The 115,343-nt window shown below is 44.5% G+C and carries 111 protein-coding genes, 1 pseudogene and 3 riboswitches (2 of these 115 only partly in view); of the genes and pseudogenes, 13 read left to right on the top strand and 99 right to left on the bottom strand.

Features of this window, described 5'->3' with window-relative positions; all coding sequences use genetic code 11:
* The 9 genes from DESPCE1_RS0106660 to ligA form a co-directional block, all read right to left on the bottom strand.
* Positions 1-448, bottom strand: partial view of a sodium:solute symporter family protein gene (locus DESPCE1_RS0106660; protein WP_014793338.1) — the start only. The gene continues 980 nt to the left of window position 1, outside the view; 448 of the gene's 1,428 nt are visible here — the first part of the coding sequence; it begins with the start codon at positions 446-448; its stop codon lies beyond the left edge, outside the window.
* Positions 449-544: 96 nt separating this feature from the next.
* Entirely contained in the window at positions 545-1,825 is a 1,281-nt protein-coding gene (larA, locus tag DESPCE1_RS0106655) for a nickel-dependent lactate racemase (protein WP_019849901.1), read from the bottom strand.
* A 97-nt stretch (positions 1,826-1,922) separates the two neighbouring features.
* The gene (locus DESPCE1_RS0106650) at positions 1,923-3,134 is read right to left on the bottom strand and encodes an NADP-dependent isocitrate dehydrogenase (protein WP_019849900.1); all 1,212 of its coding nucleotides are present in this window, start codon (positions 3,132-3,134) and stop codon (positions 1,923-1,925) included.
* Positions 3,135-3,171: 37 nt separating this feature from the next.
* Complete coding sequence (gene nifV, locus DESPCE1_RS0106645) at positions 3,172-4,314, bottom strand: homocitrate synthase (RefSeq protein ID WP_019849899.1); 1,143 nt, start codon at positions 4,312-4,314, stop codon at positions 3,172-3,174.
* Between the two features lie 165 nt (positions 4,315-4,479).
* Complete coding sequence (locus DESPCE1_RS24085; RefSeq protein WP_014793334.1) at positions 4,480-5,301, bottom strand: methyl-accepting chemotaxis protein; 822 nt, start codon at positions 5,299-5,301, stop codon at positions 4,480-4,482.
* Positions 5,302-5,557: 256 nt separating this feature from the next.
* Positions 5,558-7,012, bottom strand: coding sequence for an Asp-tRNA(Asn)/Glu-tRNA(Gln) amidotransferase subunit GatB (gene gatB / locus DESPCE1_RS0106635; protein WP_014793333.1), 1,455 nt, complete (start codon positions 7,010-7,012; stop codon positions 5,558-5,560).
* Positions 7,012-8,487, bottom strand: coding sequence for an Asp-tRNA(Asn)/Glu-tRNA(Gln) amidotransferase subunit GatA (gatA, locus tag DESPCE1_RS0106630; RefSeq protein ID WP_019849898.1), 1,476 nt, complete (start codon positions 8,485-8,487; stop codon positions 7,012-7,014). Before gatA ends, gatB begins: the two co-directional genes overlap by 1 nt.
* A gap of 37 nt (positions 8,488-8,524) precedes the next feature.
* Entirely contained in the window at positions 8,525-8,809 is a 285-nt protein-coding gene (gene gatC / locus DESPCE1_RS0106625; protein ID WP_019849897.1) for an Asp-tRNA(Asn)/Glu-tRNA(Gln) amidotransferase subunit GatC, read from the bottom strand.
* Positions 8,810-8,927: 118 nt separating this feature from the next.
* Positions 8,928-10,907: an NAD-dependent DNA ligase LigA gene (ligA, locus tag DESPCE1_RS0106620; RefSeq protein ID WP_014793330.1), complete on the bottom strand. Its 1,980-nt coding sequence runs from the start codon at positions 10,905-10,907 to the stop codon at positions 8,928-8,930.
* Positions 10,908-11,377: 470 nt separating this feature from the next.
* Here ligA and DESPCE1_RS23185 point away from each other — a divergent pair, with 470 nt between their 5' ends.
* Positions 11,378-11,599 carry a hypothetical protein gene (locus DESPCE1_RS23185; RefSeq protein ID WP_019849896.1) on the top strand — a complete coding sequence of 74 codons (222 nt, stop codon included), beginning with the start codon at positions 11,378-11,380 and terminating at the stop codon, positions 11,597-11,599.
* Between the two features lie 214 nt (positions 11,600-11,813).
* Here the strand turns inward: DESPCE1_RS23185 and DESPCE1_RS0106610 are convergent, their stop codons facing one another.
* From DESPCE1_RS0106610 to DESPCE1_RS0106570, 9 genes are all read right to left on the bottom strand, one after another.
* Positions 11,814-13,448 (bottom strand): putative manganese-dependent inorganic diphosphatase, encoded by a 1,635-nt coding sequence (locus DESPCE1_RS0106610; protein WP_019849895.1) that lies wholly within the window; start codon positions 13,446-13,448, stop codon positions 11,814-11,816.
* Between the two features lie 78 nt (positions 13,449-13,526).
* Complete coding sequence (pcrA, locus tag DESPCE1_RS0106605; protein WP_019849894.1) at positions 13,527-15,794, bottom strand: DNA helicase PcrA; 2,268 nt, start codon at positions 15,792-15,794, stop codon at positions 13,527-13,529.
* A 240-nt stretch (positions 15,795-16,034) separates the two neighbouring features.
* A complete protein-coding gene (locus DESPCE1_RS0106600) occupies positions 16,035-16,922 on the bottom strand; it encodes a rhodanese-like domain-containing protein (protein ID WP_014793327.1) in 888 nt (295 codons plus the stop codon).
* Between the two features lie 51 nt (positions 16,923-16,973).
* Entirely contained in the window at positions 16,974-17,636 is a 663-nt protein-coding gene (locus DESPCE1_RS0106595) for a molecular chaperone (RefSeq protein WP_014793326.1), read from the bottom strand.
* A gap of 20 nt (positions 17,637-17,656) precedes the next feature.
* A complete protein-coding gene (nrfD, locus tag DESPCE1_RS0106590; protein ID WP_019849893.1) occupies positions 17,657-18,805 on the bottom strand; it encodes an NrfD/PsrC family molybdoenzyme membrane anchor subunit in 1,149 nt (382 codons plus the stop codon).
* 11 nt (positions 18,806-18,816) lie between these two features.
* Positions 18,817-19,365: a 4Fe-4S dicluster domain-containing protein gene (locus tag DESPCE1_RS0106585; protein WP_014793324.1), complete on the bottom strand. Its 549-nt coding sequence runs from the start codon at positions 19,363-19,365 to the stop codon at positions 18,817-18,819.
* Positions 19,365-21,563, bottom strand: coding sequence for a respiratory selenite reductase catalytic subunit SrrA (gene srrA, locus DESPCE1_RS0106580; protein ID WP_019849892.1), 2,199 nt, complete (start codon positions 21,561-21,563; stop codon positions 19,365-19,367). The genes DESPCE1_RS0106585 and srrA overlap by 1 nt, the downstream gene beginning before the upstream one ends.
* A 26-nt stretch (positions 21,564-21,589) precedes the next feature.
* Entirely contained in the window at positions 21,590-22,648 is a 1,059-nt protein-coding gene (locus tag DESPCE1_RS0106575; RefSeq protein ID WP_014793322.1) for a rhodanese-like domain-containing protein, read from the bottom strand.
* Positions 22,649-22,975: 327 nt separating this feature from the next.
* Positions 22,976-23,659 (bottom strand): Crp/Fnr family transcriptional regulator, encoded by a 684-nt coding sequence (locus DESPCE1_RS0106570; protein ID WP_019849891.1) that lies wholly within the window; start codon positions 23,657-23,659, stop codon positions 22,976-22,978.
* A 212-nt stretch (positions 23,660-23,871) separates the two neighbouring features.
* Between DESPCE1_RS0106570 and DESPCE1_RS0106565 the strand changes: the two genes are divergently transcribed.
* Positions 23,872-24,156 (top strand): helix-turn-helix transcriptional regulator, encoded by a 285-nt coding sequence (locus tag DESPCE1_RS0106565; protein ID WP_019849890.1) that lies wholly within the window; start codon positions 23,872-23,874, stop codon positions 24,154-24,156.
* 18 nt (positions 24,157-24,174) lie between these two features.
* Positions 24,175-25,917: an FAD-dependent oxidoreductase gene (locus DESPCE1_RS0106560; RefSeq protein ID WP_019849889.1), complete on the top strand. Its 1,743-nt coding sequence runs from the start codon at positions 24,175-24,177 to the stop codon at positions 25,915-25,917.
* Between the two features lie 122 nt (positions 25,918-26,039).
* Here DESPCE1_RS0106560 and DESPCE1_RS0106555 read toward each other — a convergent pair whose 3' ends face one another.
* From DESPCE1_RS0106555 to DESPCE1_RS0106420, 25 genes are all read right to left on the bottom strand, one after another.
* Positions 26,040-27,062 carry an FAD:protein FMN transferase gene (locus tag DESPCE1_RS0106555; protein ID WP_242835368.1) on the bottom strand — a complete coding sequence of 341 codons (1,023 nt, stop codon included), beginning with the start codon at positions 27,060-27,062 and terminating at the stop codon, positions 26,040-26,042.
* A 226-nt stretch (positions 27,063-27,288) separates the two neighbouring features.
* Positions 27,289-28,536: a major membrane immunogen, membrane-anchored lipoprotein gene (locus DESPCE1_RS0106550; protein WP_019849887.1), complete on the bottom strand. Its 1,248-nt coding sequence runs from the start codon at positions 28,534-28,536 to the stop codon at positions 27,289-27,291.
* Positions 28,537-28,967: 431 nt separating this feature from the next.
* Positions 28,968-29,783, bottom strand: a complete 816-nt coding sequence (locus DESPCE1_RS0106545; protein WP_019849886.1) for an energy-coupling factor transporter transmembrane protein EcfT — start codon at positions 29,781-29,783, stop codon at positions 28,968-28,970.
* Between the two features lie 33 nt (positions 29,784-29,816).
* Positions 29,817-30,413, bottom strand: coding sequence for a Gx transporter family protein (locus DESPCE1_RS21120; RefSeq protein WP_019849885.1), 597 nt, complete (start codon positions 30,411-30,413; stop codon positions 29,817-29,819).
* Complete coding sequence (locus tag DESPCE1_RS0106535) at positions 30,406-30,795, bottom strand: NusG domain II-containing protein (protein WP_019849884.1); 390 nt, start codon at positions 30,793-30,795, stop codon at positions 30,406-30,408. The genes DESPCE1_RS21120 and DESPCE1_RS0106535 overlap by 8 nt, the downstream gene beginning before the upstream one ends.
* Positions 30,796-30,834: 39 nt before the next feature.
* A complete protein-coding gene (locus DESPCE1_RS0106530) occupies positions 30,835-31,911 on the bottom strand; it encodes an FAD:protein FMN transferase (protein ID WP_019849883.1) in 1,077 nt (358 codons plus the stop codon).
* 266 nt (positions 31,912-32,177) lie between these two features.
* Complete coding sequence (gene hisIE, locus DESPCE1_RS0106525) at positions 32,178-32,858, bottom strand: bifunctional phosphoribosyl-AMP cyclohydrolase/phosphoribosyl-ATP diphosphatase HisIE (protein WP_019849882.1); 681 nt, start codon at positions 32,856-32,858, stop codon at positions 32,178-32,180.
* A 734-nt stretch (positions 32,859-33,592) separates the two neighbouring features.
* Positions 33,593-34,354 (bottom strand): imidazole glycerol phosphate synthase subunit HisF, encoded by a 762-nt coding sequence (gene hisF / locus DESPCE1_RS0106520; protein WP_019849881.1) that lies wholly within the window; start codon positions 34,352-34,354, stop codon positions 33,593-33,595.
* Complete coding sequence (gene hisA / locus DESPCE1_RS0106515) at positions 34,354-35,124, bottom strand: 1-(5-phosphoribosyl)-5-[(5-phosphoribosylamino)methylideneamino]imidazole-4-carboxamide isomerase (protein WP_019849880.1); 771 nt, start codon at positions 35,122-35,124, stop codon at positions 34,354-34,356. The genes hisF and hisA overlap by 1 nt, the downstream gene beginning before the upstream one ends.
* Positions 35,102-35,731, bottom strand: a complete 630-nt coding sequence (gene hisH / locus DESPCE1_RS0106510; RefSeq protein ID WP_019849879.1) for an imidazole glycerol phosphate synthase subunit HisH — start codon at positions 35,729-35,731, stop codon at positions 35,102-35,104. Before hisH ends, hisA begins: the two co-directional genes overlap by 23 nt.
* Positions 35,732-35,748: 17 nt before the next feature.
* Positions 35,749-36,333: an imidazoleglycerol-phosphate dehydratase HisB gene (hisB, locus tag DESPCE1_RS0106505; protein ID WP_019849878.1), complete on the bottom strand. Its 585-nt coding sequence runs from the start codon at positions 36,331-36,333 to the stop codon at positions 35,749-35,751.
* 420 nt (positions 36,334-36,753) lie between these two features.
* Positions 36,754-37,836, bottom strand: a complete 1,083-nt coding sequence (gene hisC / locus DESPCE1_RS0106500) for a histidinol-phosphate transaminase (protein ID WP_019849877.1) — start codon at positions 37,834-37,836, stop codon at positions 36,754-36,756.
* Positions 37,830-39,110: a histidinol dehydrogenase gene (gene hisD, locus DESPCE1_RS0106495; RefSeq protein WP_019849876.1), complete on the bottom strand. Its 1,281-nt coding sequence runs from the start codon at positions 39,108-39,110 to the stop codon at positions 37,830-37,832. The genes hisC and hisD overlap by 7 nt, the downstream gene beginning before the upstream one ends.
* 28 nt (positions 39,111-39,138) lie before the next feature.
* Entirely contained in the window at positions 39,139-39,798 is a 660-nt protein-coding gene (hisG, locus tag DESPCE1_RS0106490; RefSeq protein ID WP_019849875.1) for an ATP phosphoribosyltransferase, read from the bottom strand.
* A gap of 581 nt (positions 39,799-40,379) precedes the next feature.
* Entirely contained in the window at positions 40,380-41,573 is a 1,194-nt protein-coding gene (locus DESPCE1_RS0106480) for a hypothetical protein (protein WP_019849873.1), read from the bottom strand.
* Positions 41,574-41,625: 52 nt separating this feature from the next.
* Positions 41,626-42,465 carry a DUF6602 domain-containing protein gene (locus DESPCE1_RS0106475; RefSeq protein ID WP_019849872.1) on the bottom strand — a complete coding sequence of 280 codons (840 nt, stop codon included), beginning with the start codon at positions 42,463-42,465 and terminating at the stop codon, positions 41,626-41,628.
* 42 nt (positions 42,466-42,507) lie between these two features.
* Positions 42,508-42,963, bottom strand: coding sequence for an HNH endonuclease (locus DESPCE1_RS21115; RefSeq protein WP_033422383.1), 456 nt, complete (start codon positions 42,961-42,963; stop codon positions 42,508-42,510).
* A 262-nt stretch (positions 42,964-43,225) separates the two neighbouring features.
* Entirely contained in the window at positions 43,226-47,851 is a 4,626-nt protein-coding gene (locus tag DESPCE1_RS0106465; RefSeq protein ID WP_019849870.1) for an NACHT domain-containing NTPase, read from the bottom strand.
* A gap of 99 nt (positions 47,852-47,950) precedes the next feature.
* On the bottom strand, positions 47,951-48,532 hold the full coding sequence (locus DESPCE1_RS22055; protein ID WP_019849869.1) for an SEC-C metal-binding domain-containing protein: 582 nt from the start codon (positions 48,530-48,532) through the stop codon (positions 47,951-47,953).
* Between the two features lie 95 nt (positions 48,533-48,627).
* Positions 48,628-49,947: an HNH endonuclease gene (locus DESPCE1_RS0106455; RefSeq protein WP_019849868.1), complete on the bottom strand. Its 1,320-nt coding sequence runs from the start codon at positions 49,945-49,947 to the stop codon at positions 48,628-48,630.
* 300 nt (positions 49,948-50,247) lie between these two features.
* Positions 50,248-50,514, bottom strand: coding sequence for a hypothetical protein (locus DESPCE1_RS23640; protein ID WP_028305476.1), 267 nt, complete (start codon positions 50,512-50,514; stop codon positions 50,248-50,250).
* A 134-nt stretch (positions 50,515-50,648) separates the two neighbouring features.
* Positions 50,649-50,882: a hypothetical protein gene (locus tag DESPCE1_RS23635; RefSeq protein WP_019849867.1), complete on the bottom strand. Its 234-nt coding sequence runs from the start codon at positions 50,880-50,882 to the stop codon at positions 50,649-50,651.
* 196 nt (positions 50,883-51,078) lie between these two features.
* Positions 51,079-53,358 carry a hypothetical protein gene (locus tag DESPCE1_RS0106435; protein WP_019849866.1) on the bottom strand — a complete coding sequence of 760 codons (2,280 nt, stop codon included), beginning with the start codon at positions 53,356-53,358 and terminating at the stop codon, positions 51,079-51,081.
* 276 nt (positions 53,359-53,634) lie between these two features.
* Positions 53,635-53,805, bottom strand: a complete 171-nt coding sequence (locus tag DESPCE1_RS22940) for a hypothetical protein (protein WP_019849864.1) — start codon at positions 53,803-53,805, stop codon at positions 53,635-53,637.
* A 47-nt stretch (positions 53,806-53,852) separates the two neighbouring features.
* Positions 53,853-55,106, bottom strand: a complete 1,254-nt coding sequence (locus DESPCE1_RS0106420) for a DNA polymerase IV (RefSeq protein ID WP_028305475.1) — start codon at positions 55,104-55,106, stop codon at positions 53,853-53,855.
* 179 nt (positions 55,107-55,285) lie between these two features.
* On the opposite strand from DESPCE1_RS0106420, the gene DESPCE1_RS0106415 reads away from it, so the two are divergent.
* Positions 55,286-55,501, top strand: a complete 216-nt coding sequence (locus tag DESPCE1_RS0106415; RefSeq protein WP_019849862.1) for a hypothetical protein — start codon at positions 55,286-55,288, stop codon at positions 55,499-55,501.
* A gap of 130 nt (positions 55,502-55,631) precedes the next feature.
* On the opposite strand, the gene DESPCE1_RS23175 is transcribed toward DESPCE1_RS0106415, so the two are convergent.
* The 4 genes from DESPCE1_RS23175 to DESPCE1_RS0106395 all read right to left on the bottom strand — a co-directional run bounded on the left by DESPCE1_RS23175 (position 55,632) and on the right by DESPCE1_RS0106395 (position 57,850).
* On the bottom strand, positions 55,632-55,799 hold the full coding sequence (locus DESPCE1_RS23175; RefSeq protein ID WP_019849861.1) for a hypothetical protein: 168 nt from the start codon (positions 55,797-55,799) through the stop codon (positions 55,632-55,634).
* 243 nt (positions 55,800-56,042) lie between these two features.
* On the bottom strand, positions 56,043-56,213 hold the full coding sequence (locus DESPCE1_RS23630) for a hypothetical protein (RefSeq protein WP_242835367.1): 171 nt from the start codon (positions 56,211-56,213) through the stop codon (positions 56,043-56,045).
* Between the two features lie 142 nt (positions 56,214-56,355).
* Entirely contained in the window at positions 56,356-57,507 is a 1,152-nt protein-coding gene (gene hisZ / locus DESPCE1_RS0106400; protein ID WP_019849859.1) for an ATP phosphoribosyltransferase regulatory subunit, read from the bottom strand.
* Position 57,508: 1 nt separating this feature from the next.
* Positions 57,509-57,850, bottom strand: coding sequence for a YerC/YecD family TrpR-related protein (locus DESPCE1_RS0106395; protein WP_019849858.1), 342 nt, complete (start codon positions 57,848-57,850; stop codon positions 57,509-57,511).
* Positions 57,851-58,064: 214 nt separating this feature from the next.
* A riboswitch (SAM riboswitch) is annotated at positions 58,065-58,165 on the top strand.
* An 87-nt stretch (positions 58,166-58,252) separates the two neighbouring features.
* On the opposite strand from DESPCE1_RS0106395, the gene DESPCE1_RS0106390 reads away from it, so the two are divergent.
* The 4 genes from DESPCE1_RS0106390 to DESPCE1_RS0106375 all read left to right on the top strand — a co-directional run bounded on the left by DESPCE1_RS0106390 (position 58,253) and on the right by DESPCE1_RS0106375 (position 62,000).
* Positions 58,253-59,275 carry a methionine ABC transporter ATP-binding protein gene (locus tag DESPCE1_RS0106390; protein ID WP_019849857.1) on the top strand — a complete coding sequence of 341 codons (1,023 nt, stop codon included), beginning with the start codon at positions 58,253-58,255 and terminating at the stop codon, positions 59,273-59,275.
* Complete coding sequence (locus tag DESPCE1_RS0106385; RefSeq protein WP_014793292.1) at positions 59,268-59,945, top strand: methionine ABC transporter permease; 678 nt, start codon at positions 59,268-59,270, stop codon at positions 59,943-59,945. Before DESPCE1_RS0106390 ends, DESPCE1_RS0106385 begins: the two co-directional genes overlap by 8 nt.
* Positions 59,946-60,110: 165 nt before the next feature.
* Positions 60,111-60,956 carry a MetQ/NlpA family ABC transporter substrate-binding protein gene (locus DESPCE1_RS0106380; protein WP_014793291.1) on the top strand — a complete coding sequence of 282 codons (846 nt, stop codon included), beginning with the start codon at positions 60,111-60,113 and terminating at the stop codon, positions 60,954-60,956.
* Between the two features lie 342 nt (positions 60,957-61,298).
* Entirely contained in the window at positions 61,299-62,000 is a 702-nt protein-coding gene (locus tag DESPCE1_RS0106375; protein ID WP_019849856.1) for a hypothetical protein, read from the top strand.
* On the opposite strand, the gene DESPCE1_RS0106370 is transcribed toward DESPCE1_RS0106375, so the two are convergent.
* From DESPCE1_RS0106370 to DESPCE1_RS0106320, 11 genes are all read right to left on the bottom strand, one after another.
* Positions 61,995-63,350 (bottom strand): MFS transporter, encoded by a 1,356-nt coding sequence (locus tag DESPCE1_RS0106370; RefSeq protein WP_019849855.1) that lies wholly within the window; start codon positions 63,348-63,350, stop codon positions 61,995-61,997. The genes DESPCE1_RS0106375 and DESPCE1_RS0106370 overlap by 6 nt on opposite strands.
* Before the next feature lie 115 nt (positions 63,351-63,465).
* Positions 63,466-64,020 carry a manganese catalase family protein gene (locus DESPCE1_RS0106365; RefSeq protein WP_014793288.1) on the bottom strand — a complete coding sequence of 185 codons (555 nt, stop codon included), beginning with the start codon at positions 64,018-64,020 and terminating at the stop codon, positions 63,466-63,468.
* Between the two features lie 81 nt (positions 64,021-64,101).
* A complete protein-coding gene (purD, locus tag DESPCE1_RS0106360; RefSeq protein ID WP_019849854.1) occupies positions 64,102-65,361 on the bottom strand; it encodes a phosphoribosylamine--glycine ligase in 1,260 nt (419 codons plus the stop codon).
* A gap of 529 nt (positions 65,362-65,890) precedes the next feature.
* Entirely contained in the window at positions 65,891-67,441 is a 1,551-nt protein-coding gene (gene purH, locus DESPCE1_RS0106355) for a bifunctional phosphoribosylaminoimidazolecarboxamide formyltransferase/IMP cyclohydrolase (RefSeq protein ID WP_019849853.1), read from the bottom strand.
* 18 nt (positions 67,442-67,459) lie between these two features.
* Positions 67,460-68,059 (bottom strand): phosphoribosylglycinamide formyltransferase, encoded by a 600-nt coding sequence (gene purN / locus DESPCE1_RS0106350; RefSeq protein WP_019849852.1) that lies wholly within the window; start codon positions 68,057-68,059, stop codon positions 67,460-67,462.
* Entirely contained in the window at positions 68,059-69,078 is a 1,020-nt protein-coding gene (purM, locus tag DESPCE1_RS0106345) for a phosphoribosylformylglycinamidine cyclo-ligase (protein ID WP_019849851.1), read from the bottom strand. The genes purN and purM overlap by 1 nt, the downstream gene beginning before the upstream one ends.
* 41 nt (positions 69,079-69,119) lie before the next feature.
* Positions 69,120-70,538, bottom strand: coding sequence for an amidophosphoribosyltransferase (gene purF, locus DESPCE1_RS0106340; protein WP_014793283.1), 1,419 nt, complete (start codon positions 70,536-70,538; stop codon positions 69,120-69,122).
* A gap of 18 nt (positions 70,539-70,556) precedes the next feature.
* Complete coding sequence (gene purC / locus DESPCE1_RS0106335; RefSeq protein WP_019849850.1) at positions 70,557-71,273, bottom strand: phosphoribosylaminoimidazolesuccinocarboxamide synthase; 717 nt, start codon at positions 71,271-71,273, stop codon at positions 70,557-70,559.
* Between the two features lie 61 nt (positions 71,274-71,334).
* On the bottom strand, positions 71,335-72,630 hold the full coding sequence (purB, locus tag DESPCE1_RS0106330; RefSeq protein WP_019849849.1) for an adenylosuccinate lyase: 1,296 nt from the start codon (positions 72,628-72,630) through the stop codon (positions 71,335-71,337).
* Positions 72,631-72,633: 3 nt separating this feature from the next.
* Positions 72,634-73,140, bottom strand: a complete 507-nt coding sequence (purE, locus tag DESPCE1_RS0106325) for a 5-(carboxyamino)imidazole ribonucleotide mutase (protein ID WP_014793280.1) — start codon at positions 73,138-73,140, stop codon at positions 72,634-72,636.
* A 50-nt stretch (positions 73,141-73,190) separates the two neighbouring features.
* The gene (locus DESPCE1_RS0106320) at positions 73,191-77,000 is read right to left on the bottom strand and encodes a phosphoribosylformylglycinamidine synthase (RefSeq protein ID WP_019849848.1); all 3,810 of its coding nucleotides are present in this window, start codon (positions 76,998-77,000) and stop codon (positions 73,191-73,193) included.
* A 270-nt stretch (positions 77,001-77,270) separates the two neighbouring features.
* A riboswitch (purine riboswitch) is annotated at positions 77,271-77,372 on the bottom strand.
* A 296-nt stretch (positions 77,373-77,668) separates the two neighbouring features.
* Here DESPCE1_RS0106320 and DESPCE1_RS0106315 point away from each other — a divergent pair.
* Positions 77,669-79,603 (top strand): cell wall-binding repeat-containing protein, encoded by a 1,935-nt coding sequence (locus tag DESPCE1_RS0106315; RefSeq protein WP_019849847.1) that lies wholly within the window; start codon positions 77,669-77,671, stop codon positions 79,601-79,603.
* 94 nt (positions 79,604-79,697) lie between these two features.
* Entirely contained in the window at positions 79,698-79,817 is a 120-nt protein-coding gene (locus DESPCE1_RS0106310; RefSeq protein WP_014793277.1) for a DUF4023 family protein, read from the top strand.
* Positions 79,818-79,969: 152 nt separating this feature from the next.
* On the opposite strand, the gene guaA is transcribed toward DESPCE1_RS0106310, so the two are convergent.
* The 3 genes from guaA to DESPCE1_RS0106295 form a co-directional block, all read right to left on the bottom strand.
* Complete coding sequence (gene guaA, locus DESPCE1_RS0106305; RefSeq protein ID WP_019849846.1) at positions 79,970-81,502, bottom strand: glutamine-hydrolyzing GMP synthase; 1,533 nt, start codon at positions 81,500-81,502, stop codon at positions 79,970-79,972.
* Positions 81,503-81,618: 116 nt separating this feature from the next.
* On the bottom strand, positions 81,619-82,164 hold the full coding sequence (gene hpt, locus DESPCE1_RS0106300) for a hypoxanthine phosphoribosyltransferase (RefSeq protein WP_019849845.1): 546 nt from the start codon (positions 82,162-82,164) through the stop codon (positions 81,619-81,621).
* Positions 82,165-82,398: 234 nt separating this feature from the next.
* Positions 82,399-83,064, bottom strand: a complete 666-nt coding sequence (locus tag DESPCE1_RS0106295; protein WP_019849844.1) for a hypothetical protein — start codon at positions 83,062-83,064, stop codon at positions 82,399-82,401.
* Positions 83,065-83,255: 191 nt separating this feature from the next.
* On the opposite strand from DESPCE1_RS0106295, the gene DESPCE1_RS0106290 reads away from it, so the two are divergent.
* Positions 83,256-83,750, top strand: a complete 495-nt coding sequence (locus DESPCE1_RS0106290; RefSeq protein ID WP_019849843.1) for a hypothetical protein — start codon at positions 83,256-83,258, stop codon at positions 83,748-83,750.
* A gap of 201 nt (positions 83,751-83,951) precedes the next feature.
* Positions 83,952-84,230 carry a hypothetical protein gene (locus DESPCE1_RS0106285; RefSeq protein WP_019849842.1) on the top strand — a complete coding sequence of 93 codons (279 nt, stop codon included), beginning with the start codon at positions 83,952-83,954 and terminating at the stop codon, positions 84,228-84,230.
* A gap of 126 nt (positions 84,231-84,356) precedes the next feature.
* Here DESPCE1_RS0106285 and DESPCE1_RS0106280 read toward each other — a convergent pair whose 3' ends face one another.
* The 28 genes and pseudogenes from DESPCE1_RS0106280 to DESPCE1_RS0106145 all read right to left on the bottom strand — a co-directional run bounded on the left by DESPCE1_RS0106280 (position 84,357) and on the right by DESPCE1_RS0106145 (position 103,942).
* The gene (locus DESPCE1_RS0106280; RefSeq protein WP_014793271.1) at positions 84,357-84,896 is read right to left on the bottom strand and encodes a DUF3231 family protein; all 540 of its coding nucleotides are present in this window, start codon (positions 84,894-84,896) and stop codon (positions 84,357-84,359) included.
* Positions 84,897-85,037: 141 nt separating this feature from the next.
* Positions 85,038-86,576 carry a group II intron reverse transcriptase/maturase gene (gene ltrA, locus DESPCE1_RS0106275; protein WP_019849841.1) on the bottom strand — a complete coding sequence of 513 codons (1,539 nt, stop codon included), beginning with the start codon at positions 86,574-86,576 and terminating at the stop codon, positions 85,038-85,040.
* Between the two features lie 659 nt (positions 86,577-87,235).
* Positions 87,236-87,466: a hypothetical protein gene (locus DESPCE1_RS0106270; protein WP_014793270.1), complete on the bottom strand. Its 231-nt coding sequence runs from the start codon at positions 87,464-87,466 to the stop codon at positions 87,236-87,238.
* A gap of 294 nt (positions 87,467-87,760) precedes the next feature.
* Positions 87,761-88,123, bottom strand: coding sequence for a hypothetical protein (locus DESPCE1_RS0106265; protein WP_019849840.1), 363 nt, complete (start codon positions 88,121-88,123; stop codon positions 87,761-87,763).
* 13 nt (positions 88,124-88,136) lie between these two features.
* Positions 88,137-88,847 (bottom strand): annotated as a pseudogene (locus DESPCE1_RS22370) (N-acetylmuramoyl-L-alanine amidase).
* 5 nt (positions 88,848-88,852) lie between these two features.
* On the bottom strand, positions 88,853-89,149 hold the full coding sequence (locus DESPCE1_RS0106255) for a hypothetical protein (RefSeq protein ID WP_014793267.1): 297 nt from the start codon (positions 89,147-89,149) through the stop codon (positions 88,853-88,855).
* A 124-nt stretch (positions 89,150-89,273) separates the two neighbouring features.
* A complete protein-coding gene (locus DESPCE1_RS23170) occupies positions 89,274-89,450 on the bottom strand; it encodes a hypothetical protein (RefSeq protein ID WP_019849837.1) in 177 nt (58 codons plus the stop codon).
* Between the two features lie 12 nt (positions 89,451-89,462).
* Entirely contained in the window at positions 89,463-89,801 is a 339-nt protein-coding gene (locus tag DESPCE1_RS0106245; protein WP_019849836.1) for a hypothetical protein, read from the bottom strand.
* Between the two features lie 14 nt (positions 89,802-89,815).
* Positions 89,816-90,931, bottom strand: coding sequence for a hypothetical protein (locus DESPCE1_RS22050; RefSeq protein WP_019849835.1), 1,116 nt, complete (start codon positions 90,929-90,931; stop codon positions 89,816-89,818).
* A gap of 82 nt (positions 90,932-91,013) precedes the next feature.
* Positions 91,014-91,172: a hypothetical protein gene (locus DESPCE1_RS22935; RefSeq protein ID WP_019849834.1), complete on the bottom strand. Its 159-nt coding sequence runs from the start codon at positions 91,170-91,172 to the stop codon at positions 91,014-91,016.
* A gap of 11 nt (positions 91,173-91,183) precedes the next feature.
* Complete coding sequence (locus DESPCE1_RS0106230) at positions 91,184-91,387, bottom strand: hypothetical protein (RefSeq protein ID WP_019849833.1); 204 nt, start codon at positions 91,385-91,387, stop codon at positions 91,184-91,186.
* Between the two features lie 12 nt (positions 91,388-91,399).
* Entirely contained in the window at positions 91,400-92,884 is a 1,485-nt protein-coding gene (locus DESPCE1_RS21080) for a hypothetical protein (protein ID WP_019849832.1), read from the bottom strand.
* Positions 92,885-92,886: 2 nt separating this feature from the next.
* Positions 92,887-93,168 carry a hypothetical protein gene (locus DESPCE1_RS0106220; protein WP_019849831.1) on the bottom strand — a complete coding sequence of 94 codons (282 nt, stop codon included), beginning with the start codon at positions 93,166-93,168 and terminating at the stop codon, positions 92,887-92,889.
* Entirely contained in the window at positions 93,165-93,752 is a 588-nt protein-coding gene (locus DESPCE1_RS0106215; protein ID WP_019849830.1) for a putative phage tail protein, read from the bottom strand. Before DESPCE1_RS0106215 ends, DESPCE1_RS0106220 begins: the two co-directional genes overlap by 4 nt.
* Entirely contained in the window at positions 93,745-94,824 is a 1,080-nt protein-coding gene (locus tag DESPCE1_RS0106210; RefSeq protein ID WP_019849829.1) for a baseplate J/gp47 family protein, read from the bottom strand. Before DESPCE1_RS0106210 ends, DESPCE1_RS0106215 begins: the two co-directional genes overlap by 8 nt.
* The gene (locus DESPCE1_RS0106205) at positions 94,824-95,225 is read right to left on the bottom strand and encodes a DUF2634 domain-containing protein (protein ID WP_014793256.1); all 402 of its coding nucleotides are present in this window, start codon (positions 95,223-95,225) and stop codon (positions 94,824-94,826) included. The genes DESPCE1_RS0106210 and DESPCE1_RS0106205 overlap by 1 nt, the downstream gene beginning before the upstream one ends.
* Positions 95,222-95,581 carry a DUF2577 domain-containing protein gene (locus tag DESPCE1_RS0106200; protein WP_019849828.1) on the bottom strand — a complete coding sequence of 120 codons (360 nt, stop codon included), beginning with the start codon at positions 95,579-95,581 and terminating at the stop codon, positions 95,222-95,224. Before DESPCE1_RS0106200 ends, DESPCE1_RS0106205 begins: the two co-directional genes overlap by 4 nt.
* Positions 95,582-95,601: 20 nt before the next feature.
* Positions 95,602-96,573: a hypothetical protein gene (locus DESPCE1_RS0106195; RefSeq protein ID WP_019849827.1), complete on the bottom strand. Its 972-nt coding sequence runs from the start codon at positions 96,571-96,573 to the stop codon at positions 95,602-95,604.
* Between the two features lie 14 nt (positions 96,574-96,587).
* Complete coding sequence (locus DESPCE1_RS0106190; RefSeq protein ID WP_019849826.1) at positions 96,588-97,253, bottom strand: LysM peptidoglycan-binding domain-containing protein; 666 nt, start codon at positions 97,251-97,253, stop codon at positions 96,588-96,590.
* A gap of 39 nt (positions 97,254-97,292) precedes the next feature.
* Positions 97,293-99,068 carry a hypothetical protein gene (locus tag DESPCE1_RS0106185; protein WP_242835424.1) on the bottom strand — a complete coding sequence of 592 codons (1,776 nt, stop codon included), beginning with the start codon at positions 99,066-99,068 and terminating at the stop codon, positions 97,293-97,295.
* Between the two features lie 279 nt (positions 99,069-99,347).
* Positions 99,348-99,761 carry a phage portal protein gene (locus tag DESPCE1_RS0106180; RefSeq protein ID WP_019849824.1) on the bottom strand — a complete coding sequence of 138 codons (414 nt, stop codon included), beginning with the start codon at positions 99,759-99,761 and terminating at the stop codon, positions 99,348-99,350.
* Positions 99,762-99,906: 145 nt separating this feature from the next.
* Entirely contained in the window at positions 99,907-100,374 is a 468-nt protein-coding gene (locus DESPCE1_RS0106175; protein ID WP_014793250.1) for a phage tail tube protein, read from the bottom strand.
* A gap of 19 nt (positions 100,375-100,393) precedes the next feature.
* A complete protein-coding gene (locus tag DESPCE1_RS0106170) occupies positions 100,394-101,710 on the bottom strand; it encodes a phage tail sheath family protein (protein WP_019849823.1) in 1,317 nt (438 codons plus the stop codon).
* A 2-nt stretch (positions 101,711-101,712) separates the two neighbouring features.
* Entirely contained in the window at positions 101,713-101,889 is a 177-nt protein-coding gene (locus DESPCE1_RS23165; RefSeq protein ID WP_014793248.1) for a hypothetical protein, read from the bottom strand.
* On the bottom strand, positions 101,882-102,343 hold the full coding sequence (locus DESPCE1_RS0106160) for a DUF6838 family protein (RefSeq protein ID WP_019849822.1): 462 nt from the start codon (positions 102,341-102,343) through the stop codon (positions 101,882-101,884). Before DESPCE1_RS0106160 ends, DESPCE1_RS23165 begins: the two co-directional genes overlap by 8 nt.
* Entirely contained in the window at positions 102,340-102,645 is a 306-nt protein-coding gene (locus tag DESPCE1_RS0106155) for a hypothetical protein (protein ID WP_019849821.1), read from the bottom strand. Before DESPCE1_RS0106155 ends, DESPCE1_RS0106160 begins: the two co-directional genes overlap by 4 nt.
* A gap of 350 nt (positions 102,646-102,995) precedes the next feature.
* The gene (locus tag DESPCE1_RS0106150) at positions 102,996-103,424 is read right to left on the bottom strand and encodes a transcriptional regulator (RefSeq protein ID WP_019849820.1); all 429 of its coding nucleotides are present in this window, start codon (positions 103,422-103,424) and stop codon (positions 102,996-102,998) included.
* Between the two features lie 335 nt (positions 103,425-103,759).
* Complete coding sequence (locus DESPCE1_RS0106145) at positions 103,760-103,942, bottom strand: helix-turn-helix domain-containing protein (RefSeq protein WP_019849819.1); 183 nt, start codon at positions 103,940-103,942, stop codon at positions 103,760-103,762.
* A 156-nt stretch (positions 103,943-104,098) separates the two neighbouring features.
* On the opposite strand from DESPCE1_RS0106145, the gene DESPCE1_RS0106140 reads away from it, so the two are divergent.
* A complete protein-coding gene (locus tag DESPCE1_RS0106140) occupies positions 104,099-104,440 on the top strand; it encodes a helix-turn-helix domain-containing protein (protein WP_019849818.1) in 342 nt (113 codons plus the stop codon).
* A gap of 153 nt (positions 104,441-104,593) precedes the next feature.
* On the opposite strand, the gene groL is transcribed toward DESPCE1_RS0106140, so the two are convergent.
* The 10 genes from groL to nuoF form a co-directional block, all read right to left on the bottom strand.
* Entirely contained in the window at positions 104,594-106,231 is a 1,638-nt protein-coding gene (gene groL / locus DESPCE1_RS0106135; RefSeq protein WP_014793242.1) for a chaperonin GroEL, read from the bottom strand.
* Positions 106,232-106,330: 99 nt separating this feature from the next.
* A complete protein-coding gene (groES, locus tag DESPCE1_RS0106130; protein ID WP_014793241.1) occupies positions 106,331-106,615 on the bottom strand; it encodes a co-chaperone GroES in 285 nt (94 codons plus the stop codon).
* 386 nt (positions 106,616-107,001) lie between these two features.
* Positions 107,002-107,826, bottom strand: a complete 825-nt coding sequence (locus DESPCE1_RS0106125; RefSeq protein WP_019849817.1) for an NYN domain-containing protein — start codon at positions 107,824-107,826, stop codon at positions 107,002-107,004.
* A gap of 95 nt (positions 107,827-107,921) precedes the next feature.
* A complete protein-coding gene (locus DESPCE1_RS0106120; protein ID WP_019849816.1) occupies positions 107,922-108,422 on the bottom strand; it encodes a molybdenum cofactor biosynthesis protein B in 501 nt (166 codons plus the stop codon).
* Positions 108,422-108,856, bottom strand: coding sequence for an MOSC domain-containing protein (locus DESPCE1_RS0106115; RefSeq protein WP_019849815.1), 435 nt, complete (start codon positions 108,854-108,856; stop codon positions 108,422-108,424). The genes DESPCE1_RS0106120 and DESPCE1_RS0106115 overlap by 1 nt, the downstream gene beginning before the upstream one ends.
* A 22-nt stretch (positions 108,857-108,878) precedes the next feature.
* On the bottom strand, positions 108,879-109,361 hold the full coding sequence (gene moaC / locus DESPCE1_RS0106110) for a cyclic pyranopterin monophosphate synthase MoaC (protein ID WP_019849814.1): 483 nt from the start codon (positions 109,359-109,361) through the stop codon (positions 108,879-108,881).
* Between the two features lie 2 nt (positions 109,362-109,363).
* Entirely contained in the window at positions 109,364-110,335 is a 972-nt protein-coding gene (moaA, locus tag DESPCE1_RS0106105) for a GTP 3',8-cyclase MoaA (protein ID WP_014793236.1), read from the bottom strand.
* A gap of 73 nt (positions 110,336-110,408) precedes the next feature.
* A riboswitch (molybdenum cofactor riboswitch) is annotated at positions 110,409-110,534 on the bottom strand.
* A 199-nt stretch (positions 110,535-110,733) separates the two neighbouring features.
* Positions 110,734-111,360 (bottom strand): molybdenum cofactor guanylyltransferase, encoded by a 627-nt coding sequence (locus tag DESPCE1_RS0106100; RefSeq protein WP_014793235.1) that lies wholly within the window; start codon positions 111,358-111,360, stop codon positions 110,734-110,736.
* Between the two features lie 267 nt (positions 111,361-111,627).
* A complete protein-coding gene (gene fdhF / locus DESPCE1_RS22365) occupies positions 111,628-114,321 on the bottom strand; it encodes a formate dehydrogenase subunit alpha (RefSeq protein ID WP_014793234.1) in 2,694 nt (897 codons plus the stop codon).
* 18 nt (positions 114,322-114,339) lie between these two features.
* A protein-coding gene (gene nuoF / locus DESPCE1_RS0106085; RefSeq protein WP_019849811.1) for an NADH-quinone oxidoreductase subunit NuoF crosses the window boundary here: on the bottom strand, positions 114,340-115,343 show its 3' portion. 790 nt of this gene lie beyond the right edge of the window; only the last 1,004 of its 1,794 coding nucleotides appear in the window; its start codon lies off the right edge, out of view; it ends in the stop codon at positions 114,340-114,342.

The following is a 115,343-nucleotide window of genomic DNA, read 5'->3' as shown; positions in this document are numbered from 1 at the left end:
ACACGGAAGGGAGCAAGGAGGCCAGGATCGCTCCGCCGGCAAGGTATTGCAGGGATGTTATGACCAGTTGAATGGTAATTTGACTGAGTACACAGATCACCCGGCCTTTAACATCATAGAACTTCTCAAACATCTCGGGAACTGTAGTGATATTCATACTACGGTATTTGGCGGCAGCCAACATTCCCATACAGATCGCCCCTGCACCCCAGGCCACATTATACCAGCCGGCAGCAAGTCCCACATTATAGGCCTGTTCCGCCACACCAATGGTCGAAGCCCCGCCGATGGCTAAACCTGTAATCAATACGGCAATGAGAGGAGTCGTCATCTGACGACCGGCAAGGAGGAATCCTTCCGTTCCCTTGGCGCGTTTAGAGGCATAAACACTAATTCCAAATAACGCAATAATATAAAGAATTACAATCAGCAAAGGTATATTGAACATCTCGCCACCATCCTACTAAAGTTAATTTGAAAGTATAAGATTTAATTTTCTTCCAAGTCCCTACTGAACTTCTGTACTTCACTTTTTATACTACAATTAGTTACCCTTTTGGTACAAAGGTATGGTTGCCCCCCCATAGGGCATTAAAATTACATCTTGTTTTTCCTGATCAATTTGAGCCAATTTTATGGCCTCTTGAAATGAATTGACCCCGATTACTCCCATGGGTTTGACCAACTTCGGCTCAATCTCCGAGTAGAGAATGACTTTTGCCTTACGGGCTGATTCCACTGCGGCATAGAAGATATATCCAGGAATGGTAAAGTTCTTGCGCAGCTCTGGATCAAGGACTTTTTCCTTAAGGGGCTCATTCCATCCGAAAAACTCATCTGCGCCGGCCCCTTCCCGGCACTCAGCCAGAATAAGAATCGTACCGCCGGGCTTGACGGCAAGAGCCGCATTAAATAAGGTTTTGGTACTCTGATAGAGAGAAATATCTTTAGGGAAGCCCCCACAGCTGGCAATGACGAGATCAGCCTTCTTCTCAATCGGTACTCCATAATTCTCATCAGCCCATGCACAGCCTTCTTCCCAAGCTTTTAGCCAGTGTCCGGCCACAAATTTAGCAATCCGGCCATCCGTATGGATAATGGTGTTAATGAGGAATTCAGGATTGACAAAGCGTGTCGCATCAACCATATCTTCATGCAAAGGGTTATCGATAAGTGCTCCTACCCCGATCAATGGATTGGATTGCTCTGCATTGGGATCCAAGGAATGCAAATGGTTTTGAGCAATGGTCTTCCGGCTTGCTACCCCTGGAAGAATGGACTTGCGCCCACCGCCGAAGCCTGCCATCAGGTGATGAACAATTCCTCCGGTGAGAATCACCTTCCGGTCCACAACGAAGCGGTTGACAACCACTTCCGTTCCCCGAGGAGTTGTTCCCACATGTACCATTTCGGAATGGTCGCAGTCATGATCCACCACCTCAATTCGTGAATACACCTCCTCTCCGACAATCTTCTTTTTCTCCTCAGGAGTTTGTCCCCGGTGAGTTCCGGTAGCCGTTAGGATAAGGATATCCTTATCCGGAATGCCTAAGGTATTCAATCGATTCACAACCGTGGGCAGATATTCATGAAGCTTTACCAGACGTGTGATATCACTGACGACAATCGTAACCTGATCCCCTGCCTTAAACAAGGTATTGAAAGACGGAGAGGCGATGGGAGTATCGAGAACCCTCTCGATTTCCTTCACCACATCCTCTAAAGGCTGAATATCTTTGGCCTGGAGCTCCTGGATGACATTCTGCGGATTGAGTAGAAACTCCTGATACCCTTCACCGTATTTAAACCGATATTCCTTTTTCATAAGTTTCCCTCCCTATGCACCATATACTGATTCAAATAAGCCGCGATAAGGGAAAGGCCCCATATCTCGGTGAGATATGGGAACCTTCCCTCTTTTCCTATGAGCGGATAGTATCAAGAGTTTTCTTAATCTCTTCGAGGAAACTTTTTGTGTTTACAGTTTTTATATTGGGCAACTCAGAGATCAGTGCCAGATCTTTGGTCATAATTCCAGCTTCTATGGTCTTTAAGGAGGCTTCCTCTAATTGTCTGGCAAAATCAACCAAATCCTTCAAATCATCCAACTCTCCACGCTTTTTAAGGGCGCCCGTCCAGGCAAAAATGGTGGCGATGGGATTCGTTGATGTCTCTTCCCCTTGGAGATGCTTGTAATAGTGACGAGTGACGGTACCATGGGCCGCTTCATATTCGAAATATCCCTCCGGGGAAACCAGGACGGAGGTCATCATGGCCAGACTTCCAAAGGCCGTGGCCACCATGTCCGACATCACATCCCCATCATAATTCTTACAAGCCCAGATGTACCCGCCTTCTGAGCGGATGACTCGGGCGACGGCATCGTCAATGAGGGTGTAGAAATATTCCAATTGAGCCTCGTCAAAGCGTTCCTTATATTCCTTGTCATAGATTTCCTGGAAGATATCCTTAAAGGTATGATCGTATTGCTTGGAGATGGTGTCTTTGGTAGAAAACCAAAGATCCTGATTGACATCCAGTGCGTAATTAAAACAAGCCCGGGCAAAACTCTCAATGGAATGATCAAGGTTATGCATTCCCATCAGGATTCCCTTACCTTCAAAGTCATAGATGGTCTGACGCGATTCTTCCCCATGTTCACCTGAGAAAACAAGCTCAGCCTTGCCTGGACCACCTACCCGATACTCCACATTTCTATAGATATCTCCATAGGCATGACGAGCGATGGTAATGGGTTTCTTCCAAGTGGTGACTAAGGGCTTGATCCCTTCCACAAGAACGGGAGCACGAAAGACCGTTCCATCGAGAAGGGCCCGGATGGTTCCGTTGGGACTCTTCCACATTTGCTTTAGATTGTATTCTTCCACCCGCTGTGCATTGGGTGTAATCGTAGCACATTTAACCGCTACCCCATATTTCTTGGTGGCCAAAGCTGCATCAATGGTGATCTGGTCATCGGTTTCGTCCCGTTTCTGCAGTCCCAGATCATAATACTCAGTCTTCAATTCAATGTAGGGATGAAGCAGGATTTCCTTGATATAGTCCCAGATAATCCGGGTCATTTCATCTCCGTCCATCTCCACCAAGGGGAAATTCATTTGAATTTTAGTCATGGCTTCCTCCTTATATTAAAATTACTTATGGGTTAGGTTAATAATCTCCTTGTTCCCTAAGCAAATCTTCGTAAATATACATAAGCTCCTTATCAAAGAGGGAGCGCTTCATATCCACAGCAAAAGCTCTTACCCGGGCAAGAAGCTCATCGGCTTCTTCATCCGTAATCTCTTTACCGTATTCATTCCGGAACTTAGCTTTGATGGCGGCAGTTCCCGAGTGTTTACCAATAACAATCTGACGCTCTAAGCCTACTTCCTCCGGTTTAAACACTTCGTAGGTGAGGGGGTTTTTCAACGCTCCATCCGCGTGGATCCCTGACTCATGAGCAAACATGTTACTGCCCACGATGGCCTTCCAAGCAGGAACAGAACGTCCTGATGCTCTCGCCACAAATTCTGAGACCTCTACAAAACGCCCTGTGGCAAACTTCAGATCGACTCCTGCCAAATACTTCAGCGCCATGACAACTTCCTCTAGGGCTGCATTGCCGGCCCGCTCTCCCAAACCGTTGACAGTTACCCCAATATGGCTGGCCCCCGCTTTTACCCCGGCTAGAGCGTTGGCGGTTGCCATACCAAAGTCATTGTGAGTATGCATCTCTATATCAATATCGATGGTTTCTTTTATCTTTGTAATTCGTTCAAACGTCGTGAAAGGCTCAAGAATCCCCACCGTATCACAATAGCGGAGCCGGTCTGCCCCCGCCTCTTTGGCCAGACGGGCAAATTCCAGGAGAAAATCCATATCGGAACGGGAGGCATCCTCAGCATTCACTGATATATAAAGCCCATTTTTCTTGGCAAATTCGGTGGCCTTAACCATTCTTGCCAGCACATCTTCCCGCGTGGTCATCAGCTTATGTTCGATATGAATGTCCGAAGTAGAAATCGATATAGCAACAGCATCGCATCCACAATCCATAGATTTTTCAATGTCCGCTATCACAGCCCGGTTCCATCCCATAATACTGGCCTTCAAGTTCATCTTAACAATATCACGGATGGCCTTTTGCTCATCTCCACCCATGACCGGAACCCCAGCTTCAATCTGATGGACACCGAGATCATTCAGCATCCGGGCAATCATCAGTTTTTCCTGATTAGAAAATACTACTCCTGCAGTCTGTTCTCCATCCCGCAATGTCGTGTCCACGATGGTTAATGTTCTTTCTTCCACGACTATTTCAGCTCCTTGCATTTTTAGCAAATATTCATCGACCTTAATACTAACACAATCTAGAAATTTGTGAACTATTTTACCCCAACAAATACTGTATACTTTGTCGAATAACTAAAACAAAACTTCCTTTCAGATTATACTCCAGAAAGGAAGCCCGATTGCTTATAACTTTGCTGCGAAGTCCTTTAATTTTAACCCTACATTGCGCAGCTCATCGATCGTTGCTGTATTTTCCTGAATCGCAGCCGCTTGCTGCTGGGAGATCGCTCCAGACTCCTCGGCGGATAGGATCATATTCTTTACTGCAGATGAAATCGCCTCAATGATGACCCTGACCTGCTCTGTTGAATGTTTACTCTCATCAGCTAATTTGCGGATTTCCTGTGCGACTACACCAAACCCGCGTCCATACTCTCCGGCCCTCGCGGACTCGATCGCCGCATTTAATCCCAGCAAATTGGTCTGATTGGATATGGATTTGATCGAATTGATAATGACTTCTGTTTCGCTAATTTTCTTATCGGATAATTGTGCCTTTTCTGTAAGTGCTTGCCCGACTTCTGCCAGCCTTGCTGCCCCACTGGCAATCTCATTCATCGCCTCAGCCATTTGGTCCAAAGTATCTGCTAATTGCTCAGCCACTTGATAGACATCCTGCTGCTTTTTTCGGCCTGTAGCACATAATATGGTACCTACGGGATTTTTATTTTCATCGAGAATCGGGATGTTCACCCCTTTAAATGGCATGCCGTCACGAACATTAAAGGATGTTTTTCTTTTCTCCTTCATGCACTTTTCCGTGGCTTTTCCCCATACCTTGCTCCCCACAGTGATGCCAATCTGTAAATCGGGACCTTCCGCAACTTGTAAGTAGTTTTCGCCATCCGTGACATATAACGCCATATCTTCAGGTAGAGACTTAACGATATGAGGCAAAACGCCAATCAGAGCCTGCAGCGCTTCCTGCCCTTTCAATACTTCCATCTTCTTTCCTCCAGACTTCGAAAGTGAACCACTTCGACAGCTTTGACGTCATAATAGGCCTTTGCAATCTTAGATCAATTACCAAGTACTATTTAAAATCACCACCATTTTACTATGGTTTTACAAAGGAAACAATCTTCTCATTGATTAATTATTTTGAAACTTCAAATTAAATAACTTCTTGCATAAAAAAGGCTTTCTTCCCAAATGTCTGGAAAGAAAGCTTTATCGATCAACAATTCTCTAAATTCTACTCTTAAACCTTCGCTAGCTGTTCCTTGAGCAGGGTATTGACCACACCGGGGTTAGCCTGGCCTTTGGTGGCTTTCATCATCTGACCGACAAGGAAGCCCATAGCTCTCTCCTTACCGGCTTTATAGTCTTCCACCGATTGAGGATGAGCGGCAATCACTTCATCTACCAGTTTCAGTAAGGCATCTGTATCGCTGATTTGTGCCAAGCCCTTCTCTTGAACAATGACTTGCGGATCCTTCCCAGATTCAAACATTTCTTCAATCACAGTTTTGCCGATCTTACCGCTGATAGCTCCTTTCTCAATCAGAGTCAGGAGCTCAGCCAGTTGAGATGGCCGAACGGGGGATTCTTCCACACTGATTTGTTTCGCATTGAGGAGGCGGGCGAACTCCACCATGACCCAATTCGCCAAGGTCTTGGCATCTTCATAATTCTTCAGAGCTTCATCAAAAAAGTCCGATATCGCCTTAGACAAAGTAAGTACTCCTGCATCATACTCCGTCAATCCTAAAGACTTATAACGTTCCCGACGTGCAGCGGGCATTTCCGGAAGGGTCTGGCGAATTTCCTCCACCCACTCCCTCTCGATAACCAGGGGCACCAGATCCGGTTCAGGGAAATAGCGGTAATCATGGGCCTCCTCTTTTGAACGCAAGGAAAGGGTGACTCCTTTTCCCTCATCCCATGTCCGGGTTTCCTGAATGATGCTTTTCCCCTGATCTAAAAGTCGGGCTTGGCGCTCAGTCTCATATTCCAGGCAGCGCCGTACAGAGCTGAAGGAATTGAGATTCTTCGTTTCGGTCCGGATGCCAAACTCCTTCTGCCCGTGCGGACGCAAGGACACATTAATATCAAAGCGGACCGAACCTTGTTCCATCCGGCAGTCGGAGACTTCGGTGTATTGAATGGTCCGCACCAATTCTTCCAAGAAGCTCACCACTTCGGAAATAGAACGCATATCCGGTTCCGATACAATCTCCAAGAGAGGCACTCCGGTCCGGTTGTAATCAACAAACGACTCATCGGAGGTGGAAATGGTGGCACCGCTATGAACCAGCTTTCCGGCATCATCTTCCATATGGGCGCGGGTTATTCCCACCTGTTTTTTTTCTCCGCCCACTTCGAATTCCAACCAGCCCTTTTTGCAGATAGGCAGATCATACTGGGATGTCTGAAAATTCTTCGGTGCATCTGGATAAAAGTAATTTTTACGATCGAATTTAGAAAAGTCGGCAATCTCGCAATGTAAAGCCAGACCAGCTTTGATGGCCAGATTGACCACTTCACGATTGAGGACCGGCAGTACCCCAGGCAACCCCAGACAAACGGGACAGACATGGGTATTTTGCTCTCCCCCAAACTCGGTGGAGCAGTTGCAAAAGATCTTGGTCTTAGTAGCCAGCTCAACATGGACTTCCACTCCGCAGACCATTTCATAACGTTCAAAGATACTCATTACCGCGCCCCTCCTTTGCTTAAGCTTGGTTTCCTGGTATGGAAGGCGGTGTTTTTCTCGAAGGCGTAGGCTGTCTTATAAAGAATTCCTTCAGCAAAATGTTTCCCCATCAGCTGCATACCCACCGGCAATCCATCCACAAAGCCTGCCGGAATGGATAGGGCCGGGATTCCGGCTAAATTAATGGGGACAGTACATACATCGGATAGATACATGGTGAGAGGATCTCCGGATTTCTCCCCGATGCGGAAAGCTGGAGTAGGCGCTGTAGGTGAAAGGAGCACATCAAACTTATCAAAAGCCTGTTGAAAGTCCTGAACGATTAGGGTCCTTACCTTTTGAGCCTTCAGATAATAGGCGTCATAATACCCGGCACTTAAGGCATAGGTGCCCAGCATGATCCGGCGCTTAACTTCTGATCCGAAACCTTCTGCCCGGGTTTTGCAGAACATCCCGATGACATCTTCCGCCGATTCGGCCCGATGTCCATAGCGAACCCCATCATAACGGGCTAAGTTGGAGCTGGCTTCTGCCGTAGCAATCAAATAATAAGCCGGCATAGCATATTCTGTATGCGGTAAGGAGCATTCTTCAACGATAGCTCCCAGACTTTCATAGGTGCGAAGGGCTTCCCGAATGACCTCTTCGACATGGGGATCCATCCCCTGCCCAAAGTACTCCTTAGGCACACCGATTCTTAAGCCCCGAATATCTTCGGTTAAAAATTGAGTATAATCTGGTTTCTCAAATGGCACTGAAGTGGAATCTTTAGGATCATGCCCTGCAATAGCATTGAGCACTAAAGCATTATCGCGAACAGTTTTCGTCACCGGTCCGATTTGATCCAGGGAAGAAGCATAGGCAATAAGCCCGTAGCGAGACACTACTCCATAGGTAGGCTTTAAGCCCACGACACCGCAGAAAGCTGCCGGTTGACGAATCGATCCCCCTGTGTCCGAGCCTAAGGAGTAGACTGCTTGGTCTGCGGCTACAGAAGCCACAGAGCCTCCCGAAGAACCTCCAGGTACCCGTTCCAAATCCCAGGGATTACGGGTGGCGAAAAATCCGGAGTTCTCAGTAGAAGAGCCCATGGCAAACTCATCCATATTGAGCTTTCCTAAGAGAATGGCTCCAGAATCATTCAGCTTCTCAGCCACGGCAGCATTATAGGGCGGAATAAAGTTCTCCAGGATTTTAGAGGAACAGGTTGTGCGAATTCCATCTGTGCAAAGATTATCTTTCAGAGCCATCGGAATTCCCTCTAAAACTCCAAGCTTCTCTCCCCGGGCTAATTTTTCATCCACAGTCTTCGCTTGGGAAAGTGCCTCTTTTTTAGTAACCGTGATAAATGCTCTAATATCAGGATCTACAGCTTCAATTCTATCCAAAAAACCTTGGGTAAGCTCAGTTGTACTGATTGCCCTGCTTTCTAATAGCTCATGCAGTTCGCCAATGGTTAGCCCTGTCATTTCCATGAAGTTCCTTTCTCCTTTGCTACACTAAATTTCAATATTAAACAATCCGTGGGACTTTAAAGAAACCCTCTTTTGCATCAGGCGCATTGGCGAGTACTTTTTCACGGTCCATGGAGGGCTTAACCAGATCCTCCCGCAGCACATTATGCAAAGGAACTGCGTGAGCCGTAGGTCTGATATCGTCCGTATTCAACTTTTCCAGCATAGCTGCATAGTCCAGAATAGAGTTCAATTGCTCTGTATTGGTCATTAATTCTTCCTCCGTCAATTCCAATCGAGCAAGCAAGGCCACATGTTCTACTTCTTCGCGAGAGATTTTCATTTCGTTCACCATCCCATGTACAAATAATGAAATATGAGAGCTTATAGTATAACCCCAAAGTGTATATTACAACATTTTTGTGGATAAACAACCATTTTTTTGAATTGGAATTAACGTCCTAGGGCAACAGCTTAACAAACTCCTCTTCAGTTAAAACTGGAATCCCCAATTCTTTTGCCTTGATGAGTTTTGAACCCGCTTTTTCTCCGGCGACCACAAAGGCGGTTTTCTTGCTGACACTGCTGGCAGCCTTGCCTCCGAACTCTTCGATCATAGTTTCTACATATTGACGATCCCAGCGCTCTAAAGACCCTGTCACCACGATGCTTTTTCCGGCGAAAATCTGGGGTTTCGCAGAGCGTTGAGCCCTCATGTTCACACCTGCTTGACGCAGCTTATCCAGGAAGTGGTGCGTACTTTCCTGCTGGAAAAATTGAGCGACGCTTTGAGCCATGGCAGGACCCACATCCGGAATCTCCTGCAATTCCTCTACCCCAGCTCTCTCCAGCTCTTCCATGGTTCCGTATTTTTGAGCTAAGATCTTGCCGGCCTTTTCCCCCACATGGCGAATTCCCAGACCGAAAATGAGGGAAGCCAATCCTCGTTCTTTGCTGTCTTCGATAGCCTTGAGCAGATTCTCGGCAGATTTTTTACCCATCCGCTCCAATTGGACCAGGGGATCATATTCCAAAGCATAGAGATCTGCGGCGTCCTTAATCAGTCCAGCCTCCAAAAGCTGATAAATGACCGCCGGTCCCAACCCATCAATATTCATCGCATCCCGGGATACAAAATGAATGATGGCTTCCCGCTGCCGGGCCGGACAGGTGATACTGGTACAGCGATGAGCTGCCTCCCCTTCTTCCCGAATGACCGGACTTTGGCACTCAGGGCAGGTCTGGGGCATCTCAAAGATTCGCTCACTGCCTGTTCTCTTTTCCGGCAGAGTTTTCACCACTTCAGGGATCACATCCCCGGCCTTTTGAATCAAGACACGGTCCCCTATGCGGACATCCTTGGTTCGGATATTATCCAGGTTGTGAAGCGTGGCCCGGCTCACCGTGGATCCTGCGACAAAGACCGGAGTCAAATTGGCTGTGGGAGTAAGTACACCTGTCCGCCCCACTCGAATCACAATATCCTCTACAACGGTTTCCACTTGCTCCGCAGGAAATTTATAAGCTATGGCCCAACGAGGGCTTTTGGCAGTGAAGCCCAGCTCCCGCTGCTGGGCGATATCATTGACCTTAATCACCAGTCCGTCAATATCATAAGGATAGTTATGACGTTTCCCGACCACTTCCTCACAATAGGTAATGACATCTTCAATAGCTGTAAAGACCCTATACTCCGGATTAACCGAGAACCCCTGTTCCTTCAGATAATCCAGTACGGCAGACTGGGAAGCCAGCTCCGCCCCTTCGGGAGTCAGGACTTGATAAGCAAAATACCCTAATTTGCGCTGAGCCGTAATCTTGGAGTCAAGCTGACGTAAAGAACCGGCTGCCGCATTGCGAGGGTTAGCAAAGAGAGGCTGTCCAGCATCTTCGCGCTCTTGGTTAAGTCGTAAAAACGAGCCTTTAGGCATATATCCCTCTCCCCGCACATCAAGGCGGCCGCCCGATTTACGAAGTCGCAAGGGAATAGCGGGTATGGTCTTCACATTGGCTGTAATTTCTTCACCGACTTCACCATCGCCACGAGTAGCACCACGAACCAAAACTCCATCTTCATAGGTTAAAGCGACGGTCAAACCGTCAATTTTGAGCTCCACTACATACTCCACTTCGGCTACCATCGAACGAACCCTGCGGTCAAATTCCAGAAGATCTCCTGCATTAAAAGCATTATCCAAACTAAGGAGGGCTTCAGCATGACGAACTTTGGGAAATTCCTTGGCAATATATCCTCCGACCCGCTGAGATGGGGAATCGGAAGTCAGGAATTCCGGGTGTTCTTCCTCCAGACGAATCAACTCCAGAATGAGTGTGTCATACTCTGCATCACTTAAGGTCGGCTGATCCAAACCATAATATTGATAATTAGCTTCCTCGATTTGCTCACGTAAGGCCTTGATTCTTTGTGATACATCGGACATAAAAATTTCCCTCCTAAATGCATTAACTAAGGACATCCGGGTCGAGTAACTTTACGCACATCGCACCTTCGGGCGTGGGCTCCTGAAACCCTCCACCGGAGGCTTTCTTCATCGGAGCTCACGTACTCTATAGCTCCAGAGCTGGTCAACTCGCTCTCTTAACAGCATCTGCAGCGGATAAGTACTCTTTGGGGCGTGCCGCTTTGAGCGAAAATGTCCACCGGACACTTTCGACGCCAAACCTCCGGGTAATACCTGATGTCAACCATGGCTCCGCTACGTTAAGAAAGCCTCGTTGACCTAGCCGCCCTTCCGCTTAAAGAATGCTTGGCTTATGGTGAGTGAAGCGAGGCATAAGCCTTAGCTGCCTTATACACAGTGAAATCCGTTCGCTCCTGTACGTAAAGCTACGCTGACGGGTCTTTTTCAGCCCCTCTTTCATGTTCGGACCTTCTCCGAAGTAGCCGGCTATGCCGCTCAAGCGGCGCCGGCAGGGGATGAAAAAGCTGCTCAGGTCAGGTAGCTTATCCCACATCGCTCTGCTCAAGCCCGAAAAGCAACCCAAGGATTTTGCTTTCAGGCAGAGAACGGATTCTAAGCGAGCAGGTCAGCAATCTTCGCGAAAAGACTGCAGCGGAGTCGGGTTGGAAACAGGACGTTTCCAACCGGCTATGAGGCAGGAGCCGATTTAGCCGGGCACCCGACGTAGCGGAGGTCTTGAGCGATTAGATTGCTCCGCACAGCTTGTGGAGTGAACGCCGAAAGCAAAATCCTGGAGAACTGGCTTTCAGGCCTTTTCAAAGTTGGCATTCGTGCCGAGCTATTTACAAAAGAGGCGCTGTGGGTTACCCTCACAACGCCATCTATAGTCTAACCCGTTAAGGGAACTCAATTCTTCGGGAGACGCTATTGAAGGAAATATTTAGACAAGGGGGGAACCACCTGTTTCTTCCGTGACAGTACTCCAGGCAGGAAGATACCTCCTTTGTCCAAGGGTTTATCAAAGGCCTTGGCTATTTCCTCAGGTTTGGCACCGCTGATGAACAATTCCGTGTTTTCCTCCAACAGATCGGTCACCATCAACATAAGGTAATTCATAGCTCGCTGACCGCGAATCTCTTCAAGCCTTTGAGATAATTCGACACGCAATTGATCCAGCCCTTCAAGCCCCATGACGCTGAACTGACCGATTCCGATCCGGAGATCTCCCATAGTAAATTCTTTGAGATCTTCTTCGATCAATTCATCCACTTGCCGTTCCCTGAGATTTGAAGCCGCCTTGAACATTTGCACACCAAATTCCTTGGGATCTACTTCGGCGATTTTTGCCAGGTAGGTAGCATTCTCCTTATCAATCTCTGTACAGGTGGGAGATTTAAAGATGACTGTGTCGGATAAAATAGCTCCCAGCATGATTCCGGCTATAGCTTTCTCAGGAACAATGTCCCAATCCCGATAGCATTTTGCTACTATCGTACAAGTAGAACCTACAGGCTCATTGCGGAATAAAATCGGCTCTCCGGTTTGGATACCACCCACCCGATGGTGATCTACCACCTCAAGAATCTGGGCTTGATCCGTTCCCACCACAGCTTGCCCAAATTCATTATGATCCACGAGAATCACTTTTTTCCGACTTAAGCTCAGAAGATGATAGCGGCTGATTAATCCGACGACCTTTCCCTGCTCATCTAGGACAGGGTAATTGCGAAAACGGGTTTCCAGCATCTTCTCTTTGACTTCTGAGATAAGATCATCTTCATTAAAAGAGATAATTCCCTCTGTCTGCATGGCATTTTGCACTGGGGCGGTCATAGGCAGAAGCCGGGCTGCCGTAAAGGTATCATAGGGTACGGAGATGACCACACAATTCTGCTGACGGGCTAAGCCTTCCAGCTCCGGCGCTAAGGTGGCGCCCCCTGTAAGGATCAAGGCCGATACGCCCTGACGGAGAACGCTCTCCTGTGCTGTCTGCCGATCTCCCATCAATACAATATTACCGTTACCCACATAGGCCTCTAATGTCTCATGGCGCATGGCCCCCACATAAACATTCCCTTTGAGGTCCTGCTCTTCACTGCCTACCAATAATCGTCCGTCCAGTGTTCGTATTACGTTTTTCACCGGTATATGAAGAGATTCCAACTCATGATCCGCCATGCTCTCAATATAGGAACCGGATAAATCACCCACCGTGATCATCCCGATCATTTGGTCGGTATGATCCACCACAGGAAGCGTCTTTTGGTTATTCTCCTTCATGATCTTCCAAGCTTCCAGAAGAGAGGTTCTTGGTTTAACTGTAGGAATAGGACCATTAAGCATATCTTTAACTCGGAGATGAAGATCCTTCAAAAATTCCGGTGCCTCTACTCCGAAAGCATTTAATACGAATTCCGTCTCACGATTGATTTTCCCAGCCCGATAAGGAATAACATTACCTATACCAAGGCGTTGCTTTAAGCGAGCATAGGCAATAGCTGCGCAAATAGAATCGGTATCCGGGTTTCGATGACCTACTACATGGATTTTTTTTGGCACGTTGTTCTATCCTTTCTTAATTAATTATATCGGATTCTCTTAGAGAATAGCCCGGAGAAGACCTATAAGCATTCCCAATCAAAGCTTAACAAGTCTAGCATATTCCGCTATTAGCTTTTTGATTTCGCCCCCAAAGACCACAGAAAGCTCTGCAGAGTTTCCTTCTCCTTTGATGGCCACAATCACGCCCTTGCCAAATTTAGCATGCTCCACTTTTTCTCCCACTTTATAATCTACCCCAGGGGCATCTTGTATAGGATTACCAATGGTTCTCTCCCCAGTTCTCCAAGGTGATGGCCCCCCTGCCGGGGTCGTTCCTACGCTTGCCATAGAGGAGCGAGGCTTCTGGGCCCGGACTGGCGGGGGATCGATAGGATCCCGATCCACGAGGATATGGGTGGGAATTTCTTGAAAGAACTCCGAAGGGCGATTGTATTGAGTTCTTCCATAAAGCATCCGCTGCTGTGCATAGGCCAGGTAGAGACGTTCCCGGGCACGGGTTATGGCCACATAGCAAAGTCTCCGTTCTTCTGCCAAAAGTACCGGGTCAAGCATGGAGCGGCTGCTGGGGAAGATCCCCTCCTCCATTCCTCCTAAAAAAACCACAGGGAATTCCAGCCCTTTAGCACTGTGGATGGTCATCATAACCACAGCATCGTCTCCCTGATCTAAGGAGTCGATCTGGGCTACTAAGGATACTTGTTCCAAAAATCCTGCCAATCCGGGAACAAGAGCTTCTTCAATCCCCTCCTGTGCAACCACGTTTTCATAATGTTCCGCTTTCTCATCATACTCTGCAGTCACGGATAAGAATTCGCGAAGGTTTTCCAGTCGGGCTTCCGCTTCCGGCGATTTATCACTAACCAGATTATCCCAATATCCGGTACGCTTTAATACTTCTTCGACCAATTTAGTTACTGAGCTCTCTGCAACAGCTAAGGCCTTAAGCTCTTGCATAAGGTGGGCAAAGGCCAGCAAAGGCTTCTTAGCCCGGGACTGAAGTTCAGGGATATAGTCTGCTTCCATGATAGCATCCAGAACAGGCATTTCCTGTTCATTAGCATAGTCAAGAATCTTTTCTAAAGTACTCTCCCCTAATCCCCGCTTCGGAACATTTAAAACGCGGGAAAAGCTCACTTGATCCGCCGGATTATGGAGGATCCGCAGATAAGCCAGGATATCCTTGATTTCCATGCGCTCATAGAATTTAAGTCCTGAAAAAATCCGATAAGGGATTCCTTCCTTCATAAAGCGCTCTTCTATGACCCGGGATTGAGCATTGGTACGGTAGAGCACGGCAAAATCATTGAACTTGCGGCCTTCCACATTAAGCAAGCGTTGAATACGCTCGGCAATATAGCGGGCTTCATCATGCTCATTGTCTGCCACATAATAGACTATGGGCTGTCCATCCTCATTTTCCGTCCACAAGGACTTTTCTTTCCGCTCCGTATTATTCTGAACCACCGAGTTGGCAGCCTGCAGAATAGATTTGGTTGAACGGTAATTCTGCTCGAGTTTCAAAGTTTTGGCTTCAGGATAATCCCGTTCAAAATCCAGGATATTCTGAACATCTGCCCCACGAAACATGTAAATGGATTGGTCATCATCTCCTACCACACAAAGGTTGCGGTATTTCTTAGCCAGAAGATTGACCAAAGCGTATTGAGCATGGTTGGTATCCTGATACTCATCCACAAGGATGTAACGAAATTTATCTTGATACTGGGACAGCACCTCAGGATTTTCTCGGAATAACCGAACCGTCAGCATGATGATGTCATCGAAATCCAGCGCATTATTAGCCAGGAGCTTCTTTTGATACAGCTCATAGACCCGTTCGGCCTTTTGCTCGAAGTAATCTGTAGCTCTGCGGGAAAAATCTTCCGGCGTAAGCAGCTTATTCTTCGCATCACTAATCACAGATTCGATGGCCCGAGGCGCGAATTTCTTCTCATCCAGGTTCAGTTCTTTCATGCAAGACTTGATTACGGCCAACTGATCCCCACTATCATAAATGACAAAGCTCCGCGAATATCCGGGCAGATAGCCGATCTCGCTTCTTAATATCCGAACGCAAGCGGAGTGAAAGGTCGCTACCCAAAGCCCTCTTCCTTCACTGCCCACCAAGCTATAGACCCGCTCACGCATTTCCTGAGCTGCTTTATTGGTAAAGGTAATGGCCAGAATATTCCATGGTTCAACGCCTTGGGCGATTAAATGCGCTATACGATACGTTAAAACCCGTGTTTTTCCGGATCCTGCCCCCGCTAATATTAATAAGGGGCCTTCACGATGCTCTACCGCTTGGCGCTGAACCGGGTTCAAATCCTCTAAACGATACATTTCTTACTCCACCTCACTATTCGACTTTTTATTATATCATAGGAAGGGGAGCTTGTTTAAGACTTTCCTTTAGATTTCATAACAAAACAAGCCACCGTAGTAAAACGGCGGCCTGTTTAAGCCATGACATTGCTCATCTAGGGTTGTGATTGTGGGAAAGTGATATTACATCGTCATCGTCTAGAGGGATGATGCGGTTGATATGCCCATGAGCAACGCTGGCAAAATAACAACCTCAAATTATTCAAACTTATAGTTTCCGCTGGCATCAATAGTAATCTTATTGTCCAATGTTACCACATTGGTATAGCCTTCAGCTTTCAGATGAGCCTGAGCCACTTTCGCACGGGCGCCTACTGCGCAATGAACCAGGACTAAAGCATCTTTGTTAGGAATGGCTTCCTTCACTTTGGCGATGGTTGCGGCATGATCCACAGTGAATTGATCTCTGACACCGAAATTCAATGCGCCTTCAATATGTCCGGCATCATATTCACTCTTATCACGGGCATCGAGGACATAATAGTCTTTACCAATAGTTCCTTGCATTTTCGCTACCCAAGCATCAGGCTTAAGTTGCTCAGAGCTGGCGGTTATTTTAGTGGCACCAAAATAGCCTTTGGCATCAAAAGCAGTCCATCCGTCAAGGGCAAAAGTATTGACATAACCTTTGTCCAAGAAAGCTTGAAGATTCTTTTTAGCTCTTCCACCGGATTTACAATGGACAAGGATGACTGTATCTTTGGATACACCTTGCAGTTTTTCGTCGATAACATCGGTATTTCCTGTGCCAAGGGTTGCATTAGCATCAATATTGATTGATCCTTCTAAGGCTTTCTCCAGTTTGATTTCATCGGGAGTTCTTAAGTCTACGATATAGTAATCTTTGTTAATGGTGCCTTTCATTTTGGCTGACCAATCATCCCAGCCTAAGGTGTTGGACTCTACTGTAGGAGCAGCTGCAGCCGGTTGTTCAGGTTGAGCAGGAGTTTCCGGTTTAGCCGGTTCTTGACTTGAAGGCGGTTGAGCAGGTGTGGTGGTAGCGGTCGCGGATCCGCAACCTGTAATGAGACTGAGAACAAGTAGAAGAGAGATAACCAGAGTAAAGGCTTTTGATTGTTTAAACATTCTTTTTCCCCCTTTTATTATTTAAACCGACTCGTAATGAGTCAATTTAATTCAGAAGTTTGAGTAGTCAATAGTCTCTTTCAAAAGTCTATGATTCCGAGCATGACTCATGAAAGCCTGGAGAATGTCCTCTAATTCTCTAAGAGCAGCGATGAAAATACGTCCATTGGCGGGAAGTTCTTCAATGGCCTTTTGCAAATCCGGCAGCCAGTCAAAATGGTCCTGGCATAACTGCTTGGCCTCTTTTTCAAAACCGCTGCCCACCAGAAAGGCTAACAATTCCAACAAGATGACAAGGTGGTCCGGCATCATGGTGTATTCCTGTGGGATTTCCAACCCAAAGGACTTAAGGATATGTTGAACATGCTGTGCAGAATCCCCCATAAGGTACCCTTTTTGATTTTTAAAGGGTACTTGAAAACTTTCATCTGTGGTCCATGGTTTATAGATGGACTCAATGGGTGGTGCAAAAGGCTTTTGAACTCCCAAGAAGCAGCGATTATATGAGGTTACCCACTCTTCGTAGCTTAGAGCATCCTTCTCGAGTTCACTTTCAATGGGCACTCCTGCCCTTTGACTTAGTTCTTTTACCTGTAGGTCCACACTCCCCCCGCGGACCGCTTCACAGAAATCCTCATCGGGAAACGCAAAGAACTCTGCAAAAAGCCGTAGCAGATCCTGCAAGGCCTGCGGGGAGGGACAGGTGTTATTCATAGTCACACCTTCATTCTCGCTTAATGATGAGAATCCAGAGAGAATTTGCTCTCGGCATAATCGAACACTAGGATAATTAAGCCTATAGCCCCAATAATCAGAGACCATTCACTCCAAGTTGGCGAATAAGCATTGAATACATGCATAGCCTTGGTAGCTTCATCTGTAATTTGTAAGGGCACCACTTGACCGGCGTAGACAAAGTCCAGCCTGGAAAAGAGCAGACCAAGCATGGTCAGGATTCCGGCCCAGAAGGATAGCCCCGGGGATGAGAATTTGGATCGATAGAGAATCAGTAAGGGAGCCACAATTCCTGCAAGTACTTCCATCAACCAGAAAGGTACGGCCATAGGACCGGATATCAAGGCTTTAGCTGCCTGAGCCACCGTTATATTCTCACTGCCTAGAGATGTGCCTACCTTTACAGCCTGGAAGAGGGCAAAAACCATCAGGGCGCCTGCTAAGATCTGACTTAAGGTTCTAGATAGCTCTTTTCCTTGAGAGTCTTGTGCAAAGGAATTGTACGAATTTTTATTGGATAGATAGAGAATAATCGACAGCACTGCAGCACCGGAAACCACCGCTGAGACGACCATATACGCCGGGTAGTAATACCCATCCCAAAAGCTGCGGGTGGTCGTGAATCCAAAAACTCTGCCTAAATTTATGATAGCGGATAATTTAACAACAAAGGACACATAAGCAATACCTGTAGCGACTTTGTGATTGTCTTTCATGGTGAAAAAGAATTCACCGAAAAGCAAAACCAGATAGAACCCATAAAAGACCCCCATCCAAAGAATTGGACTGGACAAATTAGGCGAAAGCAAGAGGTAAACCATCTTAAAGGGATTGGACAGCTCCACTGCCAGCACGATGAAAGCGGAAAGAAGCAAGAGTATGGAGGCAAGTAGAGCGCGCTTGGATAGAACTTCGAATTTCTTGATGCGGAAGACGTGGCCTAAGGAACCCACAAGCCCTGTCCCGGTAGCGGCAACTGCAAAGAAGACATAGCCGGAAATTAACGCCCCCCAAGGAACGTCCGGGGTAACTCCAAAGGCATGTTCCCCGCTGATCAGGTACTTATTAATGGCTCCTGCTACAGCAAAGGCCAACAAAAGAAGGGACAAATAGGTCCAAATACTTCGCTGATACTTTCTTTTTTCCATGAGCTCACCTCCTAAATCCGTTTACTCTTGGCATAGTAGATTCTCGGCTTGGTATGGAGATCAGCCCGGAGCTGAACAACTTCTTGGTTCTTGAGAAGTTCATGAAGGGGGCTATTGGGATCATCCAGGTCACCAAAAACGCGTACATCATTCATACAGGTAGATACGCAAGCCGGTGTTTCCCCATTGACCACATACTCAGCACAGAATCGGCATTTCTCCGGCACTCCGTGCTCATTAATGACCCGTGCATTGTAGGGGCAGGCCACCATACAATATTTACAGCCAATGCACTTTTGGGCATCGATTAAAACGATTCCATCTTCCCTCTTGTATGTCGCTCCCGTTGGGCAAACGGTTTGGCAAGGAGCATCGTCGCAATGCTGACATTGGACGGGAGTAATAAACCGTTGAACCTTAGGATATTTCCCTGTCTCCTGTTCGATAAGGCTGTTAAAATTCATACTCGGTGCTAAACCCCACTGGGTCTGGCAGGCGATTCGGCACGCATTGCAGCCTGTACATCTGTTGGGGTCAATGAACATCACATAGTCAGCCATCATTTCCCCCCCTTTGCAATAGTCACGATACATTCCTGTCCCATGACATGACCGGTCTTCTTATCTATCCGGGCAGGAATAAAATCGTTATAATTCACGCCTTTACCGAATCCAAGCTCTAACTTTTCGGAAAAGGTCCCATAAGTCGAGGGAATCCAAACACATTCCGGATGGAGACCTTCTGTTACATGAATCTGCACCTGCTTAGTGGCTATATCACTGGTGACTTTAACCCAGTCCCCCTCCTGAATACCTAGCTCAATTGCGCGGGAACTGTTCATCCACATGGTGGTTCCCTTTTTCTCTTCTGTGATAGCCATCAAATACGGATTATTGGTAGTCATAATATGGGAATGCCAGGGTTGTTTGCCATGAATCAAGCGGAACTCGTTGGTTTCCTTAGGCTCCACCAGGGGTGGCACCCATGTGGGTACACCCAGATACCCTTCCTTCCTCCAGGCTCCTATAGAGAACTCTATTTTTCCGGTAAAGGTGCTGAAGGTTAAGCCTTCGTCTTTGGGCAGTACTGAGGGCATAAGCTCTATACATCCCTTTTCCCGAAGTTCATCCACACTGATCCCTATGGGACCTAAAGCTACTTCCAATTCTTCCTCCACGGTATAGCCATAGAGATTTTCAATTCCGTAAGCCTTAGTCAAGCCTTTCATAATATCCAACAGGTCAAGACTCGAGGTGGTGCTCTCCAAAGCTTTAAAGCGGGTTGCCACTTGGGCTGCCGGCCAATAGATATTACCATTGATAACCTTTGGGTGCTCCGTCCGCTCCAGATAGTGGTTCTCAGGTAGAATATAATGGGCGGTATAGAGAGAGGTTTCATTCCAGTCATAAGGAATGCTTACTACTAAATCCGCATTTTTAATTTTCTTTTGGTATTCCGGTTCAGGGGCTGAACGCAAAGGATTGTAGGAGTAAAAGAATACCATTTTAGCTCTTCCCTTTTCGATCATGTCGGGGATCCTCTGGGGAATACCACGGGAAGGTTCCACTAAAGGATATTCTCTGGCTTCACCGGCACCGTCTGCCCGGATCCCTTTTACAGCAGTAGGCCCGTAATAGGTGGCCTCAGGATGACCGAAAGTAGTGCTGGCGGCTGGGAATAGTCCACCCGCTTTCCAGAAGTTGCCGAGGAGAGCGTTGATGATAATATTCAACATCATGGTCTCATTGGAATTTTGGTAGTGGGCGGCCAATCCGTGATAGCCCGGATCCAGGAAGGCTTGGGGAGCACTCTTGGCTAATTCCCTGGCGATTTCACGAATCTTATCCGCAGCAATACCACAAATGGCGGCTGCCTTATCGGCGCTAAAATCCTTATTATGCATCCAGAACTCGTCAAAGCCGTAAACGTATTGCTCCACAAAATCCTTATCATAGAGGTTTTCCGTAATTAAAGTGTGTGCGATTCCTAAAAAGAAGGCTAAGTCTGTTCCGGGCCGAATAGGAATCCATTCATCGGCGATGGTCGCCAATTCACAGAAACGGGGATCCACTACGATGATCCTGGCTCCTTTGGCCTTGGCTTCCGTTATCCGTTTCATAGCAGCGGGAATAATTCCCCCGGCATAGTTTCTTCCCACAAAGAGCATGGTTTTGGCTTGATCAAAATCCGGGTTAAACATACCGCCCACCATGTTTTGCCAGATATTGGTCTTAGCTGAAAAGCAGGTGGCATAGTGGGTTATATAGGTGGCAGAGCCGATAATATCCATAAATTGCTGAGCGTAAGTTTCCTTACCCCCATGGCAAGCCCAGACCATTTTATCGCCGCCATGCTCCTCCACAATGGCTTTCATCTTAGCCCCGACCTCCTGGAAGGCTTCCTCCCAGGTCATAGGTTGGAAATTGTTTTTGTCATCCACACGCTTCATGGGTTGGGTTACCCGTCCAGGGTTATACACATTCTGAGCAATCCCATGCCCCCGCGCACAGAGATGTCCCCTGGATTTCATATGAATTTCATTACCCTCGATCTTCCACAGTCTGCCGTTCTTCACATAAGCCCATACTCCACAGTAACTGGAGCATCCATTGCAAAGTGATGGAACCCGTGTGACTTCTGCAGTCTTGGCATCCTGAGCAAAGGCTTTGAAGTTCATATTCAATGCTTGAGGCAGAGCAACTGCTGTTGTAGTGGCCGCAGCAATTTTTAAAAAGGACCGACGTGATATTGGCCGCATAACCTTTCCTCCTTGTCCGTAATCCGTCAACCGCAACCTGCAGCACCTGTACTCGGTGGGAGATAGTTCAACGGAGTTAATTGGTAATATTCCTTAACAAGGTTGTGCACCGGAGTCACTCCTGTAGCTTCCTCCTCGGCACTCCAATAGCTCATTCCATACTTCAGAGCCACACAATCATAGCCTAAGGTGACCAAGCTTCGGGAACCCTGGCTGGCATCCATACCGTCATAGCCAATCAAGACTATGCGCTTATCCGGCGAGTAGCTCTTAACCTTATCCGGGTCGGCCAATTGATCGAGAGGAATATTGACAGATCCTTCAATGTGACCCTGCTGATAATGCTTCAGGTCTCGAATGTCCACTAAAAAGTAGTGGTCTGTAGAACCCTGTTGAAGCTCGCCATAAAGTTCTTCCGCAGTAATCACTCCTTTATAATTCCGATCCAGATACGTTCTGGTGGTCTGAGCTATATAATCCTGGGTTTTCCCCTCAGGGTATTTAATTTCTGGAGATGTATTCTCCGAAAGGACTATTGGATTGACTTCTGTAACTAGAGTGTTGTTAAGGGGTTGACCGGGAAATGCTTCATAACCGATGGATGATGCTTCCTGTGTCCAGCTTTGTACTCCATAGAGAAGCGGTACCGCCTGATATCCCAGCTGATTCCAAGTGGCAGCTGTTTGCGCTGCCTGATGGCCATTATAGTCAATAACCACCAGGGTTTTGTCTTTGGGCAAAGCCTCTAGCCTTTCAGGGTCAGAAGTTTGAGCGTAGGGAATGCTGACTGAGCCTTGGATATTGCTATTGATGAAATCCTGATTGGCTCTTATATCCACTAAGTAGTAATGATCATTACGCTCCTGAACAATTTGATAAAGCTCCTCGGGCGTCATAGAGACCACTTTATCACTTGAGAGAAAATCCTCCACGACTTGCCTGACAGATTCAAACTGTTCCACCAAAGGCGCTTCACTACTACCCGGTTCAATTACAGCCGCCGGGCTTGTGTGGGAACACCCTGCCAAAGCAAATGCAAGAAGCGACATCCCAAGCAGGGTCTTAAATCGAAACCGATGCTTCATTTGCTACTCCTCCTTCTTCAATGCTAATTAGTAATTGTGATAGTATTCACGTATAAAGGCTAGGCAATACCGGATTCTTGCTCGGCTAATAAAACTTACCTTCGTAAAGTTCTTAATTCTGCCTATAATGTAACTTTTATCACAACTTACTCTTATCCTAACATAACTTTTTAACTTCATCTGTGACTAAAGTACAATTGCGAAAAAAGTCAATATTTGGCCAGTTGCTCTTACCCCCTCCAAATCACTTCAAAAAATATAAAAAAATGTGAAGAACAGTAAGTTTATCTTCACATTTCAGGAGATTTTTATCTAAATTTTATAACCCTATTGGGTGAGTTTTTCTAATTCCTTAGGATCCTTGATATCCAGACGTCCTCGCGATAACGTTAAAATACCCAACCGTTCAAACCCTTTCAGTTCCCGACTAATAACTTCCCGTGCTGTACCCAGCTCTCGAGCAAAGCCTTCATGAGTCATGTAGATAGGAGACCTGCCACCACTACTGCTGGAGAATAAGAGTTGTGCCAATCGCTTTCTTACCGGGACAAAGGCAATACTATCCACGACCTCTGTCGCCTCGAAAAGTCGGTTGGAAATATCATTGATTACAAACCGATAGAAGGGTTCTGACTCTACAAACGAATGCGCAAAAAACCTGCGGGATACCCAAACCACCTTAACGTCAGTCTCTGCTGTAACTGTGACCGTGTTTCCCTTAAAATCCCCTAATACACAGGCTGCCGATAGAGGACAAATCCTTCCTTTAAAAATATGATAGATTGTCACTTCCCGTCCGTCCTCTGAACTCATGGCCACCCTTAATTTACCGGATAAAAGTAGTGCTAAGCCATGGCAATAGGATCCCTTTTCTGCAATCACTGTACCGGCAGGAACTTCTTGAATATTTGAATGGTCCACTAAAGTCTCAATCTGCTTATAGGATAACTCTCGAGCAAAGCTGAAGGTTTCGATTAATTCCTCGACAATACCTTTAGTTTTACCTTCCATTCATCATCCTCCTCGATCTCTTATTGCTGCATGCTTCGACACTCGTGCAAGAATATCCTGTTAAATTTTAGAATAAATCACAAGAAATACAAGAAAAGAATTCTTCAAAACAAACATAACCACTTGACGACTTATATTATTATATCATATTATTTGAATATAATAATATAGATTGCAGAATAGGCTCTTCATGATAGAAAGGCGGAATATCTTTGGATCATGGTTACGCAAAATACAACGAGGTTGCTGAATTACTCAAGGTTTTGGCTCATCCGGTAAGACTTTGTATTGTAAGCAAGTTGCTGGAAATGGGGGAGTGCAATGTAACCTCCATGCATACTTGTCTCAATACTCCTCAGTCCACAATATCACAACATTTGCAGAAATTGCGTTCCGCCGGTATCGTGGAATACCGCAGAAATGGTCTGGAAATCTATTACAAAATAAAAAACAAAAGAATTATCCAACTTGTCAGCGATGTTCTTCAAGAAGTGTAAAAGAAAGGATTGGCCAACATGAAGAGAAAAGTACTTATTATAGGCGGAGTAGCCGGTGGAGCCTCCGCAGCGGCTCGATTAAGACGTCTGGATGAAGATGCAGAAATCATCCTTTTTGAACGTGATGACTACATCTCTTTTGCCAATTGCGGATTACCTTATTATATTGGAGGAGCTATTAATAAACGGGAGCGATTAATGGTTCAGACCCCGGAAGATATGAAAGCCCGCTTCAATATTGATGTTCGAATTCGCAGTGAAGTCATAAAGCTTGATACAGATAACAAGAAAGTTCTCGTCAAAAGCCAGTCCAGAGGAACCTATGAAGAAAGTTACGATTCCATCGTTCTCTCCCCCGGCGCTAAGGCTTTGCGACCCAATATTCCCGGCATAGACAGCAAGAGAATCCTCACTCTCCGCAATATTCCCGATACGGATGCTATCAAAGGCATAGTGGATCAAAAAGGTGTTCACAGCGCCATTGTCATTGGCGGTGGTTTTGTGGGAGTTGAGATGGCTGAAAACCTCAGGGAACGGGGATTAAATGTGACTCTCGTCGAAGCCGCCCCCCATATCCTCGCCCCCTTTGATACGGATATGGTGGTCCTTGCGGAGAAAAAGCTCGTGGACCACGGAATTCGCCTCATATTGAGTGATGGCGTAAAATCCTTTCAGGATCTGGATAACCAAGTTGAAGTGACCCTGGCCAGTAATACGAAGCTCCAGGGAGATCTTATCATCTTAGCGATTGGCGTCACTCCTGATACAGGATTCCTAAAAGAAAGCGGTTTAGAACTGGGGCCCAAAGGCCATCTGATCGTTAACGAATCTATGGAAACGAATATTCCCCATGTCTATGCCGTGGGGGATGCTGTCGAGGTCTTGGACTATATAACCAAGACAAAAACCGCCATTCCTCTGGCCGGTCCGGCTAACAAGCAAGGACGAATTGCAGCGGATAATATCGCCGGATTAAATTCAACCTACAAGGGCACTCAGGGGACTGCAATCCTCAAAATTTTTGATCTCACCGCGGCCAGCACCGGCGCTAATGAGAGAACGCTGCAACGGGCCAATCTACCTCATCATGTAATTCATATTCATCCTGTTTCCCATGCATCCTATTACCCTAATGCTTACCCTATGACCCTTAAGCTTATCTTCGGTGACGATGGGAAGATTTTCGGCGCCCAGGGCATCGGCGGGGATGGGGTAGATAAGCGTATTGATGTTATCGCCACGGTCATCCGCCTTGGGGGTACCATTGAGGATCTAACCGAACTGGAATTGGCCTATGCACCTCCCTTCTCTTCAGCTAAAGATCCTGTCAATATGGCCGGGTATGTGGCTCAGAATGTTTTATCCGGTAAAGCTCACATGTTGGTCTGGGACGACCTGAAAAAGATAGTCGAAGACTATATTTTTGTTGATGTTCGGACTAAAGTTGAATTTGCTATGGGTCATGTGGAAGGAGCTATAAATATTCCGGTGGATGACCTTCGCCAGCGTATCCATGAGCTGGATCCTGATAAATTAATTATTGTCTATTGCCAAGTAGGGTTAAGAGGCTATTTCGCCGACCGGATTCTTTCCCAAAAGGGCTATCGGGTCTTAAATCTCACTGGTGGCTATACCACTTACTCCATCCAAGGCTTTGATCCGAATAAAGCCTTAGATGACTACAAAAAAGAATTTAACCCCTACCCTTGCTGTGATGATGAAGCAGCCATCGACCCAGATACTCAAATGATCAAGCATTAATGGATTCATAAATGCCAAGGTGCTTAAACAAAAAAGGTTTAAATAAAAGGAGGGCTCTCAAAGGATTGAGATGCCCTCTTTTTGTCATTAAATCCCATTTCAACTCAAACGAGATCAACCATCTACTTAACCTCTGAGAAAGTACTGGTCTGCAGATGATAATCCGGGTTTGTAATTTCAAAGTTCGAGCCGTTGATGCCTGACGTTACATACACCTTTTTATCGGCGGTGATAAATATTGCCTCCGTATCAGGAATTTCTTCAATCATTTTCATACCTTCCTCAAGGCCCAGAAGGAAGGTACCGGTGGATAAGCCATCAGCATTAACAGACTCCTTAGTAATGATGGAAACACTGATCAGCCCATTTTCTCCAGGATAGCCTGTGTCCGGATCAATCAGGTGATGATAGACTTTGCCATTTTCTTCGAAGTACCGTTCATAGGTCCCGGATGAGACCATGGTCTGGTCATTGAGCAGAACCACACCCATGGATTTGCCTCTGATTTCATAAGGATCCTGCAAACCAAGCCGCCAAAGAGATCCGTCGGGTTTGGTATTTATCACCACAATATTGCCCCCTAGATTAACAATGGCATGCTTGATTCCGGCTTCTTTGAGGATTTTTGCCGCCTCATCCGCGGCATACCCTTTGGCAATAGCCCCCAAATCCACCACCATATCCTCTTGGTTCAATTTAGCACTCGAACTTTCTTTATCGAGAATAAGCCCATGATAATCAACCAAAGGTAACTTCTCGTTTATTTCATCTTCACCAGGGACCCGAGCATTATCTGAGCCGATATTCCAAAGCTTTACAATGGGGCCTACAGTAATATCGAATTTTCCTTGAGAAAGTTCAGCGAAATATTTCGCCTTCTCTAAAACGTAAAATGTATCGGCGTTTATTTTCACAAACTCCTTACCTGAAGCTTTATTCAACTGGATAATCTCACTGTTTGGATAGTCATCATTAATAGTCATTCTTTGCTCAATATCTGTGAGACGATCAAAAATCTTCTGAAAGATCTCTTTATCTGTAATCTCATCGTAGATGGTGATCTTTGCTACTGTCCCCATCAAAAAAGTTGTTTCGACTACAGGTTCAAACTCCTTCACCTTGGTCTCTGTAGCCAAACATCCCACTAGAGAAAAGCTCAAGCATAAACAAGTTAAAAACATAATTAACCTAGATTTGAAGGGTGACGGTCTTAAAGCTCGCATAGTATAAGAAAACCTCCATCTTTGAGAGTAAGAATCCTGTCTCAAGCTATATTATAGTATGAATTGATGTTTTTTAATAGGAGAAAGAAATGAAGAAGCAGTAGAAACCGCTTCTTCATGGTATTAGTATTATTTTGCCTAAAAACTATTATTTGGCACCTTCAAGAGCTTTTTGAGCTAGTTTGAAGAACTCACCAACTGTTACGGATACCCCAGCGATATCATCGGAATGACCGGCATCATCTTTGTAGGTGATCTTAGTCGGATCTTGAGTTTTCAGGAGATGAGCTTCTGCTTTTTGTGCTTGCACAGCCCATTCACCTTGGTTTCCAGGGGCGAGTTTGTAATCACCGTTAGTGGATTGAACGTCTTTATTTGGCTTGGTAGCGTCCTCAGGAATACCGTTCCAGTCAACACCAACAATAGTTCCGTTCTTAACTACGATGCTGGTCATGTATTTCCAGCCTTTTTCAAATTTTTCGTCAGCGGCGTAGTAGAGACCATCTTTATAGGAACCCTGGGCAATCGGTCCCTTGTCTAAAGCAGCTTTAGCCAGCTCGAAGAAGTCCTTAACTTTGATGGATACTCCGGCAATATCATCAGTTTTACCTGCATCATCCTTGTAGTTAACCTTAGTGGGATCTTGAGTTTTCAGGAGGTAAGCTTCTGCTTTTTGTGCTTGTTCATGCCATTCTGCTTGAGCTTTCCCTTTTTCTTTCATGCCATATTCGCCATCTGCAGATAACGTATCTTTATCTTTGCCGCCTTTAACGTTTAAGCCATTCCAATCAGCAGCTACGATGTTTCCATTGACTACAGTAAGGCTAGCGGAATATTTCCAACCATCTTTACCATACATAGGGGCTTCAGCATAGTATGCACCATCTTTATATGGGCCTTTTTCTACAGGACCAGCATCCAAAGCTTTTTTAGCTAGTTCGAAGAAATCCTTGACACCGACGGATACGCCGGCAATGTCATCGCTATGTCCTGCGTCATCCTTATAATTAATCTTGGTGGGGTCTTGGGTTTGAACAAGATAGGCTTCTGCTTTTTCGGCTTGCTCATGCCATTCTGACTGAGCACCGCCTTTTTTCATACCATATTGACCAGAAGCAGAGAATGCAACTTTATCCGGTCCACCTTTTTCATTGGCGCCATTCCAATCAGCGGAAGCGATTTTACCGTCTTTAACTTCGATGGTCACCATATACTTCCAACCTTTGGCAAATGCATCTTGCTGTGCAAAATAATTCCCATCTTTATATTTTCCATCTTGAGCAGGAGCCGGATCCTTAACCGCGGTAGCCGGTGTAGTTTGGCCACCTGTGCACCCACTTAATACGAGAACAGTACCTAAGGCAAAAACTGACATTATAGATTTAATCTTTTTCATTTCCTTCCTCCTCCTTGTGAAACTACCTTTATACACTTTTTGTTGAAAACTAAGTCTTTCAGAACAGCCCCTCTCCTGTCCCCCTTTCCGTAGTCTTCATAAAGTAATTTGAGAAAGCACTTGTAGAGAAAAAGAAGATAAACACAAACTTACATATACTTGCACCTTCAATAAATGTAATTGCAATACATGTTTCGACAATATATGTATTCGCAATATTTGTCACAACAAGCTTTTCTCAAATAGACTTTATCAGAAAGAGGTTTTTCTGTCAATACATAAATTTAGAATTCTTTCAATTTAAATAATTAATAGATAATTAATTTTCGGAAACCTAATTATCAAAACTTCAGTTACCATTAAACAATTAAAATAGCGGTCAAGAATCCCCCTTATGGACTCTTGACCGCTATACTCCAGCCTTACTACTTCTATAGTATCCCATGTATTATTCCATTCTCTATAATCCAAATGATCCCTACAAACACGGCGAAACTCACAAGAGCTACTCCGTCCTTAAGAGTGAATTTGAACCGATAATGGTACAACTCCTCGGGACTCACTTTATCAACATATTCTTGAATTTTATCAATTTTTTCGAAGGAATCAACGATAAGATTAACGATAATCTGAGAAATCCCTTTCACATTAATTCTGAGCTTACGCCTCTCTTCCCCAACTACAGCACGCATTTTTTCTCCCAAGCTCTTTTTAACTTCAGAGCCTGTATCTTTCAGCTGGTCTACGATACACATAACAACCTTCAAATAATCTTGAACCGGCAGCCCTAGCTTTTTTAAAGGCATTAAAAATTTATCCAGCATTCCGATAAAGGTTCTCATTGGCGTGGTGTGGAAATACAGGATACTGATATACCAAATAACAAAAATCTTAAAAAGCCTTAGGAAAACCGCGCCAAACCCTTGGAAAGCAAACATGGGATTCCGGGAAAAATAAAAGAAGAGAGCATTCATGAACAAGCCGAAGAAATAAGGAATGAGTACAATAATTCCAAAGGACGCCCCGCTGATCGCTACTGTTCTCAAATCAACCTTAAAAACCCATGCGATCAGGATTAAATAAATGCTTAAAAGTCCAAAGCTCAAAGGGTACCGGAACCAAAAGGGCATAACCATAAGCAGAATCGCTAGGATTAGCTTGACAAGTCCATCCATCCTAAAGTATTCCGCTTTATTTAACCCCTTATTTTCTTCGTCAGAATGTATTGCTGTTAAATCCTTCGCCATAGGCCACTCAAATCTCTTCTACTGTATTTCATCTTAATTCCCTTCTACACCGGAATCCTGTACTTCTTTATTGTCATCTAAAGCAACCTGCTCTTCAGCACTTTCATGGGGCTCAGGATCTTTTTTGAAAATTTCTTTTTTATTTATTTCATTAATTGCCAGTTCACCTATACTCCCGGTGACCAAGCCTGTAACTACGGCGGATATAAGAAGTATTGGCAAGTAATAGAAAACCACCGCTTGACCAAGAATGAAGGATGCCACGGTAATCTGGGTCGTATTATGAACGATAGCTCCAGCAATGCTTATTCCCTTAATACTGAAAAATCTGGAGAGTTTTCTGTACAGCAGCCACATGACCAGTGCACTTAATATACCTCCCGTCAAGCTAAAGGCAAGCATCATTACGCCCCGGGTCAGTATAGCCACTACAAAACAACGGACTAACACAATAAATAAGACATCTTTAAATCCCAAAAAAACAATGGCGATCATGGTAATAATATTACCCAAACCCAGCTTAATACCGGGTACAGGAATTGGTACGGGAATGAAGGATTCAAGAAAGGATATAATGATCGCATTGGTGACCAGGATGATAATTATCGCAAAGCGCTTACTTCTATTCATATTCATCACCCTCAATGGTCACTATGGTTCCCGCAGGCAAACAGGCCGCGAAATCACCGGGCTTACTCAAAACTCCGGATCTTACACAGATTTGGTCAGGACATTGGGATTCTAAAAATCGAATCGTTCCGTTCTCAGCAACTATCGTTAATTCAATTCCATCTTCATAATGAAAATGCTGGGGTTCAGTTACACTATCTAGATTAATTCTGGCAACTTCCTTACCGTCCCGGGTAATGACAGCAATATGTTCCCGCCCTGCACTTTTTTCTCCTGGATTAACCTGATTCCAAAGCCAAGGCATTGCCGCACCAACTCCGATTAAGAGAACGACCAGAATAATGATCAAATCACCTTTTTTTCTTTTACCTTCTGCTTTCATGTTTATCTCCAGTCCCCTATACCCGGCAATTAATAGGCCTTATTCTTCGACCAACTCATATTCCTTGCTTTCATCATAGAATTGGAAACTATCCTTAAGTCCATCTGTAATATAGATTTTTTTATCTCTGGTGATAAAAACAGCTTCAACTCCACCATACTTTTCGAGCATCGCTCTACCTTTTTCCAAGCCAAGAATATATACAGCTGTGTCCAAGGCATCGGCCACCAAAGAAGAATCCGTCACCAAGGTGACACTCATCAAATCCGATTGGGCAGGATAGCCTGTGTGAGGATTAAGAATATGGTGATAACGTACACCGTCTACTTCAAAAAAACGCTGATCGTCCCCGGCAGTCACAACCGCTTTATCCGCTACAGTAATCATACCCACAATCTGATCGTCTTCTTCATTAGCGGGACGGGGGTTACGCACCCCAACAGTCCAAAGGCTGCCATCAGGCTTACTTCCCACTGTAACCACATTACCGCCAAGATTGATGAAGGCGGAAGTTATACCAAGCTTTTTATAGACTTCAACAGCTGCGTCTCCGGCATACCCTTTGGCAATACCGCCCAAATCCACCATCTGGCCCGCTTGTTTAAGGTAAGCTGTGTTCCCCTCAATAATCAAATTCTTATAATTGACGAGAGGCAACAGTTCTTTTAATTCCGCTTCAGATGGAATTCGTGCATTATCCGTACCAATTCCCCAACTTTTCACTATAGGACCAACGGTTACATCGAAGGCTCCCCCGCTGAGTTCGGCTACTTTCTTGGACTCTTTCAAAATAAGCAATGTCTCCGGCTGGAGCTCTACACTTTGCTTTCCAGCATATTCATTGAGTTTGTTAACATCCCCCCCTGGAGCATTGAAGGTCAAAAGGTTCTCCAGGCTCCTGATCTTCTCCAGAGCTTCGTCGATTGCTGCCTGTCCATTATCCCCAAAGACCCTTTGACTTATGACCGTACCCATGGCGATATCCGTGCTGTCAAACTTTTTAACTTCTTCCTTTTGTACAGGTTTCCCATTGCACGCAGTTAATAACCCAAGTGTTATCAGGACAATGCCTATAAACGATAGTTTTCTACTTCTTAGTTTTTTTTGGTCAAACAACAACTCCAGCTCCTTTTTTATCTATACCCTCTTTATTGCTTATAGTGACCAACCTAGAATTACCTTAACCTGTTTTAGTGTAATTCTCTACAAATAATACCATACGAATCCTGAGATTAAAATAGCTTATCCTTTAATCACATTTTCTTAACAATTGCTTATGGGCGCTATCTACCAATATGAGACAAATAAAGGAGGCATTAAAGAAAGAATCCTTATAAAGAAGGTCTCCAAGCCCTCTTTATAAGGATTCAATTTTCGTCTGACTATTTTCTTCGTGAGTGCAACTCCTGGGCAATATCCTTTAAACTTACTCCCCGTTCTTCCAACATTACCAGCACGTGATAAATGAGGTCCGCGACTTCATAACGAATCTCCTCAGCCGAACTATTTTTAGCAGCAATAATTGTCTCCGCGCTTTCCTCCCCAATCTTTTTGAGGATCTTGTCCAGCCCCTTGTTAAACAGATAGGTTGTATAGGCTCCTTCCGGACGTTCTATATTCCGTGAGTGAATGACCTCTGCCAATAACTCCATAGTCCTTCCTAAGGAAATTAAAGGAACTTCTTTAGGTCGTCCAAGAGTTACATAGTCTCCTCCCTGGATCCCATAATGAAAACAGGAATAAAAATCCTCATGGCAGGCTACCCCCTTCTGCTTTACCATCAGCAGAATAGTGTCCCGATCGCAATCAAAACGGAGATCCATAACCTCTTGGGTATTGCCTGAACTTTCCCCTTTCAGCCATAGGGATTGACGGCTTCGACTGAAATACCAAGCCCTTCCCTCCTGAAGAGTAAGTCTGAGTGCTTCTTCATTCATATAAGCCAGCATCAGGACTTCTTTTGTATCCACATCCTGCACGATGGCAGGAATTAAACCCTCGGCATTCCAGCGTATCCCTTGGGGGACCTGAGCCTGTGACTCTTTAGGATTATATGTATTCATTAAATCCCCACCTCTTTGTACATGATTTCTAGTTTTGCCACGGTCATGCCTCTGCCACAGCACCAGCAGGGGGAAAAGCTGCTCGGGTCGCGTAGCTTTACGCACAACGCTCACTCCATAGCTCCGGGGCTGGTCAACTCGCTTTCTTAACAACTGCGCCAAACCCCGCTGTTTTCTGCATGTAAACCAGTGGCTACGCTATGTTAAGAAAGCCTCGTTCACCCCGGCCGCCCCTCCGCTAAATCCGTTTCGCTTTTGTGCGCAAAGCTACGCCTTGCGGGTCTCTTTTATTTTCGCTTGGGGTCTCAGGGCCTTTTGTGAGGACTTTCTGGGGTTAGCTTCAAGGCCTTTTTGGCCCTCGTAGCTTTCTCAGGGTAGCCGACCATGCCGCTTAAGCGGCGTCGGTAAAGACGGAAAAAGCAACTTTGGTCAGGCGACTTGCCCTACATTTCCTACAACACCCTACTCAAACCCGAAAAGCAGCCCAAGGATTTTGCTTTACAAAAGGGAGCTAATTTAAGCGAGCGGAAACAAAACTTCGCGAAAAGCACGCTGCGGAGAAAGGTTGGAAACAGGACGTTTCCAACCGGCTATGAGGCAGGAGCCGATTTAGCCGGGCACCTTTCGGAGCGGAGAGCTTGAGCCGTTAGTTTTGTCCGCGCAGCTTATTGAGCGACCGGTGTAAAGCAAAATCCTGGAGAATTAGCTTTCAGGTCCTTTTCAGAATGATCTACCTAAGCCTTCCTCACCGGAATGCCCCGCGCCTCCAGATAAGCTTTAGCCTCTGCAATGCTATACTCCTGATAATGAAAAATCGAAGCTGCCAGAACCGCATCCGCTTCTCCTATCGTTAGTCCTTCAGCCAGATGCTCCAGAGTTCCTGCACCGCCACTGGCAATGACCGGCAGAGAAGTTGCTCTGCTTACAGCACGGGTAAGCTCCAAATCATACCCATGTTTCGTCCCGTCCCGATCCATGGAAGTCAGCAGTATTTCACCCGCACCTAAGCGCTCCACTTCCTTCACCCACTCCAAAACATCCTTCCCTGTGGGAGTCCGTCCCCCATGGATATAGACTTCCCAGGTTCCCGGACGAGTCTGCCTGGCATCGATAGCGACGACGATGCATTGGCTGCCAAAAGCATGAGCTCCTTCTTCGATCAGCCCAGGGGTCTGGACAGCTGATGTATTCAAGGAGACCTTATCTGCCCCGGCTCTTAACATCCTACGAATGTCCTCAACGGTTCGCAGTCCCCCACCTATGGTAAAAGGAATAAACACTTGCTCTGCTGTCCTGCGAACCAGTTCAACCATAGTTTCCCGGCCTTCAGCCGATGCCGAGATATCGAGAAAAACCAGTTCATCGGCTCCCTCTCGATCATAAAGAGCCGCCAACTCCACGGGATCTCCGGCATCGCGAAGATTAACGAAATTTGTCCCTTTGACCACGCGACCTTCATGAACATCCAGACAAGGTATAATTCGTTTCGCTAACATCAACCTTCCCCCTTGTGGTCCTTATCTACGGCCCCCCCACTATGACGAACAACCCTAAGGGCATCAGCCAGGGAGAAAGCGTCGGTATAGAGAGCCTTGCCCACGATTGCCCCCTCAAAGGCGGCACCGTTATCTGCCTCCCTTTGGAGTAATATGAGATCCTCCAGCCGGGAAATCCCTCCCGAGGCAACCACCTGCAGGCCGCTTAACCTGGCCAATTCAGCCGTGCTTTGAATATTGGGACCTTGAAGCATTCCGTCCCGGGAGATATCTGTAAACACCAGATGCTTCACCCCGACTTCCTTCATTTTCAAAGCCAAATCCAGAGCCCTTATTTGAGTCTTTTCCGCCCAGCCCTGTACCGCTACCAAGCCATCCTTCGCGTCAATTCCCACCACGATGGCTTCCCCAAAGCGTTCTACTGCTTTTTCTACCAGTTCGGAATGGCGCACAGCCACTGTACCGAGGATGACCCTTTCAACCCCTAACTCCAGGAGCTCCTCTATTCTCTCAAGCGTTCGAATTCCTCCTCCCACCTGTACCCGCAGCCCGGAGGATTGAATAAGCTTAAGTATCACTGCATCATTTACAGGTTTGCCGGCGAAGGCACCGTCCAAATCCACCACGTGGAGAGAATCAGCCCCCTGAGCCTTAAAATTCCGAGCCACTTCTAGCGGCTGATCCCCATATACGGTAGCATTCTCCATCCTCCCCTGGAGCAGGCGGACAGCTTTCCCCTCTTTAAGATCAATGGCCGGAAATAGTCGCATCCTCATTCACCCACTTTCCGAAGTTCTCCAATAATTTAAGCCCCCAAGGACTGGATTTCTCAGGGTGGAATTGTGCCCCCCAAACCGTATCTCTTCCCACGAGAGCGGGAAAAAGTACTCCATAATCACTCGTCCCCGCGAGAATCTCCTGCTCTTCACTCAAAACATAATAAGAATGAACAAAATAAAAAAAGGCTTCATCCGGAATCCCCTGAAGAAGGCGGCAAGGTTTTTCCTGATAAAGTGTATTCCATCCCATATGAGGAACCTTTCGACCCACAGGGAACCTCACTACTCTTCCGGGGAGCAATCCTAATCCCTTATGTTCCCCATGCTCTTCCCCGACCTCAAAAAGCACTTGCATGCCGAGACAAATCCCCAAAAAGGGCTTTCCTGAACAGGCATAGCGAATTAAAGGCTCAATCCATCCTTTTTCTTCAAGGGCCGCCATAGCATCGGCGAATGCGCCCACTCCCGGTAGAATGATACCTTTCGTATCCATCAGTTCATCTGGAGATTCCAGAACCTTAGCCGAATATCCTAATTTTAAGAGAGCCTTTTCTACACTGCGCAAATTTCCACGGTCATAATCGATAATTCCTATCATAGAGAACAAAGACCTCCTTAAAGCACTCCCTTTGTCGACAAAACTCCTTGGAACCGGGGATTCTCACGAAGAGCCAAGCCTAAGGCCCGGCCGAAGCCTTTGAAGATCGCCTCCAGAATATGATGGCGATTCCTGCCGGAGAACAGTCGAATATGCAAGGTTATCCCTGCCTGGACGGACACCGCCCGAAAAAACTCCTCCGCCATTTCCACAGGGAATTCTCCCACCATCCCATCGGGGCAATCCACATCCCAGACCAGATAGGGACGATTGGAGAGATCCAAAGCAATCTGAACCAGTGCTTCATCCATGGGAAGAAGAGTATCTCCAATCCGCTCAATTCCACGACGCTCTCCTAAGGCTTCTCGTATTGCCTGCCCGAAAACGATACCACAGTCTTCTATAGTATGATGAGGATCCACCTGCAAATCCCCTTGGGCAGCTATTTCCAGGTCAAGATAGCCAAACCGGGCCAGGGCCTCAAGCATATGATCAAAGAAGCCGATACCCGTATTGACCTGAGCTTCTCCGGCTCCATCAAGATTTAGCTTCATTCGAATCATGGTTTCTTTGGTCTGACGTTCAATCTGTGCTTCACGCATTTTAAAAACCTCACTTACAAGGTGTTATCCTAATTATTGCGATGACTGAAAAACCGTTTACTCGAGTCGAGTAGCTTCATGCACAACGCACCTTCGGGCGTGATCTCCTGAAACCTTCCGCTGGAAGGTTTCTTGATCGGAGACTCACGTTCTCCATAGCTCCAGGGCTGATCAACTCGCTTTATTTAACAGCATCTGCGGCGAATAAGTATGTTTTGTAGCATGCCGCCTTGAGCGAAACTGTCCACTGGACACTTTCGACACCAAACCCCGCTGTTTTCTGCATGTGAACCGTGGCTTCGCTACTTAAGAAAGCCTCGTTGACCCGACCGCCCCTCCGCTAAATCCGTTCCGCTTTTGTGCATAAAGCTACGCTTGTAGGTCTTTTTTAGATATAGAATTAGTTGTTAGTAGGATCATTTATTTTAGAATCTCCCGAAGTGCTTTCATAAGTCTCTCATTATCTTCAGGCAAACCTACGCTGAGCCGCAGAGCCTTGCCCACCACCGGTAGATTCCCCATATTCCGGATCAAGAAACCCTTCTCGATCAATTCTTGATAGACCCGGTCCGGATCCTCGGGCTGAAAAAGAACGAAATTAGCCCGGGTTGCAAAAACCTTTACCGAAGCAAAAGCGGTCAGTGCCTCAACGATCTTCTCCAGCTCAGCTGTCAGAGTCCGACCTTGCTCAGCAAAGTCCTCAACATAATTCAGAGCAATGGCTCCCGCCTTTTGACTAAAGCTGTTCACATTAAAAGGTTGACGAGCCCGGTTCAATGCTTCGATCATTGAGGGTTGCCCCAGAAGGTAACCCAACCTGAGAGCAGCCATGGCAAACAGCTTGGAAAAGGTCTTCATCACTAAGAGATTGGGGCAGTGAGGAATCTGATCCACGACACTCTCCCCGGAAAATTCTCCGTAGGCTTCATCCACAACGACGATCTTCCCTGATTCTGCCACAATCCTGAGTATCTCTTCCCGAGGGAATAGGGTTCCCGTTGGATTATTGGGATTGCAGAGTACAATCATATGTACCTGAGACTGGGCCGCTGCCTTAAGTATCCCTTCCACATCCAGACGGAAATCCCGCCCATCTTCTGTGAGGAGAAGAGGAATTTCAAGAACATCAGTTCCGGTCACCCTGGCCGCTGCTCCATACATACTAAATGTGGGCGGATGAACAACGACGGCCCGATTCTCTCCTCCAAAAGTCGTCATGAGCAGCTGGATCAGCTCGTCAGAGCCATTTCCCGTTAAAATTCCCTCACCAGGTACTCCTGTATAACCGGAAAGGGCTTGCTTGAGTTCTTGAGCTCCTCCATCAGGGTAGCGATTAAAGGCAAGGGATGAACCCAGTAATTGCTCAATCATTCCTTGAGGCCAAGACAAAGGATTTTCATTGGCGTCCAAGCGTACACAGTTGGGGATGGACTTGCTTTCATAGGCATTTAGAGTCCGTATTTTTGGTCGAATCCATTCTTCAAGGTTCATTTTATCTACCATAGCTTTCTTGCCTCCACTGCCCGGGCATGGGCCTCAAGTCCTTCTTTACGGGCTAAATGAGCAATGTGCCGACCGTCACGCCGCAAAGCTTTTTCTGAATAACTTATGACACTGACCTTCTTCATAAAGGTATCCACATTTAAAGGGGAATAAAAACGGGCAGTACCTCCCGTAGGCAATACATGATTGGGACCGGCAAAATAATCCCCTACGGGTTCCGGCGAGAAGCGTCCCAGGAAGACAGCCCCGGCATTTTTTACCTGCCCCAGCCAACTGTAGGGCTCCTTAACCACCAGCTCAAAATGTTCGGGAGCAATTTGGTTGGCCAAGTCCATTCCCTCTTCCAGATCCTTAACCAAAATCGCCGCCCCATAGGCCTCCCATGAGGCTCGGGCGATCTCCTGCCGTGGAAGCAGATTTAATTGCCGTTCCACTTCCACCACTGTCTCCTCCAGCAATTTCCGATCAGGAGAGACTAAAATGGACGAAGCTAACGGGTCATGTTCGGCTTGGGAAAGAAGATCGGCGGCAAGCTCTTCCGGTTTTGCGGACTCATCGGCTAAAATCAAAATCTCACTGGGGCCGGCCAGCATATCAATATCCACGGTACCAAAGACCTGCTTTTTCGCCAGGGTGACGTAGATGTTTCCGGGTCCGGTAATTTTATCCACAGGGGAGATTTCCTCAGTGCCGAAGGCTAAAGCTGCAATGGCTTGAGCCCCTCCTACCTTATAGATTTCGGTGACTCCGGCTTCCGCAGCGGCTACCAGGACTTCAGGCAATAAGGTTCCATCCTTTCGCGGGGGACTGACCATAACGATCTCTTCGACCCCTGCTACCACAGCGGGTACTGCATTCATCAGCACTGAAGAGGGATAAGCGGCGGTTCCTCCCGGAACATAGATACCAACCCGTTTAAGTGGAAGTAAAAGCTGCCCTAAGACACTTCCATCCTCTTTGGCATCCAGCCATGAAGTACGCTTTTGCTTTTCGTGATAAGAAGTAATATTTTCTTTGGCAAGTCGCAGGGCTTCCAGGAATTCCTCATCCACCTGGGCGTATGCCCTGGTCAACTCTTCTTTTTGGACGCGAAGCCCTGAACCACGGAGATCCACCCCATCGAATTTCTCCGTTAAAGCATAGAGAGCAAGATCCCCTTCCTTCTTAATTTCAGAAAGAATCTCGGCTACTTTATCTTCCAGCAATTGATCATTGCCATAAGACTTGCGCGTCAGAGTAGTCAAATCCAATTCCTTAAGGGTCTTAATCTCCATGTCTGTTCCCTCCATCTTAATGAGCTTTCTAAAGAATCTGACGAAGCTTCTCAGTCAGCTCATTAATGCGTTCATATTTCATACGATAAGCGACGCGATTCGCAATTAATCTCGTCGTAGCTTCGAGAATGGGAGCGACTTCAACCAGCTTATTTTGCCGTAGTGTGGTTCCAGTGGAAACAATGTCCACAATCATCTCCGAGAGTCCTACACGAGGGGCCAGTTCGATATTTCCATGAAGCTTGATGGGAAGAACCTGCATACCCTGCTTGCGAAAAAATTCTTCAGCTACCCGGGGGAACTTGGTCGCCACCCTTTGATGGTTTAACTCACTCAGATCAAATTTTCCGTCCGGTAAGCGGGGAGGAACCTTTTCTTCCGGCATAGCTACAACAAAGCGGCAATAGCCAAAGCCAAGATCCAAAAGCTCCACCACATCTTTATTTTCTTCCAAGAGTGTATCCTTACCGACAAAGCCGACATCCGCTGCACCATATTCCACAAAAGTCGGAATATCCGTAGGGCGGCAAATAATGATCTGTGCCTGAGCTTTTTCTAAAGGAAAGACCAATTTCCTCGACTCTTCGCTGACCTCTTGACATTCGATTCCTATCTTTGTCAGAACCTCTAGAGAGTCTGTCAATAATTTTCCTTTAGGAAGAGCGATGGTTAAGAAATTCCGAGCCAACCTCCCTCAACTCCTCTTTACTCATTTCATCGCTTTAACTAATTAAAGTATTAGCGCGTTATGTTTATTATAGCAATCTCATTTTTCCCTGGCAATAGTTTTTTAATATTTTATGGCTTCTGGCAAATTTTCTGCCTTTTCCACCCATAGCTTAGGATCTGCCCGAAGTAACACCATGTCCCGGGACACGACAACGTTGTCGTGTTCCGGGACATGGTGATTATTCAGCCTCACGGTTTTCATCTTGAATGACCACGGCTTTGCTCCCAGGATACGGCTCTCCATTTATGAATTCCGCCTCTCCCTCCTGCCTTGAGTAGAAAAAAATGATGACCTAAGAAGCTAACATCCCCTTGGTGGCAGGGTAAATTTCATAATCCATTGCCTTTGCAGGCCACTTTTTGGAGTCGAATTATAAAAAAGCTGTTCTCTTTCGGCTTCACTATCAGCAGAATACCCAAAAAAGTCGTTTCAAATTCCACATGCCTCATTAAATTCCTTGAGTTTAAAGAAAAATTGATCTGTAAAACAAGTCCAATTATATACAGCCTCCATAAAAGGTGTATCAAACTCTTCATCCGCTATATAATCGTAGGAACAATTTTTAACTTATCTAACAGTGCAATTATGCTTTCAGTCTTGTTACCTAAATATCTATTTTCAAATAGCTCAAATCCTTTATCAAGAATATCATTTAGGTCTTCTGTAAGCGGACCGGAAATAATCTCTTCTCTCATTAATTGTAATTCTTCTTTGGCTTTTTGTTTAATTTCTTTTAATGGCGGCAAATTAGATATTTCTAAAACTTCGTCAAGTTCCAGATCCCTAGGGTCAATAGATTTACCTTTATATGCTTCATGCAAATTATGAAAGATAACTGAATACAGATATCCTCTATCTCTGTTTTTAATAAACTCCTCATTTCGAGATAATAATATTTCTCTATATTCCTTTGGAATACGCAATTGATTAAAATAGCACTCAGGCATGTTTAAGCAAACTTGTGAAATGGCTCTAGCTATAAAAAACGCACCTATAATATCACTATAAACGAGTGAGTTTGCTGCGGTATGAGCTGCTATTGAATAAGCTGATAGTTCCGGATTGTATAGCCATTCCATACACTTATCATTAAGCAGTCTATTTTCTACTAATCTCTCTTCTCCGGAAAATTCTCCAAAGAATCCAATATCAATTAAAAATTCAGATGCCATTGCATTAACTTCTAGTAGAGATTCAACCGTAAATGGTGCTCTACAGACTTCTTCGCCAGTTTGAGTCATAAAACGGGTAAACATTATAGGTTTTGTTTGGTCTAATTTACCTTCATGATCGAATCTTAATCCGCAAGTCAAACGCGCAATCCAGGGACATTTAGTAGAGCCTTGATATTTTTCATTGATAGTTGTGTAATACTTTAATAGCTTGTTCTGATTAATATGTTTCCATAATATATTTAGTCGCCAAAATTCCGCCTCATCATTTAAAATTCTTGCATTCATTGCATTATAAGTATAAATCAAATTTTTTTGTCCCCATACAGTTGAAATATGATCGCCCCAGTGTTGAAACTCATGAGACGCAGTCTTATGAACTTTTCTTAAGCGATAGCTATCTTTAGTTTTAATATCTGCCTTAGTTACAGAATTAAAAACAATAACCTGTTTCACTCTACTCATAAACAGGGGAATTGAAATAGAAAATTCAGGTATCAGTACATTTTTAACAAATATCTGTTTCTCCCAAGGGTATTTTCCAAACTCCATTGATTTCACATAAGGAACACTTTGCTAATATGCATGCGATAATAAATAGAATCGTCACCTATCAACTTTTCTTTAGATAGACCCTATTGAAAAGGCATGTTTCTTTACCTCCCTCAATGGGATATAAAAATCTATCTATCCCGGTTGGAAGGTTCCGATTATTATTGGTAGTAGAAACCCTGATAATGCACTCCTGTAAGTTAGATAGAAAATATGAAAATGCCAAATCGTTTTGCATTTTATATAAACTATAATATGCTGCATACTTAGTTGGGTCTTCAGAAAGATATTCTCTACTTTCTTCTTGGTCTTGCCCAAGTGACCACAACTTAATAAAATGGCTTCCCCCCAATGACATATGGTTTACACAGTATGACAACTTGGGGGAAACGGGTTGATTAAAACTCTCATGAATTAAATGAGAAAAGTCATGATTATTAAGTGCACTATAATATCTTCGTACGTCTTCCTCGGCATTATAAGAAAATATCCCATTAAATAAACCAAAGCATGTTCCCTTCGCAATTATCTCTGCGTTACGATTTGCCTTTTCGACTATTTCACATAGGTCGCTTGGAAGTATATTGCTCTTGACCTCAATAATACCGATTACATTTGAGCTTGTAGTTATAACAAAGTCTCCTTCTGAAAATAGCAACGGGTATGTATTATCAAATATAATAATATCAATTTGTGTAGTGATTTCATCCCCATTTCTCACAAATCCTGTACCTATAGATAAGTTTTTAGGGAGAACGCGCCTCAAGTAATTTTTAAGCACTGCTTCTTTATATCGACCTTCTTCACCCCAATTTCTATCATCTATTAAGTTTCGTACACGCTTTTCAAAAGCTTTAAATTCTGCTGCTATTGATTTCTGGTAATCAAGATAGTCCGGCATATGTTTTCATCTCCCACCGAGGACTTCTAATATTGACTGTTTTTATTTTCTAAAATCTTTCACTGCTCGTAATAATACTTTTTCTTTCCATTCAGGATTATCTTTTGTAATAATTTCAAAATTTATAGGAATCCAAACTTGCCTTCGTTTCAAAGTGTTACATTTTTGACATGCATATACTAGGTTATATGGCTTTGCAACACCCCTCTCATATGCAGGAATTATATGCTCAACAATACCATTGATGTTTGTTGTAATTCCACAGTATTGGCAAGTGTAACAATCTCTTTCACATATAAATTTACGCATACTTTTATTCTGAAAAATAGTTTCAGTTAAGCCTCTAGTACGAAAATATATAATATCTGCATGTATGGCACTTTTTGAACAATTAAACTCCTCAGAAAGTTGTTTCTTAATTTCAGATTCAGTTAACTCTCCTTCCTCTAGTAACAATTTAACCATTGCTTGTCTTTCAAAAATATTTTTGTGTGCCATAATAAATTTCCCCACAATTCTTACGCTATTACCTCCTGTGGATATAGCCAAGCTGTCCAGAAGCGGCTTTCCCTTTTTGCTTTCATCACGGATAAAAAGCTCAATTTCTTCTGGACATTTACATTCATTTCCCGTCAGCCATACGTCTCGATATCCAGAATTCCCCTGGATTCCAGAACCGCTCCATACAACTCTTGGATTAATTCCTCCCTAATATAGGCTCGCGTTTGAATTTTTCCTCACTTAGACTACACATACGCTTTTAATCAATCTGATCTGAAAATAATAGAGTTCTTAACTCTCCGTCTTCAAACCAAACCAACCAGCATTTATCATTTCGGCTATGCAGCTTGGGGTACTTCTCTCGTGCTTTCGAAGTAGCTTCTCTTAACAATCTAACTATCCAGAAAATCTTGAAATCAAGATGCTCTAATAATATAGGCAGCCTTTTTCCATCAATACATAAAAATGATTGTGAATCATCCCATTTTTCTCCCGCCTCAAAATACAATGCTTTAAGATGTTTTTCTCCATTGTAATATTTATATCCGTCTCCATCACATATACCTAACATCTCACGTATGATTCGTGAGGGCAATTTATAGTAGACATCGCCAAATTCAGGATAATTAGCAGTGCACTCTTCTACAGTATTTTCAATTGTATAATTGATAAAGTCTCCAGCATCATTATCAATGGAAATGATGGGAATTTTATCATCACATTCATTTTTCCAACTCATCCAACATATTTCTTTGGGCGTGATATAGCACTGCGTTTCTGTAGAAGAATGTATATCTTCTGGATTATTTAACTTATCAACTACAAATTCTCTTTGATTAATCAGGTCATTCAGCAAATATTTAAAATGCTCGTTTGTGATTATTGCTGAGGAAATCCACATAAGTGATTCCCCCCCTAGAGTGTTAGATATAGAGTTATAGCTATATAACGATATCCACTTCTTGTTCTTCTCCTCTTGAATAATTTCATGATTGAAATCCTGAATAGCAATCCATTTTTCGAAATTTGGGATGGGGGCATTTATGATCCAATCTCTAATCTCTTCCTCTCCCGTACTCTCATTCAGTAAAGGTGCTAAATCTTCAGGAATAAACCAAGAAGTTCTTTCCATAATTCTATCCGGGTCTTCTTGGTATAATTCCTGCACTGGATTTGGAAAGTCATCGAGTAAGCCATAATCATTTAACAATGACTGCACTCTTTCAGAATCTTTAAATGGTAATCGGTCAGATAAATAGCCTAGAATTACATTACGTGCACACCATGTATACTTCTCGCGAAAAGTCATTATACTGCTTTTGGTACCATGGGTTGCCGGATGATGTTGATGCATGATTGCACTATCAGCACCCATTACTTCTCCTGGTTTATCTCTATTGGGTTGACCGTAGAACTCCAATTTATTCCATCCCTGCCTTAGGATGTATGCATATGCTGCTGAAAGAACAAATTGATTGGGTTCAAGTGATTCCATTTCCAAAATACGGGCATGCTCTGACAAGAAGCTATCTGCCTCTTCATTGTATTTATAAGCAGGTGATTTCGCACTAGGCATCGTGATCTCTTCTTCACTAATCTCTTCGTCATCATCAATCTCTTCGTCATCAATCTCTTCGTCATCAATCTCTTCGTCATCAATCAAAACGCCGATATGATCCCAAAATCTACTTCTCTCTTTATGTTCAAGTTGAATTTCATTTAATTTTGCTCTGCAGTCCTCATTAAGAATAATTTCTTCGTTGGTCATTATTCTCTCAATTTCTTTCTCAGAGAAATACCATACCCAATCAACTTCCTCGGTAGTTTTATTACTACTATGGCGGCTAAAAAACATTCTATCTATAGGATCACATAAAACATATCTGGCCAAATCATAATCAATAGGCCCAAAGCCGCCCATTCGGGTGCCGGAAGTAGCCTCGCGCTGAAGAGGAATAGCCCCATTTGTATTGTACGGTGGACGGCTCTTTTCAAGATCTACTTCGTTTATTTCACCAAATACATAACATCGCTCAATAATAGCTCTACTGTAATATCGAATAGCACAGCTATAGTTCATACCAATTTTATCTGGGGCAAAAACGTTATTCATGATCCAGTCACCGAATGACTTTAGACAAGGGTTTCCCTTTTCAAGCATAAACACGGTTCCCATTGCAATGGCAAATAAATCCTCTTGCATCTGTAGATCATTAGTGTTACAGGTATGTTCAAATAGTTTATACAATTCAAAGGGCTGCACTAAGGCCCACTTCATCAATTCTCGTCTATAATCAACTCGTGCAATATTATTAACAGTGGTTAACATCCAGGCATAGACCAAGGGTATACCATTATACTTATCATCGCTACACAATTTATATCGCTTATTGGACAAATCAATGTCCGTATAGCATTTCCAAATGAACTCTCCATGGCCTCTCAAATAGCTGGGTACGGACCAAATAAGATCACGTTTTCCTACTACCTCATAGCTCATTAGATACTCATGTAGCATCTGTGCGCCAAGAGGATGGTTTTCAATTCGGGATACCGGAAGAATAATCTTATTGACAATATTTTTTAAGCTCTCTGAATTATGCTCCATTATTCTCTTAACTAAAGGTATGTGTTTGGCTGTAGCTCCTGGGGATACATTGGATAATGAAAAACAAACTAGATCAAATAATTGTTCATTGCTTAAGTTATCCCTGAAACTTGTATTTTCAGATATTAAGTAGTTATAATCTTCCAAAAGAAGAATGGCGACCATTTGCAGAGCGCCCTCATGATCTATCAATGCTTCCGGAAGTACAACCTCTGAGGGATTCTGTATTTGATTGGCAACTAATAGTGCAAGTATATAATCGAAAAAGGGCTGAAGGCCAGTCGAATAATATGTTCTAGGAGGCTCAAGTATGGTTTTTGAATTCACTGTATAGCTGTGAAGTATTCCGTAATCCTCAATAAAATCAATAAGCACCCGCCGATAATCCTGACCAGCAAAAATAAGCCCTGGAACGTTTTTCAGAGAATCAATTAAATCATTTCTTAGCACATTGGTATTGATCAGAAATTTATTTGCTATAGCCAATAATGAGTTTTGTACTATGAGTTCTTTATCCCCATACCCAGTTTTACATTTGGAGTTAAATTCTTTTTCAATTATCTTAAACTTATGTGATAAAAGATTAGTGATAGTAACGGATGGCTTTTCCAATCCTGATATCCTTTGGTGCTTGTAAATCTCACAAAAGACGCGCAAAGCCAGTGGTGTTTTTAAACTCCATTTAACCCATGGGCCTCCCTGAATATCTACCTGAAAGTATTGAATATATTCCTCAAATAACTCACTCACAGAAACATCACCATCAGAAGCTAGTCTTAAGGTATTGCTCAATAAGCCGTCATTATAGGCAAGTTCTCTGAATACATAAGGTCTGCTTGTAATGCAAAATCTTAGCCTAGGATAATTGGAACATATTGCTTCTACTTCCCGTAGACGATCAAGCCACAAATCATAGGGCTGGGATTCGTCAACGCCTTCAATGCAAATTAAAATTTTCGGAATGATCTTCGTCTCAATAGTATCTTCGCTGGAGACAATATTGATTTCTGTTCGATACGACAATGCCTCTAAAGCCTGCCATAATTCTGTTTCATTCCAAGCTGAAGCTAAACCCAAGGAGTTCTTTATGATATCAAGCCAATTATTTTGGGGATTGATATCTTTCGCGCGAATTAATATGGGGATATGGGATTCTCCACTTAATAATGATTCAGTCAGATTAGCTATCCCATGGGTCTTGCCTGAACCAGGATTCCCTAATATGAGATATTTTTTATTATTTAATTGAAAGAAAATATCTGAAATAATAGTATAAACTTCATGTGACTGAAGCCTTTCGGCAGTTTTTTCAATCTCATTGATATGAAAATAATTTTCTCTAATATGTCCGATTTCCTTTAGCAACTCTAAAAGCCCAGAGAAGTCAATATACCAATTTCTTTCATTAATTGAGGACGCCTGTTGCTCGTTACATACAGCATCTAGGGCAAGGTTTATCTCATTTAATAACCCATTTACTCGCTCTTGAGTTTTCGGAATTTCATCTGTTAATTGTTCATGAATTGAATGATTCTGGGCAAATTCTAAATAGTCATCACACGCCTTCAGAAATTCGTTGCAATGCTGGCTCATAAGACGCAGTTTTTTTATACTACTTTGGCGTTCATCTAGCGTTCCCACAAATTTTAGGATGCTTTTTTGCATTTCTCCTTGAATGTGCAAGCAAGGAGTATACTTTTGCGATAGCCACCCAGCTTTTTGTTTCTCATAAGAGTAAGCAAAAAGCTCTCTTGAAATCTCGGACTTTTCAAACCAGTAACGATATATCCCGGCAGCCCCACTATCCTGTAACTCCGTTAAAAGCCGGGTGTCATTCCAGAGTTCAATTATTAGTCCTGGGTAGTCGCCTTCTAACTTATTTTTCAACGCTTGCCAACGGCTTAATTCAGTATCTTCTATCGGCTTTTTCCCTCTACCGATACGGTCCGATGCTAAATCACGGGGAACACATACAATATATTGCGTTATCAACGGTCTTACTCTAAGCGCAGTATCAATCGAACTGCTAATTTGGTCAAACTGGTTTGCAGAAATACTATTTAAAAACCATTTTGCTTGCAAGCCAATAATAGTTCCATTATTTTTTGTCGCAAAGGATTCGACGCCCCCGTCCCCTCCTGAGCCATTGACAACCACAACTGCCTTTAGAGAGTCGGGAAATGTTTTCTTACACCACAGCTCAAACAATTGATTACACATGGATTCAAAGGCCCGTGTTGGAGCTTCATTATAAGTTTGAAAATGCTGCCAGTTCATTTTTTTCCTCCGAAATTTATTCCAGTCATACCTTTTAATATTAAGTGATTGCATTTTACAAACTGGGAAGTGATCCCTCTCTCTAACCAATAATTCGATTTATGTTTCATATCTGCCGCAGCACTTTTTGTATTTTATACCGGATTGACATGGGCATGGATCGTTTCGGCCAACCCGCTGGTTAAATGCTTGCTCAATTTCAATCATCCGTCTAAACATATCAGTCGTTAATGAGTACGCGTTTCCTGGTGTTTCTGCTGCTATTTGATCACGCTCATTATATAGAGCTATAAATTCAGCCGCTAATGGTGATGAGGTCAGTGCTTTTCTGATATTGGGTATCGAATTGCCTTCATAAGTCATATTGGGGTCTGATAAAAATAAAATGGCTGATACTTCATTGGTATGAGGAGTTACATCGACCAAATGGCCAGCCGGCGATTTCCAAATGGCATGAGCCTCTGCCTCTATTAGGACATTCGCCCTTTGCCAAATGCTCCTGCCAAGGACTTGCTGACCACCATGCTCCTTTATATATAAATCGACATTCCCAAAGCACTCATTAATGATGCTTCCTGGAACAGCGACAACCGGAACAAAAATAGGTTCATCTTCAGATATAGAGCAACATAGTTCTTGAATTTCCGGAGTTATATTACGCGGAGTTGTCACTCTGCTCATGAAAATCTACCTCCTGATAATCATTCATTTCTGGAATTCTGTTTTTTGATAAGATACACCACAATCGCTAAACAAGGCATTTCTCAAAATGTTATTCAATCATCTGGCTCATTTAGAGAGCGTGAAAATATGCCAAATTTACGATAATCAAAACCTGCTTTAAATTCTTCTAGTGAAAGTTTCCTTTTATATATCCGCTGAAGAAAATTTCTATCATCAGGAGCATTTAAATAAATTAAATATGGTATAAACTCATTCAAAATCCAGCCATGGGTATAATCCGCCTTCCATTTGGATTTATTATCGAATCCTTCCATATCCCTAAAGTGGGAGGTATAGCCAGCTTTCCAGACTACATCAACGTAACTCCTGCTCATGTCTTTAACATACAATTCCGCTAAAACATCTGCTTTGGTATTATCCAAATGATTTTTATAAATCATAATATGATCATTGTCCACTAGACTTAGCGGCTTAAAAATATCCCACTCGGAATCGCCAATAAAATGATCATGCTTTTGGGCAAAATCTACCATTCCAAGCCAGATATTTTTGGGTAAACTCAACAAAAGAAATTCGCCTTTATCAACTTCTTCAAAATATGTAGCACCAACAGTATTTAATAACACATCTTTCCTTTTATAATACTCATCATACAGATCGTCAAATATTATCGACAATTGCTCAGCTGTCTCAAAATCAGAGCTGAATCTATTATTAGGTAACTTGATTGCAAACACATCACTGTCTATATACCATATATAGTTTCTACTTGTAGTAACACCTGTTTTATATCCTTCGAAAAAATAAGTCTTTATATCAATCTCATCCAAAGATAGGTTACAGTCTATTAAACCATTTTGTTTAAAAAGAATGAGACACGCCAATTCTCCTTTAAGTTTCATAGGCAAAAAGGCATTTACTCTAACTGCACCTAAACCATATGCATATACGCAATCATGAGGAGTTTCGGATATGGTTTTTTTCTGTATATAGTCTTTTCCTCTACTTAATGCCTCGAATTCACGCTCTTTTTTAGGGTCTTCCTTAGCATATCTGAATTTTTCCATTAGCTTTAAGACTTTATTTGTGTGACGAATTGTTTGTTCATGATAATAACGTAAATTTCCTACTGCCAAGTACTGGTTACCCTTTTGTTTATTACAATGGCTACAAGCTGGTAAATAATTAGCAATACAATCCTTAATGAAGTTTTTTTCTTCAAGTTCATTGAAATAGTCTTCCATTTCAGTTGTAGTAGGCTTTGTTGTAACACAAATCGGAATAATGTGATCCACTTCAAGCTGGTTCATATTTATCTTTTCACCACAATAAAAGCATTTCTTGCCGTATGCTTTATGGATGGCATTGCGTAAGTTTTCATCAGATTTTTTTATGTATGTATAAGCATCCATTGTATTCTTCCTCTTAGAATTTTTGTACTATATAATAAGACATAATTCTATTTGCCAATCATCTTGATAGCAGTTAGATTAAATTCAGTCGTTCATTTATAAATCTAGCTAATTGCTGCGGAGTATATTTAGTTCCATCAATGTACCCATCCGTTTTAAAGACTCCATCAACATGTCCGGCATCCAGGCGTATATACATGATTTTAGTTATTTCTTTGTCCATAATCATCTCTTGAATAGCTCTGAATTCAAGTCCACACCACTTCTTTTCCTGATATTTCTCACATAAGAAAACAACAATCAACTTTGAGCGGTTTCTATAAATATCTGTAAAAGAACATCTAATGAAGGTCGGGCAAGCTGACTGATAAAGTTGTTATCGTAAAAGATTTGGTTCCTATCAAGTATATTTTCAAGCTCTCTGACCACCTGTTCAACTATCTCCCGTGTTTCCCCGGCAAATGTAAACGAAACATCAAAAAAATGCTTCGTGATGTCAATCGGCCGATCTTTTCTTTCAGCATTAAGATTAATACCGATAGCCTGCAATTCCTTAAATAAATCCACTCTTTTAATAGCCCAGTGGGTTCTACTGAACTCAAAATCCTTAATATCTAACTCGAATTATAGTTTGTGCAAACTTTCTAATGGAAGAATCTCTATTTTCTCAAACGTTATTTTGATTCCAACTTGCCGCACAACTATATCAGTGATGTAGCCAATACTGGCATCTTTATGACAAAATTTTCATACGCAAAGATACATGGGAACTTTTTTAATTCATTAATTTCATCCCGACCAAGCTTAACATATTTATTAACAAGATCTTTATCGGTATATTCTTTAATACATCGATCTATGTCAAATATTTTGGAATCCGATTCCCAAGCGTTCTCATCACCAGAAATAAGTAGGTTGTATAGCTTTTCTTCCATTAGTAATCACTCCTACCCGCCATGACTTTATATCATATCATTCAACATTTTCCTAAATATTCCTCCTCATTTCGTGCAGAAACTCTTGGCCTGTGGATAATAAAAAGCCAGACCTTATGGTCTGGAAGAAAGCAGGCGGTGCCTTTACTATGTTCTCTTATTACTGCTTAATGTTTCCCTACTGCATGAACGTAGGTCATTGCGGCGATTTTTCCTGCAAAACTTGCAGCTTTTTATTAATTGCTTCTCTAAAAGGATCTTTAGCCTGAATTACATCCATAAATCCTACGAAGTAATCTCCTTCAAATGCCGGTACCATTTTGAATTCATCATCCAGGCAATCAGGTATATTACCTACGGTTACAGGCTTATCAAGATATTCAAGAAATTCTTTTACTGTAGGACTTCCCTCCTTCCAAATGAGCTCAGCATCCAACATTTCAGATGCTTCCTTTGCTGTAGAGTAAAGCCCCACAATTGGATCTGCAAAATACTTTAACAACGTGGATTCATCCGTTATCCGTATACCATCAATTTTTAGAGTTGTAAAATCATAAATGTTGGTACAAACCACTTTAATTATTTTATCGTCTGAATAAGGTTTCTCTGGTAGTTCTATATTTACCCTTTCTCTTATCTTATCCCAATCGTGCTTAATAATCTCACATCTACGCTGTATCTGACCAATCCCTTCCTTAATCGAATTTTCCCTTTTATAGACCTCAACATAGTCATATGGTATCAATACCGATTTAAATTCGAATAGCAGTAAACTATCTTCAAGTGTTCCAAGAAAATCAAATTCTACATCTTTGCCATCATAAGCTTGGAACGAAATAGAATTAGTGTTTACCTGAATTGTTTCTATCTTTTTTAATTGATAAGTTAACTTTTTTTCAAATTCTTTACCGACGGGGTTTAAAACAACATTATGAATTTGTAATATTTTCTCTACAAAACGCTCAAGATTCATTTGAGCAATTAATGACTCACAAAATAAAATCTGGTTATCATTTATTTTAATCAGGGGTCTCGAAAAAATATCTCCACTATTTGATCTTATGTTTTCATCATAAATAAAATATCGGAGCAATTTTTTAGATTTATCTTTTTGCATATCATACACATTCGAAAACTCATCAACTAAATACTCTATGTTTATTACTGGAACTAAATATTTGTAAGACGAATAATCTTCTTCATCGAAATTACTTTGGGTTGCAGTAATATAGACTTGAGAATATGTATAAAGAAAACCATACATCAAAAGAATGTCATTTATCGTCATTTTATTAAATACGCATTCAAAATAAAATTTTTTACTTAATGACTTATATACTGAAATGATTGTTTCAGTATATAAGCTTGCTTTTCTAAATAAATCAATATTCATATGAAAATTTTCTACTGCATCCAAGTTCATTTTCATTGCAAGAAGTCCTATACTTTTCATAACTTCTTGCATGGTCTCTTTGTCAGAATGCTTTATCATGTTAACATAATGTTGGTATTCCCGTCTTATAGAAGCAACAAGATGAGCCTTATATTTGTCTTTATGTTTTGGGGAAAAAACATATATTTTTTGCCCATTTTGTTCTTCACGTTCTAACCTCCATTCGGAATATCTAAATTTCTCTTCCAGACTTTCATACATTGCTCGTTGTTGGGCAATGTAAGTCATTTCTTGAAATTCCGGTAAGTTAAAGGCATGTATATCTCCATGATCTATCACATCATCCTTTTTCAAATCAGACTTTTTTACAGCATATAGATATTTTATTAATATATCTAAGGAATCTAATAATCCTTCATAATTATCTGCAAATGATATTTTTTGAGTTGGATTATTGTCTACTGCCCTACTCGCTACATTCTTTTCCATTCCGGTAACAAAAGGCTGCTTGCTATGCTCAGCTAATAACTGTTTTTGCATCAGTCGACTTTGATCCTGAATAAAAATGCAAATCAGCCTTAATTGTTTTGATAATGAGTAATTCGAAAACTTGTTTTCATTCAACTTTTTAGTATTATTGAAATTGTTATGATAAAAAACATCATTATACAAAAGCACTTCCAACAATGATTCAATAAAGACTTCAGAATATTCACGTTTCTGAGTCTGCTCCAATGTTATAGATAATATTAATAATACCTTTTTAAATTCATTCTCATTAAAATTTAAGCTCATAGGACTTTTTAATGCATTAGATAATAGTAGTCCTCTTTTGAAAGTATCCGGTTCCGTTTCGCCTAATTCCAGAAGCACTTCTACACATTTATTTATTCGGTTATTGGCATATGCCTTTTTGTAAGCCTGGTATCTATTTAGTTTGTTGGTGTCATCTATATCCTCAAATCTGAATTTAAGCTCTTTATATACTTCTTCACTAATTTCACCATTAGCCCTCATGTTTTCCAAAACTTCTTCTGGAGATGTAAGAGCATCATCGTCTAAACTTATTTTGAATTCTTTCATGTTGATTTCCTCTTCCCTGTAAAAACTCACCCACAGATTTCTCCCCTTCCTCATTTTTATTACTGTAGGCGGATTTAATATATTGCCGATGCTCTAAACAAGAATCAGCCAAATAAGTGAAGCTAAAATATCCCATCTATTCCACTTTCGTTTAATGCTAAGCAGCACCTTCCAAACTGGTTTTACAGCAGGGGAAGACTAATTGCAAAAAGCCCCCCGGAGCTGCCGAGAGGGGGTTACACCACCTAAGAATATCTACGTTACTACTTGGCCCGACTACCCTTTTTTCTCCTTGATTTCCTCCTGGACCTCCAGTGGTTTACTATGAAAATCAGAATAAGGATAGGCCATACCCACAAAGGTACTGAACTGATTATTGTCCAGATGGTCATGAATGCATAATAAATAATATCCAATGGATTGTAGTTCAGCTCTATAATCTCTCACCCTCTTCTGTAATTTATGGTGAGACAATTATCTCATATAATCCACACTCACAACAAGCTCGACATAACCGGATACTCAACCTCTTCCCCCGTACCGCCGGTCATCGGTTTTAGTCCGCTATGAATAAATGACGCCCTGTGCAAGGCCAAGGAACCGTGCTTTCTTCTAATACCGTCAATTGCCTTATCCAGATCTCTCTGCTTCTCATTCAGTTCATTGAATAAACTCATCTGCAGAAACTCATTGCTGCACAGTTCCGCCGCGCTTACGCCCAGATGTCTCAACGGCTGTCCCCGCCATAATTCATCAAACAGCTCACATGCTGTCTGGTGGATAAAATTTGTACTATCCGTGGGGTCGTAAAGTTTCCTCTGATGAGAACGGTAGAGAAATTCATTGTCCTTAATCGATATAGCCACAAGCCGACAGCAATATCCCGCTGCACGAATCCTCGATGCCACAGTCTCCACCAAGGAGAGCAAGACGAGGTATGCTTCTCTGCAGTTATCGACATCGAATGGTAAAGTCGTTGAGTTTCCCATGCTTTTCACCACCGGATGCCTATTGATGCGGACCAAGGAAACATCCCTGCCATTGGCATAGTTCCAAACCAATCTCCCATGTGACTTTAAGAAAAGTTCCAACCATTTAGGATCCGAGCTAGCCAGCTCGCCGATTGTCCGTACTCTGCGGTCATAAAGTTTTTTCGATGTTGCCCTTCCGACCGCAAAAAGTTCTTCCACTGGCAGGGGCCACATTTTTTCAGGGACCTCCTCTGGGAACAAAGTATGTACCCTATCCGGCTTTTGGAGTCCTGATCCCATTTTCGCTAAGAGTTTATTGCTCGACACACCAACGTTGATGGTAAACCCGAGTTCTTCCCGAATCCGGTCTTTGATTCGGTGGGCAACTTCGATCGGGTCACCAAAAAGTGTTTGGCAGCCGGTATATTCCAAAAAATACTCATCCACCGAGTACTGCTCCACAAGGGGTGAATACTCGCGGAGGATATTTCCCATGGCGGTGCTACATCGCATATACAAAGAATAATCCGGTGGAACAATAATTAACTCCGGACACTTTGCTTTGGCTTCCCAAATCGTCTCTCCCGTTTTAATGCCAAACTTTTTTGCGGGAATCGACTTGGCCAGCACTATGCCATGTCTGGTTTGGGGATCACCTCCCACCAAGCTCGGTACAGTCCTGAGATCTAAAGCATCACCGTGTAATAATCCATTTATTGCCTCCCAACTCAGATAAGCCAAATTCGCATTCACGTGCATTATCACTCTGCTTTCCATACTTATATTTAACAAAGCATCAAACTGTCAGTTTTGAAGAAATCATACACTACCCTGTTGTCCTATTTAACAATGAACCGGTTAACGACAAGTTCATGGAGTTTTTTCATTATGAAAAACCTAATATTATTCTCTAGTCAACTAATATGGAAATTTGCCGTAAACTGATAAGAAAGAACATGGCCATCAGTTTCTTTTCAGAATTTACCGAATCATTTTTTAATCCCCGCCGTCTGACCTCAATCCCCCTTGAAGGCCCTTTAAAGTCCTATATCGGCTTTGTCACCGCCAAGAAGCAACCTCTCTCTGCCGTGAGCAAAGAATTTATTTCTATTGTGGAAGAAGTATTAAGTGACCACTTGCAGAAGAAAGGAAATCTACATGATACTAACTAGTGCATTCAGCTTGCTCTCTGGCATAATGTTGGTCCTCTGTCAAGATTTTGGCTATCACAGTGGGCAACTTTTCGCTTGACGCTACTACCGGAACACACATGTCCCCAAACGCGATCGTGGAGTCTTTTCCTTATTCATCATCATGGTTTTCATCCTGAATGGTGATAACTTTGAGCCCAGAAGACGGCTCTCCATTTATGAATTCCGCCTCTCCCTCCTGCTGCGCTTTTAAAAGGATATCCATGGCATCTGCGACTTTAGCCGCCAGTTGAAAATACATCTTTTCATAATCCGTCATTTAATCTATACCCCCTATTTCAAGCAGCGGCAAGGCTCAAGGTCTTGACCCGGTTCTGCCGTCTGCTTTTATAGGGGAAATTAAAAAGCACATGCGAGGTTTTTTTCACCCTACACATGCGCTATGCTTCGTTATCTGCTGAATCCTAAACACCTAACCCCGTTCAACCGGAAGCAAACCGGCTGTAAACAGAAAAGCAATCCGCATAACCGGTATGCGAACAGTTCCTTTCCGCTGCCAGGGTCAGGAATAGGCTGAATCTCCTGCTGCGTGAAGCCGCACAGTCTGTTCCCCGCCCCATCCCACTATACCCATCTCACCCGCAGCACAGGCACTTTGCTTGTGCAGAAACGGGCAGCGTTGTATAATAAGAATGTCGTCGTGGACAGCTTGACTGTTACGTGTAGGTGCCAACACACCTGCTCGTGCCTGGAAGTGCTCCAACACTTTCAGGTCACGGCGACTTTTTAATTTCCACCTATTTCTAATTATAGCTTTTTTGAGGGGAATTGCAAGGCATGGGAGAGCGGGAATCATCATAAACCTTTTTATTGAATCACCTTGCGCAAACTACTTCCTTGATTCCTTTGCGGTTAGCCGATTCCACAGCTTGTTCCTGTGTAAAGCTTTCCAGACACATCTCCACACGTTTTCCTGGTTGGCGGAGTTTCCGGGCTTCAGCGATAACTTTTGAAACATCACTGCCATAGACAAGAACTTCCGGGATTTCAGCATTGGAGCAGGTCATTTGCTCGATGATAGCCTTTAGATTGATAGCAAACCCTGTAGCAGGGGCATCCTCCCCAAATTCACCGTATAGGGAGTCATAACGCCCTCCTTCAACAACAGGGAAGCCCACTCCGGGAACATAGCCTTCAAAGACTGCACCCGTATAATAACTAAAGCCACGTAAAATCCCCAGATCCAGGGACACATAGTCCTGAACTCCGAAAATCTTTAAGTATTGATACACCTGCCTCAGGGCATCCACTGCTTCCAGCAAGGAAGGCCGCCGGCTCCACTCCAGAACCTGATCCAGCATATCCTCTTTACCATGAAGATGGGGAAGCTTTAAAAGAACGTCCTGAATCTTTAATTCAAAACCGTAGTCCTTAACCAACCGCTCAATCCCCACAAAATCCTTGCGGGCCAGCTTCTCTTGATAATGGAGCTGGAATTCCTGAGGAACTCCCAACTCAGCCATAATACCTTTAAATATACCCATATGTCCCAAATTGATTTGAAAACCCATTCCGCCGATTTTGCGGAGAGCTTCAATCGCTAAGGCGACTACTTCGGCATCCGCCGCAGGGGAGGCTGATCCGATAAGCTCTACTCCTACTTGCCTGAATTCTTGTTTATGAGATTTAGAATAGCGGAAGACATCCGCTGCGTAACATAATCGCAAAGGAAAGGCAGTCCCCCGCATCCGGGTGCTGACCATCCGGGCGATGGGAGTGGTTAACTCCGGACGCAGCACCAGGACATGGCCCTGACGATCAAAGAGCTTAAAGAAACTATCCCCTTCTTCTTCGACCGGCTGGATGCATGCCCCATACTCCAAGGTCGGAGTGACAACCTTCTGATAAGCCCATGCTTTGAATAAATCCAGCGCAGAGGCCTCTGCCCGCTCTTGTAAGGCTAACTCATCTGGAAGAATATCATGCATCCCTTTCGGGATTCTTAAGCCCAAAGAACTTCGCGGCATATTAGTCCTCCTCCTTTTCCTTCTCCTCTAAACGCTTCAGGACCATTTGATAACCATCTGCCCCAAAATACAAACACCTCTTGACCCGACTAATAGTAGCCGTGCTGGCACCTGTGGATTGAGCAATAGTGGTGTAGGTCACATTCTTTTCAAGAAGTTTGGCCACTTCCAGGCGCTGAGCCAGGGACTTAATCTCCGCCACCGTAGCGATATCCTGAAAGAACCTATAGCATTCTTCCCGATCCTTTAATAATAAAAGAGCGTCAAAAAGCGCATCCGTTAAGGAATCACGCAAGCGCTGATCAATTCCCTTAAAATCATCGTCATTATATTCATTCATCATCGATCATCTCCTTATACTTCTATACTTTAATTTATTAAAGTATGAGGTCCTTGTCAATATTCATAATCCTTCTTAAGAAAATTTGTTTAAAAAAGAAATGTCCTTTGATCATAATAAGAACTGTTGTAAAAATTGCTTGCCAAAACCCTATGCTCTATGTTAATATATTGTCTATCAAGATTTCGACTGAAACTTGTCTAAAAATCAATACACACTCTTATCCAGAGTAGGTGGAGGGACTGGCCCGATGAAACCCGGCAACCGACATGAAAATGCACGGTGCTAAATCCTGCAGGAAATACTGGGAGATGAGAGGAAACCCGACTATAACTCCGCGGATTTCCTCGTGGAGTTTTTTATTATATTTTATATTGAGTTAGAACCTAACGAGGAGGAACAGCGTTGATTAGAATTGAGAACTTAACAAAGGTTTACACCTCCCGCAAAGAGCAAGTTGTAGCCATTCAAGATATCTCCCTTCATATTCCCAAAGGCGCTATATACGGCATCATCGGTTTAAGCGGCGCAGGTAAAAGTACCCTGGTCCGTTGCATCAATCGCTTGGAAGAGCCTACCGGCGGTAAAATCGTGATCGATGGTCAGGACTTGACGGCGATGTCTGCTCCTGAGCTCCGGCAAGCCCGCCAAAAGATCGGCATGATCTTTCAGCACTTCCATCTGCTCCAGTCCCGCACCGTTTTTGATAATATTGCCTTTCCCTTAGAGATTGCCGGTTTTAAAAAACCGGAGATAGAAGAACGAGTTAAGGAACTTCTCCCCTTAGTCGGTTTGGAAGATAAAGCTTATGCCTATCCTTCCCAGCTTAGCGGCGGTCAAAAGCAAAGAGTGGGGATTGCTCGTGCATTAGCCACCAATCCCAAAGTACTCCTTTGTGATGAAGCCACCTCTGCCCTTGACCCCCAAACCACTTTATCCATATTGGATCTCTTAAAGGATATCAACCAACGCTTCGGCTTAACCATCATCATGATTACTCACGAAATGAAAGTGGTTAAAGAGATCTGTACCGATGTGGCCGTCATCCATGAGTCAAAAATCGCCGAACAAGGACCGGTGGAATCTGTCTTTATTCACCCCCAGTCCAGTGTTGCCAAAGAATTTATCTCTACCGTATTTCCTAATGAGCTGCCTGGGGATTTGCTCCGTGAACTGGCCACACATCCCAATTCCCAGATCGTACGCATCCAATTCTTAGGCTCACGGGCCTCGGACCCTATCATTGCCGATCTTATGAAAGAATGTGAAGTTCGGGCCAACATCCTCTACGGAAGTATCGACCACCTCCGCTCCACTCTCTTTGGCACCCTGACTTTGGAGCTCCAAGGAGAGCCCGAGCAGCTGGCTTCAGCTCATCAATATCTTGCTCAGCGCGAACTTAAAGTGGAGGTGATCAAGCATGTTTGATTTTACCAATCCCCAATACTGGGAAACCATCTATCGACTTCTGGTCCCTGCCACAGGAGATACTTTATATATGGTTATCGTCTCCACTCTGCTGGCCTATCTTATGGGCGTTCCCCTTGGGGTTATTCTGGTCATCTCTTCCCCCGAGCATATCTCACCCAATCCCTGGATAGAACGCACCCTCGGGACGGTGATCAACATCTTCCGTTCAATACCCTTCATCATTTTGCTCTTGCTCTTGATTCCCGTCACTCAGGCCATTGTCGGTACCTATATCGGTACAACGGCGGCAATAGTACCTTTAGTCATTGCCACAGCACCTTTCGTAGCCCGCATGGTGGAAAATTCACTGAAAGAAGTTCCTTATGGAGTCATTGAAGCAGCTTTATCCATGGGTTCTTCCCCTTGGCAAATTATCTGTAAAGTTCTTTTACCCGAGGCTAAAGCCTCTCTCGTCTTAGGCGTCGCTATCACTACCATCAGTGTCGTTGGGTATACCGCCATGGCGGGAGCCGTAGGAGGCGGTGGCTTGGGAGATGTCGCCATACGCTATGGACAACACCGTTTTCGGACCGATGTTATGTTTATGACCGTCATCATCCTTGTGATCATCGTCCAATTCGTCCAACTCTTTGGCACCAAACTGGCTCGCCGGATTAATCACCACTAAGCATGTTCCAAGCTCTCACTCAAATTCATGCCGGGCGATACCGGTACTCCGTCATGTTCTTTGAGGAGAAGGCTTGAGCATATATCTTCTAAAGGGTATCTCACAGAAATGTCTTCATGTGTATCTTCAGAGGAAAAGAAAGAAGAATTTAAGGAGGAAATAAGAATGAAACGTAAACTCTCGACTTTAATTATCGGCTCCGTAGTAGCCCTATCCTTGGTACTTACCGGGTGCGGAAGCACCCCTCAAAAAGCCGATACTCCGCCCAACTCCGGTAATGCTAATGAGCCTGTGACAATCAAAGTAGGCGCTACTCCCGTTCCCCATGCCGAACTTCTTGAATTCGTCCAACCTAAATTAGCAGAACAAGGTATCAATCTGGAAATCGTCGATTTTACGGATTACGCTCTTCCTAACCCAGCCGTTAACGACGGAGTCATCGACGCCAACTTCTTCCAACACACTCCTTACCTGGATACCTACCTTGCTCAAGGCATGAAGCTGGCAATCATCGGCACCGTGCATATTGAGCCCATGGGCTTCTACTCTAAAAAAGTAACCAAAATCGATGAGCTCAAAGACGGTGATGCTATTGCCATCCCTAACGATCCCTCCAATGGCGGCCGCGCTTTAGCCGTCTTAGAACAAGCCGGATTGATTAAACTCAAAGACGGTGCCGGTGTCACCGCAACAGAATTGGATATCGTTGAAAACCCTAAAAAGCTAAAAATTCAAGCCATTGAGGCTGCTCAACTTCCCCACGCTCTTACTGACCCCAAAATTGCTGGAGCTGTCATCAACACCAACTACGCTTTAGAAGCCGGCCTCAATCCCACTGAGGATGCCATTGTCCTTGAAGGCAAAGATTCTCCTTATGCCAACATCGTGGTAGCCAAAGAAGATCGCAAAAACGATCCCAATCTCAAAAAATTAGTAGATGCTTTGAACTCCCCAGAAGTTAAGCAGTTTATTGAAGATACCTACAAAGGTGCTGTCGTTCCTGCCTTCTAAGCATTACTACTTCAACTCATAAAGAAAGAGCCGTTCCTCAAACCGAGGGCGGCTTTTCTCATTGCTATGCACTCTATGTCTATTTTAATCTTAACAATTTAATCTTTGCTCTTACCATCAGATCCTGAAACTTCTCATTATCCATGAATCCACATCCTTATTCCTAGGAATGGAATAATCATATCTTATCCCCTAGATTAACCCAACTACAAATCCACTTAAACCCATCTCCGATTACCATATTTTTGATGGCATAGAACGGGTCACTCCTCACACACTATAGACAAATTACCCAGGATGAAGAACTTAGTCAACATCTTGGACTATGAGGAGAATATCTCTATGAATTCCTTCGATAAAAAAATCCAGACCCGATTACGCATGCATCCTGAGATGCTGCGCAACATTTTAACCGAGCCCAATGAAGAGACTCTCACGACCTTAACCCGCTATAAAGTGTTTGAATCCAAAGGAGCCTATCTCAGCCAACTTCTTCTTTCCCTGCTTCCCCAGTGGGAATACCTGGCTTGCGAAGGCAATGCATATTTAGGACAAATCCTTCGCGACCTGGAAAAGACGCCCATTAGTCCGGTTCCTCATGAGTCCGATTTTCTGCGGGCGAATCTATTGCGTATCCGCATCCTTGCCGAAACTCCAGGAGTTTTTCCTTTTTCCCCCTTTATTATTCAAGAACATCTTCTCAACTTTTTAGAGGGTGCGGATCTGATCGCTGATTTACCCCAATTGACGGTCATTCATTTCAGCAGAGATGAACTGAGGCCCTTAGCCTCAGAACTGGCTCAATACCGCCTTAGCCCTTTAAGCCGCCGCTATGTGCAGAACCTGTTCCACCAGGAACGCCAGGAAGCCATTCTCTCCAATCTTGCTTATCTATGCAAAAACTATCCTTTGCTCGGCACCTGCCGACAGGCCTATGCTTTGCTGCTCTCCCTGGATAACATTGAAAATTGGAGCAAACACCCCTTCTGCCTCCGTCTGGTGTCCAATCGCTTCTGGGATTATCGCACAAAGGAGATCTTATAGCTCATCCATGGGTCGGCCTTTCGTCTCTTCACCTAGAACGAGAACATTAAAGACAACTAATATAAGCACTCCGGCAAACATCAGAAAAACCGTTTCTGTAGGTATTTCTGCTCCCAGCATGCGGCCTACCACCATAGGGGCTAAGATGCCGCCGATACGGCCAAACCCTGCAGCCCAACCGGCACCGGTTCCACGAGCTCTGGTAGGATAAAGCTCAGGGGTATAGGTGTAGAGAATTCCCCATGCTCCAAGATTAAAGAAAGACATAAGGGAGCCAAAGACAAGAATCATTGTCACACTGTTTCCCTGACCAAAGAAATAAGCACTCATCGCCGTACCCAAAACGAAAGCAGCCAAGGTAGGCTTTCGCCCAATGCGATCGACCAAAAAAGCCGCGCTAAAATAACCGGGAATCTGAGCTAAGGTCATAATAATAACATAGCTAAAACTCTTGGTCAGAGAGAAACCCTTTAAAGCAAGAATAGAGGGCAGCCATGTGAAAATCCCATAGTAAGAATACACAATTCCGAACCAAAGAAGCCAGAGAAATACCGTTCTGCGCAGAAACTTCCGGGAAAACAATTCCGCTACTGTGACCCGGTGCAGCACTTTGGTATTAGGAGTCTCTTGCTTTGGCAGCTCTCTTTCACGTTTTACTTCTTTATCAATTCTACTATTTTTCCCATCAGAGCCTGCCTCCCCGGCGACCATGCGATACACTGCCTCAGCCTCTTGTATTCTTCCCTGTTCCTCAAGAAATCGCGGTGACTCCGGGATGTACTTCCAGAGATAGAAAACATAAAGAGCAGGAATTGCACCAATAAAAAAAGCAATATGCCAACCATAGTTGGGAATAATCAGGTAGGAAATAACGGATGCCAAGAGCCATCCTATGGCCCAGAAGCTTTCCAAAAGAACGAGAAATTTCCCCCGATGCTTAGCAGGGGTGAACTCACTAACCAAAGTTACCGCAACAGGCAGTTGTCCTCCCAAACCGAACCCCACGAGAAAACGAAAAAACAAAAGGGAACTATAACTCCATGCTAAGCCGCATAATCCAGTAGCTAAAGAATACATAACCAAAGTAAAAGCAAAGACCTTTTTTCTTCCGATCCGGTCCGCCACACTCCCGGACAGAATAGCTCCCAGAGCCATTCCTAACAGGCCGACACTCCCGATATTCCCCACCTGTTCCGGGGTTAATCCCCAAGTCTTCATCAATACCGGCAGAACAAAGGAAATAATGCCCGTATCCATGGAATCAAACATCCATCCTAAACCTGCAGAAATAAGAAGTATATAGTGAAATCTCTTAACCGGTAGGTTTTCTATTCGTTGTGATATACTCATCTATTATCCTCCTGAAAGAATCGATGATAATTTTATATAGTTTAGCAAAAATTAGTAAAAAAATAAAGAAGCTTGCAGATTAAGCTTCTTTTTTGCTTTTTAAATTTTATGCTATCTATTCCAGTACCTGTAAACTCATTTTATACTCATAGATAATCTCCATATATTGCTCTGAAGTACCTCCTTCAGTTAAGACCTTATAACTTTGATATAAGAGCCTTTGATGAATCCCTTCCCGCCGGGCTAAAAAGGTAAGCAGACGTTTAACTCCAGGATCCTGGGTCATGGAAGCATGCTTCTCATACAAAAGGCGTGCTCTCTTTTCCAAGGCAGCATTAGCTCTTAAAAGTTTATCCGGTTCAGAATACTGGTTTACATAGGAAAGAGACCAAGGGGAGTTCTTATGATCGCTTAAGCGATTGACCTCCCCGCCCAGCTTAATAATCATTGCCGATAAAGTTTCCAAGTGAGCAAGTTCTTCAGCCATGATGAGCCCTAAAAGTTCACGTAAAAAACGGTTGTCTATATTAACCTGATGATTTAAGTATTGAACTGCCTGGGTGAGCTCTCCATCCTTTCCACCATAATGCTCCAACAATTCTTTGGCCAGGACCGGATCAGGCCCTTCCACATGGATAGGATAAAAGAACCTTTTTCGATAGATGTACACACCCTTCCCCCCTTTGAACGTCGTCCTGTCTTCATTATATGAAGACGGGACAAACTGAAGTCACAGAGGGAAAAGCCGAAACTAAAGACCTTTTACCCCAATATCTTTACGATAATGAGCTCCGGGGAAGTCTATTCTTTCTGCTAAGGCATACCCCAACTGACGTGCCTGGTTAAGATCATCTCCCAAAACCGTTACCCCCAAAACCCTTCCGCCAGAGCTCTGCAGCTCTCCATCTTGGGAAAGGGAGGTTCCGGCGTGAAAAATCACTTCTCCTTGCTCAAAGACTTCCGGCAAGGCGATGGGTATGCCTTTTTCGTAGGCCATAGGGTACCCCGGTGCGGCCATAACGATACAGATAGCTTTTTCTTTTTTCCATTCCAACTTTATATCCTTAAGCTGCCCCTCAGTACAAGCCCAAAGAACTTCGAATAAATCCGATTCCATACGGGCCATAACCACTTGGGTTTCCGGATCACCGAAGCGGACATTGAATTCCAGCGTTTTAGGACCATTTTTGGTCAGCATCAAACCGGCAAAAAGAACCCCTTGAAAGGGCATCCCCTTATCCTTCATGACTTTTAAAGTGGGGTGCACGATTGTTCTTAATGCCTCTTCTTCCATCTCCGCATTCCAAAAAGGTGGAGGACTATAAGTACCCATTCCGCCGGTGTTCAAACCCTGGTCCCCGTCCAAAGCTCGTTTATGGTCTTGAACAGGAACCAGAGCGACCGCATGCTCACCGTCACAGAGACAGAGTAAGCTGACTTCCTGCCCTTCCATATATTCTTCAATCAAGAGCAATTTTCCCGACTCACCTAAAGAGCCGTCCATTAACTCATCCACAGCCGTCAACGCCGTGTCCAAGTCCATGGCTACAATCACTCCCTTGCCGGCTGCTAGGCCATCGGCCTTTAAGACAATAGGTGCTCCCATGTGCTTAATATATTCCTTGGCCTTCTCCGGTTCAGAGAACACCCGGCTTTGAGCCGTGGGTACCCCTGCCTCTTCCATAATTTCCTTGGCAAAGGACTTGCTTCCTTCCAGCCGGGCGGCTCCTTGAGTAGGTCCAAAAATCCTCAACCCCTCTTTTTGGAAAGCATCCACGATCCCTAAAGTCAAAGGAGCCTCAGGACCCACAATGGTTAAATCAATGCCCTCTTTTTGGGCAAATTCAAGTAAGCCGGGGATATCTGTAGCCGAAATCGCCACATTCCATTCCAGAGTTCCGGCATTTCCCGGAGCAACATACAACTTCCCGACCTCCGGACTTTGGGCTATTTTCCAGGCCAGGGCATGTTCTCTGCCTCCATTGCCTACCACCAAAACCTTCTTACCCATGAGACACCTTCTTTACAATTTGATTTAGACTACTTTAGGAAAACCCAAAAGCTGATTCTCCAGGATTTTGCTTTACACCTGCCGCTCCATAAGCTGCGCGGACAAAACTAACGCTCAAAGCTCTCCGCTCCCTTTTGTAAAGCAAAATCCTTGGGCTTGTCTTTCGGGCTTGAGCAAGCGGGCGTTGTGGAAAATGTGGGGTAAGTTGCTTGACTCAAGTCGCTTTTTCCGTCTTTGCCGACGCCGCTTAAGCGGCAGGGTCGGCTACCCAAAGAAAAACCGAAAAAGACCCGCAAGACGTAGCTTTACGTACAAAAGCGAACAGATTTAGCGGAGGGGCGGTCGGGTAAACGAGGCTTTCTTAACTTAGTCGAGCCACTGGTTCACATGCAGACAGCAGCGGGGTTTGGCTCGGCTGTTAAGAAAGCGAGTGAACCAGCCCCGGAGCTATGGAGTAAGCGTTGTGCGTAAAGCTACGCGACCCGGACATTCTCTGCTGATACCGCAACAGCAGCAGACAACTCCATTCTTAATGCTTAAAGTGGCGACGATGAGTAAACACCATAATCAGGTTCAAGCGATCAGCCGCTTCAATGACTTCCGCATCTCTGACCGAGCCGCCCGGCTGAACCACAGCACGCACACCTGCTTTTGCCGCTTCCTCCAAAGAATCCGGGAACGGAAAAAAAGCATCGGAGGCCAGATAAGCTCCCTGAGCTTTTTCTCCCGCCTGTTCCAAGGCAATCTTGACTGAGCCGACCCGATTCATCTGACCCGCTCCCACCCCAAGGGTTTGGCCATTTTTGGCTAGTACAATAGCATTGGATTTGACATGCTTCACCACCCGCCAGGCAAAGTCCAATTCGCGAAGATCCTCAGGGATGGGCTGGCGCTTACTGGCTACCTGCCATTCTGAGACCGGTGTAGTCCCCTCATCCTCTTCCTGAATTAAATATCCACCTTGGATGGAACAAACCTTCCAGGGCGTGATCGTTGGATTCCCGTCCTGAGCTACCTTGACAAGGCGAAGATTCTTCTTTTCCTGTAGTATTGCCCTGGCTTCAGAGCTGAATTCAGGAGCAACGATGACTTCATAGAAGTGAGCCTTAAGTGCGCCGGCACATTCAGCATCGATTGCACGGTTAAAGGCGATAATTCCTCCAAATGCCGACACCGGATCCGCTTCCAGAGCCCTTTCATACGCTTCCAGAGCCGTTTTTCCCAAAGCTGTACCGCAGGGATTGGTATGCTTAATAATAGCGCAGGCCGGATCATTGAAATCCTGGACGATACTCCAGGCTGCGTCCATATCCATCCAATTATTATAGGAGAGTTCTTTCCCCTGAATCTGCTCGCCATGGGCCAATGTCCCCATTGCTTCTACTCCCCGATAAAAAGCAGCTTTCTGGTCCGGGTTCTCCCCATAGCGAAGATCCTGAACCTTTTGGGCAGAGAGTGTTATGGTATCGGGGAAAGGTGAGGTGGAGATGGACTCCCCAGCAAGCTCCGCCGTCAAATACCCAGCAATACACTGATCATATTCGGCGGTATGGGCAAAGGCCTCTGCCGCCAAGCGTTTACGCATAGCATAAGGGATTTCCCCCTGCTCACGTAGGGCTTGAAGTACCTCTGAGTACCGCTGCGGATTGACGACAATACCCACCCGTTCCTGATTCTTTGCTGCCGCACGAACCATGGAAGGACCGCCAATATCAATATTCTCAATGGCCTCCTGGAACTGAACTCCCGGTTTGGCAATGGTCTCTTTAAAGGGATAGAGATTCACCACCACCAAATCAATCAGGCCGATATCATTATTCTTGAGCTGCTGCAAATGTTCTTCCGTAGCTCTGGCCAAAATGCCGCCATGAATCTTCGGATGAAGGGTCTTGACCCGCCCATCCAAAATCTCCGGAAATTCCGTAATCTCAGTAACATAGCGAACAGGTAATCCTGCTTCGGTCAAGGTTTTAAAGGTTCCACCGGTAGAAACCAACTCAAAGCCCAACTCAACAAGCCCTTGAGCGAATTCCACAATTCCTGTCTTATTAGAAACACTGAGCACAGCTCGACGATTCATTAAAAAGCCTCCCCAACTCTATAGTTTAACTACGATACGCCCATTTCTTTTGATCCGTCCACTGGCCACCCATCCTACTGCTTCCGGATAAATGCGATGTTCTGCCTCCAGAATACGGGCAGACAAGGAATCTTCCGTATCATCCGGCAAGACGGGTACTGCCTCTTGTGCAATAATGGGACCGCTATCCAGACCTTCATCCACAAAGTGTACTGTGCATCCGGATATCTTGACCCCGTATTCAAGGGCTTGCTTTTGAGCATGCAATCCTTGAAAAGAGGGCAAAAGGGATGGGTGGATGTTAAGTATAGGGATCTGAATATCATGGAGAAACTCCTTGCTTAAAACCTTCATAAACCCAGCCAAAGCCAGAAGCTCTACCTTTTGCTCCAACAGCCAATTCAGGATAGCTTTTTCTTGCTCCTTGCAGGAAGGAAAGTGGCTCAAAGGAAAGGTTGAATGGGGTATACCGGCCTCTTCTGCTCTTTTGAGAGCCAGAGCTCCTTCTTTGTCCGACCCCACAGCCACAAGTTCCCCATTCAATTCTCCATGCTTCCACGCCTCAATCAATGCTTGTAGATTGCTCCCACGTCCGGAAGCAAGGACTCCGATCCGCATCAACTATAACTCACTCCTTTGCTTTGTCCCCTTACCTCTCCCAGGACAAAGCACTTCTCTCCAGCTGCTTGGAGCTGAGTCTGAATAAAGTCGACATCTTGAGGATGGACGATGAGCACAAAGCCAATTCCCATATTGAAGGTGCGCAACATTTCGGCTTCCTCCACCTCACCCATCCTTTGCAAAAGGGTGAAGAGGGCCGGGACTTGCCAAGCTGAACGATCGATCTTTATTCCGAACCCTTCAGGGAGAATCCGGGGAATATTTTCTGTAAGGCCTCCCCCGGTAATATGGGCCATGCCAAGAACTTTACGGCTTTCTATAAGAGGAAGGACACTTTTGACATAAATCCGGGTGGGCCGAATCAGAGCTTCACCTAAGGTTTCCCCCAGTTCCGGATAGTCTTTCTCCCATAGATCGGGAGTAAAAATCTTACGGACCAAGGAATACCCATTGCTATGAAAGCCTGAAGAAGGAAGTCCGATCAGAACATCCCCTTCCCGAATTTGTGACCCATCGATCAGGTCAGGACGATTCACAGCACCTACTGCAAAACCAGCAATATCGTACTCCCCTTCGGAATAAAACCCCGGCATCTCTGCAGTCTCCCCCCCAATCAGGGCACAGCCTGCTAATTCGCAGCCCTTGGCTATTCCACCCACAACCTCGGCTACCCGCTCAGGAACCAGCTTTCCTACAGCAAGATAATCGAGAAAGAACAAAGGCTCCGCACCTTGAACTAAGATATCATTGACACACATAGCTACTGCATCTTGGCCAATGGTATCATGGCGGTTCATCTGAAACGCCAGCTTAAGCTTCGTTCCCACGCCGTCCGTTCCTGAGACCAGAACCGGCTCGGGGTATTTTTTTAGATCCAAAGCAAAGAGCCCGCCAAATCCACCCAGTCCGCCCATGACTTCTGGGCGAATGGTCCGTTTTACAGCGGGCTTCATCAATTCCACCGCTTGATTTCCTGCATCAATGTCCACTCCGGCCTGCCGATAAGAATATCCCATGATAGAACCACCTTTCTATGCAACCTACTCATCGTTATCTCTTAACACTTACCTTTAAATTCTTCCCATTTCTCCTTGGTACCCGCAGGTATTCCAGCAGGGTAATCCCCATTAAAGCAGGCCAAACAGACCGACAGTCCGCCTAAGGCCCGTTGGACACCTTCTTCAGATAAATAATGAAGAGAATCTGCTCCTACATACTCACGTATCCCTTCCCGATCCAACTGCGTGGCAATCAGTTTTTCCCGCTCCGCCGTATCTATGCCATAGTAGCAGGGATAAAGAACCGGCGGAGAGCAGATGAGAAGATGGACCTCTTTGGCCCCTACCTTTCTCAGCAACTCGACGATCCGGGAACTGGTGGTCCCTCTCACGATGGAATCATCAATCATAATGACTCTTTTTCCCTTAATCACTTGAGCATTGGCATTGAGTTTCAGGCGAACAGCTACTTCCCGCATCTCTTGGGTGGGCTGAATAAAGGTTCTCCCCACGTACCGGTTCTTCAGTAATCCCTGGGCAAAGGGGATACCGGATTCCTCAGCGTAGCCAAGGGCAGCGGTCATTCCCGAGTCAGGTACCGGTATGACAATATCTGCATCGATAGGATATTCCCGTGCCAGCTCGACACCCATTCTCCGACGGCTTTCTGTCACGTTCAATTGATCTATCGTACTGTCGGGACGAGCAAAATAAATATATTCAAAGGAACAGACGGCTGTCTTTTGGGCCGGAAACCCTTGCCGGGAATGAAGTCCCTCCTCATCGATAGTAATAATCTCACCGGGCTGAACATCCCGCACGAATTCTGCTCCGATCGTATCCAAGGCACAGCTTTCTGAAGCTAAAACATACCGACCTTCCAGTTGACCAATACATAAAGGGCGTACTCCATGAGGGTCACGCATCCCCAGAATCTTATTTTCCGCAGCCACTACTAAAGCATAGGCCCCCTGCAAATCCAGCATGGTTTTGACCAGAGCATCTTCTAAACTCCCCCGGCCATAGCGGGCAATCAGTTGAACGATCACTTCCGAGTCCACAGTGGTCTGGAATACTGCCCCTTCCTTAGCCAATTCCTCCCGCAATTCTCCCGCATTGGTCAAATTGCCATTATGGGCCAGAGCCATCATACCCTTTTGGTAATGAACCACTAAAGGTTGGGCATTGGTTAGGAGGCTGGAACCTGTGGTTGAATAACGGACATGGCCAATGGCCATTTTTCCGTCCTGTTCAAGTTCCTTAAGAATTCTTTCCGAAAAGACTTCGGCAACCAATCCCATTCCTTTATGGACTTGGATATCCCTTCCATTGGATACGGCAATCCCTGCACTTTCCTGTCCCCGGTGCTGTAAGGCATAGAGCCCGAAATAGGTTAGGCGAGCAACCTCCTGCTCGGGTGCATAAATACCGAATACTCCACATTCTTCATGAGGTTTATCATCCCAGGGTTCTCTCAAAGCGATACCCTCCTAATTTTAATTGTTAAGAACTTCTTTAACACGTCGATAGACTTCCACATAGGCTTCTTCAACCTTGCCCAGATCACGACGGAAGCGATCCTTATCCAGCTTTTCCTGAGTCTCTTTATCCCAAAAGCGGCAGGTATCGGGTGAAATCTCATCCCCTAAATAGACTTTACCATCCGCTGTGCCGAATTCCAGCTTAAAGTCTACCAAGATAATTCCCGCCTGGTCTAAAATCTTCTGTAACTCTCCATTAATTTTAAGCCCCAGTCCTTGAATTTCTTTAAGGTCCGATTCTTCAGCCCACCCCATCGCTAGGGAATGGAACTCATTCACGAAGGGATCACCCAGAGCATCGTCCTTATAGTATAATTCCACCACAGGGCGGCATAATTTAAACCCCTCTTCCACCCCTAAGCGCTTTGCCAAGCTGCCGGCTGCGATATTGCGTACCACCACTTCCAAGGGAATCATGTTCAGCTTGCGTACCAGCATTTCCCGCTCATTAAGCAATTCCAGAAAATGGGTAGGGATCCCAACCTTTTCTAAAACTTCGAAAAAGAGGGCGGAAAGACGATTGTTGACCACTCCTTTATCCTCAATGGTCCCCTTCTTTTCCCCGTTAAAAGCAGTGGCATCATCCTTGTACTCTACCCAATAGATTTCTTCTTGATCAGTTGCATAAACTTTCTTGGCTTTTCCTTCATATAACATTTCGCCTTTTTCCATAGCTCACTCTCCCTCTTCAATCGCCTAATCGATTTCCGCCGGTTCTAAGGTTCTAAGTTTATTAAAGAAGCCCGACTCTCTTGAAAATTGTATCCACATGCTTCGTATGATAGCTGTAATCAAAGAGTTCAGCGATTTCTTCTTCATCTAAATAATTCCGAATGTCTTGATCCTTAAGCACCAAGGATTGGAAAGACTCCTTGGTCTCCCAAGCCTGCAAAGCATTGCGCTGGGTCCAGGCGTAAGCCGTCTCCCGGCTCAGGCCTTTTTCCACCAGGGTCAGCATGACCCTTTGGGAGAAGATCAGCCCTACTACTTTATCGATATTTTCCTGCATGGTTTCTGGAAAGACCCGAAGTCCCTCGATAAGCTTGATCATCTTATCCAACATATAATCCAGAGCAATGGTACTGTCGGGCAGAATAATCCGCTCAGCAGAAGAATGAGAGATATCCCGTTCATGCCAAAGAGCGACATTCTCCAAAGCAGCCTGAGCGTTGCCACGTATGACCCTTGCCATGCCGCAGATTCTTTCACCGGTTATGGGATTTTTCTTATGGGGCATTGCCGAGGAGCCCTTTTGACCTTTGGCAAAAGGTTCTTCCACTTCATGGACATCGGTACGCTGGAGATTTCGCAGTTCCGTAGCTATTCTATCCAAACTGCTGGCAACCCCAGCCAGTGTGGTCATATAAAAGGCATGCCGGTCACGCTGCACTACCTGAGTAGAGATGGGAGCCGGCTTTAATCCCAAGGACTCACAGACCCATTCTTCTACAAAGGGTTCCACATTAGCAAAGGTTCCCACTGCTCCGGAGATTTTTCCGACTCGAATCTCCTCCCGGGCGAATTGGACACGGCCGGTGTGACGCTTAATTTCTTCGTACCATAAAGCAAACTTAAGACCCATAGTGATAGGTTCCGCATGAATGCCATGGGTTCTTCCCATCATCAAGGTATCCTTATGCTCAAGAGCTCTCTTTTTTAGCGCTTCTTCCAACCGCACCAGCTTCTCAAGCAAGATGTCTGCGGCTTCCACCATCTGCAAGGACAAAGCCGTATCCAGAACATCTGAAGAGGTAAGACCGAGATGAATGTATTTTGCTTCCTCCCCTACATGTTCCGCTACATTGGTGGTAAAAGCCAGAACGTCATGGTGGGTGATTTCTTCAATTTCTTTGACTCTTTCCCAAGAAAACCCTGCTCTTTCACGGATGATCCTGACCGCATCTTCCGGAATCTTCCCAAGCTTTGCCCAACCTTCACAGGCTGCTATTTCGATCTTAAGCCAAAGCTCCAACCGATGTTCATCGGTCCAGATTCGCCCCATCTCTGGGAGGGTATATCGTTCAATCATGGGTTATTTCCTCTCTCGATTATCTAAAATCTCCTGTAGCGCTCTATCCTTTTCTTCCACCCCTTGTGCCATCTTAATGCGGTAATTTTTCAAAGCTTCTTTCAGATGTTCATCGGCATTAGCCAACATTTGGACTCCTAAGAGTCCGGCATTTTTAGCACCGTTGATACCGACTGTTGCCACAGGAATACCAGGCGGCATCTGGACGATGGCATACAGGGCATCCACTCCCTCTAAGGCACCGCTCCGAATAGGCACCCCGATAACCGGTAATGTCGTCGCCCCTGCCACAACGCCGGGCAAGTGAGCAGCCATCCCCGCTCCGGCAATAATCACCTTACCGCCCTGTCCTTCAAACTCCTTAACCCAATTTAAGGTTCTTTCCAACGTTCGATGAGCAGAGGACACCTTAACCTCAAAACTCACCCCGAATTCCTTCAGGACTTTGATAGCATCCTCCATCACGTTAAAATCCGAGTCACTGCCCATGACGATACCAACTAAGTTCATACTGCTTCCTCCTATTACTTTGTCCTTTGTTTAATCAATAGGTGACACTATTATCCCCTAAAATAATTCACGCCGCCTTCGAAAATCGGCTGATATTTATTCCCGCTAATATTAATGGCCACACCTTCACCCACACGTTCGGAGTGCCCCATCTTACCTAAGACGCGGCCATCAGGACTAGTGATCCCTTCGATAGCCTCATAGGAGCCATTGGGATTATAAAGGACATCATTGCTGGGATGACCTTGGTGGTCCACATATTGAGTAGCCACTTGCCCCCGTTCCATCAGCTTTCGGATCACATCCGGGTTGGCCACAAACCGTCCTTCCCCATGGGATACGGGGATAGTATGAATATCTCCTAACTCCATACCGCTGAACCAGGGAGATAAGGTGGAGACCACTTTGGTCTGCACCATACAGGAAACATGGCGTCCGATTTTATTATAGGTTAGAGTTGGAGCATCTTCATCCAGATCCATGATTTCTCCATAAGGCAATAAACCTAATTTAATCAAAGCTTGGAACCCATTACAGACTCCCAGCATTAATCCATCTCTTTGGTTGAGCAATCTCATGACAGCTTCCTTAATTCGGGGATTACGGAACATAGTGGCTATAAATTTCCCTGAACCGTCAGGCTCGTCCCCGGCACTGAAACCACCGGGCAGCATGACCATTTGTGCTCGTTCTATCCCTTTGACAATTCCGGCGATGGATTGCTCCACATGATCAGGGGTCAGATTGCGAATGACTAAGGTCTCAACCAAAGCCCCCGCCTTTGTGAACGCTCGTGCCGAATCATACTCACAATTCGTACCTGGAAAGACAGGGATAAACACCCTGGGCCTGGCAATCTTGGTAGATGGCCTTTGTAAATTCCGTTCCTCAAAGGACATCCTTTGAGGCTGTCCCGCACTTTTAGTTTTTGTGGGGAAAATTCTTTCTAATGGTTTTTCCCAAGCTTTAAAGGCTTCATCTAAGGAGATTTCGACTCCATTGAGTTCGATGGCAGGCTTTTCTTGAGTGCTGCCCAGAACCACATACTTGACTTCACCAAAAGCATTCTGAAGATCAACCGCTGCAGGAATTTCTAAAATGATGGATCCGTAATCCGTCCGGAATAAGTCTGCTACTGCCATAGGCGAACAGAACCTCATGCCGACCAGATTGCCAAAGGCCATCCTGGTCAGAGCGGCGGCCAGTCCCCCCATTCTTACAGTGTGGGAAGAGAGAACTTTACCTGAACGAATGAGTTCATGAACCTTATCATAATTAGCAGCTAGATGCTCAAAATCAATCACTTCATCTTTATCCCGCCTTGCAGGAATCAGGACCACTTGGCTGCCTGCTTGTTTAAACTCCTGGGAGATTACATCGCCTGTATTTAATACTCCCACTGCAAAAGCCACCAAGGTGGGAGGCACATGCAGATCCATAAACGTTCCGGACATACTGTCCTTACCGCCAATGGCCGGAATTCCCAGCTTCTTTTGGGCATAGAAGGCTCCCAAGAGAGCGGAGAAAGGTTTTCCCCATTTTTGAGGTTCCTTGCCCAGTTTTTCAAAATACTCTTGCAGGGTTAAACGAATGCCTCGATAGTCGGCTCCCAGTGCTACCATTTTTGTAACCGCTTCCACTACTGCGTATAAAGCACCGTGGAAGGGACTCCACTTAGCACATTGGGGATTATATCCGTAGGTCATAGCTGTAGCTGTATGAGTATCTCCAGACTCTACAGGAATCTTCGCCACCATTCCTTCAGCTGGGGTAGCTTGATATTTTCCGCCGAAGGGCATCAGTACTGTATTCGCTCCAATGGTACTGTCAAAACGTTCTACCAGACCTTTTTGACTGCAGACATTCAGATCTTCTAAATTAGCCAACCAAGCTTCATATAGAGCATTATCGCCTGAAGCATGTTTCCCGAGCTTCTCTTCAACGGCTTTCGGCAACCGACTAAAATGGTTCTCTTTACTTTCAGGAAGCAGCACCGACACATCCGCTTTTTGTTTTACACCGTTAGTGTTTAGAAACTCCCGGCTGATATCCACAATGGTTTTGCCTCGCCAGGTCATATTTAAGCGAGGATTCTCACTGACCTTGGCAACTAAAGTGGCTTCAAGATTTTCCTCATCTGCATACTCGACGAAGGCCTCTAAGTTTTCAGCTGCGATGACCACTGCCATTCGCTCCTGGGATTCAGAGATGGCCAGCTCCGTGCCATCCAGGCCCTCATATTTTTTGGGAACTGCGTCCAGGTTGATCTCCAAACCATCCGTCAATTCTCCAATGGCCACCGATACTCCACCTGCTCCAAAGTCATTACATTTTTTAATCATAGTGCTGACTTTAGGGTTACGGAAGAGGCGTTGAATTTTTCTCTCTGTAGGAGGATTCCCTTTTTGGACTTCTGCTCCACAGCTGGCTAATGATTCCATGGTATGCTCTTTGGAAGAGCCCGTAGCTCCTCCGCAGCCGTCCCGGCCTGTGCGCCCTCCCACTAAAACCACGACATCTCCGGGCTGCGGTGCTTCCCGGACCACATTTTTCCTAGGAGCTGCAGCGATGACTGCACCGATCTCCATCCGTTTTGCGATAAAACCTTCATCATAAACTTCTGCAACTTGCCCAGTGGCTAAACCGATTTGGTTGCCGTAAGAACTGTAACCAGCTGCTGCAACTGTAGTGATCTTTCTTTGGGGCAGTTTTCCTGGTAGGGTTTCTTCCACTTTTGTCCGGGGATCGCCGCTTCCGGTAACCCGCATGGCCTGATAGACATAAGTCCGCCCGGATAAGGGATCCCGTATGGCCCCGCCAAGACAGGTAGCCGCTCCCCCAAAGGGCTCGATTTCTGTGGGATGATTATGGGTTTCATTTTTAAACATAACCAGCCATTCTTCACTCTTGCCATCCACATCCACATTGACAACAATACTACACGCATTGATTTCATCGGACTCGTCGAGATCTTGAAGAAGCCCCTTCTTTTTGAGCTCCTTCATTCCGATAACGGCCAAATCCATCAGACAGACATCCCGGCTTTGAGCTTTTTCCCCATAAACCAGCTCCCGGGATCCCATATACTCCTCATAGGCTTTCTGAATAGGCGCCGCAAACTCTCCTTCCTCGATATAGATATTTTGCAATTGTGTAAAAAAGGTCGTATGGCGGCAATGATCCGACCAATAGGTATCAATGACTCGAATTTCCGTGATGGTGGGGTCCCGTTTTTCCTCATCCCGAAAATACCCCTGACAGAAAGCCAGGTCCTCCAGGCTCATGGCCAAGCCTGCTCCCTGATAGAATTCTTCCAACTCTACCTTCTTCATTCCGATAAAACCCTCAATAATTTCGACATCCTCAGGTAGCTCAGATACAAAAGCGAGGGTTTCAGGTTTCTCCAAGCCGGCCTCCCGGGATTCCACAGGATTGATACAATATTGCTTAATTCGTTCCAGTTCATCTTCCGTGATCTGCCCCTTAAGAACAATCACTTTGGCGGAAGCGATCTCCGGACGCTCTTTTTGGGTGAGGATCTGAACGCATTGGATCGCCGAATCCGCCCGTTGGTCATATTGACCTGGAAGGTATTCCATGGCAAATACGTGGTCTTGGGAAGAAAGCACGAGTTCTTCATCATAGATCCAATCCACGGTCGGTTCGGAAAAAATGATCGTTCTGGCCTGAGCGTATTCCTCAGATGTAATACCTGCCACATCGTATCGGTTAATGATTCTTAGCTCTTTTAAGCCTTTGATACCCAGATTTTCCTGAAGATCCTGCAATAACCCCTGAGCCTCGATATTAAAACCGGGCTTCTTCTCCACATAAATACGTTTTACAGTTTGCAGTTCCATGATACCCTCCCTATTCTATGTCTTCTATGATATGACTCATAAACAATGAAACAATAATTGGCTAAAAAACAAACGGGTAGATTCCACTTGACTAAAAGAGTGAAACCTACCCGCCTGGGCTTTTTGTCCACGACCATTCACCACTAGGCTCCAGCTCTTTAGCGGGTGCAAGCAGCGAAAAGTTGTAATCCAACAGCAAGCTAAGGTCCACTCCTTTGAGAAGCCACCTTAGTACACACAGCCATCAGACTTGTGCCGCTCGGGTAAGACCCTAGGCACACTTTCGCTCATAGTCAGGCCATTTACGGCAGCCTGGTAGAAACTTGCAGACCCTATCTCCGCGATTATATGAACGCCCTATTTAAATTTTTACGTATCTTTGTAGAAACTACCTTCTGGAATAATTGTACCGTTTCTTAATTCAACGGTCAACACTTTTTCGAACATTTTATTTGTTTTGAGTTAAATCGTTCGGCTTTTGCAACTAGAATCTCTGCGTCCTTCCAAAGGCACTGTCAATAAATTCGTTTTTTACACAAGTTCTCCTTAAAATCACTCCCCCCAAAATAACGCTGCATATTCTTATATAAAAAACCTCTAAGATTCTATATAAGAAAAAGGATTTCGGAAGTTTATTGTGAATATATTAACTATGGAGAGTGATTCACTTGAAACAAGAAAAACGAACTTTACTCATTTCAATTCTCATGGTCTTTTTCACTTTTCTGGGAGGAAATAACCTTGAAGCAAGTACATTTGCTCCCAAGGATACTCCGGAACCTCCCCTCCTAACCTATCAGGGAGCCAGTGGTGTAGAAATTCGCAGCTATGTGCCGGGTTATGACCTAGACAAGCTCGAAGAAATATATAATGAGTTCACGAAGAATACCATAGGTGAGGAAATCGCCTTTTTATCTCATATTAATCTTTACCCTGATTATCCCAGAGGAACTGATACTGTAGGTATGTGGTATGGGGAATGGTTTAGAGACCAACTCGCTCCAGGGCGCTATATTGACCTCTTTGGAGTGGGAGACGATAACCCCTATGTCTTAAACACCCTTTCCCATGAATACGGCCACCATTTTCTCTATTATTATCTGAATAAAAAAGAAGGTATAACCACTAATTACCTTGATTCTCACTATGCAAAAATCCGCAATCTCACTTATTATGCAGAAGTCAATAACGGTGACCACTGCTGGTCGGTCTTGGAAATTGCTGCTGAAGACTACGTACAGCTTTTTGGCAGCCCAGATTTAATCCGGATCCGCTCCTATCAGTATACCCCCCAAGAAAATACCCATATCCCCTTAGCCTGGGAAGTTCCCGGGCTCTATGATTATTTTGTTAATCTTTCAGGGCTAAAAGGCAAAAAGGACCAGGAGGCTCCAAGTAAACCCTTGCTCCAATTAACCGAAGTAACGCCCAGCGGGCTCTTTTTCCAATGGGAAGAATCTACGGATGACTCCTGTGGGCCTCTCACCTATTCTGTGGTAGGCGTAACTCAACCTACTAAAGACTCTATCGTCAAATACCTGATGAATATTACTAAGGAAAACAATCAATATAAATCCTCCCTCAGCAGAAAACAATTAAGGGAGGATCGTGTTGAGGACATCTTAGTTAAACTTATTGTCATGGACCAAAGCGGCAATGCCGTGTCCAGTAACATCCAGATTGATTTGAACCATCCCGAAAATTACTTTTCTTATGTGTTCCCCGGTCAAAGAATCTGTGGAATCGATCGCTATAGAACCTCCGTCGCTATATCCCAAGAAACCTTTCCTCAGGGCTCCGCTTGTGCCATCCTCGTGACCGGTGAAAATTTCCCGGATGCTCTCTCCGCTGCTCCCCTAGCCCAAAAATATAATGCGCCCATTCTCTTAACTTCCTCCAAAACCCTTGACCTCTATACCAAAGCTGAGATCAAGCGTTTAGGAGCTGAAAACATCATCATTATCGGTGGGACCGGGGCGGTTTCCCAAGGGATCGAGGAATCCCTAAAAAGCAAAGGAATCTCTGTCCGCAGAATCGAGGGTACCTCCCGTTATGAAACCTCCTTAGCCATTGCTAAGGAACTGGGCAATTTCAAGGAGTTCTTCGTCTGTACCGGTGAAAACTTTCCTGACGCTTTATCTGCAGCTGCAGTGGCTGCTAGCGAAGGCATGCCAGTTCTGCTCACACCGTCCAATAATTTACCTGAAAGGTTTTTAGAGTTTATTGAAGACCATGACCCAACCCAACCTTATGTGGTGGGGGGAACAGGGGTTATTAGCAATCATGTTTTCAACCAACTCCCTCATGCCAAACGTTTATCCGGAAATGACCGTTACGAAACCAACCTGGCCATCCTTGAGGAGTTCAGTTTGTCTTTTACCGGTAATACTGCCTACCTAGTCACCGGAACCAATTATCCTGATGCCCTCTCCGGTTCTGTTCTAGCCGCTCAGATGAAATCTCCGATTCTCTTAGCGGGCACTAACCTGACCAATGAAGCCAAGTCTTATTTGTCTTCAAAGGGGTTAAATGACCAAAATGTACAAATCATCGGTGGGAGTGGAGTTGTTAGTGATAGCCTGTTAAAAAAGATCATTGAATAATTACATGCCAAAACTTTACTTAATTCATCCTAAGCATGTTTTAAGAGATTCATGGTTAAAGTAATTAATGATTACATATAGAGGAGGTCTAACCATGAACTTCGTCGATAAATTTAACGAAGACAAAAAGAAGGCAGAAGAAAACCAAAAGCATCAAGGTAAGGGCAATCCTGACCGGAAGTTACCTAATAAGCAGCATAGCACAAACAAGTAGTAATTTTTCTAAGATAACACCTTAAGTCTGAAAGCTGGTAGACAAGGAAGCGGTTATGAATCACAAATGCCTGTGAAATCATAACCGCTTTTCAATAACCAATTTGATCAATCACGCTACTCCATGTGAATCGTAATTTAGCCAAACCTCATTTATTCCCACTCAATGGTGCCAGGGGGCTTGGAGGTAATATCATACACGACCCTATTGACACCTTTTACTTCATTAACAATGCGGGTGGAGATCTTCTCCATCAGTTCATAGGGAAGTCTTGCCCAATCCGCTGTCATAGCATCCTCACTGGTGACAGCACGAACAACGATGGGATAGGCGTAGGTCCGACCATCTCCCATGACTCCAACACTTTTTATGGTAGGAAGAACGGCGAAGGATTGCCATATCTCTTTATAAAGCCCCGCATTGCGGACTTCTTCCACGATGATGGCATCAGCTTCCCGAAGGATGTCCAGTTTTTCTTCCGTAACTTCGCCGATAATGCGAATCGCCAGTCCCGGTCCGGGGAAAGGCTGCCGCCAGACGATCTCATCAGGGATTCCTAACTCAGTACCTACTTCACGAACTTCGTCCTTAAAAAGCATATCCAAAGGCTCAATCAGCTCAAACTGCATATCTTCAGGGAGTCCGCCTACATTATGATGACTCTTAATGGTCTCTGCTGTATCTGTACCGCTCTCCACGATATCTGGATAAAGGGTACCTTGGACTAAGAAATCGATCTGCCCTAATTTGCGAGCCTCATCTTCAAAAAGACGAATGAACTCATTCCCGATACCGATCCTTTTGGTCTCAGGGTCGGACACCCCGCCGATCTTGGCCATGAAACGTTCCCGAGCATTCACAAAAATCAAATTAAGATGGAATTGCTCGGTAAAAATTTTCTTGACCTGTTCCGGTTCATTCTTACGCATAAATCCATGATCCACAAAAACGCAGGTCAGTTGGTCGCCGATGGCTTTGTGAACGAGAACAGCCGCTACAGAAGAGTCTACACCCCCACTGAGAGCGCAGAGAACTTGACGGTCCCCTACTTTCTCCCGGATGGCTTTGACTTGGGCGTCGATAAAGGACTCCATGGTCCAATTTCCATGGCATCCGCAAATATCAAATAAGAAGTGCTCAAGCATAGCTTGCCCATCTGGGGTATGCTTGACTTCCGGATGGAACTGAACTCCATAAAAATGGCGTTTTTCATCCATCATCGCAGCTACTGGAGTATGGTCTGTATGAGCAGCGACAACGAAACCTTCAGGAAGCTTGGTTACCGAATCCCCGTGGCTCATCCAGCATTGAAGTTCCCCTCCCAGGCCTTTCCAGAGGTCCTTGGCTTGGTCCACATGGAGCATAGCTTTACCGTATTCCCGAACCTCGGGATGGAGAACCTTTCCTCCCAGTTGAACAGCCATCAACTGCATGCCATAACAAATACCGAAGATGGGAATGCCTAGTTCATAGATTCTTTCGTCCACCTTAGGTGCCCCTTCTTGGTTGACGCTGGCAGGCCCACCGGAAAAAATGATTCCTTTGGGGTTTCTCGCCTTAATCTCCTCCACAGGTGTCTTATATGATATCATCTCTGAGTACACATGAGCTTCTCTGACACGCCGAGCAATCAACTGATTATATTGGCCACCAAAATCCAGAACCAGCACGAGTTCTTGAGCCATCCTTGTACCTCCGTCCTTTTTATCAGAATTCATCAAAGTAATGTTAAGAAGTATGCTTAAAAGAGCTCGGCAAATCTACCGAAGCTCTATTTTTGTCCATGCTCCAACTTCGTCCTTTAGCCTTCAGAGCTATAAGCTTCCGGCTTAAGAACACCAACATAGGGCAAGTTGCGATACTGCTCATCAAAATCAAGCCCATACCCTACCACGAATTCATCTGGAATCGTAAAGCCATTATAATCCGGCACTACTTCAGCCTTGCGGCGCTCCGGCTTGTCCAGCAAAGTAACCACCTTAATACTGAGAGGATTCCGTGCAGCTAAATTCTCTTTTAAGTACTTCAAAGTCAGCCCTGTATCAATGATATCTTCAACAATTAATATATGATGATCCTCTACACTGCGTTCCAAATCCTTAAGAATCCTTACCACACCGGAAGAGTGCGTAGAAGCACCGTAGCTGGAAACAGCCATAAAGTCATATTTCAAAGGAATTTTAATCTCCCGGATCAAATCCGCCATGAAGGGGACTGCTCCTTTGAGAATCGCTAGAACTAATAAATTTTCACCTTTATAATCACGGGTGATTTCTTCACCCAGCTCTACAACTCGTCTTTGAATTTCTTCACGGCTGAGCAATACCTTGCCAATCTTTTCCTCCACCCAATCACACCTCCACAAACTAAAAAAACTCATTCTAGAAATAAAATTATAACAGAGGCATTACATCGAGTCAAACGAAAAGCGAACGATTTGTAGAGTTTAAACACCAAGGTACGGATAGGATAAGATAGAAGAAACAAAACTAAGAGGCGTTCCAAAGTTTTTCTTGGAAGCCTCTTTTATCAGCACAAGTTTGACCTTTCTAAGTTTAATTTCTAAAGAAAATGTTTCCTGTTAATTACTAATGGGTACAGAAATATTCATTGTTTCACCGTAATCTTTAAAATCCATCGCTAAGGACATCATCTGACCATCGGTCTTGCTCTTAGCTTCGATAATGACTCGGTGAATCAATTTATCTTTTTTACCAATGAACATAATATAGGCGAAATCGGTCCAACCATTTTCCATGATCTGATTTTGAATCGTAGGGTTAAATTTCAATACCCAAGTATTAACCTTATCCAGCTTCTCTTGTCCTTGAAGCATCACCTCACCATACTCTTTAAATTGCAGAGATGATAATGGATTGAGCTCCGCCAGAAAGACTTCATGGGCAGCTGGGACACTGGGATACCGAATCCACCTTTTAGTGAATGGGTCTTGCATATAGAGACCTTCGCCGGTAAGAATCATTTCCGTTTTTGTGCCCACAATCTCCCCTGAGATTCGAGTGTTCCCACCGTCCTTTTCTCCTAAAATCTGATTGAGTATGCGATCCTTTCCTTCTACCGTTTGATGTTGGATCATAGTGTAGCGAAAAGAGGTCGCTTGAGTCAATTCTTCTAGGCCGTGTGTAAGTAACTCTGTGGGGTTGGGTTTCCATAAAAGTTTCCCCGCAATTCCCCCTAGCAACACGGTACTGAATAAGATGAGTAACAGTATGCCTCTTTTCTTCATATGCCGGCCCCCCTGGCGGAGTTCTTATCACACTTTATGTGTTTTCAGGTTGCCCTATTCCATGGTAAATTTTACTCTTTTAGTATCTTCCTATGCTTTTAGATGGAATCGGGTCGTAACAACGAACTGTCTTTGGACATATCATGTATCAGCAAAAATTGTCATAAACCGGAAAAGGAGGCTCAATTACCATGCTATTCGGTAAAAATAATGTCGCTAATCCGCCGCCATTGTTCGATTCCTTTCCCCTGGGCACACGCCTGCAAATCGGTGTGGATGCCGGTTATTGGATCGGCGACCTTGCAGGTATTCGAAATAATTCAGTTATCATAAACAAGGCCCAACTTTTTGATAATTCAGGATCTCCCATTGAAGAATTACGTTCTACAGCACAAATCCCCCTCAAGCTCATCTCCTTTGTCAGCGAGGCTCCGGAAAATATACCAGCAAAACTCCACAGCAAAGAAATAGGTAATATTAGCGTCAAAGAGCATCGCAAACAGTTCTTCACCAAAATGGGCATAATAAAAAGTCTGGATAAATCCGCGGATAAACTCGCTGAATTTATAATAAGAATTAATGAATCCGCTCAATTACTTTTTAATAATGTCTTCGGTTCGAATTCTTCAAATCTTATGCAAAATGCTGAGAATGAAAATGACAGCAATAATAACACTCACGACTAATCAACAGTCGAAGGGCTCATATGCAAAAAACAGGAAGGTTTGAAAATCACCTTCCTGTTTCTCTTAAATCTTTTATCTCTGATGAAGTAACCCTTGTCAATCATGTACATATATTAAAGAGAGGAATAGCATAAATCTAACCCTACTTCTCATCTTATGAAGCCACAGTGATGTGGTAAGAAATGAAAGGGGATCGATATTATGTTATTCGGTCAGAATAATATACTCATTACAGCTTTATTCAAGAGCTTTGACCTGGGAACAAAGTTGGAAGTGGGAGTCGGAACTCGCTATTGGGTCGGCAACTTCGCGGGATGTTGTGATGGAGTTATTATTCTAAGAGAAGCCCAGTTTCGTTCCAATTCATGCAGTCCAATTATCGGGGCTAGACGAACTGTTCGAATTCCCATCGGACAAATTAATTTTGTCAGTCAAGGAGGCTGCCAGAAATGGCCGCGGCTGTGTAAAGAGAAAAAATAATTCACTCTATATCTCTTGACGTTTTAAAAGATTGGAGCACACTATGTGATCCAATCTTTTTTTGTCAGAAGGGAGCTGATGATCACGAAGAATCCGCAATTCATCAACTCCCCTTTATCTGGTTTTTTAATGTGTGATTTTAGCAACGTGAGGCAGCCAGCCGCGATTAATCATCAACTGCAGGAGGCGGTAGTTCCAATCCAGGCTTTCATCCAGGAATCTGCGGAACATAACTCCAATATGCAATTGGTAGGAGCTGTGCAGAGCTGCTAGGATATTAATCTGAGCGGCTTTGGCCATGGTTCCGATGGCAGCCGCAATTTCCATATCCGTCATTCGAGCATCTTCAGGAATATTCAAATTCTCCTTATGCATTTTATGATTGGTGAAGTGGAATTGGGGAACCTGGGCATTGCTTTCTTTCAAAAGTCCTTCGCACTCTTCAATTAAAGGGCGTGTAAGCTTTTCCATAGCTTCTTCGATGCGTTCTTTCAGTTCAGAATCCTGAGCATGGTTATACATAATCTCTAGAGTACATAAATTATGTCGTCCCTGAGAGATTATACCGTAAATACCCCCACCCTCGAGATAGTTAACAGGCTCCCGGTCGACAATACCCTGCACTGTCGCACGAGTAGCAGATTGAACTTTATCCATTATGGTCATAGGACTCCCTCCTTGAAATGACTTTACATAGCTATTAATGTACAGATTTGGAGTATTTATTCTTTGTATAAGATATTTGCTTACTTTTGCCACAAAATCTTACAATCGACTAAAGAAAAGGGATTACTCCCTTTCCCTCGTCTAAGAACCGTACGTGAGAGTTTCCCGCTCATACGGCTCAAGCATTTCTTCACCATTTCTGGCGGCAAATAGTGACGTTAGTTTCGTTTTTCTCTTCATGAAGTACTCACTGTCTATAAAAGGATTTTGAGAAATCTTCAACTTAGGGTGGCGGATGATATCTATCCTTCTTAAATTGATAAGGCTGTATTCATCCGTCATGAACAACCATCTCTTCCCATTCTTTTCATGCCAATATTTATTAAGTCTCCACCATTTATTTTTGTTGGGGTGCCGGTGTTTTGCCCATTGTTGCAGAAGGAGATAGAGTGTGTTATTGATGTAAGAAAAGGCTCGGCTTGCCACAACGTGTCTATGATAGTTGGTCCATCCTCGGATAACTTGATTAAGTCTTCGGATTAATTCCGATTGACTGCTTGCTTTTCCTTCTTTCAAAATGATTGTAGCACATTTCTTTGTCAGGGCTTTGATGGAATTCTTTGATGGTTTAACAATCAATTTTCCTTTGAACTTTCGAAATGTCCAGCCAAGAAAGTTAAAACCGTCGTCTATATGCGTGATCATGGTTTTCTCTTCCGATAGGGTGAGTCCCCGGACTTTAAGAAATTGGCTTACCATCTCTTTGAGTTCTTCCGCTATTTCTTTGGTGTTTGCAGTGATGATAAAGTCATCTGCATATCGCACTAGATTGACTTTTGTCTTAGCGCGATAGTGATTTTCTATGTTGCCCTTGGAATTTCGATGGTATTTGTCTTGAATCAGTTGTTCAAGACCATCTAATGTCATGTTGGCATATAGACTAGAGATGGCCCCTCCTTGGGGTGAACCTGTGTCGGTAGGAAATAGGTTGCCCTTGTATATGAACCCTGATCTTAGAAATTGCTTCATGACCCTTAGGTCCATCGGAATATTCTGTTGCAACCAGCTATGGTTGATGTTGTCAAAGCACCCTTTGATGTCTCCTTCTAATATCCATGTCGGAGAACATTGCCTCGCTAGTACACAAAATATCTGTTCACAGGCATCTTTAGCACTTCTCCCTTTGCGAAAACCAAAGGATATGGAGTCTCCTGTGGTTTCAGCTATAGGTTCGAGTGCCAGAGCGTAGAGTGTCTGCATAGCTCTGTCATACATAGTAGGGATTCCCAAGGGTCGTTTCTTGTTTTTGCCTTTCTTTTCAATAAACACTCGCCTGAGGGGTTTTGCTTTGTAGTGTTTGTCTGTAAGGGCCAATACAGCCTTCATCTTTGACGCTGCGGTTGACCAGAGTTTTTTGTCTACCCCAGAGGTGTTTTTCCCCTTATTTGATGTGACTTTTTTGACTGCATAGGCTTTGGCATAAAATGAGTGGGTGAGTAGATACTGTAAGCGTTTGACCTTGTTCTTGTCACCCTGCACTGTTGCCTTGGCAATTCTGGTTTGTAGCCTATTAACTTCATTTTGCACCTGTACCCAATCAATGGATTCCCATTGACGAGCAAGTGTGTTTCTGTCTTTTAGTCTCTCGGTTTTATCCGTCGTTGAATTACTAAAATTCATAAGTTTACCATCCGTTCCTGCCAAGAAATACCACAGGATAAGTCAGCACCCTTTCAGGTTAGGGCAAAGTTTGAACCCCTATCTTCTTTCGTTACAAAAGGAGCGTTTGCTTTTTATCCTTTTCTTCTGCCCTCTATGCCGTTTCTTTTCCTTGCGGTTGGATACCTCATTGTCGTGAGGAGCATGTAGGGTTTACCAAGTTCCGCATGATACATAATTGTGAAAGCCTTAGGAGCCACCTTTGAACCGGGAGTGCTTTATCCATTCGCATTGGTTTGCCAGTTCGCCGTTGCTCGACTCCTTACCTTTTGGTCGAAGCGTTTCAGCCTATTTCGCTTCCTCCAGCGTAACGATTCCTACAGTGATTCACTTTACGTTCTCCATAGCTTTCTTACTCTAGCAGTTATCCCAGATTTAGGCTTCTTGGACTTCCACATTGTCTTGTGAGCTGTCTAACCCAGACGTTACCATCCACGCTAGTCACAATAGAGTTACCCCGAATGGATGGGGTAGCCTTTCGGCAATATATCAAGCGACTTCTTGTCGCACCTGGTAACCCTAATCATTATGCAAACTCCACCAAAGCCCATATTCAAAGAGAAAAAGACCTCACAAGAAGTTCTTTCTGAACTTTCGTGAGGTCTGGCTTTTATGTTTAATTATATATCAGTTATCCTTATGTTATCCCGAAGCTCACGCACTGTTAACTCATTAAGCGTTTTAAACTCATCAAGTCCTTTTCTCATTTGCTCACACGCATCTACAAAGCCGTCGTAATTAACGCTTTTATTTTCTCCATACAGCTGCTTAGTTCTTTCATTAAACACGAGCAAGCAATTTTCCAGACGTGTATATATTTTATCGTAGTAATAAACCTCTAATTCTTTCATAATGAATTACCTCGCTTATACAGTCGTTTCCTGTTGCCTTCATTGGCATAAATATGTATAATTCAGTTGGGTATTACCCTATAGGGTAATTCTATAGGAAGCCAAGTGCTCTGGGGAGGGTAATTGGCTTCTTATTTATTTTTCTTTGGTGATTTCTAGTTTGTTCTTTCCATATCACACCCCCTCAAGAACATATATTTCCTTTATATTAGAACATATGTTCCTTTGTTGTTCAAGGGGTAATTTGTCGAATGCCTTTTATTCTATTGGATAAGCGAGAGAGGGCTTTGTGAGTTATTCAGGATCAGTTTCCTTACGGTCCTTAACTCGTGCCTGGATGGGCTTTTCGTCTAGGTTCAAAAAATAATCTTTTGCTTCCTCATATAATTTATTGGCTAGCTCAACAAACATCTTATTGGTAATAAATATCTTTACATACTTCGGCAGCAGTTGATAACCTCGCTCTACCACGAAGCCGAACTTTTCCTCACCGGTCTGCAACGCATACTCTTCAGCTTGCTTCTCTAACCTCAGCATCAGCGAGAGCAAAATTTTACCCGCTTTTGCCCTTCCCTGACTAAGCAAATAAATAATAAAAGCTGCCACAACAAGTAGCAGCCCCCAAAAATTCTGGACATAACCTAAGGCAGTTTCCATGGTTGATCCCCCTTTATAATCCTAATTTCGCAGTCGCTACCCGGTCACTCCCGGCATAGTAGTAATTCCCGTTGCCGTTTGTCCCCTGTACCCCAATCCAGTGCTTATTCACGGCTTGGATTTCATCTGCAAAGGCCTTATGGACCATCGGGCACTTGAGCTTAAAGCTGAGCAAAAGCGCAGCTCCTACATCCCCATCGGCGTAGATTACGAGGTTATCCACTTCATGATCTCCCTTCAAATCAGCAAATAACTTAGCCCAGGGGAACTTAGCCCCTGGGCAGTTTGGTCTGTTGACACTGTCAATTCTGTAATGACCTATAATATGGTCACTGTCCGTCTTTATTGCCGGATATTTAGTCAGCAGCTCCCGATGGAGCCATAACGTTGCCTGATACTGAGCTTCTGTCAGCCCGTCCCCCGGCCTTCCTTCGTGTTCAATGCCGATGGTATAGAAATTAGGGTTCGTTCCGTCATATAGGTTCCAATTCGGTTGGTTCACTATGCCGGCATGTCAGGCTGTGTTCTTATCTTCGACCAACTGCAATATGCGACCGTTTCTTAAGACAAGGTAATGTGCACTTGCTTGGGATTCAGGATTCTGCAACCAGTTTAGGCAGCCTGGATAATAGCCGGCAGTGATATGGTCCACAATGTCCAACGGCTTACGGCCATTGCGCCCGGATCTAAAGTTTGGTGTGCCTACCCATTCAATTTGTGGCATTTGATTTACTCTTCTTTCTGCTCGATGCGGTCAATCCTCTTGTGAGCCTGTTTAGATGACTCTTCAACTCGAGTAAGGCGTTCGCCCATGACATCCATGCGCTGCCCTTGTGCCCGCTGCTCTATCCGGATATCGTCTACCCCGCGTTTTAAATATTCCATGTCCATCCGGATTACTGTATCTATTTCTGCATCTTTTCTGACTTCGTTTTTAGCTTCCTTTGCCCTTGCCGACCAACCTAAGATGATTCCGGACAAAGTTGCTACAATCCCAATTAGGGCTGTGATAACTGTAAAGTCCAAAGGCTATCACCTCTTTCAAGCTTGTACATTATATGAATTACGCATCACTATTGTGATTAACCTATTTTGAAGCATAAAAAATACGCCCTATGTGGCGTTCTTGGCGTTGCGCAAAATGGGTCTATTATGCAACATCTGAGATTACATCCCCATACCTATCGGCAATCAAAATGGCGTCCGTATCAGCTTTATATGGCTGATAAATTGGGAATGAGAAGATTTGATTGTAGTAGGTCTTCGCAGCCTCTATACCTTGAGTTGTGTACTTTGTTTTAATACGATCAGCAAAATAAACAACCATCTTTATTCCTCCTTATATTGGTAATGTTAGTTGCCCAATTTGTAGTAGGGTAAAATCGAGCACTTCTTGAGTGGATGCTAATTGCGCCTGTAGGCCAGCAATTATAGAATCCTTTTCTTGCAGTTGGCCAAATAATTCTCGGACAGCCTCACTTTGAACCATTACACTATAGCCATTGATAGTTCTATCGGGATTTACTGAAGTTAAGGTTATATATTTTATTATGTGGTCATTTTCTTGCAGCATGTCGCTATCGCTAAGTGCATAATCGTATCCATCTGGTAGCTGCGTTGGTTCAGTCGAGGTTACCTGTGTTACGTACAGATCCAACTTTCTATACACTAAATACATAATGGACCTCCTCCCTATTTTTGAAAGAAAACTTTCCTTATAGTGGTATACAGTGTAGAATACGTGCTGTACGCTCTTCTAAATGCACTGAAAAAGAAACTACCTGAGAGATTTGATATATTCAAAGCATATACTTTATAGCCACTAGTAGATTCTACTTGAATATATCTTTCCCATAAAAACCAGTCACGTGTCGTAGCGAGGCCGAATTGAAACTCTAAATAGCTTGCCATGTTATTAGAATCGCCTATCTCAACTACCAACCATGTATAAGGCGTTACATCGATCATGAATGGAGTAATGATTTTACCAGCGACATCCTTACCATCACCTATAGCTGTCATTTTAATTCCTGAACTTAGGTACTCTACTTTAAACTTGGCTGGGTCGTAGGCCAATATTGGTTCGAGGTTACTATTATGCTCTGGTCCCATGTATATAGGATAATCCACATACCTAGCATAACTTTCATACGGGCTGTAATATTTAATTCCGCTTAATCCAAATATGCTTGTTCCATACTCTAAATTTCTTGGAGTAAAATTAGGGTCATCAGCAAAAAAACCATGCTCATCATTAGCCCACGCAGAGCCAAGATAAGCACCTCTTGGAGCAGAAAAATGTGCTCTACCTGCCATTGGAGCTGTAATTGCTAATCTTCTCCAACCACCATATTCTTCACTTCCACGAATTGGTATCTGCCCGTTTTGTATTCCAGTCCCTGTGCCTATTGTATAGCCCTGAAGAAGCTGCGCACCCGTACCTGTTCCATACTCACCCCCTTCACCCAAGAACTGAAAAACCAAACCAGTATAAACCAAGTGAACAATTTGTCCGGCTTTGATGTTACCAGATGATAAGGCACTCCCATTACCCTTGACAATGCTTTTTGCACCCAGGCCGTTAATATTTAGCGTACTGGCTCCTGTATTGGCATTGGTGAACTTGACCTTGACACTCAGTCCCTCCGATAATGATGTAATTCCTGTGATGGATGCCGTGTACGTATTTGTGCCAGACGCTGTGGCATAGCCGATATGCTGCTCTTTATCCGCCTCATGCGCAGCAAAATCATCTATTTTTTGTAATAATAATGGATGCAATTCTTCTTTCGTAATTTTTCCGGCCATTATTTCACCTTCCTTATAAAGTAAATCATCCCTCTTTATGTCGCATTAAGGGTCTATTACGCAGTGATAATCTCCTGAACTATTATGCGGCATCGAGAGCGTTAATCATACCGATGAGTTCCGTGTACTCATCCTCATTAAGTTCTCCGACAGCATAAAAGGTATTAGCCTTTCTCCGCAGAGATTCAGCGGTTTCGGTTCTTTTTTCTATAGCCTTTTTTAATAATTGATAGGCACTCATCTAAATTCCTCCTAAAGCATTAGTTCTAATAACGCAGTCTGATATTTTGTTTCCAATAAGGTTTCTTCTGTTATATCTTCTATGTTTGGGGTATCTGAAAAAACAAGAAAATTTCCTTCAACAATGTTTTGCTCTTCGATTAGGATTTTATCTTTATTCGCATCTAATATTTCCTGTCTATTTATTTGGTCTGTGTACTGTATCTTGGTAATCACTATTTCCCCTCCTTATGCCGAAGCGGTTGTCACTGGAATTGCGCAACATAATTTGAAATGTTTAACTGAAGAGGTCCCAGGGCCGGAATCCATCCATCCGTAAATAGCAATTGTATCCCCAGACACAAATTCTATATCTTCTGTAAAAGTTGTATATGATGATGAATTTTTTTGCCTTTCTGTACCAACAGCAATTCCGTTTTTATAAATTATAACATTCGCTGTGCCACTACCATATATTTGGGCGAAATCGAATTTAACCCTTACTATACCGGAAGCTCCATTTATTGTTCGTGCATAAATTTTTAATGGGGAGTTTCTACTACCTGTAGTACCTGTTTGCGAAGTATTTGCTCCACTATCATAAAAAGCGGCATCACCGGCTGTCATTACAGTTACATCTACGGCAGTTCCAGCCACACCTCCTATTGTGTTACCGGATAAAATCTTGCTGGCCAGCGCCGCCGCCAACTCTGCTGTAATCGTCCCGCCCGGACTATATCCTGCTGGGACTACCTTTGTTGGCTTTGCACTGCCCGTGATTTGTAGGGTTGCGGTCTGGGAGGAGTTACTTGGCATTGTTCCTGTTCTTTTAGTTTTTGGGTCGGTATTGTAGTAAGTATATCCATTCAAAACTTGTGCATCACCCGCATTCCCTGTGAGTTTCACCTCCCCCTTACCCTGTAATATAAAATTTGTGCCATCATACCGCAGGGTATAGATCCCACCTGATGCTAAATCCCCTGACGCTACAGCCATTCCATCAGGGTTCTTTATAGATTTCGCGCCCTTGCCATTCCAGTTTAGAGTGGCCGCGCCTGTGTTGGCCGCATGAATTTTAACCGCAATGGCCACTCCAGCCACCAAGGCAGGGAGAGCCGGAGTAGTAGAGGCTGTATAAGCATTCGCGCTCCCAGCAGTAACAGCGTAGGGTATCTGTTGCGTAAAATCCGCCAAATGTGTAGCAAATGTATCATACCCCGCCACTCCTCCAGGGATATCCTTTTTCATCTCATCAGCCATCTTCGACTCTGTCACAGTATCATTAGCCAGCACTGCCGCAGATATCGCTCCATCCGGACCGATAGGCACGTTCTTCCATACCTGAATAAATATTTCCGTTCCTATATTTACTCCTTCTGCCAATCGAACTGTCTTTGGGTCAATGATACTGTATCGCTCCGTGCTCAACACCGTGCTATTCTGGGCAACAGTCACCGTGTCTGTTTCCTTGACGAAGGTTTCCAAAGGTATTTCAAAATCAGTCTGATCTTGTTGAGCAGCCAGTACATATGAATAGGTTACCAGTTTGGGGATACCGGTAGCAGTAACCAGTTGAATCTGCTGATCGGTGTAGGCCTTGCTGATTTGTTCCGCTTCTCCAATCTGCTCTTCCAGAACAGCTAATCCAGCTGTGGCTTCATTCATTTCTTGCCCCAACTGGTTAAAATCTTCCTCGGTGACAATTTCACCATATTGCCAATTTGTCTTTGCCATTCTCACCCCTCCTTAACTCGAATGGATTGCGTTATGATCGTATCCGCGGTAATCGGTACATATACTTCATTTGAGCTGATGACAGTATCTGAACTATCCCTAAGCTCGATTAAAGAGACTATCGGAACCACACCATCAGGAACGACATATTGCATATTAACCAAGCCCTGCTCTGTCTCTTTGACTTTGAAGCTGGTGATTTCATAGCTCTTATTTAATACGACCTTGGCCACTTGACCATCTACATATCCCGCTACACTGGATAAAAACTCTGTGGATATCACTTAATAATCACCTCCGGACCTGCTGCAGCAAAGGGGGTAATCCCTAATCTCCATGTTGAGCCTAGTCGAGCGTGTCTCTCTAACGTACGGAAACCGATATGCTCTTCAAGAGAGATATGATCCCCCAAAGCGGTCAGCTGGTTATAGATCAAGTTTGCCGGTTTGATGGTCTTTATTGTCCTCTCAACCTCTTTAAAGAGGGCCGCATCTTCAATTGCTGTTTCTACAAAAAGAAGAAAGTCTTGAACACCCACACTAACAGTTGCTTTCTCCTCACCTACCAGAAAATCCAAACGGTCCTGAAGATAGCGAATGGTGAAGGGTGGCTTGGTTGAATACCGATTAATAATCCGTTTTTTCCGGAAGTCCAGCGTTTCAGTCGTGGGATCAGCCTGGATACCCAGCATTCTTTCCCGACGTTTTATCGCCTCGTAGCCCGAAGTGAGAACGAATTGGTCAGCGAATTGCTGATCCCTTGCGCCATCGAGAGACTGTATTTCGATATCCACCGTATCTGCTAGAACCTGAAAATCAAAGATGTTATCAAACAATTTGGGCCAATACTCTCTAATCGACTTACTCATTTATAACCACCGTCCCCAGGATTGGAATTTCTTCCTCGTCAAGCACGAGATTGGCCTCCATCCCATTAAGCTTTGTTCCAATCACATCTTCGACGCCTTGGATCGTAAGCATCCGGGCATCAATTTGTGCCGTCCGAACGATGATCTGGGTTTGCGCAGCCCAGGTTTTTCTTTGTTCTAAAAGATAGGCGTCTAAGACCGTTTCCACATCGGACTGAATCTGCCCGAGAGTTACGCCGGGCGCAAGTGTGAGCGTCGTTTCTACATCCACCGTGACCTTATCCACCCCGGTAATCGTCACAGTATGGCCGATAGGTGCCTGACCCAATCCCATACCCTGGTTTTCTTCCGGATCCATGGTGGACTGGACCTCATTCACTAATTCTGGAGATGGCTTAGTCCAGTCAGCAGCAATAATCGTGCATTTCACGGTCCCGCCGCCGGCCCAGGTTGGAAAGACTTTGCTTCCTCCGACACCATTAATAGCATTGATTTTCTGCCTATAATCTGCCATATTCCCGCCAAAAGCCGGTTCGTTAACCGTCTCATAATATCGGGCGAGCAGGGCTTCGTCTGTCTCCTCATCCTCACCTGGAACTATCACCTCGGTGAGTTCCGCCCTAGCCAGACCATTGACATAGGCGATAGGGAGCAAATCCCCAAACTGCTGATTGCCTGCTGTTCCAGCCGTTTCGCATTCAAGGACATACACGCCGGTACTGATCTGTTCAATAGTTGTATAATTCAGCCCACCGATACTGTAGCGGCTGCCTAGCGGAATGTTAAGAAGAGCACTATTGCTATCCAGAAATCCGCCGCGCCGCCAGGCTTTTGTAGCCACCTTCCGCTTGATTCCAAACTCAGCGACCCGGCGGGTTAAAAATTCCCCACAGGCCGTATCTGCGAAAGAAAGATTGTTGTTGACCTCTAACTCAGCATATGACTGAGCCAGCTCCGCCGCTGCCGGGGCCAAGGCATCGTAAATCAGGCTGCCCTCCCGCTTGTCGATGGTCACCGGCACCCGGGCGAGCATCCTGGCCAGAATCGCCTCATAGGTCTGATGTTCATACATTAACCACTCACCTCCTGAGTCATATCGAAGCTCCCGTAGGTGCTGACCACCGTAAACTCAATCAGCAGGCTATCCCCAGTAGCTGTGGTCTGCACATTCTCGACTCCTATGATCCGGTCATCCTGAGTCAATGCCTCCTGAAGCATCCTCGTGGCTTCAGACTTCATGAAAGTCGGATTCATGCCCATCAATTGACTTAACTCACAGCCATAATTCGGAGTATAGATCAAATGACGAAACCGCTGCGTCTGCAGAATTTTGGCAGCGGCTTGTTGCACAGATTCCAGTCCGTCCAGTCTCCCGGTGATGCGCTCTTTTTCCGGATCAATTCTCCATGTGAGGGAAGGCCGTTCGGCATATTGGATCGTCCCATGGGTAATTCTTCCACCAGTAGGTATCATAATGTTGTCACCACCTTATCTAAAATGACATAACGCTGCCCTCCCTGGACCTTAAGCATCAGGACCTTATCCCCTGGGGCAAGCCCGGAACGAATCACGATTTTGGAAGTTAAAGCTTCCGAAGTGTTACTCGCAGACCCATCGTCAGTGTATTGGTGCGTATGTTGCAAGTCCACTTCGTAATTTGTCATCCCCTCCGGCACAATTAAAAAATCCGCCGGCAGTGTAAAACGTTGATCGACTTTGACACTGAGCGGATTCACCGTTAAGATCTCGCCAAAAAGGATATTCACAGGGTTAGATGCATTGACAGCATCAGTTCCAGCAGCTTTGATCAAGTCTAATAAACTAGACATTTCATCACCTCCCTCAATTATCAAATGACCCTTAACTCAAGACTCATGGTATGGTCCACTCCATCAAAGCGGTGAGTGCATTCATCGACCAGAAAGGGTTGATTAATCCCATACTCTGCTATTTGAATTCGTACATAACGGCCACCCTGGACTCGAATGTCGCCCAGTGCTTCAATCTTAAGGAATCTCGTCTCGCGATTCTTAATCGCAGATAAATTTGTGAGCATTTCATTGATTTGGGCATAGTTCATGTTTTCGTCTACGGATTGATAAAGTTGTAGTACCCCCCACTTGGCTATGTTGACACTGTCATGCGCCTCGTAAATTTCCCGCTTGCCTGTTTCTTGATTGTCCTTATATAGTTTGATGACATTATAGGTGTCAGAGTCAATAGAAACCCTATGACTGAAGTCTGTCATGAGGCTGTAGTCGCCAATGATAAAATCCAAGAGAAAATCTTCGATATTCCGAACTGACAAGGCTCCGAAATCGTCGAAGAAGACATAGTTCTTGCCGGTGTTGATCAGAGTGAGGTCCAGAGCTTTGCAGATGATGTCCATCAGCTTCTGGTTGTCTTCATGTAGACTGGGGATCAAATAACCGGTATCATCAATCCGCCCTAGGTTTAAATTAAAGTCCGCAGCAATCTTCTGAACAACTTCGGAGGCTTTTATATTGGTCCATACACAAGTATCGCTGGCCATGAGGTAGCGCAACTGGTCATAACAGGTGATATTAACCGTCTCACTGCTTCCACTATCAATCGAGAAGATATATCCATAAAAGACATTCGTTCCATCCTGCATCTGCACATGGACAATATCCCCGTTGGAGTATTTGAACAAGGGCTCCTGATCAAATGCAGTCTTAATGAGTGTAAAGTCCAGGCTACCCGCTTTACCCATCCGACTCGTTTTCCAGCTCACATCGGCGACAATCCGAGAGATATCCCAAACGTTTCCGTCTTTATTATCTAAGACTACTTTCAGCATAACTTTAATTCTCCTTATGGCAGTTTTAGCACCCGACCGATCTGCAGGCGCTTAATTTCAGCATCCGTAATGCTATTCAGCTGCTGTATTTCCGGCCAGCGAGCGCCGTTGCCCAAGTGCTTTTGAGCTACAGCCCATAAGGTATCCCCTGCCACCAAAGTATACGTTTTAATCTGCTGTGTCTCGTTTGGTCTGGAGGGTGTCGGAGTCGGCACGGCTGTGGAGGCGCCTCTATCGATGATCATATCTTCTGTGACCCTTGTGGCTGCATACGAGATATACCTCTTCAATTTAATGGAGTATTCGATATCCCCTGCGCCGCCGGCAACCTCTTTCCAATCAAAGCTTTCGATGCTGGCTAAGGTGTTGATATCAACGCGATCTGAGATAAAAATAAAACGGATGGGTTGTTTAGACTCCATCCACCTGATGATAATCCGGACATATTCTATCGGCTGCAGGATGACTTGCGCTGTCACAAAGGGATAAAACTGGGCTGGAAAGATACTGCTAAATCCGTATTCCATGAGCTGAGGATGTTTAATGATGTTAATCTCACCCAAGGATACGATTTCTTGGGTTTGGTTGTTACCGGATTTGCTTATTTCAATGCTTCCTGGCATAACTGGGAGCTGGAAGGCTTCATCCTCACTAACACTGAGTCTAATGCTGTAGGACATTTTGGAATCACCTGCCTTTCCATGGCATTATTTTATGACTTATCCATACACAGCTGATGTCGATGATGCGATATCTCTCTCCAACATGGTCTTAATCCGGGATACAATGGTATCCGCATCACTTCCGTTGCGGATGTCTCCTGTGGTCACAGATACCGTCGGAGTGAGCGTTACGAAGTTCTGGATGTTCTTCATTTCGGCTAACTCGCGCATAATTTTCAGATCTTCACTGGAGATATCTACGGTGTTATTGATTTTGCCGACTTCGCCGACTCTGTCGATGTTGGGGATGCCCTCTTCTTCCCCTCCTGCGGCTATTGCTCCAATATCGTTGTTAAGTCCGAACATATTTGTTAAATCAAACTTTTTACTGAGGTCGTCTCCCCATTTATATCCGGACTTAAAAGCCTCTCCATAATCTTTTTGCTCAAATCGCATTAGGTTCACAACATCCGCTTCACTCTCCAGGTCATCACGCTCGCTCTTCAGCTTGTCTAATATCCCCTCCATGCCTGATGTGATATCTATATGCATCCCAGGTATTCTATTGATGAGATTTTCAATGCCCTTAGCGATGTTAACCATATCCTCAAGTGCATTGATTGACAGATCGTAAAAGAGTTTTTTAACAGCATAAATCGGGTCTTTCCATACATTTGCAAAGAATTCAACTATAGATAAGACTATGTTTGCGAATTTGGCGAATCGGTTATAAATGAACCCAAATAGAACGCCGAATAAGCCCGCAATCAGCCCAGTCGCAGAAATGCTGGTACCTGCAAAATGGTTAACTGCTGCTACTGCGAGATAGAAAACCGCAATCAATATTATAATCGCTCCGATAATCCATGTGATAGGGCATAAGGCTATGGCTGCATTCAGCCCCTCCTGGGCTATTATTAATCCGATTATTGCTAGCGTTTCCGCCGATGAGGCTGCGGCATGTGCAATCTTAAGAACAATATCTTTAGCTGTATTTGCCATACTTATAAGCGATTTACTGTTATATATGATCAATGCACCAATTATCATCCACAATAACGGTACCACCATACCCCAATTCTGCAGTATTCCGGTCCCTAGCCCTAATGCGATACTTGCCAGATTCGACACCAATTTTGAAACTATCAAAATAGCAACACTCAGTCCATTAAAGAAAGCCTGCATTCGTCCATCTTCAAACATCTGGTTCATCAAATCGAACAGCGGCGTCAGTGCCATAACTGAATTTTCGCCTGCTTTCGCCATGTTAAAATTAAAGTTACTTACGACTCGTTGCCACTTTATCGCCGGGCGGTCCAGCAACTTTTCAAAAGCTTCCTGAGTCATGTTTTGCTGGTTTAATAATTCGTCCATCCCTTTAATAAATTCATCGATATTTCCTTTAAGTCCAGCCTGCCGCACCTCACTGCCTTCAAGCATTGCCCCGCTCATGTTAAAGCGGTCAGCCATTGATGTATAGTTGCCTGACATCAATTCTTTCATTGAAGAAGCGGCCCCTTCTAATCCTTCAGTTGGATTTAGCATAGAGAGCCGCATCGCTAAGCCATTAAGCTGCTCCAATTTGCTTGGGTCTATGGTATTGGACATGAAAGACATTGTTCCTGAAAGTGAAGCATCCACATCTTGTCCTAATGCTAAAGCTTGCTTTGTAATTCGATGATAAATCGCCTCACCTAGAGGCTCACTCCCGGCCTTTGCACTAAAAGTATCTATGATCTGCTGTTGTTTCATTGCCGCACCTATTGTTGGCTCACCAATTACTTTTGCAGCGTGGATTAAATTATCTGCAACATTAGATATTTTATTAAACATACCCAATGCGGAACTAATCGTTGCCACATTACCACCTCCTTTTGAGTTCTTAGCTAAGACAAAGTTTTCGACGCAATTGCTATTCCTTTTGGACTTAGCCCCCTCATCTTTTTTTCCTTGTTTTCGCCATCTCTTGCTTTTCTTTTTTGATGCGAACATCAATCATGGCATAAATAGCCGCCTTTTCATTACGAGGCAATCTCATAAATGCACCAGGCGAAATATGAAGCTCATGGAGGGCGTAGTAAGCATAATTCCACTCAGCATTGCCCTCCTCAATTAGTTTTTTGCTTCTTCGACCAAATCGTTCATGCTCTTGTCATAACCGTTGATTTCACTGACAATAGTCGAAACGGTAGCATATTCACCATCCTTCATTTTTGCTTTCATGGCTTTTAAAAGATTTTCAGCTCCGAGCACACCCCAGCTTTGCTGAAGCTCCTGTGATTTGAAGTCAGGAAATATAGTTGTTTCAATAATCAGTTTAGCCACGAATGCATCCTGATCTGTTTCAACAACCCGCTGGCCTTTATGGAAGCTTGTCTTGCGACAGCTCTTCCTAATCTCATCACCAGTGGCGGCTGAAATAGCTTTAAATTTCATAGCCTTTTCCTTCCCGCCAAGACTTACTTTGCGTTCAATAATTTCCGCATCTTCAAAACTGTCCATTAAAAAATCCTGTAAATCACTCATAATTCTTTATTCCTCCCAAATTTCATCAAATACTAAGAAAACATATTGCAACGGTAATGGAAAGGAGACCAGCATTTTATCTGATCTCCTCAAAAGCGAAGTTAGCGATGCGTCTCACGGCATGATATAACCTCAAAAAGTGCTTTTATACCGTCACAGGCCGACTAAACTGATCCAGCATATCAATATCCTCGAAAGTAAAGGGCATCTCCTCTTCCAACGGATCATCCGAAGTGATATCAAAGGAAGTTGCTACTATGCTGTCCAAATTGCAGCCTTTAAGCACAACTGTCTGTTTCCCTACACCAGAGGCTGGGTCCTCGTTGACGATTTGAAGGTCAAAATAGAAGTCCCGCCCGGTTTTCACATATTCAATCATCAACTGCCTGAACAGGCTCGTAAAATAATAGATCGTCAAGGTCCCACTGCCGGCCCAGCCGGCAGCTTTCTTTCCCACATTCGTCCTGCCCAGAATAGGGACATCCGCTTTATTCTTTTCAATGGTAGCCTCAATGGATTTAGCATAAAATAGCTCTTCCACCCGACCATTGATCGTAGCAAAAGCTTTGGCCTGCTTGCCGCTAACTGCGTCTTCCGATCTTAAATATGCCATCTTATCTCACCTTCACTTTCTATTTAATCCGTACAAGAACATAAATCTTTTCAATGCTATCTACCGGCCATGCGTAAGCCTCAATATAGACCGCATCCACATCATTACCGGCTTGAACTGTTATATCCGATTGAGCATCAAAGTTCTGAATTGCATCAATACCCTGTAAGGTGTTCATGTAGTTAATACACTCTGATTTCAACAGGTTCCGTCCATCCGCATTATTGGATACTTTGCCAATATAGAACTTTGAAAAAATCCGGACAAAATCATTGTTGATTCCATCCAGGACCCTGATCACTCGGTTCTTGGCGAGCTGCTTCCCTTTATCCACCGTGAAGCTGGTCAGGGTGTTAATATCCTGCTCCACCAGCGCCTGGTTGTCATTCGCGGTAAATAAGAATTCCCCTGCCCGCAACGCCGCAACGATCTGGGCATTGGTATACCGGGGAGCTACATCGACTGCATCGTCGTAGGCCTGATAGGTGAGCGATTCATTTACTTGTGCCCCCGCAGTTGCACTGGCCACCCACGCTGTCGCTTGAGCTGCTGTCAGGGTAGTTCCATTAGAGAGTACTACGCCGTTTTTAACACTAATCACACCCTCATAATCAGCAGCAGGGTAATTTTCAAGAACGACCTGGATCTTTTTCCCTTCGTCGTCCCGGAGCCGTTTGGCAAAGGCCGTGAAGGTTGCCTTGAGCGTATCATCTGTGCTAGGCAGCGCAATCGTGTTAAAGTCGAAAATCTCCACAGCAGCCAGATAATCGACATAGGCCTGATTCGTCACGGTTCCATCAGACCCGTTCACTAGTGGAGCACCTGCTGTTTCTGTTAGGGTGCCGGTACCAGAAAAAGTGACCCAATCATTTGCGGTAAGACCGTCAATATCGGACACGGTTTGCTTGTCGATCTCGGCTCCGTCCACTAAGGTGGATACATCAAACTTTGTCTCATCATCGATATTTTCCTGAATAACAATGGTAATATCGTTACCACGGACTCCGCCCCACTTGGCCGATACCGTCAAGTTTCCTACTGTTGCCGTTGCCTTCGTGCCAACGTTCAGTCGATAGAGAAGTAGTTTCCTGGCACGTTTCAAAGCCTCATTGATCAAGAGTAATTTAGAATCCTTGATGGGATACCCCAGTTTCGTAAATACATCCTCGCCAGCTTCGATGGTTATAATTTTATTGGGCTCGCCCCAGCTTAGAATTAATGGGATCGATGTAATCCCTCGTTCGCCCAAAGTCTTTCCTACCTGGGGCTCAGATTTAAAATTGATATACACGCCAGGTCTCACCTTGTTTTGATTTGTAAATGTGCCTGCTGCCATTTTTATTTAGCCTCCTTTGTTAAAAAATCACCAAGAATTGAGATAGCTTCATTCTTGGTATAGTTGACGCCATCCCTCAGCAAAGCCTTTAATACGTCTCTTTGTGCCGTGAATTGCTTTGATTGCAGGATCTGCGACTTTGAATATACTTTTTCAACAGGTTTATCTTTCTTAGCCACGAATAAATCCCTCCTGTTCCATCGTCTGCATCAGTGGATCGAGTGTCGTCTCTTTTATGATCTGAAAGTTGTAATCAACAAAAAAATGCAGCACTCCGTCGATAATTTCATGTCGCATTTTCGCACCTTGTATTAGTCCATCATCCCCGCCTATCACCGGGATCAGCTCCATTTTTTCGTACAGCTGCTCAGCTATGCCGTGCATCTCCTCATTTTGCCGATTTTCTTCGCCCTCATCCACTGCTGCCGGAAAGTAGTGAATATCGAAAGAGTGGTTCCGTTGATATCGCTGGCTGATGAGCTGATCCTGAGACACCTGGAAAAGCTTCACAAAAAAATAAGGTTTATCAGGACCTTGCGGAATCTCTTCGCCATAAGTAGAGATGCCGGAGAAATGCTGATGTAATAGTGTTATAACACTATCCCGTACCCCATTAACTGTAATAGCGCTCATCGGATCACTCCTTCTTTGACGACTGGCCATTCTTGACTTGTTCCATCTCCTGCATAGAAGTGGTCATCATAAATCTGCCTTCCACCCAGCCATTTTTTTCCGACATGCATCCCGGTAGAGCCGTAGTTCCCCCGATAGGCCGGCATCACCTCCTTATTAAACTTGATTGCGCCTTTGTCTTCGGCAAAACGATTCTCCTCGCAATAGACGGGTACCCAGTGTGCCCAACTGTACTCCACGAAGGAAGCTTGAAGCTTCGCAATCTCTGCCTTTAACCCCTCTGCATACTGCTTTTTGTTCATAAGAATCATCCTTTCATGATTACTTTTTGCCCGGTCGTGTCCGGTGGAGTCCTGTTGTTTTGCGCCGACAGTACCGAAGCGGCAAAAATAAATATAAAGAAAGCACCTACCAATAACTTGGTAAATGCTTTAAATATCCTCGGTTCGCAATCTTACCCTATAATCTTCACAACTGCATCACTGTCTAAAGCATAGTCAAAGCGGCTAGTCTATATTTCACCTAGCCGCCCGAGAGGAGAATTGTCGAAAGGGGCACTCCTATAAATAATGAAAGTTGCCCATTTCTGGACGCCTTTCACTGATACCATAATACTACGGAAATGGTGCTAAATACTTCGCAAATTCTACGTTTATATCAATCGCATCCTTAAAGCAAACTTTCTGATTATCCTTCTTTTGTCTCCATAGTACTTTGTTTGCCCTATGTGCAGCTCACTGATGATCCCAAAGTCTGTATAGCAACTCTTAAAATATTTCATCTCGACTAATTTTGTTTCCTCTTCCGACAACTCTTCCAAGACATCCTCGATACACTTCACAACATCTTTCATTCTGCTAACTCTCTGCTCATTAGCGATAATCCTCGCTACTTCATCATGCGTTGGGTCGCTTATCTGATTCTGTGAGAATCTCCCTGTTGGGTCTTTACCAAGCCCCGATTTAGCACCTGTATACAGCAACTCTTTATCGTATTCCTCAATAAGTTTTTTGTATGTCCGATAATTCCTAAGCTCTGCTTCGACATATTGATTAATATGCCTTTCAATTTTTTCTTCCAACGCTACTCAACTCCTCTTTTCTACGCATGCTTACTCCAAACACTCTGGACACATCATATATCCACCGGCGTGTGTCACTGTCGAGTAGGAGTTTACCAATAAATTCAGATTGTGATATACTGACATCAGAGATTATTTTTATTCCGCCCGTTAAGTCTGCCAGGACTTCGGGCCTTTTTCTTTTGTTCTGCTTCATTAGGCTTGCTTTTTTGGGACTAAGCTAATGGATATCGTAAATAGTTCTTGTACCATTTGATCTCGATCAGTCATGACTTTATTGTCCCTCCCCTTACCAATATCTCGGCCCACTTGTTTTTAGGAAGCTTGTCCAACTTTCAAGTACGATAAGCCGCGATTAGCTTAAGGCACTTCAAAGCAAGGTATTCTTCTACGATGATTTTTCGTTTACCGTTTAGCATTTGATTGATAGCTCCGGTTGAAATCTTAGCTTTCTCGGCTAAAAAAACCTGAGTAACACCCTTGTTTTCTAGATACTGCTTAATATTTTCGCCTACCATATCCTCACCCCCTAACACTTCATATTTTATGAACCTACAACACTATCTTACTTCACATATCATGAATAATCAACGTCTCTTATTCATGCTTTATGAATGTTTATCTTGATTAAGGTCATAATTACAAGTATAATTAACACAAAGGGGTGGTTATTAATGGAATCAGTTAAGTTAAGGGTAGCTGAAAACTTACGCAAATATCGCGAAAGAAGAGGTATAACCCAGAAACAATTAGCCAACCATTTAGGAGTAAGAGATAACACGATATCATCGTGGGAGAAGGGGACCAACTCTATCGACATATCTACTCTTCTGAATATTTGCAACTTCTTAGAGATTAGCCTGGATGATATCTATGGAATAAGTGACAAAAAAATATCCCCCGTTGAGTTAACGGAGGATGAACTGGCTCTTTTATCAAGTTTTCGTAAGCTGTCGCATGATAACAGAATGAAAGTCCTCGGAATAGTCGAACTAAAAGCATCTGAAGATGCCTAAAGAATGCTTAGAAGGCGAAAACATCGGAAAACGAAAAAAGAGGCTTCCCGCAAGTTCAGTGAACTCATGAGAAACCTCTAATTCTCATCCATACTCAACAAGGGTATGGATATCTTTTTACTTAATTATGTTACGCTTTTGGGTTTCTTAAGCCTACATCATACCGCCCATTCCACCCATGCCGCCCATACCAGCCATAGCAGCCGCAGCACCATTATCCTTAGATGGAATATCGGAAACTATGCATTCGGTAGTAAGGAGCATAGCAGCGATGGAAGCTGCATTCTGCAGAGCAGAACGTGTAACCTTAGCAGGGTCAACGATACCGGCAGCAATCATATCTTCATATGCTTCGGTCAGAGCATTGAATCCTACCCCACGACCACCATTGCGGACCTTTTCAACAACGATGGAGCCTTCAAATCCTGCATTATTAGCAATTTGACGGAGAGGCTCTTCCAAAGCACGGCATACGATAGCTACACCGGTCTTTTCGTCTCCAGTCAGTTGGAGGCTGTCGAGAACCTGGGCAGCATCCACTAAAGCGCAACCACCACCGGCTACGATACCTTCTTCAACGGCTGCGCGGGTTGCAGCTAAAGCATCTTCGATGCGGAGTTTCTTTTCTTTCATTTCAACTTCTGTTGCAGCGCCTACTTGAATTACAGCAACACCGCCGGCTAATTTAGCCAAACGTTCTTGAAGTTTTTCGCGATCGAAATCAGAAGTCGTTTCGTCGATTTGCTTTTTAATGGCTTCCACACGGCTCTTAATATCATCTTGAGAGCCGGATCCTTCTACAATGGTGGTTTCTTCTTTAGTTACTCGAATTTGACGAGCACGGCCCAGCATATCAATCGTAGTGTTTTCCAGCTTTAAGCCAAGATCTTCGGTAATGACGGTACCACCGGTGAGAATCGCGATATCTTCCAGCATTGCCTTACGGCGATCACCGAAGCCAGGAGCTTTTACGGCAACGCAGGTAAAGGTTCCGCGAAGTTTGTTCAGAATGAGAGTAGCCAAAGCTTCACCTTCGATATCTTCGGCAATAATCAGAAGTTGACGGCCGGCTTGAACGACTTTTTCAAGAACGGGGAGGATGTCAGCGATAGCGCCAATCTTTTTATCGGTAATTAAGATGTAAGGGTCATTTAAAACAGCTTCCATCTTATCGGTATCAGTAATCATATACGCAGAGAGATAGCCCCGGTCAAATTGCATACCTTCTACAACTTTAAGCTCGGTGGTCATTCCTTTAGCTTCTTCTACGGTGATTACGCCGTCTTTTCCGACCTTTTCCATAGCATCAGAAATCAGAACGCCGATGTTATCATCGCCAGCGGAGATAGAAGCTACTTGAGCGATGGATTCTTTGCTTTCAATGGGCTTAGCATTGGTTTTAATATCATTGACAACAGATTCAACAGCCTGCTCAATGCCCCGTTTGATACCCATAGGATTAGCACCGGCAGCCACGTTCTTTAAACCCTCACGAATAATCGCTTGAGCCAATACGGTTGCAGTGGTGGTTCCATCCCCTGCTACATCATTGGTTTTGGTTGCAACCTCTTTAACAAGTTGAGCACCCATATTCTCAAATGGATCTTCCAGTTCAATTTCCCGTGCAATGGTTACACCGTCATTGGTGATCAAAGGCGCGCCGAATTTTTTGTCCAAAACCACGTTACGACCTTTAGGTCCGAGAGTTACCCGGACAGATTCAGCCAAAGCATTAACACCACGCTCTAGTGCACGGCGAGCTTCTTCATTGAAAACGATTTGTTTTGCCACCTGTAAGTTCCTCCTTAAAAATCCGAAATTTAAGACTCGATAAGTTAGAAAGCATTATGCAATGTCAAGTTTCCTAAGTAGATAAGCAAAGAGTATGTCCTAGCCAATAACCGCTAAAATGTCAGTTTCCTTAAGAATGAGATACTCTTGACCATCATACTTTACTTCAGTACCAGCATATTTGGAATAAATCACGCGGTCACCCACTTTAACATCGAGGGCAATGCGCTCTCCCTTTTCCACTTTTCCAGGTCCTACTGCAACGACTTCACCTTCTTGAGGTTTTTCCTTAGCCGTATCCGGCATGATGATTCCGCTTTTTGTCTTTTCTTCCATAGGGAGTGCTTTAATGACTACCCTGTCACCTAGAGGCTTAATGTTCATTGAAGAAAGTCCCTCCTTAAGAACTAAAATATTATTTTACTATTGTTAGCACTCATTCCTATTGAGTGCTAACATCATACTATAATAATATGCAAGGTAGATGAAGAAATCAAATCCTGTCATTTGCATTTTTAAGAGATTTACAGTCGAAAACCTTCTGTTTTCTCCTTATATCTGCTCTTTATTGCATCACTCTTAAATTGACAGAATATCATTGCTTCTACTTGCATTCACTAAGCACTATATTGACCAGTCCCCGGGGGGTTTATTCATCCTTTGGGCAAAAAACTATATTTTCATTAGAAAAAGGGATATCCGCCCCCTCAAAGCCAGATATCCCTTTTTCTATAATTTCATTATCCCTTACCTTTTCACACAGAAAATCATCAAAGAACTCCTAGCTTCTCATAGCGTTTGCGAATCTCTTCTGTTGCTGAACCCAGAACAGCTTGAACCATGAAATGGTCAAGATTTAAAAGATAAATCTTTGTTTTACCGATCTTTAAACCAGAATCTGCATATTCTTGTTCAAGGAGGATCCCCTCTTTTAAAGCATGGCGAATAAGGTCTTTCACTTGTGATGTGGTAGCCCCTAGATGCTCCGAAAGAGCTGTCCTTGCTTTGGTAGAGGCAACATACGCCATACTTGACTGAAGCTGAGCCAGGATTAAGATTCCTTGCTCAAGATCCTTTTCTGCTTTATATTCCCGTGGCCGTTCCTGAGTGAGAAGCTCGCTGAAAAAATCCTCAGAATCACTAAAGGGTTGCAGCTCATGGTGTATACTTCCATCCACGCCGATGACCTTAACTTCTTTTCCCCAGGCTCTTATTTTACGAACTAAGGGCAAAAAATCTCCATCCCCGGTTAGAAGGAGAAATACATCAAAAGTCGTGGTACGGGTAAGCAAGATTTCCTGCGCTTCCAGTATGAGCTCCACATCCGCCGCATTTCGCCTTAATCCTGTGCTGGCGAAATTACTTTTTCCGTAGACATGACGCGTATATACATGAGTCTTCTCAAAGGAAGTCTGGGTACGCCAGAATTCCTCCCGATCAAAATTAGCATAGAGATAAATAGCGGATAGGACATAGTGGTTTCGTTTAGCGTACAATTGAATGGATTCCATGAGGATTTCCGGAGTTAATTCATAACCTTGTTCAAATAGTCCTGTCCATATATTTTCATAATCAACAAAAGCAATAGTTTTCAAAAAAATATCACCCCATTTCCACTTCTGCTTACTATAGAATACGCAGGAAAAGGACAGGGGTGACAAGCTCAAAAAATATTTTCTGCTGAATATCTCTATTGATGAGTAGGAGCAGCGCACTCGCCGGCTTCGCCTTTGAGGATTTGAATCCCATGGGGCAGAGCAGGGACAAGAGCGGCCCAACACTCCTTACAAGCCTTAGGAGAACCCGGCATATTGATGATTAAGGTCTTCTTGCGCAAGGCGGCTACCGCTCGACTCAACATAGCCTTCGGGGTAATTTTATAGCTCTCATAACGCATTACTTCAGCAATACCAGGGACCATCCGATCCGCAACGGCAATAGTGGCCTCTGGGGTAACATCACGTAAGGAGAAACCTGTGCCTCCCGTGGTCAGAATAAGGTCCAAGCCATCTTCATCCACCCATTTTTTCATGGTTTGAGCCAAAAGCTCCTGATCATCCGGAAGGATGGCATAGAGAATGACTTCGCCGTCAATCTCTTTCACCAATTCCTTGAGAACAGTACCGGAAAGATCTTCTCTTTGACCCTGGGCTCCTTTATCACTGGCTGTTATAACCCCAACCCTTAGCATTATTCCATCACCTCAATAGTGTCTCCCACCCCAATAGGACCACCTTCCAGAACACGGATAAAGATCCCTTCCTTCGGCATAACACAATCCCCCGCTTGATAATAAATAGCACAGCGGGTATGACACTCTTTACCGATCTGGGTCACTTCCCCCACGCCGGTTTCACCAATCTTCAGTTTTGTGCCAAGGGGCAGGCTAACCAGATCAATTCCTTCGGTGGTTAAGTTCTCAGCGAAATCTCCTGGTCCCACATCAAGCCCCATGTCCTGCATCTTCTTAATGCTTTCCATAGCCAGCAAACTTACTTGACGATGCCAATCTCCCCCATGGGCATCACCTTCAATGCCAAAATTAACCTTCAGGATTCCCTCGCCCACGTTTTTCTTCCGCATCCCCTTTTTCTCACTTGTACAAACTGCAATAATTTTCGCCATTTTATCTTTCCTCCCCAACTTTTTAGCTTATATGATCTTCGCGAATAAAATGACCGCTCTTGCCGCCGGTTTTTTCCATGAGCCGAATATCGCCGATGACCATGGTCTTATCGATAGCTTTGCACATATCATAGATGGTTAAAGCTGCAACGCTTACTGCTGTAAGAGCTTCCATCTCAACCCCGGTTTTCCCCGTGACCTTGACGATTCCTTCGATTTCTATGGTTCCGGGAGGAACAATTTCAAAACTCAGTTTAGCCCCTGTAATAGCCAAAGGGTGACACATAGGAATAACATTTGAAGTTTGTTTGGCAGCCATGATTCCTGCGACTTGGGCTACCGCCAATACATCCCCTTTAGCAATCTGCCCTAATCGGATTCTCTCTAAAGTTTCCGGTTGCATTTCTACCTTACCTCGGGCGGTAGCCACTCGAGTGGTCTCCGCTTTATCTGAGACATCCACCATACGTGCCCGGCCTTCTTCATCAAAATGTGTCAATTCCATAATTATCCTCCAATCTGGGACATAATCCGTTGATCCTGCCAAGCCTGATCATTCATATGATGTTCAGCCGGCTTATTCCAAATCGCTTGGGCAAAAACATCCCTGACCTCATCATCACTCTTGTTGGAGCGAAGCACTTCACGAAAATCCACTTCATTGGAACTGTGTAAACATAGGCGCAGCTTACCATCGGGAGTTAAGCGAATACGGTTGCAGGTGCTGCAAAAATGTTTGCTGATAGCGCTGATAAAGCCCACACTACCTTTAAATCCCTCCGAAGTGATATATTCAGCAGGCCCTCCTCCTCGAATGTCACGAGTAGCTTTAAGGCCCTCTAAGCCCAATATTGCTTTCATCTCATCGATGGATACAAAATCACTGCGTTTATCCGAACTGATTCCGATGGGCATCAATTCGATAAAGCGAACATGAACGGGATAGTCATGGGCTAATTCCATAAAACGTGGCAGTTCATGGCTATTGAAATCACGAACAACCACTACGTTGAGTTTAACCGGATGTAACCCTACTTCGAGGGAGCGGTGTATCCCTTGAAAGACTTTCTTAATATCCCCACCACGGGTGAGCTCTCGAAACTTATCTTCATCGAAGGTATCCAGGCTTATATTAACTCGATTAACTCCCGCCTTCTTTAGGTCTTCTGCCATGTCTGGAAGAAGTATCCCATTGGTGGTAAGCATCAGATCCTCCACCCCTGAAATTTGGGAAGCATTCTGTAAAAATTCCAGAATTCCGGATCGAATTAAGGGCTCCCCGCCGGTTATGCGAAACCGTCTAAATCCTAAGGAGGTACTAATCCGCATGACACGTGATATTTCTTCATAGGTCAAGATAGACTCATGGGGAATCCATTGAACTCCTTCAGGAGGCATGCAATACTTGCAACGTAAATTGCAGCGATCTGTAATGGAAATCCTCAGGTATTCGATCTGGCGTCGATATTGATCTTGCATAGATTTCCCCCACCTTCACGTTCATTATTCCACAAAACAAAGAACTCCCACGGTCTGTAAAACCGGGGAGTTCCCCTATACCCTACAGACTCCTTTCCAAATGGGAGGCATTACTGTTTCCAATAATACCCGGTGCAGAATGCACGACTGGTAAACCATAGCTCACTTTAGGTTTCCAGCTTCGGAGCACAAAACGTATTCTATTACTCATTATACTACGGCTGTGAATAATTATTAAAGAATGTAACTAATTGTAGTATACACTATTTTGGAGATTGCAAAAAGAGTTCTAATAATAATATTTCTTAATCTTTATTAACAAATCTTAATAAATTCCTGATAAAATAGCCGCTTTTTATAGTTTCCTTTAAATACGATAAAGAATGTCTACATTATTGTCAAGTATTATGAAGATTATGCTGTTGCAGGGTTAGGTATTCTTGAGGTGTATTCATATTACTGAAACAAAGACGTATGTTTGGAAAATTAATGAAATCCTTCTCCCTCATATGACGTACCCTGTTGTTTTGCCGAATAAATACTGCCAGTTTAAGATGCTTCGCCTTTAAACTGTCTTCAATTATGGGAAGACAGTTTTTGTGATAAAAAGCATGGAGGGGTTGAATTTCGCCATCAAGCTCAGGGATTAAGATATCAACCTCCCCTTCAATTTTCCCGGCCATAAATCGAATCACTTCTACACTCAAAAAAGGCATATCGCAAGCGGCAAAAAAGGCATAATCATAACGAGCTTCCCGCAAGCATGCTTCTAACCCTCCTAAGGGCCCATGGTCCAGATAATTATCTTTGATCACTTTAACTCCATATTTAGCATAGAGCTCCGGATGATTGCTGCTAATCATCACTTCAGCAAAGACCGTACTAAAGATAGCTAAGGTATGCTCAATGAGTGGGACCCCAGCCCATTCAATAAAAGCCTTGTTGCGACCCATGCGAGAGCTTTTCCCACCGGCCAGGATAATTCCGGTTATCGGCAAAAGGGTTTCTCCATTATTAGCATCCATATGGTATGTCTCCCTATATCTATCAATGATCAGACTTTTGTCTTTTGCTTTATTGTAACACAGATAAGCCCTTCCCATAAAAGAACTTTTACTTTCCACCCTAATAGCTAGTTAATACCAAGCTGTTTTTTCTGAAATAAAAAAGGGAGAGTGCCGCAAGCTATGCATATTAGACAAAGCTTGGACACTCCCCTATTCCTATCCTCACAGAGGATAAGTCAACTACGCTTCAGATGGAGTCGAAACTCCACCTGAAGCAAGTTTCCTTTATTGTGCAGATTGCACCAGAGGTTCCACCCGCACACCGCAGACCTTATATTCGTAGGTCTTAGTTACTTTATCATACGCTCCGTTGGTTAAGACATTCGTCGGTGACTCCCTATAATGCAGGGTCATAAAGAGCACTCCAGGCGGGACCCTTTCAGTTACCCAGACCTTGGTCACTACCTCACCGCGGCGGGAAACTACTTTAACATTCTCACCGTCCTGAATTCCCAACCGTCGGGCATCCTTAGGATTAAGTTCAGCCAATTCCTCAGGTGCATGCTCATCCAACGCAGCTGAGAAACGAGTGGAGATATTGTAATGCTGCAGCTTGCGGCCTGTGGTCAGCAGGAATGGATACTCTTCATCAGGCAGCTCATCCGGCAGTTGATGCTCAATCGCCGCGAATAAGCCTTTGCCACGGGTAAATTTCCCTTCGTGCAGGAACTTCGTTCCCGGATGATCGGCATGGGGAACCGGCCATTGCAATCCCTTCCTGCCCAGACGTTCATAGGTGATGCCGGCATATTGCGGCGTCAGCGCGGCAATTTCCTGCATGATCTCCGCGGGAGACTGGTAAGCCATCGGATACCCCATCCGGTTGGCGAGCTCACAAATGATTTCCCAGTCAGCCTTCGCAGCGGCGATCGGCTTAATCGCCCGATTAACCCTCTGCACCCGACGCTCGGTATTCGTGAACGTGCCGTCCTTTTCCGCAAAGCTGGCGCCCGGCAAAATGACATCAGCCAGTTCGGCGGTCTCAGACATAAAGATGTTCTGAACAACCAGGAAATCCAGAGCCTCCAGGCCTTTACGCACGTGATTGGCGTCGGCGTCGGTTAGCACAGGGTCTTCGCCCATGATATACATAGCCCGCAATTCCTTCTTAACCGCTGAATCAAACATATCCGGAATCATGAAGCCCTGGTTGGGATTAAGGGAAGCTCCCCAGGACTCTTCAAACTTAGCCCGCACCGACGGGTTGGTAACACTCTGGTAACCGGTGTAAACATTAGGCAGAGCCCCCATATCGCAGGCTCCCTGCACATTGTTCTGACCCCTCAACGGGTTGACTCCGGAGCTTTCCTTCCCGATATTTCCAGTGAGCATGGCCAGATTGGCCAGGGACATAACATTATCTGTGCCACAGACATGCTCCGTGATTCCCAGGGTGTAGAAAATCTGAGCACGTTCCACACCGGTGTAGAGACGGGCAGCTTCCACCATTAGCTCTACGGGAACTCCAGTGATTTTGCTGACTTCTTCCGGCGGGAATTTCTTGAGATTTTCCCGTAGTTGTTCATAGCCTTCGGTCCGTTCCTCAATAAAGGCACGATCCTCCCAGCCGTTCTCCAAAATGATATTCATAATCCCATTGATCAGGGGAATATCTGTGCCCGGCTTCAATCTCATCCAGACATGAGCATCCCTGGCCAGCTCGATCTCCCGTGGATCAGCTACGATGAGCTTGGCTCCCCGAGCCAGTGCTTGTTTCATCTTGGTACCGATAATCGGATGAGCTTCCGTGGTATTGGAGCCGATTACAAACATGACTTCCGCATTGGGGATTTCATTGATGGAATTGGTCATCGCTCCTGAGCCAAATGAAGTGGCAAGACCTGCCACAGTGGGAGCGTGTCAGGTACGTGCGCAGTGATCCACATTATTCGTTCCGATCACCGCGCGCATGAATTTTTGCATCAGGTAATTTTCTTCATTGGTACAACGAGCCGAACTGAGGGCTGCAAAAGAATCTGGTCCATATTGCTCTTTGATCTCACCGAACTTTGTGGCAATCAAATCAAGAGCTTCATCCCAGCCTGCCGGGACGAATTCGCCATCCTTTTTAATCAACGGAGTCGTCAGGCGCTGAGGACTATGGATCAAGTCCATACCGAAACGGCCCTTGACACAGAGGGCTTTGCCGTTCACCGGTGCCTCCGGATTTGAAGTTACCCCAATCACTTTGCCATTGCTGACATTTAAGTCAAAGTTGCAGCCTGTACCGCAGAAAGGACAGGTGGTCTGTACTTTTTCGATGTTCCAGGCCCGAGCCTGGCCAACCATCTTTTTCTCCACCAATGCCCCCACCGGGCAGACCGAAACACAGGATCCGCAGAAAACACATTCCGATTCACTATAAGGAATATCAAAAGCCGGTCCCACCTGGGCGTCAAAGCCCCGCTTAAAGAAATCCAATACGCTTCGTCCCTGAATCTCTTCGCAAGCCCGCACACATTTACCGCAGAGGATGCATTTATTCGGATCTCTTAGAATAAAGGGGTTGCTGTCATCAAGGGGGTGTTCACGCCGTTCCCCTCGGTAGTCTTCACCGGATACACCGTATTCATAGGCATATTGAGCAAGGGAGCAATCCCCCATCTTTTGACAGGTCATACAATCCAATGGATGGTTCGCCACTAAGAGCTCAAGGATCACCTTGCGGGACTTGCGTACCTTCGGTGTCTGAGTTTTAACAATCATACCCTGGGTCACTTGGGTCACACAAGAAGGCGGCAAATTGCGCATTCCTTCAATCTCCACAATACAGAGACGGCATGCCCCGGCATTAGTGAGCTCCGGATCCTGACAAAGGGTTGGAACCGGAATATCGTGCATCCGGCATGCTTCCAGGACCGTGCTTCCTTTGGGCACCACAACTTCTTTTCCATCAATGGTTAAATTCAGCCATTCCACCAAATCCACCCCTTTCTTCTAGGCCCGGATAACCGCGCCAAATTTACAGGTATCCATACAGCTTCCGCAGCGGATACACCTTTCCCCATCAATAACATAGGGGGTATTTTTATTTCCACTGATACAGTTAGCTGGGCAATTTTTAGCACACAGTCCGCATTTTTTGCATTTTTCCGCATCAATCTCGTAGGTCAGGAGGTCACTGCAAACTCCGGCCCGGCATTTTTTAGCGTGGATATGCTCCTCAAATTCTTCCCGGAAATATTTTAAGGTGGCCAGGATAGGGTTAGGCGCGTTTTGACCTAAACCGCACAGGGAGGTTTCTTTAACTGTATAGGCCAGGGTTTCCAGTTTCTCAATATCCTCCTCCCTGCCTTCACCACGGGTGATGCGGTCGAGAATCTCCCACATCCGTTTATTCCCTTCACGGCAGGGGGTACATTTTCCGCAGGATTCGCTCTGGGAAAAGTTCAGGAAAAAGCGGGCAATATCCACCATACAAGTGGTTTCATCCATGATAACCAAACCACCGGAACCCACCATAGCACCAGCCCGGGTTAGGGTGTCATAATCCACAGGGAGATCCAACATATCTTCCGGCAGGCATCCTCCTGAAGGGCCGCCGATTTGCACCGCTTTGAACTTCTTACCGTCTTTAATACCGCCGCCGATATCGAAAATAATATCTCTTAAAGGCATTCCCATAGGAACTTCAACTAATCCAGTGTTGTTAACCTTACCAGTTAGAGCAAAAATCTTTGTGCCTTTGCTCTTTTCCGTTCCGTACTGAGCATACCATTGGGCTCCATTTTTTAAGATATGAGGTATGTTGGACCAAGTCTCAACATTATTGATGTTGGTAGGCTTACCCCATAGCCCGCTTTGAGCTGGGAAAGGAGGCCGCACTCGAGGCATACCTCTTTTTCCTTCGATAGATGCCATCAAAGCCGTTTCCTCACCGCAAACAAAGGCTCCGGCTCCAGCGTTGATTTTCAAATGGAAACTAAATTGCGTACCTAAGA

This window comes from Desulfitobacterium sp. PCE1 (assembly GCF_000384015.1).
GTDB lineage: Bacteria > Bacillota > Desulfitobacteriia > Desulfitobacteriales > Desulfitobacteriaceae > Desulfitobacterium > Desulfitobacterium dehalogenans.
This window is presented reverse-complemented; position numbering and strand designations above follow the sequence as displayed.

Coding starts and splice junctions, on each gene's coding strand:
- DESPCE1_RS0106170 (WP_019849823.1), bottom strand. CDS start 101,710: ATGGCAGCAGGCACATTTACAAATCAAAACAAGGTGAGACCTGGCGTG.
- DESPCE1_RS22055 (WP_019849869.1), bottom strand. CDS start 48,532: ATGAGCAGAGTGACAACTCCGCGTAATATAACTCCGGAAATTCAAGAA.
- DESPCE1_RS0106595 (WP_014793326.1), bottom strand. CDS start 17,636: ATGAATAACACCTGTCCCTCCCCGCAGGCCTTGCAGGATCTGCTACGG.
- DESPCE1_RS0106600 (WP_014793327.1), bottom strand. CDS start 16,922: ATGTTTAAACAATCAAAAGCCTTTACTCTGGTTATCTCTCTTCTACTT.
- DESPCE1_RS0106415 (WP_019849862.1), top strand. CDS start 55,286: ATGGCCATCAGTTTCTTTTCAGAATTTACCGAATCATTTTTTAATCCC.
- gatA (WP_019849898.1), bottom strand. CDS start 8,487: ATGGAAATGACAGGGCTAACCATTGGCGAACTGCATGAGCTATTAGAA.
- DESPCE1_RS0106395 (WP_019849858.1), bottom strand. CDS start 57,850: ATGATGAATGAATATAATGACGATGATTTTAAGGGAATTGATCAGCGC.
- DESPCE1_RS0106310 (WP_014793277.1), top strand. CDS start 79,698: ATGAACTTCGTCGATAAATTTAACGAAGACAAAAAGAAGGCAGAAGAA.
- ltrA (WP_019849841.1), bottom strand. CDS start 86,576: ATGAATTTTAGTAATTCAACGACGGATAAAACCGAGAGACTAAAAGAC.
- ligA (WP_014793330.1), bottom strand. CDS start 10,907: ATGTCCGATGTATCACAAAGAATCAAGGCCTTACGTGAGCAAATCGAG.
- DESPCE1_RS0106455 (WP_019849868.1), bottom strand. CDS start 49,947: ATGGATGCTTATACATACATAAAAAAATCTGATGAAAACTTACGCAAT.
- DESPCE1_RS0106270 (WP_014793270.1), bottom strand. CDS start 87,466: ATGAAAGAATTAGAGGTTTATTACTACGATAAAATATATACACGTCTG.
- DESPCE1_RS0106380 (WP_014793291.1), top strand. CDS start 60,111: ATGAAACGTAAACTCTCGACTTTAATTATCGGCTCCGTAGTAGCCCTA.
- DESPCE1_RS0106475 (WP_019849872.1), bottom strand. CDS start 42,465: ATGCCGGACTATCTTGATTACCAGAAATCAATAGCAGCAGAATTTAAA.
- gatB (WP_014793333.1), bottom strand. CDS start 7,012: ATGAGTATCTTTGAACGTTATGAAATGGTCTGCGGAGTGGAAGTCCAT.
- hisA (WP_019849880.1), bottom strand. CDS start 35,124: ATGCGACTATTTCCGGCCATTGATCTTAAAGAGGGGAAAGCTGTCCGC.
- hisF (WP_019849881.1), bottom strand. CDS start 34,354: ATGTTAGCGAAACGAATTATACCTTGTCTGGATGTTCATGAAGGTCGC.
- DESPCE1_RS24085 (WP_014793334.1), bottom strand. CDS start 5,301: ATGGAAGTATTGAAAGGGCAGGAAGCGCTGCAGGCTCTGATTGGCGTT.
- moaA (WP_014793236.1), bottom strand. CDS start 110,335: ATGCAAGATCAATATCGACGCCAGATCGAATACCTGAGGATTTCCATT.
- DESPCE1_RS0106100 (WP_014793235.1), bottom strand. CDS start 111,360: ATGGATGCTAATAATGGAGAAACCCTTTTGCCGATAACCGGAATTATC.
- DESPCE1_RS0106145 (WP_019849819.1), bottom strand. CDS start 103,942: ATGGTAGGCGAAAATATTAAGCAGTATCTAGAAAACAAGGGTGTTACT.
- DESPCE1_RS0106200 (WP_019849828.1), bottom strand. CDS start 95,581: ATGTCTAGTTTATTAGACTTGATCAAAGCTGCTGGAACTGATGCTGTC.
- DESPCE1_RS0106585 (WP_014793324.1), bottom strand. CDS start 19,365: ATGGCTGACTATGTGATGTTCATTGACCCCAACAGATGTACAGGCTGC.
- DESPCE1_RS0106160 (WP_019849822.1), bottom strand. CDS start 102,343: ATGAGCGCTATTACAGTTAATGGGGTACGGGATAGTGTTATAACACTA.
- DESPCE1_RS0106545 (WP_019849886.1), bottom strand. CDS start 29,783: ATGGCGAAGGATTTAACAGCAATACATTCTGACGAAGAAAATAAGGGG.
- gatC (WP_019849897.1), bottom strand. CDS start 8,809: ATGAAAATCTCTCGCGAAGAAGTAGAACATGTGGCCTTGCTTGCTCGA.
- DESPCE1_RS0106375 (WP_019849856.1), top strand. CDS start 61,299: ATGAATTCCTTCGATAAAAAAATCCAGACCCGATTACGCATGCATCCT.
- purB (WP_019849849.1), bottom strand. CDS start 72,630: ATGATTGAACGATATACCCTCCCAGAGATGGGGCGAATCTGGACCGAT.
- DESPCE1_RS0106190 (WP_019849826.1), bottom strand. CDS start 97,253: ATGTCCTACAGCATTAGACTCAGTGTTAGTGAGGATGAAGCCTTCCAG.
- DESPCE1_RS0106550 (WP_019849887.1), bottom strand. CDS start 28,536: ATGAAAAAGATTAAATCTATAATGTCAGTTTTTGCCTTAGGTACTGTT.
- purN (WP_019849852.1), bottom strand. CDS start 68,059: ATGCGGATCGGAGTCCTTGCTTCCGGACGTGGGAGCAATCTACAAGCA.
- DESPCE1_RS0106295 (WP_019849844.1), bottom strand. CDS start 83,064: ATGAAGAAAAGAGGCATACTGTTACTCATCTTATTCAGTACCGTGTTG.
- DESPCE1_RS0106535 (WP_019849884.1), bottom strand. CDS start 30,795: ATGAAAGCAGAAGGTAAAAGAAAAAAAGGTGATTTGATCATTATTCTG.
- DESPCE1_RS22935 (WP_019849834.1), bottom strand. CDS start 91,172: ATGAGTGCCTATCAATTATTAAAAAAGGCTATAGAAAAAAGAACCGAA.
- purC (WP_019849850.1), bottom strand. CDS start 71,273: ATGGAAAAAGGCGAAATGTTATATGAAGGAAAAGCCAAGAAAGTTTAT.
- hisC (WP_019849877.1), bottom strand. CDS start 37,836: ATGGTAGATAAAATGAACCTTGAAGAATGGATTCGACCAAAAATACGG.
- DESPCE1_RS0106560 (WP_019849889.1), top strand. CDS start 24,175: ATGAAGAGAAAAGTACTTATTATAGGCGGAGTAGCCGGTGGAGCCTCC.
- purE (WP_014793280.1), bottom strand. CDS start 73,140: ATGAACTTAGTTGGTATCGTCATGGGCAGTGACTCGGATTTTAACGTG.
- DESPCE1_RS0106280 (WP_014793271.1), bottom strand. CDS start 84,896: ATGACCATAATGGATAAAGTTCAATCTGCTACTCGTGCGACAGTGCAG.
- DESPCE1_RS0106155 (WP_019849821.1), bottom strand. CDS start 102,645: ATGAACAAAAAGCAGTATGCAGAGGGGTTAAAGGCAGAGATTGCGAAG.
- DESPCE1_RS0106385 (WP_014793292.1), top strand. CDS start 59,268: ATGTTTGATTTTACCAATCCCCAATACTGGGAAACCATCTATCGACTT.
- DESPCE1_RS0106370 (WP_019849855.1), bottom strand. CDS start 63,350: ATGAGTATATCACAACGAATAGAAAACCTACCGGTTAAGAGATTTCAC.
- DESPCE1_RS0106650 (WP_019849900.1), bottom strand. CDS start 3,134: ATGACTAAAATTCAAATGAATTTCCCCTTGGTGGAGATGGACGGAGAT.
- DESPCE1_RS23635 (WP_019849867.1), bottom strand. CDS start 50,882: ATGGAAGAAAAGCTATACAACCTACTTATTTCTGGTGATGAGAACGCT.
- hisZ (WP_019849859.1), bottom strand. CDS start 57,507: ATGCCGCGAAGTTCTTTGGGCTTAAGAATCCCGAAAGGGATGCATGAT.
- DESPCE1_RS21115 (WP_033422383.1), bottom strand. CDS start 42,963: ATGGCACACAAAAATATTTTTGAAAGACAAGCAATGGTTAAATTGTTA.
- moaC (WP_019849814.1), bottom strand. CDS start 109,361: ATGGAATTGACACATTTTGATGAAGAAGGCCGGGCACGTATGGTGGAT.
- DESPCE1_RS0106465 (WP_019849870.1), bottom strand. CDS start 47,851: ATGAACTGGCAGCATTTTCAAACTTATAATGAAGCTCCAACACGGGCC.
- DESPCE1_RS0106285 (WP_019849842.1), top strand. CDS start 83,952: ATGTTATTCGGTCAGAATAATATACTCATTACAGCTTTATTCAAGAGC.
- DESPCE1_RS0106420 (WP_028305475.1), bottom strand. CDS start 55,106: ATGGAAAGCAGAGTGATAATGCACGTGAATGCGAATTTGGCTTATCTG.
- DESPCE1_RS0106175 (WP_014793250.1), bottom strand. CDS start 100,374: ATGGCATATTTAAGATCGGAAGACGCAGTTAGCGGCAAGCAGGCCAAA.
- DESPCE1_RS0106185 (WP_242835424.1), bottom strand. CDS start 99,068: ATGTTTAATAAAATATCTAATGTTGCAGATAATTTAATCCACGCTGCA.
- DESPCE1_RS0106265 (WP_019849840.1), bottom strand. CDS start 88,123: ATGGAAACTGCCTTAGGTTATGTCCAGAATTTTTGGGGGCTGCTACTT.
- hisH (WP_019849879.1), bottom strand. CDS start 35,731: ATGATAGGAATTATCGATTATGACCGTGGAAATTTGCGCAGTGTAGAA.
- DESPCE1_RS0106210 (WP_019849829.1), bottom strand. CDS start 94,824: ATGTATGAACATCAGACCTATGAGGCGATTCTGGCCAGGATGCTCGCC.
- DESPCE1_RS0106195 (WP_019849827.1), bottom strand. CDS start 96,573: ATGCTGAAAGTAGTCTTAGATAATAAAGACGGAAACGTTTGGGATATC.
- DESPCE1_RS0106180 (WP_019849824.1), bottom strand. CDS start 99,761: ATGAGTGATTTACAGGATTTTTTAATGGACAGTTTTGAAGATGCGGAA.
- DESPCE1_RS22050 (WP_019849835.1), bottom strand. CDS start 90,931: ATGGCCGGAAAAATTACGAAAGAAGAATTGCATCCATTATTATTACAA.
- purD (WP_019849854.1), bottom strand. CDS start 65,361: ATGGGTAAGAAGGTTTTGGTGGTAGGCAATGGAGGCAGAGAACATGCC.
- hisB (WP_019849878.1), bottom strand. CDS start 36,333: ATGCGTGAAGCACAGATTGAACGTCAGACCAAAGAAACCATGATTCGA.
- groES (WP_014793241.1), bottom strand. CDS start 106,615: ATGAACATTAAGCCTCTAGGTGACAGGGTAGTCATTAAAGCACTCCCT.
- DESPCE1_RS21080 (WP_019849832.1), bottom strand. CDS start 92,884: ATGGCAAAGACAAATTGGCAATATGGTGAAATTGTCACCGAGGAAGAT.
- srrA (WP_019849892.1), bottom strand. CDS start 21,563: ATGCGGCCAATATCACGTCGGTCCTTTTTAAAAATTGCTGCGGCCACT.
- DESPCE1_RS0106290 (WP_019849843.1), top strand. CDS start 83,256: ATGCTATTCGGTAAAAATAATGTCGCTAATCCGCCGCCATTGTTCGAT.
- DESPCE1_RS0106435 (WP_019849866.1), bottom strand. CDS start 53,358: ATGAAAGAATTCAAAATAAGTTTAGACGATGATGCTCTTACATCTCCA.
- purM (WP_019849851.1), bottom strand. CDS start 69,078: ATGGGATATTCTTATCGGCAGGCCGGAGTGGACATTGATGCAGGAAAT.
- DESPCE1_RS0106570 (WP_019849891.1), bottom strand. CDS start 23,659: ATGGAAGGTAAAACTAAAGGTATTGTCGAGGAATTAATCGAAACCTTC.
- DESPCE1_RS0106205 (WP_014793256.1), bottom strand. CDS start 95,225: ATGATACCTACTGGTGGAAGAATTACCCATGGGACGATCCAATATGCC.
- DESPCE1_RS0106215 (WP_019849830.1), bottom strand. CDS start 93,752: ATGAGTAAGTCGATTAGAGAGTATTGGCCCAAATTGTTTGATAACATC.
- larA (WP_019849901.1), bottom strand. CDS start 1,825: ATGAAAAAGGAATATCGGTTTAAATACGGTGAAGGGTATCAGGAGTTT.
- DESPCE1_RS0106140 (WP_019849818.1), top strand. CDS start 104,099: ATGGAATCAGTTAAGTTAAGGGTAGCTGAAAACTTACGCAAATATCGC.
- nrfD (WP_019849893.1), bottom strand. CDS start 18,805: ATGGAAAAAAGAAAGTATCAGCGAAGTATTTGGACCTATTTGTCCCTT.
- DESPCE1_RS23170 (WP_019849837.1), bottom strand. CDS start 89,450: ATGGTTGTTTATTTTGCTGATCGTATTAAAACAAAGTACACAACTCAA.
- DESPCE1_RS23175 (WP_019849861.1), bottom strand. CDS start 55,799: ATGACGGATTATGAAAAGATGTATTTTCAACTGGCGGCTAAAGTCGCA.
- DESPCE1_RS0106245 (WP_019849836.1), bottom strand. CDS start 89,801: ATGTATTTAGTGTATAGAAAGTTGGATCTGTACGTAACACAGGTAACC.
- guaA (WP_019849846.1), bottom strand. CDS start 81,502: ATGGCTCAAGAACTCGTGCTGGTTCTGGATTTTGGTGGCCAATATAAT.
- pcrA (WP_019849894.1), bottom strand. CDS start 15,794: ATGTATCGTTTAGAGGATTTGAACCCGGTTCAGCGCCAAGCGGTAGAG.
- hisIE (WP_019849882.1), bottom strand. CDS start 32,858: ATGAATACATATAATCCTAAAGAGTCACAGGCTCAGGTCCCCCAAGGG.
- purH (WP_019849853.1), bottom strand. CDS start 67,441: ATGAATCGTCGAGCTGTGCTCAGTGTTTCTAATAAGACAGGAATTGTG.
- DESPCE1_RS0106120 (WP_019849816.1), bottom strand. CDS start 108,422: ATGCTAAGGGTTGGGGTTATAACAGCCAGTGATAAAGGAGCCCAGGGT.
- DESPCE1_RS23185 (WP_019849896.1), top strand. CDS start 11,378: ATGCCGCTCAAGCGGCGCCGGCAGGGGATGAAAAAGCTGCTCAGGTCA.
- DESPCE1_RS0106115 (WP_019849815.1), bottom strand. CDS start 108,856: ATGGCGAAAATTATTGCAGTTTGTACAAGTGAGAAAAAGGGGATGCGG.
- DESPCE1_RS21120 (WP_019849885.1), bottom strand. CDS start 30,413: ATGAATAGAAGTAAGCGCTTTGCGATAATTATCATCCTGGTCACCAAT.
- DESPCE1_RS0106575 (WP_014793322.1), bottom strand. CDS start 22,648: ATGAAGCATCGGTTTCGATTTAAGACCCTGCTTGGGATGTCGCTTCTT.
- hisD (WP_019849876.1), bottom strand. CDS start 39,110: ATGGAGATTAAGACCCTTAAGGAATTGGATTTGACTACTCTGACGCGC.
- DESPCE1_RS0106320 (WP_019849848.1), bottom strand. CDS start 77,000: ATGGAACTGCAAACTGTAAAACGTATTTATGTGGAGAAGAAGCCCGGT.